Genomic DNA, 115,343 nt, shown 5'->3' on the forward strand with positions numbered 1-115,343 from the left:
TCGACCTGACGGCGGTCGACCGGCTTTGACCCGTCAGAGGACGGTCGCCCCCGGCGCGGGCGAGGTCGCGACGCGGACGGTGCGGCAGGTGCCGGAGGCGGCGAGGGCGTCGGCGATCCGGGCGGCCGAGGCGGCGTCGCGGGCCAGGTGGGCGGTGGTGGGGCCGGAGCCCGACACCAGGGCGGCGGCCGCTCCTGCCTCGCGCCCCGCCTCGAGGGTGCGGGCCAGCTCCGGGAAGAGGGACAGCGCGGCCGGCTCCAGGTCGTTGACGACCGCCCCCGCCAGCGCGTCCACGTCGCCCTTGGCCAGGGCCGCGAGCAGCGGCTCGCTCGCCACCGGCTCGGCGACGGCGACGCCCTCGGTGAGGCGGTCGAACTCGCGGAACACGGCGGGCGTCGACAGACCCCGGGTGGCCATCGCGAACACCCAGTGGAAGTCGCCGCCCACCTCCAGCGGCGTCAGCAGCTCGCCGCGGCCGACGCCCAGCGCGGCCCCGCCCACCAGGGAGAACGGCACGTCGCTGCCGAGCTCCGCGCAGATCTCCAGCAGCTCCTCGCGGGAGGCTCCGGCCTCCCACAGCGCGTCGCAGGCGAGCAGCGCGCCCGCGCCGTCCGCGCTGCCGCCGGCCATGCCGCCGGCCACCGGAATGTCCTTGTCGATGTGGACGTGCACGGCCGCGTCCCGGCCGGTGCGCCCGCGGCGCGCGGCCAGCGCCGCCGCCGCGCGGGCCGCCAGGTTCGTGGCGTCCAGCGGCACCTGGTCCGCGTCCGGCCCCGAGCAGGTGACGCGGAGCTCGTCGGCGGGCGTGACCGTCACCCGGTCGTACAGCCCGACGGCGAGGAAGACGTTGGCCAGCGGATGGAACCCGTCCGGCCGTGCCGCGCCCACCGCGAGCTGGACGTTGACCTTGGCGGGGACGCGGACGGTGACGCTCCTGCTCACGCCTGGGAGTCCTTCTGCTCGGCGGTGTCACGGGCGGCGGTGTCACGGACGGCGGTGTCACGGACCGTGGTGTCACCAGCCGCGGCGCCGCGGTTCTCGGCGATGCGCGCGAACTCGTGCACGGTGAGCGCCTCGCCGCGGGCCTGCGGCGACACCCCGGCGGCGACCAGCGCGGCCTCCGCCGCGGCGGCCGAGCCGGCCCATCCGGCCAGCGCCGCCCGCAGCGTCTTGCGGCGCTGCGCGAACGCGGCGTCGACCACCGCGAACACCTCCTGCCGGGTCGCGGAGGTGGCGATCGGCTCGGTGCGGCGGACCAGCGAGACCAGGCCGCTGTCCACGTTGGGGGCCGGCCAGAACACGTTCCGCCCGATCGAACCGGCGCGCTTCACCTCGGCGTACCAGTTGGCCTTCACCGACGGCACGCCGTAGACCTTGTTGCCCGGGCCCGCGGCCAGCCGGTCGGCGACCTCGGCCTGCACCATCACCAGCGTGCGCTCGATGCTCGGGAACGTCTCCAGCATGTGCAGCAGCACCGGCACCGCCACGTTGTACGGCAGGTTCGCCACCAGCGCCGTCGGGGCCGGGCCGGGCAGCTCGCGCACCTGCATCGCGTCGCGGTGCACCAGCGCGAACCGCTCGGCGCGCTCCGGCATCCGCGCGGCGATCGTCGCGGGCAGCGCGGAGGCCAGCACGTCGTCGATCTCCACGGCGGTGACCCGGTCGGCCACCTCCAGCAGGGCCAGCGTCAGCGAGCCCAGGCCGGGGCCGACCTCCACCACGGTGTCCTCGGGGCGGACCTCGGCGGTGCGGACGATACGGCGCACGGTGTTGGCGTCGATCACGAAGTTCTGGCCGCGCTGCTTGGTGGGGCGGACCCCGAGGGCGGCGGCGAGTTCGCGTACGTCGGCGGGACCGAGAAGGGCGTCGGCGGGAGTGGGGCTGGTCACGGCAACCAGCGTACGTTGCCCCGGCCGCCCCTCCCGCCGCAGCCGCCCTGGACGGGCGCCCCCGGACGGGGCGCCGTCACACCCAGGTGTCCAGCCACATCCGGGTCTGCCACTCCTCCAGCGGAATCGGCGCGCCGGTGAGGATCGGCAGGAAGTGCACGAAGTTCCACAGCACCAGCAGCACCAGCAGCCCCAGCGCGGAGATGCCCGCCACCCGCCGCATCTCCCCGGCGTCCGGCCGCCCCAGCAGCGCCCCCGCCGTCATCGCCAGCGCCAGGCACAGGAACGGCACGAAGACCACCGCGTAGAACAGGAAGATCGTGCGCTCCTGGTACATGAACCACGGCAGGTAGCCCGCCGCGACACCGCACAGGATGCCGCCGGCCCGCCAGTCGCGGCGCAGCGCCCAGCGCCACAGCACGTACAGCAGCGCCAGGCAGCCCGCCCACCACAGCATCGGCGTGCCGATGGCCAGCACCTCGCGGGAGCACTTGTCCACCACGTCGACCGGACAGCCGTCCTGGCCGGAGCCGGGCGACTCGTAGAAGTAGGAGACCGGGCGGCCCATCACCAGCCACGACCACGGGTTGGACTCGTAGGTGTGCGGCGAGGTCAGCTCCACGTGGAACTTCCACACCTGCGTCTCGTAGTGCCACAGGCTCGGCAGCCAGTCCAGGAACCCCCAGGTGTCGCCCTTGCCCTCGGTCAGCGCCCAGTTGCGGTAGTAGCCGCCGGTGCCGTCGTTGGGGGAGAGGATCCAGCCCGTCCACGACGCCAGGTAGGTGACGGCCGCGACCGGCACCGTCGTGAGGAACGCCGGGAGCACGTCCCGCTGGAGCACCGCCAGGTGCGGGTGCCGGGCCCCGGCCGTGCGGCGCGCGCCCACGTCCCAGAGCACGGTCAGCAGACCGAACGCCGCGAGGACCGGCAGACCGCTCCACTTGGTGCCGATCGCCAGGCCCATCATCAGACCGGCCGCCCACCGCCAGGGCCGCGCCCCGAGCCGCAGCGTCCGCGCGATCTCCGCGTCGGGACGCACCAGGCCGCTTCCGTCCACCGGCAGCGCCGCCGCGAGTCTGGCCCGCGCCCGGTCCCGGTCGACCACCAGGCAGCCGAACGCGGCCACCACGAAGAACATCAGCACGCCGTCCAGCAGCGCGGTGCGGCTCATCACGAAGTGCAGGCCGTCCACCGCCAGCAGCAGACCGGCCAGGCACCCCAGGAACGTCGAGCGGAACATCCGGCGGCCGATCCGGCACACCAGCAGCACCGACACGGTGCCGAGCACCGCCGTCATGAACCGCCAGCCGAACGGGTTCAGCCCCCACATCAGCTCGCCCAGCCCGATGACGTACTTGCCGACCGGCGGATGCACCACGTAGGCCGCGTCGGTGGGCAGCGGCACGTCCCCGAACCGCTCGATGATCTGCTTGTCGACGTCCTTGGGCCAGCTCAGCTCGAAGCCCCGGTGGACCAGCGCCCACGCGTCCTTCGCGTAGTACGTCTCGTCGAACATCACCGCCCGGGGGCTGCCGAGGTCCCGGAAGCGCAGCAGGCCGGCGACCAGGGTCACCAGCAGCGGCCCCACCCAACCGTTCCAGCGGGCCAGGACGTCGCCCAGGGCGGGCGGGATCCGCAGCGTCTCCCACAGGCGCGGGCCGGGCGACATGAACGGGGGCACCAGCCGGCTGCGGACGTCGTCCGGAGACGGCGCGGCCGCCTCCTTCAGGAGCAGCGGCGGGGCCGGCCGGGGATCCGTGTCGGTCGGGGTACTGGTCACCGCGCCATCGTAGGGAACAGGGCGGTGCGTGGGGCAGTGTTGGACGGCTGCGACGATGGAATGGTGACCGATACGTCTTCCGTGCCGCCTTCCTCCGCCGCCTCCGACGCCCCGCGCGCCGCGTCCCCCGCCCCCGGGAGCGGTGTGCTCGTGCTCGCCGGGACGCCCATCGGGGACGTGGCGGACGCCCCGCCGCGCCTCGCCCAGGAGCTCGCCACGGCGGACGTCGTCGCCGCCGAGGACACCCGCCGGCTGCGCCGCCTCACCCAGGCGCTCGGGGTGCGCACCGAGGGGCGGGTCGTCTCCTACTTCGAGGGCAACGAGACCGCCCGCACGCCCGAGCTGGTGGAGGCGCTGCGGGGCGGGGCGCGGGTGCTGCTGGTGACCGACGCGGGCATGCCGTCGGTCTCCGACCCCGGGTACCGGCTGGTCGCCGCGGCCGTCGAGCACGACATCAAGGTCACCGCCGTGCCGGGGCCGTCGGCGGTGCTGACCGCGCTGGCGCTGTCCGGGCTGCCGGTGGACCGGTTCTGCTTCGAGGGATTCCTGCCGCGCAAGGCGGGCGAGCGGCTGGGGCGGCTGCGGGAGGTCGCCGGGGAGCGGCGCACCCTCGTCTACTTCGAGGCGCCGCACCGGCTGGACGACACGCTCGAGGCGATGGCCGAGGTGTTCGGCGCGGACCGGCGGGCCGCGGTCTGCCGGGAGCTCACCAAGACGTACGAGGAGGTCCGGCGCGGCGGGCTCGGCGAGCTGGCCGCCTGGGCGAAGGAGGGCGTGCGGGGCGAGATCACCGTGGTCGTCGAGGGCGCGCCCGAGCCGGCGCCGGGGGACGTCGACGCGGAGGAGCTGGTCCGGCGGGTGCGGGTGCGGGAGGAGGCGGGGGAGCGGCGCAAGGAGGCGATCGCGGCGGTCGCGGCGGAGGCGGGTCTCCCGAAGCGGGACGTCTTCGACGCGGTCGTCGCCGCGAAGAACGCCTCCCGCTGACCACGTGAGGCCCCGCGCACGGGGGCCTCGCCCTTCGCCACCGCGCTTCGTACGTGAGCCCCACCCCGCCGGCCGCGGGCCGATGCGACGCGGGCGAACCGTCCCGTGCGTACGCACCGCCTGCGCCCACCCGTGCCGCCCAGCGGCACGATTGCCCGCAGGGTGAGCGCGACTCCTCGCTTCCGCCGACCGTCCTGCGGGCGGCTGGGCCGCCCAGGGGGCGGCACGGGCGGGCGCAGGGCGGCGCCTCCGCGGCGAGCGGCTCGCTCCACCCGGCCCGAGCGGGCGGTGCCGTACGGACGGGACGGTTCGCCTGCGCGACGTGAGCCCCCGCACCCGCGCGTACGCCTGCCCAGGGGCCCGGGGGAACCCCGGACGGGCGAAGCGGGGCGCCCGCGCGGGCTAACCTGGACCGCTGAGCTCGTTCCCCTCGGTTGGAGAGAAATGGCCGTCAACCTGGTCAATGTCGAGAACGTCCGCAAGGTGTACGGCACCCGTACCCTCCTGGACGGCATCTCCCTCGGCGTGTCCGAGGGCGACCGCATCGGCGTCGTCGGCCGCAACGGCGACGGCAAGACCACCCTGATCCGCATGCTCGCGCAGCTGGAGGAGACGGACTCCGGCCGCGTCACCCACGTCGGCGGCCTCCGCATGGGCGTCCTGACGCAGCACGACTCGCTCGACCCCACCGCGACCGTCCGCCACGAGGTGATCGGCGACCTCGCCGACCACGAGTGGGCGGGCAACGCGAAGATCCGCGACGTGCTCACCGGCCTCTTCGGCGGCCTGGACCTGCCCGGTTTCCCCCAGGGCCTGGACACCGTCATCGGCCCCCTCTCCGGCGGTGAGCGCCGCCGCATCGCGCTCGCCCAGCTGCTGATCGCCGAGCAGGACCTGATCGTCCTGGACGAGCCCACCAACCACCTCGACGTCGAGGGCATCGCCTGGCTCGCCGCCCACCTGGCCGCCCGCCGCTCCGCCCTCGTCTGCGTCACCCACGACCGCTGGTTCCTCGACCAGGTCTGCACCCGCATGTGGGACGTGCAGCGCGGCGACGTCCACGAGTACGAGGGCGGCTACTCCGACTACGTGTTCGCCCGCGCGGAGCGCGAGCGGATCGCGCAGACCGAGGAGGTCAAGCGGCAGAACCTGGTCCGCAAGGAGCTCGCCTGGCTGCGCCGCGGCGCCCCCGCCCGCACCTCCAAGCCCCGCTTCCGGGTCGAGGCCGCCAACGAGCTGATCGCCGACGTCCCGCCGCCCCGCGACACCAGCGAGCTGATGAAGTTCGCCTCCTCGCGCCTGGGTAAGACGGTCTTCGACCTCGAGGACGTCACCGTCCAGGCGGGCCCCAAGACCCTGCTCCAGCACGTGACCTGGCAGCTCGGCCCCGGCGACCGGATCGGCCTGGTCGGCGTCAACGGCGCCGGCAAGACCTCGCTGCTGCGCGCCATGGCCGAGGCCGCCCGTACCGACGGCGACGAGCAGCCCGCCGCCGGCCGGATCAAGGTCGGCAGGACGGTCAAGCTCGCCTACCTCTCGCAGGAGGTCGCCGAACTCGACCCGAACTGGCGGGTCCTGGAGGCCGTGCAGAAGGTGCGCGAGCGCGTGGACCTCGGCAAGGGCCGCGAGATGACCGCCGGCCAGCTCTGCGAGACCTTCGGCTTCACCAAGGAGAAGCAGTGGACGCCGGTCGGCGACCTCTCCGGCGGTGAGCGCCGCCGGCTCCAGCTGCTGCGGCTGCTGATGGACGAGCCCAACGTCCTCTTCCTCGACGAGCCCACCAACGACCTCGACATCGAGACCCTCACCCAGCTCGAGGACGTCCTCGACGGGTGGCCCGGCTCGATGATCGTGATCTCCCACGACCGGTTCTTCGTCGAGCGCACCACCGACCGGGTGTTCGCGCTGCTCGGCGACCAGACGCTGCGGATGCTGCCCCGCGGCATCGACGAGTACCTGGAGCGCCGCCGCCGGATGGAGGAGGCCGCGGCCGCCTCCGCCCCCGCACCGGCGGCCAGGCCGGCCGCCGAGAAGAGCGCGGCCGACCAGCGCGCCGCCAAGAAGGAACTGCAGCGGATCGAGCGGCGGATCGACAAGATCTCCGAGCAGGAGAGCAAGCTGCACGCCCAGATCGCCGACAACGCCACGGACTTCGCGAAGGTGGCCGAACTCGACGCGCAGCTGCGCGCCCTGGCGGGCGAGCGGGACGAGCTGGAGATGGCGTGGCTGGAACTCGCCGAGGACGCCTGAGGGTTGCCCCCGCGGCTGCCTGACATCCGCACGTCGCTGACGGCGCGTCACCGATAACGACGGCGTCACGGGCCGGTTCTCCCTTGGGAACAGGGGAGGAACCGGCCCGTCGCGTTCCGGCGTGGGTGATAGAAAAGCCACCGGTATGACAACTGGTCCTTGAGTACCGCTGAGGGGCCCGGAAGCGGACAGGCGCGGCGCGTCGGTCAGTGAAGAGGGGGAGCCGCTGTGACACAGCCGCCCGAGGAACAGCCGCCCACGCCGTCCGGCGACCCGCTGCGCAAGTCTCCGGAACCGCAGGACGCCCCGCCGCCCGGCCACCCGGCCCCGCAGCAGCCGCCCGCGCCCCCCGCCGCCCCTCCCGCGCCGCCGGCCGCGCCCGCCGCGCCGCCCGCCGGCGGGTTCGGCGCCCCGCAGCCGCCGCAGGGGCAGCCCGCGGCGGGCTTCGGCGCCGCGCCCTCCGGCTACGGCGCCCCCCAGCCGGGCCAGCAGCCGGGCCAGTCGGGTCAGCCCCAGCCGGGACCGTACGGGCAGCCCGGCCCCTACGCCGCCGGACCGTACGCCGGCCGGCCGGGCGCGCCGCAGGCCGGGCCCTACGCGCCGCAGCCGGGATACGGCTACCCCCAGGGCGCTCCGCAGGGTGCTTCCCAGGGCGGCGCCTGGCCCCCGGCCGGCCCGCCGCAGCCGCCGTCCGGTGGAGGCAACCCCTTCAAGAAGCGTCCCGCGCTGGTGGTCGCCGCCGCCGTGGTCGTGGCCGCGCTGATCGGCGGCGGCGTCTGGGCGGTCGCCGGCAACAACGCCGACGAGCCCGCGCAGAAGAAGGCGGCGCCCACGCCCACCCAGGAGGCCCCCGAGCCCACCGCCACCGTCGACCAGGGCGACGGCAACGGCGGAGGCGGCGAGGAACTCGACATCAACAAGGACCGCGCGCCCGGCGAGGCCCGCCTCGCCTGGTACAAGGGCGCCCCCGACGCCCCGGGCGACGGCGCCAAGGCCCCCGGCATGTGGGTGGTCGGCGACGTGGCCGTGAAGGCCGCGTACAAGCAGGTCTTCGGCTGGAAGGCCGCCGACGGCGGCGAGGCGTGGAAGCCGGTCGACTTCCCCCAGGAGATATGCGCCGTCACCCGGCGGGTGTCCGCGGACGGGCGGATAGCCGTCGCCTACAAGAGCGGCAGCAGCGACCGCGCCAAGTGCAACCAGGTCCAGGAGCTCGACCTGCGCACCGGCGAGAAGGGCTGGGAGGCCGAGATCGACGAGGGCGGCCTCTTCGACGGCACCAGCGACATCTCGCTCAGCCTGGCCGGGGACACCCTGGTCGTCGGCCGCGGCCAGTCCGCCGTGGCCCTCGCCATGAAGACCGGCAAGAAGCGCTACGACATCAAGAAGTACGGGGCGTCCTGCTTCCCCGGCGGCTTCGCCGGCGACGAACGGAAGCTGATCGTCGCGGCGTCCTGCGGGGCCGGCGGCGACAACCAGCACGACGAGCTGCGCGAACTCGAGCCGGCCACCGGCAAGGTCCGCTGGACCCGGGCGCTCGGCAAGGGCTGGGAGGTCGAGAAGGCCTACAGCGTCAGCCCGCTGGTGGTCTACAGCGCCAACCGCGACAAGAAGACGGGCAACATCTCCGTCTTCACGAGCGACGGCCGGATCGGCCCGCACGTCCAGCTCGACGGCAAGACCGAGCTCGACGTCCGCTGCTCCGGGTTCTCGATCTTCAACAAGGCGCTGGAGTCCTGCGACTTCGTCGCCGACGACACGAACATGTACCTGGCCACCAAGAGCATCGGCAAGGCCAACGAGATCCTCGCGATCGGCCTGGACACCGGCAAGGTGAAGTGGCGGGTGAAGTCCCCGGCCGAGTCGTCGATGCTCCCGGTGACGCTGGAGAACGGCCGGCTGGTCGCCTACGTCGAGCCCACCTACGACAAGGGCGGCCAGGTGGTCGCCGTGCCGACGGCCGGTTCGCACACGCCGCAGAAGCTGCTCCAGAACCCGGCGGCCGGGGCCCAGCTGGAGAGCTCCTTCCTCAACCCCGCCATCGCCTGGGCCGACGGCCGGCTCTTCCTCTCCGTCGACCGGCTGACCGGCAGCGACGAGCAGGAGGAGAAGCTGATGACGGTCTACGCCAAGTAGCGCCCGCCCCGGCCCCGCACGCGGGGCCCGCCCCGCCGGCCCCGCACTGCGGGGCCGGCTCCCGCACCCAGGACCCTCGTACGCCCCGGCCGGGCCGACGCCCGCCCGCACGACCCTCCCGAGGAATGTGATGACCCAGCCGCCCGAGCCCGGCCGGCCCCCGCAGGGGGACGGCGGCGCCCACGAGCCCGCCGACCGCAACCCCTACGGCGCCACCCCGCCGCCGCAGCAGCCGCCGGCCCCGCCCGCGGCGGGCTACGGGTACCCGCAGACGCCGCCCAACCCGTACCTCCAGCAGCCGGGACAGCACCCGGGGCAGCAGGCGTCCCCGCAGACGCCGCAGTACGGCTACCCCGCCCAGCAGCCGCCGACGGTTCCGGCGCCCGCCGTCGCTCCGCAGCGCAGCGAGGCCGAGCGCAAGGCGCTGCGCGCCCAGATCGCCATCGTGGTCTCCGCCGTGGTGGCGATCGCCCTGATCATCGGTGGCGGCGTCTGGTACTCCGGCAGCAAGGACGGCGGCACGAAGACCGTCGCCGGCGGCACCGAGGGCGGCAAGGGCAAGGGCAAGGACGGTGGGGAAGCGGGCGGCGAGAAGGTCCCCTCGGACCCCGACGCGGAGCTGCTCTTCGACGTGCCGATGCCGAAGGTCGAGAAGAACCTGCAGATCAACGTCAAGGGCTCCTGGGCCACCGGCGACGTCTACGCCAAGAGCGGCGCGGACGGCATCACCGCCTACGACCCGCAGACCGGTGAGCAGAAGTGGAAGCTCCCGCTGCCCGGCCCGGTCTGCCTCTCCTCCCGGCACACCACCGAGGACGGGAAGACCGTGATCGTCCACGAGCCGACCAGGCCCACCGCGAAGGCGCCCACCGCGGGCTGCAGCGAGGTCACCGCGATCGACCTGACCACCGGCAAGAAGCTCTGGACGAAGAACGCCAAGAGCGGCGACCGGCCCGTCCGGTTCGACAACGTCACCCTCAGCGGCACCACCGTCGCCGCCGGCTCCAGCTCCGGCGGCGCCGCCTGGAATCTCACGACCGGCGCCTCGCTGTGGCAGCCCAAGCCGGGCGACACCTGCTACGACGCCGGCTACGGCGGTGGCAAGGCCCTGGTCGCGCTGCGCAAGTGCGGCGAGTACAACAACTACCAGCTGCTCCTGCAGACCCTGGACGCCAAGAAGGGCACCGTGCTCTCGGAGTACAAGCTGCCCGAGGGCGTCGACTACGCGTCGATCGTCTCCACCGTCCCGCTGGTGGCCGCCGCCGACGTCGGCGACACCGCCGGTGACGGCAGCGGCATCTCCGACTTCTTCTCCGTCGACGCCGCCACCGGCAAGCTCCGCGCCAAGATCTCCGCGCCGGGCGAGACCTACGCCGCCGACTGCGACGGCGTCACCGCCGTCGAGAGCTGCGGGAACCTGGCCGTCAGCGAGGACACGCTCTACCTGCCGACCGAGGAGCACGACGCCGGAGGCGACACCGGCCGGACCAACGAGGTCGTCGCCATCGACCTCGCCACCGGGAAGACGGGCCGCAAGGCCGACGCGGGCGACGGCCACAACCTGCTCCCGCTGCGCATGGACGGCGACGGGGTGCTCGCCTACAAGAGCGGCCCCTACGACAAGGGCGGCCAGGTGGTCCGTCTGGACGGCGACACGCTGAAGGAGACGCTGCTCCTGCAGCTGCCGAACGACCAGGCCAGCCGCGAGCTGGAGATCTCGTTCTCGCCGGACTACCAGGAGTACCTCTTCTTCGGCGGCCGGCTCTTCATGAGCGAGGTCTACGCCCGCGGCGACGACAAGGAGGACGAGCCGCTCGCGGTCGCCTTCGGCCCCAAGGCCTGACGACCCGCACGCACACCGACGCCCCCATGGGCCGGCCGTGCCCCCTCGGCGTGTTCGCCGATACGGGGCACATGTCGGCCGATGGGGGCGCGCCGCGTCGAACAACCGTGTAGCTTCGCGGTCCATACAGGCCGCGAGCGCCGGGGGGCCTCGGGCCGGGGGGCAAGGTGGGGGGTTCGATGGGAGTGCGGCTCATGGTGGTCGACGACCACCGACTGCACGCGGAGGCGCTCGCCTCCGCTCTGAAACTGCGCGGGCACCGGGTGCTGGCCGCGGCCGCGCCGGCGGCCGGAGCGGCCGAGCTGGTGATCGGCCGGGCGCCGGAGGTGTGCCTGCTGGGCACCGCGGAGCCGGCCCGGCCCGGGGCGTTCGACCCGGTGGAGCGGATCCGGCGGGAGCGCCCGCAGGTGGCGGTGGTGGTGCTCGGCCCGGTGCCCAGCCCGCGCGGCATCGCGGCGGCCTTCGCGGCCGGGGCGTCGGGCTACGTCCGCCACGACGAGCGGATCGAGGGGGTCGAGCGGGCCATCGTGAAGGCACGGGCCGGTGAGGCGGCGATCTCCCCGGCCCTGCTGCAGGGCGCCTTCCACGAGCTGCTCCATCCGGTGGCGGAGCCCGACGACGAGGGGCGGCGCCTGCTGTCCGCCCTCACCCCGCGCGAGACGGAGGTGCTGGTGCGGGTCGCCGAGGGGGAGGACACCCGGCTGATCGCGGAGGGGATGGGCATAGCGCCCAGCACCGCGCGCACCCACGTCCAGCGGGTGCTGATGAAGCTGGGCGTGGGCTCGCGCCTGGAGGCCGCCGCGCTCGCCGCCCGCACCGGGCTGCTGGACCGCCCGCCCGCCTGACCGGCACGCGCACGGGCCGGCGCGCCCCGGCCTCGGACCCGCCCCGGCCTCGGACCCGCCCTGGCCTCGGACCCGCCCCGGCCTCGGACCCCGCCCCGCCCCGGACGCGCCGAGGGCCGGGCTCCGTGCGGGAGCCCGGCCCTCGGACGGCCGAGTCGGGTCAGTGGCCCAGAGGGTTCTCCTCCTCCATGCCCGTCGGGGGCGGCGGAGGCGCGGCCGGCCGCAGCTTGAGCCAGGCCAGGAAGAACAGGCCGAGAGCCAGCATGGCCAGCCCGGTCCACAGGTTGATGTTGACGTTCTCGGACTTGTCGAGGGAGTGGTCGGACGGCGCGATCCCGCACAAGGTCACGATGACGCCGTAGACGACGAACAGCAGGCCGATGATGCGGCGGACGTCGAAGAGGCGGGCGGCACTGGCGGACTTGGTCTCCAGATCACTGACCGACCGCTGGACGTCCTTCTCGGAAAACTCGGACATGGTCTCTCCATTCTCCCGCGTTCGTCGCTAGAACGAGAACGGGATGTAGCAGGCGGCGGCCAGGATGATCGCGCTCCAGCCCAGCAGGGCCGGCTTGCGGTACCAGGCGTCGTCGCCCTCGGCGGGCGGCTCGGACATGCCCGGCGACTTGGTGCCGTAGACGAGACCCTGCAGTTCCTCCATCGGCTTGGGCTTGGTGAAGAGCGAGACCGCGACCATGACCACCGCGCCGGCCACGAAGCCGACGATCGCCGAGACGAAGTTGGCGCCCTGGTCGGAGGGGATGTCGATGACGCCCTGCTTGTAGATCACGAAGTAGTTGATCATCGCGGAGACCGTGCCGGCGAGCAGACCCCAGAAGCCGGAGACCATCGACGCCCGCTTCCAGAACATGCCGATGATGAACACCACGAACATCGGCACGTTGAAGAAGGAGAACAGCGTCTGCAGGTAGGCCATGATGTTCGAGAAGGTCGACGCGAGGAACGCCGTGCCCATCGAGGCCAGCACGCCCAGGACGGTGATCATCCGGCCGAAGCGCAGGTAGTAGGAGTCCTCCTGGCCGCGCTTGATGTACTTGGCCCAGATGTCCGTGGTGAAGACGGTGTTGAAGGACGACACGTTGGCCGCCATACCGGCCATGAACGCCGCCACCAGACCGGTGATCGCGATGCCGAGCACACCGTTGGGCAGCAGCTGGCCCATCAGGTACGGGATCGCGTCGTTGTACTCCAGGCCCGAGGAGGCGCTGCCGATCTTCGGGACCAGCACCGCGGCGACCAGACCCGGGATCATCACCAGGAAGACGATGAAGATCTTCGGGAACGCGGCGATCAGCGGGGTGCGCTGGGCGGCGGAGAGGTTCTTGGCGGACAGCGCGCGCTGGACCTCGGCGAAGTTGGTCGTCCAGTAGCCGAAGGAGAGCACGAAGCCCAGGCCCAGGACGATGGTCAGCCAGTTCGCGCCCAGCGGGTTGTCGCTGCCGATGCCGGTTCCGCCCCAGGCGGTGACGAAGTCGCCGCCCTTCTGCGCGGTCAGCGAGTCGGTCAGGCCGTCCCAGCCGCCGACCCGCTTCAGACCGAGGACCGTGATCGGGATGAGCGCCGCCAGGATCACGAAGAACTGCAGCACCTCGTTGTAGATCGCCGAGGACAGACCACCGATGGTGATGTACGCGAGGACGAAGAAGCCCGCCACCACGATGGCCACCCACTCCGGCCAGCCCAGCAGCGCCTCGACCACGATCGCCAGCGAGTACAGGTTGACGCCCGCGATCAGGATGGCCGCGAAGGCGAACAGCACCGAGGACAGCAGGTGCGCCGACTTGTCGAAGCGCAGCAGCAGGAACTCGGGCACCGAGCGGACCTTGGAGCCGTAGTAGAACGGCATCATCACCAGGCCGAGGAAGACCATGGCCGGGATGGCGCCGATCCAGTACCAGTGCACCGTGTACACGCCGTACTGGGCGCTGTTGGCGGCCATGCCGAGGACCTCGGTGGCGCCCAGGTTGGCGGAGATGAAGGCGAGACCCGTGACCCACGCGGGCAGCGAGCGCCCGGACAGGAAGAAGTCGAGGCTCGTCTTGACCGACTTGCGCGCCAGGAAGCCGACGCCCAGCACGAAGAGGAAGTAGATGGCCAGCAGGCAGTAGTCCAGCCAGTTGGCGGGGAGTCGCAGCTCAGCTGCCAGAAGTGTGGGGGGCATAGGAACTCGCTTCGTCGCGCGTTACGGGGATCACGGCGGATGGATTACCGGTGCTGTCGGAGATTGAACACTCCTGTTGTTTCTCGTCGCCTGATTGTGACATCGGCGATTGGGTTGCGTTCTGTTGTGGTCTGTTATGTTGACTTCTGTTCGAGGCATCGCGCATCCGGACGGGACATCCGAGGGAGCCGGGCGGTGCGGCGGGAAGGCGATCGACGGTGAGGAAGACTTCGACCCGGCTTGCCGACGGGCGCGAGCTCATCTACTACGACCTGCGGGACGGTGCGCCGCGCGACGCCGTCGACCGGCGGCCCCTGGACGCCACCGTGACCACCTCCGAGGTGCGTCACGACGACCTGCTCGGCGACGACATCGCGGTCGCCTCGCACCGCCAGGGCCGCACGTACCACCCGCCGGCCGACCAGTGCCCGCTGTGCCCCACCCACGGCGAGCGGCTCAGCGAGATCCCGGACAGCAGCTACGACGTGGCCGTCTTCGAGAACCGCTTCCCCTCGCTGGCCGGCGACTCCGGGCGCTGCGAGGTCGTCTGCTTCACCGAGGACCATGACGCGTCGTTCTCGCAGCTCTCCGAGGAGCAGGCCCGGCTGGTGCTGGACGCCTGGACCGACCGGACCGCCGAACTCGCGCATCTTCCCTCCGTCGTCCAGGTCTTTCCCTTCGAGAACCGGGGCCATGAGATCGGGGTGACGCTCGGTCACCCCCATGGGCAGATCTACGCCTACCCCTTCGTCACCCCGCGTACCGCGCGGATGTTCCAGTCGCTGGCGGCCCGCCGGGCCGAGGCGGACACCGCCAATCTCTTCGACGAGATCGTCGCGCGCGAGTCGGCGGGGGAACGACTGGTCCTGGCGGGTGAGCACTGGGTCGCCTTCGTCCCGTACGCCGCCCACTGGCCCTACGAGGTGCACCTCTACCCGCGCCGCCGGGTCCCCGACCTGACCGCGCTCGACGAGGACCAGCGCGCCGAGTTCCCCCGCGTCTACCTCGAACTGCTGCGCCGCTTCGACCGGATCTTCGGCCCCGACGAGCCGCCCACCCCGTACATCGCCGCCTGGCACCAGGCGCCGTTCAGCGGTTTGGACGCGTACGAAGGGGTGACGCGGGACGACTTCGCCCTCCATCTGGAGCTGTTCACCATCCGCCGGACCTCCGGCAAGCTGAAGTTCCTCGCGGGCTCGGAGTCGGGCGTGGGAGTGTTCATCAACGACGTGCCGCCGGAGGCGGCCGCGGCGCGACTGCGGGAGGTGGAGAGCGCGTGAGCGAGGGCATGGGCGCGAGGCCGGGCGAGGAGACGGGCCAGGGCACGGGCCAGGGCGCGGGTACCTACCTGGTGACCGGCGGGGCCGGCTACATCGGCGGCGTGGTCGCCCAGCACCTGCTGGAGGCCGGGCATCGGGTGGTCGTCCTGGACGACCTGTCCACCGGCGTGCGCGAAGGGGTCCCCGAGGGCGCCGAGTTCGTCGAGGCCGGGCTGCACGAGGCCGGGCGGATCCTCGACCCCTCGTTCGACGCGGTCCTGCACTTCGCCGCCTCCTCGCAGGTCGGCGAGTCGGTGGTGAAGCCGGAGAAGTACTGGCGCAACAACGTCGGCGGCTCCATGGCCCTGCTGGGCGCCATGCGCGAGGCGGGCGTGCGCCGGCTGGTGTTCTCCTCCACCGCCGCCACCTACGGCGAGCCCGCCGAGGTCCCCATCCCGGAGAGCGCCCCCACCGCGCCCACCAACCCCTACGGCGCCAGCAAGCTGGCGGTCGACCACATGATCACCGGCGAGGCGAACGCCCATGGCCTCGCCGCGGTCAGCCTGCGCTACTTCAACGTGGCCGGGGCCTACGGCGACCACGGTGAGCGGCACGACCCCGAGTCGCACCTGATCCCGCTGATCCTCCAGGTCGCCCTCGGCCGCCGGGACCACATCTCCGTCTACGGCGACGACTACCCGACGCCGGACGGCACCTGCGTGCGCGACTACATCCACGTCGCCGACCTGGCCGAGGCCCATCTGCTGGCCCTGAAGGCCGCCACGCCCGGCGAGCACCTGATCTGCAACCTGGGCAACGGCAACGGCTTCTCCGTCCGCCAGGTCATCGACACCGTCCGCCGGGTGACCGGCCATCCGATCCCCGAGGAGGTGGCCGCGCGCCGCGGCGGCGACCCCGCCGTGCTGGTCGCCTCCGCCGCCACCGCCCGCGACCGGCTCGGCTGGCGCCCTCGCCGCGCCGACCTCACCACCATCGTCTCCGACGCCTGGGCGTTCGCACGCGCCCACGCGTGAGCCCCGCCGGCCTGTCAGCTCCTGCCGCGCCGCCCCCGCACGCGCGGTCAGCCCCTCCGCACGGAAGGCCCTTCCGCACATGAGCGAGTCGGTCCAGAACCCCGCCGACGTCACGGCCGCCGCCGAGGCCGTCGCCCGGCGGTTCACCGAGCTGTACGGCGCCGAGCCGGCCGGCGTCTGGGCGGCCCCCGGCCGGGTCAACCTGATCGGCGAGCACACCGACTACAACGGCGGCTTCGTCATGCCCTTCGCGCTGCCGCAGGTCGCCGTCGCCGCGGTGTCGCCCCGCGAGGACGGCCTGCTGCGGCTGTCCTCCGCGGACGTCCCCGGCGGTGTGGTGGAGCGCCGGGTGGACGAGCTGCTGCCCGGCTCCGACAAGCGCTGGACCGCCTATCCGGCGGGCGTCGTCTGGGCCATGCTGGAGGGCGGCCACGCGGTCACCGGCGCCGACGTCCACCTCGCCTCCACCGTGCCCAGCGGGGCCGGACTGTCCTCCTCCGCGGCGCTGGAGGTGGTCGTCGCCCTCGCCCTGGACGACCTCTTCGGCCTCGGCCTCGACCGGGCGCTGCTCGCCCGGATCTGCCAGCGCGCGGAGAACGAGTACGTGGGCGCGCCCACCGGGATCATGGACCAGACCGCCTCCGCCTGCTGCGAGGCCGGGCATGCGCTCTTCCTCGACACCCGCGACGGCACCCGGCGGCAGATCCCCTTCGACCTCGCCGCCGAGGGGATGCGGCTGCTGGTCGTCGACACCCAGGTCAAGCACGCGCACAGCGGCGGCGAGTACGGCAAGCGCCGGGCCGGCTGCGAGCGCGCCGCCGAACTCCTCGGCGTCCCCGTCCTGCGGGACATCCCGTACGCGGAGCTCGACGAGGCCCTGGCCCGGCTGGACGACGAGGAGCTCCGCCGCCTGGTCCGCCACGTCGTCACCGAGGACGAGCGGGTCGAGCGGGTGGTGCGGCTGCTGAACGACGGTGACACCCGGGGCATCGGCCCGGTCCTCACCGAGGGCCACGCCTCCCTGCGCGACGACTTCCGGGTCTCCGCGCCCGAGCTCGACACGGTGGTCGACGCCGCGCTGGACGCGGGGGCGCTCGGGGCCCGGATGACCGGCGGCGGGTTCGGCGGCTCCGCCATCGTCCTGGTCGACGACGACCGGGCCGAGGGGGTCGTCGCGGCGGTCGGATCCGCCTTCGCCCGGGCCGGTCACCAGCCGCCCCGCGTGTTCCCGGCCGTGCCCTCCCGCGGGGCCCGGCGCATCCACCCGGCGTAGCCGGCCGTCCTGCCGCCTGCCGCTGTCCGCCGCCTGCCGCCGTCCGCCGCGTGGCGGCGGTCAGGCGGTCAGGCGGTCCGGTGGCGTGCCGCGATGCCCTCGATGACGATCTCCAGGCCCTCCGAGAAGTGCCGGTCGTAGTCGGCGAAGATCTCCGCGCCCGCGGCGGCCGACAGCGGGAACGCGGCCATCTTCCGGGCGCGTTCCTCGATGTCGAGGCCCCCGGGCGGGTCGTTCGGCAGCGGCTCCATGCCTTGTTCCTCGGCGACGAAGCCGAGGGTGTACAGGTACGTCGTGGTGATCGCGCGGACCGCTCGGGGCAGGGTGAAGCCGGCGGCGGTGAACAGCCGCAGGTTGTCCTCCATCTGCTCGGCGTGCTCGATGCCGGTGAAGCGTGAGCCGGTGAACACCTTCGCGCCGTCGCGGTAGCGGCAGAGCGCCGCCCGCAGCCCGTGGTTGGACTTGCGCAGCCGCTCCTGCCAGCTGTCGGCGGGGTCGAGCTCCCCGTCGGCGACCATCCGGCGGTACATCTCGGTGGCCATCTCGTCGAGCAGCGCCTGCTTGTCCTTGAAGTGCCAGTACAACGCGGGTGCCTTGACGCCCAGTTCCCGCCCGATGGCGCTGAGGGTGAGGCCCTCCAGACCCACCTCGTTCAGCAGGTCCAAGGCGGCGTCCGCGACCCGTTTCCGGTCGAGGGGCGTGCGGCGGTTCGTGGTCACGCTTGACAGTTTAACGGCGTTAAGCGCATGGTGGGTGGCCGGCAGAACTTAACGACGTTAAGGAACGGGGGACGTATGACTGCGCACGTGGACGTACTGGTGGTGGGAGCGGGCCCGAGCGGGCTGACGCTCGGCGTGGACCTGGCCCGGCGCGGGGTGCGGGCGCTCGTCGTCGAGCGGGCCGACGGGCTCTTCCCGGGCTCGCGCGGCAAGGGGATCCAGCCGCGCACGATGGAGGTCTTCGACGACCTCGGGATCCTCGGCGCGATCCGCGCGGCCGGGGGCGGCTACCCGGTCGGGATGCTGTGGCGGGACGGGCGACGGCTCGGCGAGCACCGGATGTTCGACCCGGTGGAGCCCACCGAGGAGGCGCCCTACGACGAGCCGTGGATGGTGGCGCAGTGGCGCACCCAGGAGATCCTGCGGGAGCGGCTGGAGGAGCTGGGCGGACGGATCGCCTTCGGCCGGGAGGCGATCGGCCTCACCCAGGACGCGGACGGGGTCACCGTGCGGTTCGCCGACGGATCCGGCCTGCGGGCCCGTTACGTGGTCGCCGCCGACGGCGGCCGCTCGGCGGTCCGCCGGGCGCTCGGCATCGGCATGACCGGCGAGACGCTCGAGGCGAACCCCACCCTGGTGGCCGACGTCCGCCTCACCGGCCTGGACCGCGACAACTGGCACATGTTCCCGCCGTCCGGCGAGGGAGAGGACTTCCTGGCGCTCTGCCCGCTCGCCGGCACCGACGACTTCCAGATGGTGGCCCGCTTCCCCGAGGGCGCCACCGTCGACCCGTCCCCGGAAGGCGTCCGCGCACTCGTCGCGGCCCGCACCCACCTCACCGCCGAGGACGTCACCGAGGTGCGCTGGGCCTCGGACTTCCGCCCGCGCACCGCGCTCGCCGACCGCTTCCGCGACGGCCGCGTCCTCCTCGCCGGCGACGCGGCGCACCTGCACTCCCCGGCCGGCGGCCAGGGCCTCAACACCAGCGTGCAGGACGCGTACAACCTCGGCTGGAAGCTCGACGCGGTGCTGCGGGGCGCCGCGCCCGCCTCCCTCCTGGACACCTACGAGGAGGAACGCCGCCCGGTCGCCGCCGACATGCTCGGTCTGTCCACCAGCATCCACCGGGGCGAGACGCGCCGCGGCGACGCCACCCGCCAGCTCTCCCTCGGCTACCGGACCTCCTCCCTCGCCGAGGAGACCCGGCAGGCCCCCGGCCCGCTGCGGGCCGGGGACCGCGCCCCCGACGGGCGGCTGGGGGAGACCCGCCTCTTCGACGCCTTCCGCGGCCCGCACTGGACCCTGCTCACCGTGGACGCCGCCGCCCACCTCACGGCGTACGGCGAAGGCGTCTTCCTCGTCCGCCCCGACGGCTACGTCGGCTGGGCCGGCGACACCACCGAGGGGCTCGCGGCCTACGCCCGGCGGGTGGGCGCGGAGGGCGTGTACCGGGCGGTCGAGGCGGCCGGGGCGACGCGTTCCTGACGCGGCGCTCGCCGTCACGTGTGCCGCGTCCGCCGTCACCCGTTCGCCTCGCCCGCCGTAACTCGTTCGGGTCGTCGGGTCGTCGGGTCGTCGGGTCGTCGGGTCGTCGGGGCGTCGGGTCGTCGGGTCGTCGGGTCGTCGGGGCGCGTGACGCCGTCCCGTGCGGGGTGCCGTGCGGTGGGCCGTGTCCGTCGCCGCACACGACGGCGCCCCCTCCCCGCGACGGCGGGGAGGGGGCGCCGTGGCGTCCGCGGGGCGGGTCAGCCGGTGTTGCGCAGGCCCGCGGCCACACCGTTGACGGTCAGCAGCAGCGCCCGCGACAGCAGCGGGTCGACCTCCTGGCCGGCCGCCGCCTCGTCGCGCTGCCGCTTCAGCAGCATCACCTGGAGGTAGGAGATCGGGTCCAGGTAGGCGTCGCGGATCGCGAAGGTCTGCTTCAGCACCGGGTTCGCGTCCAGCAGCTCCGTCTCACCGGTGACCTTCAGGACCTCCGCCACCGTGAGCTCGTGCTCCGCCTTGATCGCGTCGAAGACGTGCTTCAGCTCCTCGGGCACCAGGTTGTCGACGTACAGCGACGCGATCCGCAGGTCCGTCTTCGCCAGCGTCATCTCGACGTTGGAGATGAAGTTCCGGAAGAAGTGCCACTCCTGGTGCATCTCCGCCAGGACCGGGTCCAGACCCGCCTCCCGCAGCGCCTTCAGGCCGGAACCCACGCCGAACCAGCCCGGCACGATCTGCCGGGACTGCGTCCAGCCGAACACCCACGGGATCGCCCGCAGCGAGTCCAGGCCACCGCCCGCGTCCGGCCGGCGCGAGGGCCGCGAGCCCAGGTGCAGGTCGGCCAGCTGGTCCACCGGGGTGGAGGCGAAGAAGTACGCCGGCAGGTCCGGGTCCTCCACCAGCTTGCGGTACGCCACATGGGCGGCGTCGGAGACGACCTCCATCGCCGCGTCCCAGCGGGCCAGCGCCTCCACCGACTGCCGCGGCGAGGTGTGCAGCGCCGAGGCCTGCAGCGTCGCCGCCACCGTCAGCTCGAGGTTCTCCCGGGCCAGCGACGGCACCAGGTACTTGTCGGAGATGACCTCGCCCTGCTCGGTCACCTTGATCTCGCCCTCCAGCGTGCCCCACGGCTGCGCCAGCACCGCGTCGTGCGACGGGCCGCCGCCACGGCCGACCGTGCCGCCCCGGCCGTGGAACAGCCGCAACCGCACCCCGTGCCGGTGCGCCACGTCACGCAGCCGCCGCTGGGCGCGGTGGATCTCCCACTGACTGGTGGTGATGCCGCCGAACTTCGAGGAGTCCGAGTAGCCGAGCATGACCTCCTGCACGTCGCCCCGCAGCGCCACCAGGCGCCGGTAGGACGGGTCGGAGAGCATGTCGTCGAGGATGGTGTCCGCGGCCTTGAGCTCGTCCGTGGTCTCCAGCAGCGGCACGATGCCGATCTTCGCCCAGCCGGCGTGCAGGTCGAGCAGTCCCGCCTCGCGGGCCAGCACCGCCGCCGCGAAGACGTCGTCCGCGCCCTGGCACATCGAGATGATGTACGACTCGATGACCTCGGGCCCGAAGACGTCGAGCGCGCGCTTGATCGTGTCGAAGGTGCCCAGCGTCTTCGTGCCCGCCTTGTCCAGCGGGGCCGGGCTCGGCGCCAGCGGGCGGCGCGAACGCAGCTCCTTGGCCAGCAGCCGCGTCCGGTAGTCCCGCGGCATGTCCGCGTACCGCCAGGACTCCTCGCCCAGACGGTCGAAGAGCTGGCCCAGCGCGTGGTGGTGGGCGTCGGCGTGCTCCCGCACGTCCATGGTGGCCAGCTGGAGACCGAACGCCGACAGCGTGCGGATCGTGCGGTCCATCCGGCCGTCCGCGAACAGCCCGGCCCGGTGCTCGCGCAGCGACGTCTGGATCAGCACCAGGTCGGCCAGCAGCTGCGCGGTGCCGAGGTAGTCGCGGCCCGGCCGGTGCGCCGTGCCCTTGGCCAGCCGCTCCTTGGTGTTGAGCAGCTTCTGCCGGATGCAGGTCGCCTTCAGCCGGTACGGTTCCTCGGCGTTCAGCCGCTTGTAGCGCGGGCTGATCTCGTGCAGGACCTCCAGGTCCTGCCCCAGCGACTCCAGCAGCTCCTCGGTGGCGCCGGTGTAGCGGATCGAGTTGGAGAGGAACCCGCGGAGCTCGTCGATCATCTCCAGCGCGTCGTTGATGCCGTGCTCGTGCTGAAGGATCAGCACGTCCCACGTCACCTGCGGGGTGACGTTCGGGTTGCCGTCCCGGTCACCGCCGATCCAGGTGCCGAAGGTCAGCGGCCGCGTCTCGTCCGGCAGCTCGACGCCGATCCGCTCCAGCTCGGCGGTCAGGTCCTCCAGGACGTCGCCGACCGCGCCGGCGTGCAGCTCGTCCAGGTAGTAGATCGCGTTGCGGGCCTCGTCGGCCGGCTCCGGACGCACCACCCGCAGCTCGTCCGTCTGCCACACCAGGTCGATGTTCTCGGCCAGCCGGGTGTCGTGACGGCGACGGTCCGCCTCGATCACCGGCGTCTCCAGCAGGTGCGCGATGCGCCGCAGCTTGTTCAGCACGGAGCGGCGCGCGGCCTCCGTCGGGTGCGCCGTGAACACCGGGCGGATGTTGAGGTTGCGCACGGTCTCCCGCAGGTGCGCGGGGTCCGCGTCCTTCAGCCGGTCCGCCGTACGGGCCAGCTGGCTGCCTTCCGCCGCGCGGCGCGCCCGCAGTTCACGCCCTCGGTGCACCTGCTCGGTGACGTTCGCGAGATGAAAGTAGGTGGAGAAGGCACGTACCAGCTTGGCGGCCGTCTCCAGCTCGGTGCCCCGGAGCAGCTCGGCCGCGGCCTCGCCGTCCTCCCGGGTCAGTCTGCGGACCTTCTCCACGAGCTCCAGCAGCTCAGGACCTTCCTGCCGGACCAGGGTCTGACCCAGAAGGTCACCCAGACGGCGGATGTCGCTCCGCAGTTCGCTGCTCGTGGTGGTGGTCCGGTCGTCGACACTGCTCACAGGTGCGGCTCCTTGCAACGGTGAAGCTCTGTCTGGCAGGGCACCCGGACGCACCACCCGTGCGGCCGTTCACGGCTTTCGGGCTCGGTTCGTCCGGGAAGAGACTGAATAGAGGAGCGGACCGCGCTGTCCGACCGGGTCTAAGGATAGGCAGCCACCGGCACACGCGGGCGAACGGCTCTTGCTGTGAGACACGGCGCTGCCATACTTACGATGCCGTAGGTTACGGAACCGTAGGAAGTGGGACACCCGCGGAACTCCGTCACCCCGCCCCTTGCCTGCCCTTCTCCACCACTCGAGGGATGCCGATGACGACCAGCTCCGAAGTGCTCGACGAAGACTCGCGGGACGTAGACGCCGCCGGAAAGCCTCTGCCCAGCGCCACCCTCGGTGGCGAGCAGAAGCGCTCGATCGAACAGATCGCCCTGCTCCTCTTCATCATCGTGCCGTTCGCGGCCCTGGTGGCGGCCGTGCCGCTGGCCTGGGGCTGGGGGGTGAGCTGGCTCGACCTGGGCCTGATGGTCTTCTTCTACTACTGGGGCTGCCACGGTGTGACCATCGGGTACCACCGCCACTTCACGCACGGTTCCTTCAAGGCCAAGCGCCCGCTGAAGATCTTCCTCGCCATCATGGGGTCCATGGCCGTCGAGGGCCCGCTGGTCCGCTGGGTGGCCGACCACCGCCGCCACCACAAGTTCTCCGACGCCGAGGGCGACCCGCACTCGCCGTGGCGCTACGGCGAGAGCGTCCCCGCCCTGATCAAGGGCCTCTGGTGGGCGCACATCGGCTGGATGTTCGACGAGGAGCGCACCCCGCAGGACAAGTACGCGCCCGACCTGATCAAGGACCCGGCGCTGCGCGCCATCTCCCGCCAGTTCATCGGCTGGACCATCCTGTCCCTGGCCATCCCGCCGATCGTCGGCGGCCTGGTCACCATGTCCTGGTGGGGCGCCTTCACCGCGTTCTTCTGGGGATCCCTCGTCCGGGTCGCCCTGCTGCACCACGTGACCTGGTCCATCAACTCCATCTGCCACGCCACCGGCAAGCGCCCCTTCAAGTCCCGCGACCGCTCCGGCAACGTGTGGTGGCTGGCCGTCCTGTCCTGCGGCGAGTCCTGGCACAACCTGCACCACGCCGACCCGACCTCCGCCCGCCACGGCGTGTTCAAGGGGCAGATCGACTCCTCGGCGCGGTTCATCCGCTGGTTCGAACAGCTCGGCTGGGCCTACGACGTCCGCTGGCCCTCCGAGGAGCGGCTCGCCGCGCGGCGTGATCCCGACGCCCGCCGGTCCCGCCGGGAGCGCGCCACGGCCGACGCGGCATGATTGTCATGTGGTGACCGACTCCAGCAGCTCCAGCGACGACGACCGGACCCGCGACGAGACGCGCGACGGCAAACCGCCGAGGCGCACGCGCCGCACCCGGATGACGGGAGCGGAGCGACGCCAGCAGCTGCTGGAGATCGGACGCACCCTCTTCGCCGCGAAGGGCTTCGAGGGGACCTCCGTGGAGGAGATCGCGGCCAGGGCCGGGGTCTCCAAGCCGGTGGTCTACGAGCACTTCGGCGGCAAGGAAGGGCTCTACGCGGTGGTCGTCGACCGTGAGATGCGGCGGCTGCTCGACATGGTGACCAGCTCGCTGACGGCCGGCCACCCGCGGGAGCTGTGCGAACAGGCTGCGTTCGCCCTCCTCGACTACATCGAGGAGTACACCGACGGCTTCCGCATCCTGGTGCGGGACTCCCCGATCCCGCAGTCCACCGGGACCTTCGCCTCGCTGATCTCCGACATCGCGACGCAGGTCGAGGACATCCTCGGGCGGGAGTTCAAGAGCCGGGGGTTCGACCCGAAGCTGGCGCCGCTGTACGCGCAGGCGCTGGTGGGCATGGTCGCCCTCACCGGGCAGTGGTGGCTCGACGTCCGCCGTCCCAAGAAGGCGGAGGTCGCCGCGCACCTCGTCAACCTCGCCTGGCACGGCCTCGACGGCCTCGAGCAGAAGCCCAAACTCATCGGCCACCGCAAGTCCTGACCCGGGCCCCGGCGAGCGGCCGTGATCAGTACGTCCGCGGACGTCCTACGCGACCCTGACCACGTACTTGCCCCGGACGCCGCCCGCCTCCAGCGCCCGGTGTGCCGCTGCCGTCTCCTCCAGGGGGAAGACCGTGTCCACCGCGGGCCTCAGCTTCCCCTCGACCACATGGCGGGCGAGGTCGTCGAAGTCCGCCCGCGTGGGGTTCCCGCTGAAGAAGCGCACCCGGCCGCGTCCGTGAACCGTGCCGGCCGCGAGGTAGCCGAGCGACGCGGCGGGCCGCTTCAGGTCGAAGGCGATGGCGACCATGCGCCCGCCGGGATTCAGCAGGCGCCGGAAGGCCCGCAGGTCGGTCCCCGCGGTGTCCAGGATCACGTCGAAGCGGCCCAGTTCCGTCGGCCGCACGGTCCGGTGGTCCACGGCCTCGTGCGCGCCGAGCCCGCGGACGAAGTCGAGGTTGGCCGCGCGGGCCAGGGCCGTCACCTCGGCGCCGTACGCCCGTCCGAGCTGGACGGCGGCGTTGCCGACACCGCCCGCCGCGCCCCGGACGAGGAGTCGTTCGCCGGGACGCAGCCCGGCCTTGTCCCGCAGCGCGGTGATGGCCGTGGTGGCCACCGGCAGCGCGGCGGCGTCCACCAGGTCAAGGCCGTCGGGGAGCCGGCCGACCCGCTCGGCGGGCACGGTCACGTACTCGGCGGCGCTGCCGAACCCGGAGGTGCGGCCCAACACCCCCCACACGCGGTAACCGGCCGCAAGCCCCGTGACTCCGGCCCCCAGCGCGGCGACCTCGCCGGTGAAGTCCAGGCCGACGCGCTTGGGGAAGGTCCGGCCGGTGAGGAGCCGGAGGCGGCCGGCACGGGCCGCCAGTTCGCCGCCGTTGACGCTGAACGCGCGCACCCGCACGAGGACCTCACCGGGGGCCGGCTCGGGGCGTGGCACGCGGCCCGTGTAGAGCACGTCGGGGCCGCCGTAGCGGTCGTAGAGCACTGCCTTCATCATGCGGTCGTTGCGGTCGTTCATCGTCTGCCTTTGCCGCCGGGGGGCCGTACAGGGGTCTGGCACCGACCGTAAGCTCTTAAGTGGACGCAATCGTCCGTTTGGGCCGGAAGTGAGAGACAGCGATGGCGGAATCATCTCGGATCACAGCCCGGGACGGGGTGCGGGCCGACGCCCGGCGCAACCGGGAACGCGTCCTGGTCGCGGCCCGTGCGGTCTTCGCGGAGCACGGGATCGACGCCCCGATGGCGACCGTCGCCCGACGGGCCGGGGTCGGCGTGGCGACGCTGTACCGGCATTTCCCCACCCGGGACGCCCTGGTGCGGGGCGCGTTCGCGCAGCAGACCGAGACCTGCGCGCGGGCGCTCACCGAGGCTCTGGCCGCCCCTGACCCGTGGCAGGGCTTCCAGCAGCTGGTCGAGACGGTCTGCGCCCTGCAACGGGAGGAACGCGGGTTCCCCGCCGCGTTCGTCGCGGCCTTCCCGGACAGCACGTCGGAACACGCGCGGTCCCGGCGACGAGCCGAGCGGGACTTCACGACCCTGGTCCGCAGGGCCCAGGCGTCGGGCGCGCTGCGGGCCGACTTCCACCCCTCCGACCTCGCCGTGGTCCTGCTGGCGCACGGCGCCCTGGTGACCGCCCTGCCGGACGACGGTGCGGCGTCCCGGCGCCTGGTGGCCTATCTGCTCCAGTCGTTCCGCACCGACAGGGCCAACACGCCGCTGCCCCCACCGACTGCCCTGGCACTGCGCAGCCTCCCGATGACGACCGACAGCCCCCAGAGGCAGCGGCCCCCCGGAACCTGACGGGAGACGGCGCCTGCCGCAGGGCGCGTCCGGTCCGGCGACAACGCCGCAGACGTGCGTGCCAGACCCCGCGACCCACGTGCGTGATCCGCCGGACAGACCCTAGGCCGGGGCCACCGCCACGCAGAACAGGCGGCGGAAGGGCAGGACCGTGCCGTACGGGTGGCGCGGGTAGGCCTCCCGCAGCCGCGCCGCGTACGCGGCGACGAACGCGTCCCGCGCCTCGGGATCGTCGGACAGCGCCGCCAGCACGGGCCGCAGCCCCGTGCCCGACACCCAGTCCAGCACCGCGTCCTCGCCGGGCAGCACGTGCAGGTACGTCGTCTCCCAGACGTCCACCGCGAACCCGAGCCGCGCGAAGAGGTCCAGGTAGACGGCCGGATCGGCGACCGAGTCCGTGCCCCGCAGCACCCCCGCCAGCCGCTCCGCCCACCGCGGGCCCCGCGCGGTCTCCCGCATCAGCGCGTGCGCCGGCGCGTCCAGGTTGTACGGCACCTGGAACGCCAGCACCCCGCCCGGCGGCAACGCGTCCGCCCACCCCGGCAGCGCCTCCACGTGCCCCGGCACCCAGTGCAGCGCCGCGTTGGAGACGATCAGGTCGTACGACCCGCCGGGCTTCCACTCCGTGAGGTCCGCGTGGGCGAACTCCAGCGAGCCCCCGCCCTCCGTCGGACCGGCCAGCGCGGCCGCCCGCTCCAGCATCGCCGGCGAGTTGTCGTACCCGGTGATCCGCGCCCCGGGCCACCTCCCCGCGAGCAGCGCCGCCGTCGTGTTGCCCGGCCCGCAGCCCAGGTCCGCGATCCGCGGCGTGGACCCGGGCAGCCCGGGCACCCGGGCCAGCAGATCGGCGAACGGCCGTGCGCGGTCGCCCGCATGACGCAAGTACTGCTCGGCATCCCAGTTCATGACCCCAGTGCACCAGGCAGGTATCTCGACGTCAAGAGAATCGACATCAAGACACTGGACGTCAAGAGACTTCACGTCGACACAACCACTACACTGATCGCATGGAGGACGAGGTCGATCGGCTGGTCGCAGCATGGCGCCGGGAGCGCCCGGACCTCGACGTGGAACCACTCGAAGTGCTCAGCCGGGTCAGCCGGCTCGCCCGCCACCTCGACCGCGCCCGCCGGCTCGCCTTCTCCGAGCACCACCTCGAACCCTGGGAGTTCGACGTGCTCACCGCGCTGCGCCGCGCCGGAGCCCCCTACCAGCTCTCCCCGGGCCAGCTCCTCACCCAGACCCTGGTCACCTCCGGCACGATGACCAACCGCATCGACCGGCTCACCAAGAAGAGCCTCGTCGAACGCCTCCCCGACCCCAGCGACCGCCGCGGCGTCCTCGTCCGCCTCACCGAGGAGGGCAAGAACCGGGCCGACCTGGCCCTCGCCGGCCTCCTCGACCAGGAACGCGCCCTGCTGTCCGAGCTGTCCCGCGGCGAACGCGGCGAACTCGCCACCCTGCTACGCCGGCTGACCGCCCCGTTCGACAACATCCCCGGCTAGGTCCACCGGCCCCACCCCGGCCCGGCGCGCCAGCGCCACCGCCGCCAGCGTCGAGTGCACGCCCAGCTTCCCCAGCACGTTCTGCATGTGCGTGCGCACCGTGTGCGGCGACAGGAACAGCCGCTCCGCGACCGCCTTGCGGCCCAGCCCCGCCACCATGCAGCGCAGCACCTCACGCTCACGCGGCGTCAGCGACTCCACCAGCCGCTCGCTCTCCGTCCGGTGCCGCCGCGCCGCGGTCATCTCCCGCAGCACCCCCGTCAGCAGGGCCGGCGGCAGATGCGTCTCGTCCCGCAGCACCCCCCGCACCACCGTCAGCAGCCGCGACAGCGAACAGTCCTTCGCCACCCAGCCCGACGCCCCCGCCTGCAACGCCTGCGCGGCCCGCCGCGGATCGTCCTTCTCCGCCAGCACCACCGTCCGCACGCCCGGATGCGCCGACCGCACCGTCGCCACCAGCGCGATCCCGTCACCCGCCACCAGGCCCGCACCCTCCGCACCCGCGGCCGCCGGCCCCCCGGAAGCCTGGGACGGCAACGACAACCTGGCCCCTGCCGAAGAACCCGCACCCACGGCACCGGAAACCCCCGGATGCCCGCCGCCCAGATCCGCGTCGACCAGCAGCACGTCGAAACGCCGCCCCTCCGACGCCGCCCGCTCCAGACATCTCAGCGCCGCCACCGTGCTGCCCGCCGCGGACACGTCCACGTCGGGCTCGGCCGCCAGGGCGGCGGCCAGCGACTCGGCGAAGATGCGGTGGTCGTCGACGACCAGCACCCGAACGCGGACCATACGACCCACCCCGTCCCGTCTGCCTAGTGTGCGGGGGCACGCGCCGCGGCGCCGGCGCCCCGGAACGCGTCCCGGCGCCGGCGCCCATCGGCGATGCCGGCACGACGCCCGGACCGAAACCCAGGCCGCCGGGCCCCGGCGACAGCGAACCGCACCGGACGACACAGGGCCGGCCGCCGCCGAGCCCTCGTCCGCACGCCTCTCCGCCCACCGGGTCCGGACGCCGTACCCGACCGACTCGCCCCCTGAACGGCACCGGCCCCCACCGGTACTGCACATCAGAGTACGGGCGGGGGCCGGGACGGGAAGCGGATTCGCCGAACCTGGGGGAGCGGGCACGGCACACCGGGGCGCACACGGATCAGCCGCACCCCCGCAGGAGCGGAAACAGCCGGCCGATCAGGAGTTGTACGCGCTCTGCGCCCGCTCGAGACCCTCCAGGACCAGCGCCTCGACCGCGTCGGCCGCCCGGTCCACGAAGAAGTCCAGCTCCTTGCGCTCCACCGACGAGAAGTCCTTCAGCACGAAGTCCGCCACCGGCATCCGCCCCGGCGGCCGCCCGATCCCGAACCGCACCCGGTGGTAGTCAGGACCCATCGCCTTCGTCATCGACTTCAGACCGTTGTGCCCGTTGTCACCGCCACCCAGCTTCAGGCGCAGCGTCCCGTGATCGATGTCCAGCTCGTCGTGCACCGCCACCACGTGCGCCAGCGGCACCTTGTAGAAGTCCCGCAGCGCGTTCACCGGACCACCGGACAGGTTCATGAAGGACATCGGCTTCACCAGCACCACCCGGCGCCCCAACGGCCCCGGAGGACCCACCCGGCCCTCCACCACCTGCGCCTGCGCCTTGCCGGCCCGCTTGAACCGGCCACCCATCCGCCCGGCCAGCAGATCCGCCACCATGAAGCCGACGTTGTGCCGGTTCATCGCGTACTCCGGCCCCGGATTGCCGAGCCCCACCACCAGCCACGGGGCATTCGCGTCAGTGGACACCACGTCACTCTCCCTGGAAACAGACCCTCGAAACGGGCCCCGGAAACAGGCCCTCGAAACGGGCCCCGGAAACAGGCCCCCGAAACAGGCCCTGGAATCAGGCCCTTGAAGCGGAAACGACACCGGCCGCCGCCCCCGAAGGAGCGGCGGCCGGTGACACGACTACGCGAGAACTCAGCCCTCGTCGACGACGTCGCCCTCGGGAGCGGCGGCCTCCTCGCCGGCCTCACCCTCGGTCGGCTCCTCCGCCTGCGGCGCGACCACGGACAGCACGACGGCCTCCGCGTCACTCGCGAGCGACGAACCCTTGGGCAGCGGAACGTCCTTCGCCAGGACGCTCGCACCCGCCTCGAGGCCCTCGATGGAGACCACGACGGACTCGGGGATGTGGGTGGCCTCGGCCTCGACCGTCAGCGACGCCTGGACCAGCTCGACCAGACCGGCACCCGGGGCGAGCTCGCCCTCGGTGACGACCGGGATCTCGACGGAGACCTTCTCGCCCCGCTTGACCAGCAGCAGGTCGACGTGCTCCAGGAAGCCACGCAGCGGGTCACGCTGCACGGACTTCGGGATCGCCAGCTCGGTGGCCTCACCGTCGATCGACAGGGAGATCAGGACGTTCGGCGTACGCAGCGCCAGCAGCAGGTCGTGACCCGGCAGGGACAGGTGCTTCGGCTCGGTGCCGTGGCCGTACAGAACGACCGGAACCTGGTTCGCGCGGCGGATGCGACGGGCCGCACCCTTGCCGAACTCGGTACGGGTCTCGGCGGAAAGCTTCACCTCGGACATGGCTCACACTCCTCGTAGTGGAACGGGCCGCCGTACACGAGTACGGCGATCGGGATCGGTCACCCGGCCAAACATCGGCCTGCTACGAAGAGCGCGTCGATAACGGACCGCCGTACACAGAAGTACGGCCTCCCTCGCCGAGCAACTCCCAGAGTCTACTCGGCCAAGGAGGCCGCACAAAAACGATCTAGCAGAGCCCGGCGGCGAAGCCGGACCGGAGGCTCACTGCTCGTCGAACAGGCTCGTCACCGAACCGTCCTGGAACACCTCACGCACCGCGGACGCGATCGTCGGAGCGATCGACAGCACCGTGATCTTGTCCAGCTCCAGCTCACCCGGCGTCGGCAGCGTGTTCGTCAGCACGAACTCGCTCACCCGCGAGTTCTTCAGACGGTCCGCCGCCGGACCCGACAGCACACCGTGCGTCGCCGTCACGATCACGTCCGCCGCACCGTGCGCGAACAGCGCGTCCGCCGCCGCACAGATCGTGCCCGCCGTGTCGATCATGTCGTCGACCAGCACACACACCCGGTCCTTGACCTCGCCCACGACCTCGTGGACCGTCACCTGGTTCGCCACGTCCTTGTCGCGCCGCTTGTGCACGATCGCCAGCGGAGCACCCAGACGGTCGCACCAGCGGTCCGCCACCCGCACCCGGCCGGCGTCCGGCGAGACCACCGTCAGCTTGTCCCGGTCCACCTTCGCGCCCACGTAGTCCGCCAGCAGCGGCAGCGCGAACAGGTGGTCCACCGGACCGTCGAAGAAGCCCTGGATCTGGTCCGTGTGCAGGTCGACCGTCAGGATCCGGTCCGCACCCGCCGTCTTCATCAGGTCCGCGATCAGACGCGCCGAGATCGGCTCACGCCCACGGTGCTTCTTGTCCTGACGGGCATAGCCGTAGAACGGGACGATCACCGTGATCGACCGCGCCGACGCACGCTTCAGCGCGTCGATCATGATCAGCTGCTCCATGACCCACTTGTTGATGGGGGCCGTGTGGCTCTGCATCAGGAAGCAGTCCGCGCCACGCGCCGACTCCTGGTAACGGACGTAGATCTCACCGTTCGCGAAGTCGAACGCCTTGGTCGGGACGACCTCGACGCCCAGCTGGTGCGCCACCTCCTCGGCAAGCTCGGGGTGGGCGCGGCCGGAGAAGAACATCATCTTCTTCTGGCCGGTCGTCTTGATCCCGGTCACAGCACTGTCTCCTCAGAGGTGTGGTCTCACAGCGGGCGGGGCAGGGGAGAGCGCCGGACGGCGCCTGCCCGCCCGGCTGGGGGGTGGTGCGGTTTCTGCACTTATCACGGTACGCCCGATCAGACGGGCCTGAACACGGTCAGCCCTCGTCGCCCGCCCGCCGGGACGCCTCCTCGGCCGCCTTCGCCGCCGCGCTCCCGGGACGCTTCCGGACCACCCAACCCTCGATATTCCGCTGCTGGGCACGGGCCACGCCCAGCGCACCGGGCGGCACCGGCGTGGTCACCACGGACCCCGCCGCGGTGTACGCGCCGTCCCCGACAGTGACAGGAGCCACAAACATGTTGTCCGCACCGGTACGGCAGTGCGACCCGATCGTTGTGTGGTGCTTCTCCTGGCCGTCGTAGTTCACGAACACACTGGCCGCGCCGATGTTCGTGTGCTCACCGATCGTGGCGTCACCGACATAGGTCAGGTGCGGGACCTTCGTCCCCTCACCGATCTCCGCCTTCTTCGTCTCCACGTACGTACCGATCTTCGACCGCAGACCCAGCCGCGTACCGGGCCGCAGGTACGCGAACGGACCCACCGACGCCTCCGGCCCCACGATCGCCCCGTCCGCCACCGTGTTGTCCAGCCGCGCGCCCGGACCCACCTCGGTGTCGTTCAGCCGGCTGTTCGGACCCACCTCGGCGCCCTCGCCGACATGCGTCGAACCCGTCAGCTGCGTGTTCGGGTGCACCAGCGCGTCCTGACCGAACGTCACCGTCACTTCCAGGTACGTCGACGCCGGATCCACCACCGTCACGCCGGACAGCATCGCCTGCTCCAGCAGCCGCTCGTTCAGGATCCGCCGCGCCTCCGACAGCTGCACCCGGTTGTTGATGCCCGCGATCTCCCGGTGGTCCACCGCCACGCTCGCCCCGACCCGGTGACCGTCCGCGCGCAGGATGCCGAGGACGTCCGTCAGGTACTCCTCGCCCTGGCTGTTGTCCGTGCGCAGCCGGCCCAGCGCGTCCGCGAGCAGCCGGCCGTCGAACGCGAACACGCCCGAGTTGATCTCCCGGATCGCCCGCTGGGCCTCGGAGGCGTCCTTGTGCTCCACGATGCCCGTCACCGCGCCCTGCTCGTCACGGACGATCCGGCCGTAACCGGTCGCGTCCGGGACCTCGGCGGTCAGCACCGTCACCGCGTTCCCGTCGGCGGCGTGCGTCTGCGCGAGCGAGCGCAGGGTCTCGCCGCGCAGCAGCGGGGTGTCGCCGCAGACCACCACCACGGTGCCGTTCTGCTCGCCCAGCTCCGCCAGCGCGATGCGGACGGCGTGACCGGTGCCGTTCTGCTCCTCCTGCACGGCGGTGCGCACGGCGGCGTCGATCTCACCGAGGTGCGCCGTCACCTGTTCGCGGGCGTGGCCCACGACCGCCACCAGGTTCTCCGGCTCCAGCTCCCGGGAGGCCGCGAGCACGTGGCCCACCAGCGACCGGCCGCAGAGGGTGTGCAGAACCTTGGGGGTGGCGGACCGCATGCGGGTGCCCTCACCCGCTGCGAGTACGACGACGGCGGCCGGGCGGATGGCGCTCACGGTGGTGCCCTTCGGCTGTATTACGAGTGGGACCCTCGCAGGATACCGGGGGGTCGGTGACCAGCACATGCGAACGGGCCCCGACCGCGAGCGCGGTCAGGACCCGAGTTTGACGCTCCCCTGTCAGGACTTGAACCCGAAATTAGCGGACCAAAACCGCCCGTGTTGCCAATTACACCACAGGGGACTGCATATCTACCTGAAACGGACATCCTGCCCGTCCATCGATGTCGCGGCCTCTACTATGCCGCACCAAGCCCCTTCGATGCGACGGTACAAGTCGGCTGCCTGGAGGACATATACGACGAGGCAGCCCCGGTAGTTCTCGCCAGTGTTCCTCCGGGCTGTCTTCGGGTTGTGTCTCTTCAGGGTGGTCTTGTAGAAGGCGGATGCGTCGGAGCCCGTCAGTTCCGCCCAATACGCCTCGGCGGCTTGTGCATCAGCTCCCTCGTGAATCATCACGGCGAAGCGCAGGCGTTCACGGGGGGTACCCACCAGGCGGAGCCAGGCGAGGTAGGTCCTGATCACCCCGGGGTCGCTGTTGACGAAGACGACGCGCTCGCGGCGGGCGTATGGCTTGTCCTTTGATCCCTCGGCCCAGTAGAGGGCGACTCCGGCGATGAAGAGTTCGCGCTCGGACAGGGCTCCAATCTCGCGCCTGGCCGCCTCCTTCGTCTGTTGTCGTTCTGCCTCGCGGATCTGTAGTCGGGCCTCCCAGGCGCGTTTCCCGATCTCGGAAGCTTCCTCCTGGGTGCGGCGTTTGCGTGGTGGGGTGGGCAGGTCCCTGACCCACAGGGACACGGAGCTCTTGGAGCAGCCGAGCTCGGCCTTGATCTGGTCGTAGGTCCAGCCCTGGGCGCGGAGCTCGCGGGCGCGTTCCCGGAGATCGTCCTTGGCGCGGGGGCGCTTGGTCCACTCGGGCGGCGGCTCGCCCGCGAGGAGAGGGCGGAGGTCCCAGTTGTTGATGCCCAGTTCCTCGCGGATCTGGCGGGTGCTGAGGCCTTGCCGGCGGAGGGCGACGGCTTGGTTCGGGAGGTCGTCGGGTGGGGGTTCGTGCTGTTCCATGGGTTCACTCTCCGCCTGTCCGGGCGGGTTCGGAACGGTTTCCTGATCGATTCACCAGTTCGAGCGCTTTTACCTTGAGTTCGATGGCCATGTATCGATATGTCCACCCGCAAACCCGCAGGAACGTCACTGGACTCCTTCCGTAGGCTGGGCGCATGACCACGACGGGGGAAGAGCGAAGGACGGCGGTGGAGCGGGCCGGGCCGGCGGCGGAGGCCGTGGGCGGGCCCGCGGTCGGGGCCGCGGGGGGCTGGTGGCACCGCTGGCGCGCGGTGGTGCTGGACGCCTCGCTGGCGCTGGCGTCGTCCGTGGAGTGCGCGGTCGAGGGTGTGGGCTTCGCCCGGGACGCCGGGCTGCCGGTGGCCGTGGGCGTGGTGTTCGGCCTGCTGGTGGGCGCGGTGCTCGGGTTCCGCCGCCGGTGGCCGGTGGCGGTGGTGCTGGTCGGCCTCGCGGTCACGCCCGCGCTGATGGGCTTCCTGCTGGCGGTGGTCGGCCTGTACACGGTGGCCTCCTCCGACCTGCCGCGCCGCCTGACGGGTGCGCTGGCCGGGATGTCGCTGACCGGGGTGCTGGTGGTGACGCTGGTGCGCACGAGCCCTGAGGTGGACGGGTGGTTCCAGCTGTTCGCCGCGGTCACCACCGCGCTGGGGCACACCGCGCCGCCCGTGCTGCTGGGCCTGTACGTGGGCGCGCGGCGGCGGCTGATGGAGTCGTTGCGGGAGCGTGCGGACAGTCTGGAGCGGGAGCTGCAGCTGCTGGCCGAGCGGGCCGAGGAGCGGGCGGAGTGGGCGCGGAACGAGGAGCGCCGGCGGATCGCCCGGGAGATGCACGACGTGGTGGCGCACCGCGTGTCGCTGATGGTGGTGCACGCGGCGGCGTTGCAGGCGGTGGCGTTGAAGGACCCGGAGAAGGCGGTGCGGAACGCGGCGCTGGTGGGGGACATGGGCCGGCAGGCGCTGACCGAGCTGCGGGAGATGCTGGGGGTGCTGCGGAGCACGCCGGCGGCGGGCGCGGCGCCGGTGTCGGCCTCGCGGGAGGCGGCGGTGGCGCCGCGGATACCGGAGCAGCGGGGCGGCGTCGGGGACGAGGCGGAGACCGGGGGTCCCGCGCGGTTGTCGGCGCTGGGTGAGCTGGTGGGGCAGTCGCGGGCGGCGGGCGTGGTCGTGGAGTTCCTGGAGGAGGGGGAGTCGCCGGGGTATCCGCCGGTGGTGGAGCGGACGGCGTTCCGGGTGGTCCAGGAGGCGTTGACGAATGTGCACAAGCACGCGGCGGGGGCGCGGACGCGGGTGCGGGTGGCCCACCGGGAGGGGGAGGTGGCGATGCAGGTGGAGAACGAGCCGGCGGGCGGCGGTCCGGCCGGGGCGGAGCCGGGGCTCCCGTCGGGCGGGAACGGTCTGCTGGGGATGCGGGAGCGGGTGACGTCGCTGGGTGGTGCGTTCGTGGCGGGGCCGACGGACCCGGGCGGGTTCCGGGTCTCCGCGGTGATCCCGGTGCCTCCGGTGGCGGACGCGGCGGCCCTGGCGGAGTGACGCCCCGGTGGGCGGTCCGTCACGCGGCCTGTGTGCCGGCACGTTGCTCCCGCCTCGGCACGCTCCCCGCGACCCGTCGGCGGCTGCGGGGCTCGGCCCGTGCCGCGGGCGGGTCCGTGTGGCTGACGGCTGACGCCCGACGCCCGACGCCCGACGCCTGACGCCCGACACCCGACGCCCGAACGCTGAAGGCCGAGGCCGGGTCCGGGTCCGGGGCGCCCCGGGACGAACCGAGGCCCCGCCCGGGGGGTGGGCGGGGCCTCGGGGTCGAGGGGCCGGGAGGCCCGGGAGGGTTACTCGGTGGCGATGGCGTCGAGGACGTTCATGCGGCCCGCCCGGAACGCGGGGATGAGGGCGGCGAGGAGGCCGACCAGCGCGGAGCCGGCGAAGACGCCGAGGATGGTGGGCCAGGGGATCTCGAGGACGGTGAGGCCCTCGAGGGCGAGGAGCTGCTGCGCGGAGGCGCCCCAGCCCATGCCGAGCCCGAGTCCGAGCAGCGCGCCGAAGAGGGCGATGACCACCGACTCCAGCCGGATCATCCGTCGCAGCTGGCGGCGGGAGAGGCCGATGGCCCGCATGAGCCCGATCTCGCGGGTGCGTTCGATGACCGACAGGGCCAGGGTGTTGACGACGCCGAGGACGGCGACGATGACCGCGAGGGCGAGCAGCGCGTACACGATGTTGAGCAGCTGCCCGACCTGGTCCTTGAGGATCTCCTTGTAGTCGGTCTGGTCCATGACCTGGTACTGCGGGTAGCCGTCGAGGGCGGTCTTGAGCGCGGTGTAGGCGGCGTCCTCCTTGCCGTCCTCTGCCGTGGCGAAGACCAGGGAGTCGAGCGGCATCTTGTCGGCCGGGATGTGGGCGGCCGCGGTGCCGATGGAGAGGTAGAGGGCGCCCTTGTCGACGGTGACCTCGTCGGTGGTGATGGCGCGGACGGTGAGGGTGGCGGTCTCGCCGCCGGGGAAGTCGACCTTGACCTCGGAGCCGATGGTGAGGTCGTACTTCTCGGCGAAGTCGCCGAAGACGGACATGGAGTCGGGCTTGTAGGCGTCGGCGAGGTCGCCGGCCTCGGTCTCGACGCGGAGGTCCTCGGCGTAGGTGGGGTCGGCGGCGTTGAGCCACTCCTTGGGCGCGACGCGGCCGTCGGGCATGGTGAGTGTGGCGTCGGGGAGCAGCTTGTACTCGGTGACGCGGTCGATGCCTTCGGTGTCGCGGACGGCGTCGACGGCCTGCGGAGTGATCAGCTGGCCGCTGGGCGACTGGATGATGAAGTCGGTGCCGACGGTCTTGTCGAGCTGGTCGGTGGCGGAGGCCACCATGGAGGAGCCGACGACCGAGAGGCAGGCGACGAGCGCGAGCCCGATCATCAGGGCGGCTCCGGTGGCGCCGGTGCGGCGCGGGTTGCGCAGGGCGTTGCGTTCGGCCATGCGGCCGACCGGGCCGAAGAAGCGCAGGATCACGGCGCCCAGCACGCGGACGACTCCGGAGGCGAGGACGGGTCCGACGACGATGAAGCCGACGAGGGTGGTGACGATGCCGAGGCCGAGCCACTGGGAGCCGGTGCCCGCTGAGTCGGCCTGGGTGGTGACGTAGAGGGCGGCTGCTCCGGCGAGGGTGAGGACGGTGCCGAGGACCAGGCGGATGCGGCCGGCGCGGGCGTCGGCGGGCATGCCGGGGTCGCGCAGGGCGGCCATCGGGGACACCTTGGAGGCGCGCCGGGCGGGCAGGTAGGCGGCGACGACGGTGACGACGACGCCGAGGACGACGCCGGCGACGGGGGTGGTCCAGGCGATGGTGAGGTCGTCGGTGGAGAGGTTCATGCCCATGGCGCCCATGGCTTCCATGAGGAGGACGGCGAGGCCGATGCCGGCTCCGACGCCGAGTGCTGATCCGACGACGCCGAGCATCAGGGCTTCGGCGAGCACGGTGCGGTTCACCTGCTTCCTGGAGGAGCCGATGGCGCGCATCAGACCGATCTCCCGGGTGCGCTGGGTGACGAGCATGGAGAAGGTGTTGAAGATCAGGAAGACGCCGACCATGGCCGCCAGCAGGGCGAAGCCGAGCATGGCGTACTTCATGACGTCGAGGACTCCGGCGAAGTCGGCGGAGGCGTCGTCGGCCGCCTCGGCGGCGGTGCGGATCTTGTAGTCGCCGCCGGCGGTGCCGGCGAGGGCGGTGCCGAGGGCCTTCTTGACCTGTGCGTCGGTGTGGCCGGCGGCGGTGGTGACGTAGATGTCGGTGAAGACGTCCTTCTCGCCGACGAGGGTCCGCTGGGCGGTGGGGGTGTCGAGGTAGAAGGTGGCGGCGCCGGGGTTGGTGACGAGGAAGGCGGCGATGCCGCTGATCTTCGCGGTGTGGGTGCCGGTGACGTTGATGACGGAGATGCTGTCGCCCAGGGCGAGGCCGTGCTTCTCGGCCGTGTCGGCGTCGACCATGATCTGGTCGGGACCGCGGGGCGGCGTGCCGTCGGTGATCTTCATGGTGCGGGCGTCGTTGGCGGTCCAGTTGCCGACGATGGTGGGCGCTCCGCCGGTGGGCGAGAGGCTGTCCTTCTCGGCGTCGACGACCGTGACGCCGGTGGACCACACGGCGCCTTCGGCGGTGGCGACGCCGTCGGCCTTCTTGACGTCCTGGAGGACGGCGGCGGGCAGGGCCGGTGGTTTGCCGTTGGTGGAGGCGTTCTCGGCGCTGGAGTCGCCGGGGCTGACGGTGACGTCGGCGGAGGTGGTGGCGAAGAGCTTGTCGAAGGTGGTGTTCATGGTGTCGGTGAACACCAGGGTTCCGCAGACGAAGGCCACGGAGAGCAGGACGGCGACGGCGGAGAGGGCCATGCGTCCCTTGTGGGCGAGGAAGCCGCGGAAGGCGTCGCGTGTGGTGCTCATGAGGTGCGCCCCCGGGTGTCGAACGCCTTCATGCGGTCGAGGACCGCTTCCGCGGTGGGGGTGCGCATCTCGTCGACGATGCGGCCGTCGGCGAGGTAGATGACGCGGTCGGCGTAGGAGGCGGCGACCGGGTCGTGGGTGACCATGACGATGGTCTGGCCGAAGTCGTCGACGGAGCGGCGCAGGAAGCCGAGGATCTCGGCGCCGGCGCGGGAGTCGAGGTTTCCGGTGGGTTCGTCGCCGAAGATGATCTGCGGCCGGGAGGCGAGGGCGCGGGCGACGGCGACGCGCTGCTGCTGGCCGCCGGAGAGCTGGGTGGGGCGGTGCTTGAGGCGGCCGGCGAGGCCGACGGTGGTGACGACGGTGTCGAGCCATTCCTTGTCGGGCCTGCGGCCGGCGATGTCGAGGGGGAGGGTGATGTTCTCCAGGGCGTTGAGGGTGGGCACGAGGTTGAACGCCTGGAAGACGAAGCCGACCTGGTCGCGGCGGAGCTGGGTGAGCTTCTTGTCCTTGAGCCCGGTGATCTCGGTGTCGTCGAGGAAGATCTGGCCGGAGGTGACGGTGTCGAGTCCGGCGAGGCAGTGCATCAGGGTCGACTTGCCGGAGCCGGAGGGGCCCATGATGGCGGTGAACTCGCCGCGCATCAGGTCGACGTCGATGGTGTCGAGGGCGACGACGCGGGTCTCTCCGGTGCCGTAGGCCTTGACGACCTGCCGCGCCCGTGCGGCGACGGCCGATGTCCTCCCGTTGCCCCCGGACTTGGGGATGGTCACAGCCGAAGTCACGGTGTGTCTCCTTGGGTTGTCTGTGTCGGTGTCAGGAAATGTCCGGCCCCTCGCGGTGTGCGGCGGGCGGTGGTGCGCGGTGCGGGGTGAGGCGTGGCGCGGTGGTGCGGTGTGCGCCGTCGTGCGTGGTGCGGGTGTCACGTGCGGCGTCACCTCGTGCGTCCGGGTGGGTCGTTCGGTCGCCGGGCGCGGTGTCCTGCCGTCGTGTCGAGTCTTCTCGCCGGGCGGGGCGGGCGCGATGGTGCCCGGTGCAGTTCGGTTCGGGGGTAAACCCCACCGCTGCTGGTGCCGTCCGCCTCCCCCTGTGGCGTGTGACCAGGCTAGGGAGCGGGGGTCTCGGGGGGCGTCGTCCGGCGGGTGGAGGTGTCCCCGACCGCGCGTACACCTTTACCCCTAGGGGGTGTTGGCCTCAGGGCTGAGCCGTCTCGGGGTTCGGTGCACCTTGGCGTGGAGGGCGGGGCCGGTGCGAAGCTGTCCCCGGGCATTTAGATGCATAGGGAAAGGAATCCCGGTGGCCAGGACGGAGACTTCCGCGAAGGAGGCCGGGCAGGCGGCCGTCGCGACGCGGCGCGGCCCGGTGATGGTGGCGTTGATGCTGTCGATGGCGCTGGTGGCGCTGGACTCGACGGTGGTGGCCACGGCGGTGCCGCAGATCGTGGGGGACCTGGGCGGGTTCGCGTACTTCTCGTGGCTGTTCTCGGGCTACCTGCTGGCGGTGACGGTGACCCTGCCGGTGTACGGGAAGCTGTCGGACACCTTCGGCCGCAAGCCGGTGCTGGTGTTCGGGGCGGCGCTGTTCCTGCTGGGCTCGCTGCTGAGCGGGGTGGCCTGGAACATGGGCGCGCTGATCGTCTTCCGGGTGGTGCAGGGGCTGGGCGGCGGCGCGTTGCAGGGCACCGTGCAGACGCTGGCGGCGGACCTCTTCCCGCTGGCGGAGCGGCCGAAGATACAGGCGCGGCTGTCGACGGTGTGGGCGGTGTCGGCGGTGGCGGGGCCGGGGGTGGGCGGCCTGCTGGCGGCGTACGCGGGGTGGCGGTGGATCTTCCTGGTCAACCTGCCGGTGGGCGCGGTGGCGCTGTGGATGGTGGTGCGGCACCTGCGGGAGTCGCCGCGGGAGCCGGGCGGGGCGGCGGCGCGGGCGCGGATCGACTGGGCGGGCGCCCTGGCGGTCTTCGCGTGCGCGGGCGCCCTGCTGACGGCGCTGGTGCAGGGCGGGGTGGCCTGGCCGTGGCTGTCGGCGCCGTCGCTGGGGCTGTTCGGCGCGGGGCTGGTGCTGGCGGTGGTGGTGGTGCTGGTCGAGCGGCGGGCAGAGGACCCGGTGATCCCGGGCTGGGTGTGGCGGCGGCGGACGATCGCGGCGGTCAACGTGGCGTTCGGCGCGGTGGGGCTGCTGATGGTGGCGCCGACGGTGTTCCTGCCGACGTACGCGCAGGGCGTGCTGGGGCTGGAGCCGGTCGCGGCGGGGTTCGTGCTGTCGGTGTGGACGCTGACCTGGCCGGCGTCGGCGGCGCTGAGCCAGCACGTGTACCGCAGGATCGGTTTCCGTGACACGGCGCTGCTGGGGGTCGGGGTGACCTCGCTGGCGCTGGCGGCGTTCCAGTGGCTGCCGTATCCGGGGGCGGTGTGGCAGCCGGTGCTGCTGATGGCGGTGGTGGGGGCCGGGCTCGGTCTGTTCTCGGCGCCCTTGATGGTGGGGGTCCAGTCGACGGTGGGCTGGTCGGAGCGGGGGACGGTGACGGCCTCGGTGCTGTTCTGCCGGCAGACCGGCCAGACGCTGGGGGCCTCGCTGTTCGGCGCGCTGGCGAACGCGGTGCTGGTGGCCCGGCTCGGCGGCGTGGGCGACCTGGACGCGGTGACGCGGGCGGTGGACTCCGGGGCGCGGGTGCCGGAGGCGACGGGACGGGCCGTGGCGGCGGCGACGCAGGCGGTGTACCTGGGGGCGGCGGTGGCCGCGGGGGTGGCGTTCGTGGCGCTGCTGGCGCTCGCGCCGCGGCGTTTCCCTGTGCGGGCGACCAGCGCGGAGGCCGCCGGGGAGTGAGCCCGCACCGATCCGCGTCCTCACCGGACCTTCACGGCGCGGAACCGCAGCGGGTGCGGCGGGTGGGTCGGTAGCTTGCGTGGGCTTGTCCAACTCCCCTCCCTGCGGCCCTTTTTGGGCCCGAGCCTCGCAAGGAGCACGGGATGTCCCAAGACCCGTTCGCGTCGTTCCAGGCACCACCCTCACCACCTCCACCGCCTGCCGGTCCCTTCCCTCCGTACGGGGACGAGACCCCCGTCTACGGCGTCCGGCGGCACCCCGGCCGAGAGGAGCGGTACCCCGCGTCGGGGGAGACGTTCCCGGCCTTCGGCGAGCCCTTCCCCGCCGCCGGGCGGCAGGAGCAGCCGTCGGCGGCCTCCGTCCGGCGGTCCCGTGAACTGGCGGACCTCCGGGCGGCCTACCGGAGGCAGCGGCGGGTCGCCGGCGTCACCGTGCTGGGCTTCTTCGCGCTGTACATCCTGCTGACCGTGTACGTTCCCGCAGCGGTCAACTGGCGGGTGGCGGGCGGCGTGAACCTCGGCATGCTGCTGGGGCTGCTCCAGCTGCCCCTCACCGTTGTGGCCCTGCTCGTGTACCAGCGCACCGCGCGGGCAGCGGTGGACCCGCTGGTGGAACGGGTGCGCGGGCAGGCCGAGGAGGAGCGATGAACGACTTCTCGGCGCACTCCATGTCGTTGGTCGCCTTCTGCGCCGTCGCCTCCATCACGCTGCTGCTGTGTGTGATGACGGGTCCGGACAGCGACGACCTCAAGGAGTTCTACACGGGTTACGGAGCCCTGACGCCGTTCCGCAACGGCATGGCCATCGCGGGCGACTACGTCTCCGCGGCGACCATGCTGGGCACCTGCGGACTGGTCGCCTTCTACGGCTACGACGGGATGCTGCTGGCCCTGTCCACCGCGCTGTCCCTGCTGTTGCTGATGCTGCTGATGGCCGAACCGCTGCGCAACACGGGCAAGTTCACCCTGGGGGACGTGCTGGCCCGGCGGACGGAGTCGCGGGCCGTGCGGATCACGATCTGCGTGGTGACCCTGCTGGCGCTGGTGCCGATGATGCTGGTGCAGCTCGCGGGCGCCGGCCAGCTGATGTCGTTCATCCTGGGCTTCGACAGCGAGGCCCTGGAAACCGGCATGGTGGTGGGCCTCGGTGCGCTGATGATCAGCTATGCGGCGATCGGCGGGATGAAGGGCACCGCGTTCATCCAGATCGTCAAGATCTTCATCGTGCTGGCCTCCGGCGTCATGGTCTGCGCGGTGCTGCTGGCGCGGTTCGACTGGAACCCGGGGGCGCTCTTCGACGCCGCGGCCAAGGGCAGCGGGATCGGTCACGGGTTCCTGGAGTCGGGCCTGGAGTTCACCGGCCATCCGCATCCGACGCTCGACATGCTCGCCATCCACGTCCAGACCGTGCTGGGCGCGGCCTGCCTGCCGCACATCACGATGCGCATGTTCACCGCCACGAGCGCCCGCCAGGTGCGCCGTTCGTTGTCCTGGGCGGTCGCGTCGGTGACCCTGTTCTCACTGATCATCGTCATCGTGGGCTTCGGCGCGGTGGCGCTGGTAGGCCGCGGCGTCATCGCGGCGGCGGACCCGCAGGGCAACACCACCTATCTGATCGGGTCGAGCGCGGCGCTCGATGCCGGGAGCTCCTATCTGGCGGCACTGCTGTTCACCGTCGTCACCACGGGGGTGTTCCTGACACTGCTGGCGTCGGTGGCGGGCATGATCCTGGCCTGCGCCAACTCGATCGCGCACGACGTGGTGGCGGCGCGCCGGCCCGGTCTGGCGCCACGCCGCGAGGTGATGACCGCGCGGGCGGCGGCGCTGGGCGTGGGCCTGCTGGCCGTCGCGCTGGCGACGCTGGTGCAGCACCGAAACCTGCAGCCGCTGGTGACGCTGGCGCTCAGCGTCTCGTCGTCGGCGATCGCGCCGGCGCTGGTCTACAGCCTGTTCTGGCACCGGTTCACCCGTCGAGGGCTGCTCTGGTCGATGATCGGCGGCACGGTCGTGGTGCTGCTGCTGTCGCCGTTCACCAACCTGGTGTCCGGCTACCCGGCCTCGGCGTTGCCGGACCTCGACCTGAACTGGTTCCCGTTCACCACGACGGCGCTGGTGACCATCCCGGTGGGCTTCGCGCTCGGGTGGATCGGTACGGTCACCTCTCCCTCCCGCGAGGTGCGCGAACAGGAGCGGCGGTACGAGGAACTGGAGCCGCGCATCCTGGCGGGCGTCGACGTCCGCTGACCTCCGACCGGCCCCGGGGGCGGGGTGCCGTCTTCCCCTCTCCCCGGGGCCGCTCACCGCCCTGGGCCGAGCCGTTGCACGGGCACGGGAGCGCGCAGGCGTTCAGCTCCCGCGGCCCGGCGGGAGGCGGCACGCGTTCACCGCGGTCCCCGCGGTCCCCGCGGTCCCTGCGGTCCCCGCGGAGGAGCGCCGCCGTCCCCGGGGCGCGGAGGTCAGAGCAGCCCGTCCCAGAACTGCTCCAGCAGCACGGACCACCAGGTCTCCGGCGACCCCAACGCCGCCGGATCCAACGCCGCCAGCTGCGCCTGGAAGTCCACCGTCCAGCGAGCCGCCTGCTCCTGGTTGAGCCCGAACCGCAGGGGCCACATCCGCCCCAGCAGCGCCAGGCAGCGCGCGAACTCCGGCAGCCCCGTGTTGACGAACTGCGGCGGTACCGGCGCACCCCCGGGCCCCGCCTCCACCGGCACGGCGACGATGTGCGCCGTGCCGTACTGCACGCACAGCGCCTTGCCGAAGTCCGTGCCCATCACCAGGTACGACCCGGCGTCGGAGGCAGCCGGCACACCACGTTCCTGCGCCAGTTCGGCCAGCGTCGGCACCGGCCGCCCCGGCTGGGCCTGCGCCCAGAAGAACGGGCCGAGGTCGAACGGCAGCCCCGCCACCACCAGGGTGTGGGCGACCACAGGCGGCACGCCCTGCCGGGACACCGCCGCCTGGTCGAAGCGGAAAACGCCCGGCCCGAAGACCGCCGCCAGCTCGTGCGCGACGCCCTCCGGCGGCACCGGCGGAGCGGGCTGCACCGGCGGCAGCGGCGCGCGCACCGGGCCGGGCCGCGCGGGCCCGTCCGCGACCTGGTGCAGCTCGCCCTGGTGGGCCAGGAGCTGGGTGATGCCCTGCTGCCGGCCCGCGTGGTCCTCGCCGTAGGGGGCGATGGAGGTGATCCGGGCCTGCGGCCACTGCTCGCGGATCATCCGCGCGCAGTACGCGCCGGGCAGGGAGCAGGACTCCAGCTCGGTGTGCAGCTCCAGCACCTGGTTCGGCGGCACGTTCATGGCGCGCAGCTCGTGGAAGATCTGCCACTCCGGGTGCGGGAGCCCCGGCGCGCTGCGGCGGATCAGCTGGTGCTCGGAGCCGTCCGGGGCGCGGTAGCGCAGCACGGCCTGGTAGCCGGGCCCCACCATCGGCTGCTGGGGCTGCTGCGGGTACCCGTACGCGGCCGGCGCCCCGGGAACGCCGGGAGCGGCGGGCGGCGGAGGCACGGGACCGGGCGGCGGCACGGGACCGGGCGCGGAGGGAGCCACCGGCGGTCCCGACGGCGGCGCGAACATCGTCTCCGCGTGGTGCACGCTCCCCGGGGCGCCCGGCGGGGGCGGCGGCGGAGGCGGCGTGGCGCCGGACGGACCGGACGGACCGGGCGGACCGGACGGACCGGACGGTGCGAAGACGGTCTCCGCGTGGTGGGCCGCCTGGCCCGGAGCGGCGGGCGGCGCGGGCGGAGGCGTGTGCCCGCCGGGAGCGCCAGGGGTCCCGGGAGGACCGGGCGGCGGCGGAGGCGTGCCACCGCCGGACGACGGGTCGGCCAGCATGGTGACCGCGTGGTGCATCCCACCGTCCTGCGGACCGCCGGAGCCGCCCTGCGAACCACCGGGAGCCCCGGGAGCCCCGGGAGCGCCCGGCGCCCCCGGTGCCTGGGGGCCGAGCGAGGAGACCATCTGGGTGGGCACGTAGCCGAGGGAGTCGCCCCCCGAGGACTGCGGCGCGGCACCGGGCACGCCCGGAACCGGCGGGGGCGGCGGCGGAGGCGGCGGGGTGGAACCGGTCGCCGGACGGCGCGGCGGCGCGGCCTTGGCGGTCGCGGCGTCCGCGATGTCCCCGGCGTTGGCCGGCAGCGGCCGCGCGGGGGCGGCCGGCCCGGACTGCGGCACGGGCGGCTGGGGCGGCTGGGGCGAGGACTGCGGCACCGGCGGCCCGGCGTCCGGCATGACCGGCGTGACCCGGGTGGGCGGCAGTTGGCTGCCGCCCTGGAGGAGCGCGGTCTGCGCGTCGGACGCGCCCGGGCCGCCCGCACCGACCGGCCCGCCCGGCGGACCGTCGGCCACCGGCGGCGCGAACACCGTCTCCGGCAGGGGCACCGACCGGTCGTCGGCGGCCTGCGCGGTCGTGTCGGTCCCGTCCCACGGCGTGCCCCCCGCGGTGGCGGGCGACGGCGCGGCGGGCGTCGCCGGCGCGGACGGCGCCGACGGCGGAGGCGTGGCGTCGCGGCCGCGCCCAGTGTCCCGCTGGTCGGGGATGCCCATCCGGTCGGCCGCGTCCTGCAGCCACTGCGGAGGGCTGAGCAGGAACGACGTCTGGTTCAGGTCGACCCGCGCGGGCGCCGGCGGCGGCGCGGGAGCGGCCTCCTCGCGGCCGTACAGCTCCTCGTAACGGCGGATCACCTCGCCCACCGGCAGCCCGGGCCACAGCGTGGCCTCGCCGCTGTCCCGGGCGATCACCAGCCGCTGCGCGCCGCCCTCGGAGCGCGGGCCGTCGGCCCGGTCCTCGGCCCACACCACGAAGCCCAGCTCGAACTCGCGTACCCGCACCTCACGGTGCTGGTACGCGGGCGCCTCGCCGTTGATCCATTCCTCGCCGCGCTCCTGCGCCTGCGCGTAGGTCACCATCGGCCGTTCACTCCCCTGTCGGGCCCGACACCGGCACCGCGCGCGCGAAACCGCCGTCCACCATCAGATTCGCCACCGTGTCCAGCTCGGGCGGGCTGCCCGCGAGCCGGCCGAGGAACGCGTCGAAGTCCTCGCCGCAGGGCAGCAGCAGGCGCTCCACCCGTTCGGCGGGGGTCCACGACGGGTCCACGTCGCGCACGTCGTCGTAGGCGCAGAACCACACCGATCCGCGCCGGTCGCCCTTGACCTTCACCGCGAGGATGCCGCCCTGCAGGAAGGCCACCCCCAGGTAGTCCTTGGTGAGGTGGTCGCGCAGGCACTTGTTGACGTACACCAGGTCGTTGACCGCCGCCTCGTCCCGCACGGTGAGGAAGGGCTGGTCGACCAGCAGACCCAGCTCCGCGTCGAGCGCGGTGCCCACCGGGGCGCAGCCGCCGGCGGCCTTCAGGAACGCGCGGTAGGGGCCGGGCAGCTGGTACCCGAGCTCCTCCTCGACGGCCTGCACCTGCTGCTCGTTCACGGCCACGGAGTTCTTCGGCAGCCGGAAGTGGGCGGGACGGGTGTCCTGCAACGGGCGCGTGCCGCGCTTGTCGTGCTCCACCGCGGTGGTGGAGATGCCGCCGTGGTGCCGCAGCAGCGCCTTCACCTCGACGGGGACCAGCTCCAGGCGCCGCGTGCGCGGGACGTGGTGCCAGGTCCAGCCGTGCGGGGTGGCCACCGGCTCGACGGTGTCCCACAGGGGGTGACCGGTCGCGGCGAGGGCGGCGTTGGCCGACACGTAGTCGGTCAGCCGCAGTTCGTCGACGCCGAATCCTTCCGGCGGCTCGGCGATCTCGGCGGCCGCGCGGGCGTAAGGAGAGAAGTCCGGGTAGCCGTGGTCGTCGACCCGTACGCCTGCCGGGTGCCGGGCGGCGCGGACCGGGTCGGGGAAGTGCACGACCTGTCCTGCGTACGCGGCGTTCGGCGGCGCGGGCCGTCCTCCGGTCCCGTGGCCGGGAGAGACCCCCAGCCCGAGCCCACCTGTCGTCATGGCGGTTGCCCCCTGCGGCGTTCCGGCGGCCGGTGAGGCCGCGCTCTCCCATAGTGTCGACCACCGCTTGGGTGGCGGTTCCCGACAGACTATGCGGTGCCGCTCGCGGCGGTCATCGTGCGTCCGGATGCGTCCACATGTGTGACGTCACGTCAACACTCCGTGGTCACAGCGCCCCGCCCCGGGCGTGTCACGGGCCCTGGCTTCCTCCTCGGCCGCCGGGTTTGGCACTCTAAGGCGACCGAGGGGATGCTCGGGAGGTGAGAACGATCATGCAGGCCGCACAGACCACCGGGACGGAACCGCCGTCCGGTCCGTCGCAGGACCCGCGAGTGGGCTGGAGCAGCGCGGACGGCGCCGCGGCTCCGGCGCTGCTGCACCGCCGTGACGGGATACTCCCGACGGTGGCCGCCGCGCTGTCCGTTCGCGGCACCACGCTCACCGGAACGGCCGCCCGGGGCGACCAGATCCCGGTCCTGCACCCGCTGGTGCAGGACTTCCTCGACACGCTCACCAGCGACCAGCGTGACCGCTTCACCGGCCGGTGCGCCGAGGCGCTGCTGATCTCCCGGCACATCGCCGCGGCCGACGCGGCGCGCAACAAGCGGGCCGCGCGCCGGCCCATGACCAGCAGCGAGGCGCGCAAGGCCCTGAAGCACGCCAAGCTGACCGCGCGGCGCATCCGGGAGGACGGGGACCCGCTGCACGGCAGCTTCGCCGAGCCCTGCCGGGCGTGCGCGGCCCTCATCGCCCACTTCGGGGTGCGGGTCGTCGACCCGGGCGCCGAGGGCTGAGCCCCGCCGCCCGACTCCTGCCGCCCGCCGCCTCCGCCGTTGCCTCCGCCCGTCCCGTCCTGAAGGACTCCAGGTTCCTGATGCAAGCCGAGCGCACTTCCTCGACCCGTTTCGCCGTCCACGTCGACGTCGCGCTGCGCGCGTCCGGCTGGGAGCCGGGGCGCTGGGACATCCGCCAGGCCGAGGTGTGGGCCGACACGCTGCGCGAGCACGCCTCGCCGGCCGGGCACACGCACGCCGTGTTCCCGGCGGCGGTGGAGGCGTGGGCGGAGTTCGGCGGCCTGCGCATCGCCCCGTCCGGTCCGGGCCGTCAGGTCGCGCCCGCGGTGCTGGACATGGACCCCATGCACGGGCTGCACATGGCGCGCACCCTGGGGGACCTCGGGCGGGCGCTGGGGACGGAGCTGTGTCCGGTCGGAGCGGAGGCGGACACCGGGGCGCTGGTGGCCGTCGACGCGGTGGGGCGGGTGTACGCCCTCGACCACGCCGGCGACTGGTACCTCGGCCCCACCCTCGACCAGGCCCTCACCACCCTCCTCACCGGCACGGCCCCCACCCGCCTCACCACGGCCGACATCCCGGGCCCCCGCACCGAGACGTGAGCGGGACTGTCGGCACGGGGGAAGGTGACGCCCCGGGCCGGCGGGGGAGAGGGGCGTCGTCGTGGAGGCGGCGCGTGGTGCTCGGGCGCGACGTAGGCTGGAACCCCCGGTCCGCCCCGCGTACCGGGCGCTTCGCGTGACACGAGAACCCCGCGGAACCCCCGCTGGACGGAAAGGCCTCCATGAGCCTGCACGGTCTGCTCGACGCCGTCGTCAAGGACGCCGCCCTCACCGACGCGGTACGCGCCGCCGCCGAGGGCCACCGCCCCCACGTCGACCTGGTCGGCCCTCCCGCCGCCCGCCCCTTCACGGTGGCCGCCCTGGCCAGGGACGCCGGCCGTACCGTCCTCGCGGTGACCGCGACCGGCCGCGAGGCCGAGGACCTGGCCGCCGCGCTGCGCTCGCTGCTCGACCCGGACGCCGTCGTGGAGTACCCGTCCTGGGAGACCCTGCCCCACGAGCGGCTGAGCCCCCGCAGCGACACCGTCGGCCGCCGCCTCGCCGTGCTGCGCCGCCTCGCGCACCCCCGCGCCGACGACCCGGGCGCGGGCCCCGTGCAGGTGGTCGTCGCGCCCGTCCGCTCCGTCCTGCAGCCGCAGGTCAAGGGCCTCGGCGACCTCGAGCCCGTCTTCCTGCGCACCGGACAGCAGGCCGACCTGGGCGAGATCGTCGAGGCACTCGCCGCCGCCGCGTACAGCCGCGTCGAACTGGTCGAGAACCGCGGCGAGTTCGCCGTCCGCGGCGGCATCCTCGACGTCTTCCCGCCGACCGAGGAGCACCCGCTCCGTATCGAGTTCTGGGGCGACGACGTCGAGGAGATCCGCTACTTCAAGGTGGCCGACCAGCGGTCGCTGGAGGTCGCCGAGCACGGCCTGTGGGCCCCGCCCTGCCGTGAGCTGCTGCTGACCGACGAGGTCCGCCGCCGCGCCGCCGAGCTGGCCGAGGAGCACCCCGAGCTGGGCGAACTGCTCGGCAAGATCGCCGAGGGCATCGCGGTCGAGGGCATGGAGTCCCTCGCGCCCGTCCTCGTCGACGACATGGAGCTGCTCCTCGACGTGCTCCCCAAGGGCTCGATGGCGGTCGTCTGCGACCCCGAGCGGGTCCGCACCCGCGCCACCGACCTGGTGGCGACCTCGCAGGAGTTCCTTCAGGCCTCCTGGGCGGCGACGGCCGGCGGCGGCGAGGCCCCGATCGACGTCGGCGCGGCCTCCCTGTGGTCGATGGCGGACGTCCGCGACCGGGCCCGTCAGCTGGACATGCTGTGGTGGTCCGTCTCGCCGTTCGCCGCCGACGAGATCACCGGCGAGTTCGCCGACGACGCGACCGCCGACACCCTCAAGCTCGGCATGCACGCCCCCGACACCTACCGCGGCGACACCGCCCGCGCGCTGGCGGACACCAAGGGCTGGGTGGCCGACGGCTGGCGCATCGCGTTCCTCACCGAGGGCCACGGCCCGGCGGCCCGGATCACCGAGGTGCTCGGCGGCGAAGGCGTCCCCGCCCGCCTCGACAAGGACCTCACCGAGCTCACGCCGTCCCTGGTGCACGTCTCCTGCGGCAGCGTCGAGTACGGCTTCGTGGACCCCGCGCTGAAGCTGGCCGTGCTCACCGAGACCGACCTGTCCGGGCAGCGCACCGCCACCCGGGACGGCACGAAGATGCCGGCCCGCCGCCGCAAGGTGATCGACCCGCTCACCCTGGAGCCGGGCGACCACATCGTGCACGAGCAGCACGGCGTGGGCCGCTACCTGGAGATGGTGCAGCGCACCGTGCAGGGCGCGACCCGCGAGTACCTGGTGGTCGAGTACGCCCCCGCCAAGCGGGGCCAGCCCGGCGACCGGCTGTACATCCCGACCGACCAGCTGGAGCAGATCACCAAGTACGTCGGCGGCGAGGCGCCCACCCTGCACCGCCTGGGCGGCGCGGACTGGACGAAGACCAAGGCGCGGGCGAAGAAGGCGGTCAAGGAGATCGCCGCCGACCTGATCAGGCTGTACAGCGCCCGCATGGCGGCGCCCGGCCACGTCTTCGGCCCGGACACCCCCTGGCAGCGGGAGCTGGAGGACGCCTTCCCCTACGCGGAGACGCCGGACCAGCTCACCACCATCGCCGAGGTGAAGGCCGACATGGAGAAGTCGGTCCCGATGGACCGTCTGATCTGCGGCGACGTCGGCTACGGCAAGACCGAGATCGCGGTGCGCGCCGCCTTCAAGGCGGTCCAGGACGGCAAGCAGGTCGCCGTGCTGGTGCCCACCACGCTGCTGGTGCAGCAGCACTTCGGCACCTTCAGCGAGCGGTACGCGCAGTTCCCGGTGAAGGTGAGGGCGCTCTCGCGCTTCCAGTCGGAGTCGGAGTCCAAGGCGACCCTGGAGGGGCTGCGCGACGGCTCGGTGGACATCGTCATCGGTACCCACCGCCTCTTCTCGTCGGAGACCAGGTTCAAGGACCTGGGCCTGGTCGTCGTCGACGAGGAGCAGCGGTTCGGCGTCGAGCACAAGGAGCAGCTGAAGAAGCTGCGGGCCAACGTGGACGTGCTCACCATGTCCGCCACGCCCATCCCGCGCACCCTGGAGATGGCGGTCACCGGCATCCGGGAGATGTCGACGATCACCACCCCGCCGGAGGAGCGCCACCCGGTGCTCACCTTCGTCGGCCCGTACGAGGAGCGGCAGATCGGCGCGGCGATCCGGCGTGAACTGCTGCGCGAGGGCCAGGTGTTCTACATCCACAACCGGGTGGAGTCGATCGACCGGGCGGCGGCGCGGCTGCGGGAGATCGTCCCGGAGGCGCGGATCGCGACGGCGCACGGCCAGATGTCGGAGCAGGCGCTGGAGCAGGTGGTCGTCGACTTCTGGGAGAAGCGGTTCGACGTGCTGGTCTCCACGACGATCGTGGAGTCGGGCATCGACATCGCCAACGCCAACACGCTGATCGTGGAGCGCGGCGACAACTTCGGTCTCTCCCAGCTGCACCAGCTGCGCGGCCGGGTCGGCCGTGGCCGGGAGCGGGGCTACGCGTACTTCCTGTACCCGCCGGAGAAGCCGCTGACCGAGACCGCGCACGAGCGGCTGGCGACCATCGCCCAGCACACCGACCTGGGCGCCGGCATGTACGTGGCGATGAAGGACCTGGAGATCCGCGGCGCGGGCAACCTGCTCGGCGGCGAGCAGTCCGGCCACATCGCGGGCGTCGGCTTCGACCTGTACGTGCGGATGGTCGGCGAGGCGGTCGCCGAGTACCGGGCCTCCCTCGAGGGCGGCGTGGAGGAGGCGCCGCCGCTGGAGGTGAAGATCGAGCTGCCGGTGGACGCGCACGTCCCGCACGACTACGCGCCGGGCGAGCGGCTGCGGCTCCAGGCGTACCGCTCGATCGCCTCCGCCAACTCGGAGGAGGACGTCGCGGCGGTCCGCGAGGAGCTGGTGGACCGGTACGGCAAGCTGCCGGAGCCGGTGGAGAACCTGCTGCTGGTGGCGGGGCTGCGGATGCTGGCCCGGTCCTGCGGGGTGGGCGAGATCGTGTTGCAGGGCAACAACATCCGGTTCGCGCCGGTGGACCTGCGGGAGTCGCAGGAGCTGCGGCTGAAGCGGGTGTACCCGGGGACGGTCATCAAGGCGACGGCGCAGCAGGTGCTGGTGCCGCGGCCCAAGACGGCGAAGATCGGCGGCAAGCCGCTGACGGGACGCGAACTTCTGTCCTGGACCGGTGAGTTCCTGACGACGGTGCTGTCCTAGGCGGACGTGTCCCGGGGCGGTCCCGTCCCGGGGACATGGTCGGGCGGACGTGTCCTGGGGCGGTCCCGTCGCGGGGACGTGATCCGGGCGGACGTGTCCTGGGGCGGTGCCGTCGCGTGGACGTGATCCGGGCGGACGGTCCCGGGCGGATGTTTCCTGGGCGGGTGGTTCCTGGGCGGGTGGTTCCTGGGCGGAGGGGCGGGTGGCGCGCGGCGCGGCCCGCCCCTCGGGCGTGTCCGCGCCCTCCGCGCCCTCCGCGCCCTCCGCGCTGTCCGCGCCCTCCGCGCTGTCCGCGCCCTCCGCGCTGTCCGCGCCCTGCGCGGCTTCCGCGGGGGCCTACGGCGCGGCGCGGGGCCGCGCGTACCCGTGGCGCGTCCGTAGGGCTACGCCGTGTCCGCAGACCTACGCCGCATCCGCGTCGCCGCCGGGCCGGAACAGCGTCGTGGCGAGCTCGCGGAACGTCTCCTCGGGGTCGCCTCCGCCGAGCGCGTCGTCGAGGTTGTGCGCCAGCAGCAGCGTGGCGAAGCCGTGGGCCAGTGACCAGGCGGCGACGCCCGCCAGCCGGGCCTCCACCCCCCGGTCGCGGTCCGGGAGCCCGGCCACGGCGTCCCGCAGCGCGGTGCCGGAGAGGGCCTGGGCGGTGACCAGTTCGACGTCCTCGGGCCGTAGCAGCTGCGGGCTGAACATCACCTGGAAGTGCGCCGGGTGTTCGCGGGCGAAGCGGACGTACCGCACCCCGGCCTCCCGCAGGTCGCCCGCCCGGCGCAGGGCGTCCGCGAGGAGTTCGTGCCCCTCGGCGGCGATGGCGGTGAGCAGACCCGTGCGGTCCTTGAAGTGGTGGGCGGGCGCGGCGTGCGAGACGCCGGCCCGGCGGGCCAGGTCGCGCAGGCTCAGCGCCGCGGGACCCTCGGCGGCGATGGCCTCCAGGGCGGCGGACATGATCGCGCGCCGCAGGTCGCCGTGGTGGTACGGGCGGTCCGGGGGCGTCGGGCGGGTGGTGGCCATGGGGCCAGGTTACTCCGATCTGGTCATTGACAAGTTCTCCCCGGCGGCCCAATCTGGACAGTGACAAGTTCAGGTTCTTCCCTCGCCGACGGTGGAGGCATCCCATGACGGAGCAGACCGGAACCACCGCCCCAGCGGCGGCCTCGACAGCGGCCCCGGCGGAGGTCGGCACCACCGAGGTCCGCCGGATCTGGCACCTCCTCGAGCCGCTGCACGCGGTGCTCTACTACGCCCCGGAGGCCTTCGAGGAGGCAGCCGCCCTGGGCTACGACGTGCGGGAGCGGTGGCCCGCCTACTTCGCCTTCCGGGCCGCCCCGCTCGGAGCCGTCGGCGCGGTGCGCGCGGCCTCGGCCTTCTACAGCATGAGTCCGCGGATGGTGGAGCGGCAGCTGCCGGCGGCGTGGCAGGTCGCGAGCCCGGAGGAGGTCCTCGCGGCGCGGCTGCGCGGGGTGGACCGCGCCTACCGCTCACTGTTCGGCGAGCGGGTGGCCGGCCCGGAGATACGCGCTGCCGCAGTGCTCGCCCGGCGTGCGGCCGAGGCCGCCGACCTCGCCGGCAGGCCGCTGGCCGCGGCCAACGCCGAGCTGCCCTGGCCCGACGAGCCCCATCTTCAGCTGTGGCAGGCGGCGACGATCCTGCGCGAGCACCGGGGCGACGGTCATGTGGCCGCGTTGATGACGGCCGGGCTCGACCCGGTGGAGGCGCTGGTCTCCTTCGAGGCGATCGGCGCCGCCAGTCGGCAGACCCTCGCCAGTCGGGAGTGGAGCGCGCCGGAGTGGGAGGCGGCGCGCAGCCGGCTGGCCGGGCGCGGCCTGGTGACGGAAGGCGGGGCGGCCACGGAGGAGGGCAGGGCGCTGCGTGAGCGGGTCGAGCGGGAGACCGACCGGCTGGCCTCGGCTCCCTGGCGTGCGACGGGCGGGCGGGACACCGCCCGACTTGCCGATCTGCTCGGCGACTTCTGGGTGGCGGTGATCGCCTCGGGCCTGCTGCCGGCCGACAACTCCCTGGGGATAGGCAAGGTGTGAGCCCGCCGTCGCCGACTCGTACGAGTGAGGGCCGGAATGTCCGCTACCACCGGGGGCATGATCGCATCAGTTCGTGCAGTTCCGACACGACCGGAGGTAGCGAACTATGCGCAACAGAAGGCCGGGCGGCGACCGCCGCCGAGCCCTCGGTGTCCTTTCCGCGATCGGAGCGGCGGCGGTACTGGTCTCCGGGTGCGAGGTGCCGGAAGGCACCCTCGACAACTCGCCCTCGGATCAGGCCGGTTCGCCGACCGGTCCGCAGGCGGCCGCGGGGCGTGCCGTCAGCCCGCTCGACAATCCGGACGGCACCAAGCCGGGCCTCGCGGTGGTGTCCTCGGACGCCGACCGCGCCAAGGCCCGTGACCTGATCGAGAAGGTGGACGTGAAGGGCCGCGGCCCCAAGACGGGCTACGACCGCGACGAGTTCGGCGAGGCGTGGCTGGACACCGCCGACGTCCCCCTCTCCCGCAACGGCTGCGACACCCGCAACGACCTGCTGAAGCGGGACGGTGACGAGCTGAAGTTCCGCTCCGGCTCGAACTGCGTGGTCGTGGAGATGACGCTCGCGGACCCCTACACAGGGAAGGAGATCGACTGGGCCAAGGCGGACGCCGCCGAGGTGCAGATCGACCACGTGATGGCGCTGTCCTACGACTGGCAGATGGGAGCCTCCCGCTGGTCGAAGGACAAGCGGAAGGCCATCGCCAACGACCCGCTCAACCTGCTGCCGGTGGACGGCCCCACCAACTCGTCCAAGGGTGACTCCGGCCCGGCGGCCTGGGTCCCGCCGAGCAAGCAGATCCGCTGCGCCTACGCGGTGCGCTTCGCCCAGGTCTCCCTGAAGTACGAACTCCCGGTGACCAAGGCGGACAAGGTGGCCATGCTCAAGCAGTGCGGCGGCTGACGCGCCCCCGGGCCTCGGTGCCGATCCCGGCGCCGGCACCGGGATCGGCGCGTACCCGGACCCCGGCGCGTTCGCGGTGACGGCCACCGAACAGGCCACGGGGCCGCCCCCCGTGTGGACGGAGGACGGCCCCGCGGCCGGTGCGACGACTCCGGTGCGACGACCGGGAGGGTGACTCAGAGGTTGTCGAGGTCCAGGATCTCGCCCTTGGGGGCGGCGGAGGGGACCGGCTTGCCGTAGTCGCTGAACTTCAGGGAGACCGGGGCGCCGCTCTCGGTGGTGTCGACCTGGAGCAGGTAGGGCTTGCCCTCGGTGGCGACGTACAGCGTGGTGGAGCCCTTGCCCTCCTTCGCCGTGACGGTGAAGGCCGGGGTGCCGGCGAGCTCGGTCTCCTTGCCGCGCTTGGAGCCGGCGGTGCTCGCGGTCTTGAGCTCTCCGAGGATGGTGTCGAGGTTGCACATCTCGGCGACGTCGCCGGCGCCGTCGGCCGAGGTCTTGGCCCACTTGCCGCCGATCATGTCGACCATCGCGTCGAGGGTCGCCTTGTCCTGGTCCTTGTTCTGGGCGCGCAGGGCCTTCTCGTCCAGCTTCATGTAGAGCGTCTTCTCGGTGCTGATGATCTCCATGGTGCCCTCACCCTCAGGGCTGATGGTCCCCGCGCACGCGCCCTTCTTGTCCATGGCGATGTCCATCGCCATCGTCTTGCCGGTCTCCTCGTCGGGCATCGTGCCCTTGAAGCGCAGGGACTCGGCGTCCGTGGTGGCCTTCACGGCCTTGTCGGCGATCTGCTTGCCGGACAGGCCCGCGAAGGCCTCCTGGCCGGCGCTGCCCTTCGAGTCCTTCGAGCCCTTGGAGTCCTTGGCGTCCGAGCCGGACTGGCAGCCGGTGACGAGCAGAACGGCGGTGGCGGCGGCCGCGGTCAGCCGGGCGGCGGTACGGGTGGAAGAGCGCATGGCAGGTGGTTCCTTCTCAGGTCCTGGAGACAGCGGCAGGTGTCCCGGCGGCCGCGAAGACGCACTGCACGGGCCGGTCGAACACGACCATGACAGCATGATTGTGTGAACGGGGTCAACCAAGTTCACAAATTGGTGGCCGTACACGCTGTGAACCAGGAGCCCAGATGGCTATGCTCTGCTCGAAGCCGTCCGAGGGGAGTGCCTGGTGCAGGACAACGCGACCGAGGTGACGGCCGCCGACATCGCCCGGCTCGCCGGTGTGGGACGGGCGGCGGTCAGCAACTGGCGTCGTCGGCACGCGGATTTCCCGAAGCCGGTCGGTGGCACGGAGAGCAGCCCGGCGTTCCTCCTCGCCGACGTGGAGGAGTGGCTGCGGCGGCAGGGGAAGCTGGTCGAGGTCCCGCTGCGGGAGCGTGTCTGGCAGCAGGTGTCCGGGCACCCCGAAAGCCCGGCCGCCGCCCTGGTGCAGGCCGGCTGCGTCCTGCTCCTGGTGCACGAGCGGCCCACCCGCTGGCTGGAGATCGCCGCCGGTTCCGACGAGCGGCTCGCCGCCCTCCTGCCGGCGGACCTCGAACAGACCATCACCCGCCGCCTCGGCGGCGGCCAGGCCTCCGCCGAGGCGGGTCCGCCGAGCGGCCCGCGGGCCGTCCGGGTGCCCACCGGACCCGAACTCCTGCCGTCCGCGGCTCTGTTGCGCGGCGTGGCCGAGCTGGCGGCGGAGAGCGGCCCGCGTCAGACCTACGAGTTCCTCCTCGACCGGTTCGTCGACCTCCGCCACCACGCCCTCACCCCGCCCGACCTGGCCGGGCTGATGGCCGACCTCGCCGAGGCCGTTCCCGGGCCGGGCGGCGACGGGGGCGACGGCGACCGCACGTCCCCCCGCGTCGTCCTCGACCCGGCCTGCGGCACCGGCGCCCTGCTGCGCGCCGCCGCCTCCCGGCCCTGCCCCGAACCGGAACTCCTCGGCCAGGACAGCGCTCCCGCGCTCGCCGCGCTGGCCGCCCTGCGGCTCGCCCTGCACACCCCGGGACCGGTGCGGACCGCTCCCGGCGACACGCTGCGGGCCGACGCGTTCTCCACGGCGCGGGCCGACGCGGTGCTGTGCCATCCGCCGTTCAACGAGCGCAACTGGGGCCACGAGGACCTCGCCTACGACCCCCGCTGGGAGTACGGCTTCCCCGCCCGCACCGAATCCGAGCTCGCCTGGGTCCAGCACGCCCTCGCCCGGCTCAAGGACACCGGGACCGCCGTGCTGCTGATGCCGCCTGCCGCCGCCTCGCGCCGCTCCGGTCGTCGGATCCGCGCCGACCTGCTGCGCCGGGGCGCGCTGCGCGCGGTCATCGCCCTGCCCGCCGGGAGCGCGCCCCCGCACAGCCTTCCGCTCCACCTGTGGGTGCTGCGCCGCCCCGGCGTCGCACCGGCCCAGCCCCGGCTGCTCCTCGTCGACACGGCCGCCGGCGCGGGGAGCCGTCCCGAGACCGACCGGGGTGACGTCCGCGAGATCGCCCTGAACGCCTGGCGGTCCTTCGACCGCGCCGGTGACGTCACCGAGGAACCCGGCCGGGTCCGCGCGGTCCCGGTCATCGACCTGCTGGACGACGACGTCGACCTGACTCCGGCCCGGCACCTGCCCCCGCCGGTCACCGCGCAGGACACCGAACAGCTCACCGCCGTCCGCGAACGCCTCGGCGACACCCTCAGACGGACCGCCGAACTCGCCCCCCTCCCGGCACCCGGGGAAGAGCCGGCCCCCGGCGTCGGCGGCCCGGTCACCACCGTCGGGGAACTCGTCCGCGGCGGGGTCCTCACGCTCCTGCTGGGCGGTACCGGCGGCCGTCGCGGTCTGCCGGTCCTGACCGACCACGACGTCCTCGCCGGCACAGCCCCCTCCGGCGCGCTGCCCGACGACGGCACCGGCGACGAGCACACGGTCGTCACGCGGGCCGGGGACGTCGTCCTTCCCGTACTCGGGGGCGAGCCCGTCGCCCGCGTGGTCGACGACGAGGCGGCCGGCGCGGTCCTCGGCCGCAACCTGGTCCTGCTGCGGCCGGACCCCGACACCCTGGACCCCTGGTTCCTCGCCGGATTCCTGCGCGGCACCGCCAACCAGCGCCGGGCCAGCAGCTTCGCCTCCACCGCCACCCGCCTCGACGTGCGCCGCCTGAGAGTGCCCAGACTTCCGTTGGAGGACCAGCGCCGCTACGGCGACCGCTTCCGCGCCCTCGACGAGTTCGAGGCCGCCCTGCGCCAGGCCGCCGCCCTCGGCGCCCGTCTCGTCCGCGGCACCTACGACGCCCTCACCGACGGCGTCATGCCCCCGGTCTGACACCCCTCGCAGGAGAACGGTGAAAGGGCCGCCCCGGTGGGGGCGGCCCTTTCACGTGTCGGGGTGGCGACCGGTCGGCGGTCGCGCGGGGTGCGGCTCAGGGGGTCTTGAGCTCCCAGACGACCGGGTCGGCCATGAAGTCCGGGGTGACCGACAGGTCGATGGTCTTGGCGCCCGCCTCGACGCTGAAGCCGTAGACGAGGGTGGCCTTCTTGCCCGGCGCGACGGTGCCCGCGTTGAGCTCCAGGTCGGAGTCGAAGTCGAACACCTGCGAACCGGGGGTGCCGTTCTTGCCGGCGGTCGCGTCAACCATGAGGTTCGCCAGCTTGTAGTTCTTGCCGGTGGTGTTCTCCACGACGACCGTCACCTTGTACGCGTCGTTGCCCTTCTCGTGGCCCGCGGAGACGTCGCTCGGCGTGAACTTGGCGATCTTGTCGATGCTGACGGTGACGCCGTCCTCCCACTCCGCCATCTGGTCGATGGTGAAGGGCTTTCCGTCCGCAGCCTCGCCCTCGGCCCCCGCCTCTTCGGCGGTCTCCTCGGTCCCCGGGTCCAGCGGGGCGCTCGTGCCGGCCTCCTTCTCGAGCCGGTCGAGGTCCTTGGCGATGTCGTCGCCCAGCTTGTTGACCACGAAGACCGAGACGATCGTGATGGCGGCCGCGGCCACGACGGCGATGGCGCCGAGCACCACACCGGTGACGGCCGCCCCCTTGTTGGTCGCCTCGCCGGCCTTCGCCTTGCTGATGCCGATGATGCCGAAGATCACCGCGAGGACGCCGAGGATTCCGCCGAACACGGAGAGGATCACCGTGACGGCGAGGATGAGGGCGATGATGCCGCACACCAGACCGGCGGTGCCCATGCCGTTCTTCGGCGGCTGCTGGTACGGCGGCATGGGCGGCGGCGGTACGGGCGCGTAAGGCATCTGCTGGGACATCAGGGTTCCCCCTCCAAGGGTCGCGATCGCCGCCCGTTGTCGTGTCCACGTGCAGCACCCCAAGGAGATCATGTGTTGTGAACTCGATCAACCAAAATCCTCGCGCCGAGACGGTCTTGTGATGAACCGGGGACGCAAGTGTGAACAGTCGGGCGGGGGTCCCCGAGGTGAAGGCGAAGGCGGCGGATCCTCATCGGAGGAGTCCTGGCGACCGGCCTGACGTCCCGCCAGGTGGTGGGGGTAAGTGTGTGAATTGGATCAACATGCATGCACAGGCTTGCTGGGCAACTCGCTGTGTACGTCGTGATCGTGTGGTTATGCTCGGGCCGACCGAACGAGGGAAGGGGGCCCGTGCAGGAGGACGCGACCGAGGTGACGGCCGCCGGCATCGCCCGGCTCGCCGGTGTCGGGCGGGCGGCGGTCAGCAACTGGCGGCGCAGGCACGGGGATTTCCCGAAACCGGTGGGCGGCACGGAGAGCAGTCCGGCGTTCCTCCTCGCGGACGTGGAGGAGTGGCTGCGTCGGCAGGGGAAGCTGGTCGAGGTCCCGCTGCGTGAACGGGTCTGGCAGCAGGTGACCGCACACCCGCAGGGTCCCGCCGCGGCTCTGGTGCATGCGGGCTGCGTCCTGCTCCTGGTGCACGAGCGGCCCACGCGTTGGCTGGAGATAGCCGCCGGTTCCGACGAGCGGCTCGCCGCCCTCCTGCCGGCGGACCTCGCGGACGTCCTCGCCCCGCGCCTCGGTCCTGCCGCCCCCGTGGCGGCCGACGCCCCCGAACTGGTCTCCTGCGCGCCGCTGTTGCGCGGTGTCGCCGAACTGGCCGAGGGGAGCGGCCCGCGCCGGACCTACGAGTTCCTTCTCGACCGGTACACGGACCCCCGCCGGCACGCGCTCACCCCGCCGGGCCTGGCCGGGCTGATGGCCGACCTGGCGGGAACGCACGGACCGGACCGCCCCGGCTCACCCCGGATCGTCCTCGATCCCGCCTGCGGCACCGGCGCCCTGCTGCGCGCCGCCGCCCGGACCCATCCGGGTCATGTGCTGCACGGTCAGGACAGCGTCCCCGTCCTCGCCACGCTCGCCGCCCTGCGTCTCGCCCTGCACACTCCGGGCCCGGTGCGCGTCACCACCGCGGACACCCTGCGCGCCGATGCCGCCCCCTTGCTGCGGGCCGACGTCGTGCTGTGCCATCCGCCGTTCAACGAGCGCAACTGGGGCCACGAGGACCTCGCACACGACCCCCGCTGGCGGTACGGCTTCCCGGCACGCACCGAGTCGGAGCTGGCCTGGGTACAGCACGCGCTGGCCCGTCTGCGCGAGGGCGGGACCGCCGTGCTGCTGATGCCGCCGGCCGCCGCCTCGCGCCGCTCCGGCCGTCGGATCCGCGCCGACCTGCTGCGCCGGGGCGCGCTGCGCGCGGTCATCGCGCTGCCCGCCGGGAGCGCGCCTCCGCACGGGCTCCCCCTCCACCTGTGGATACTGCGCCGCCCGGGCCGCGGCCCCGTCCCGGCGCAGGTGCTGATGGCCGACACCGCCCTCGCCCTCGCCCCCGCCCTCGCCTCCGAGGCGCGCGCGGCGGACGCCACGAGATCCGCTGCCACAAGGTCCACCGCCACACCCGGTGCCACGCGGCCCGATGCCTCGACGTCCGGCACCTCGACGTCCGACGCCACGCGGCCCGGTGCCTCGACGTCCGCTGCCACGAGGCCCGGCACCCCGACGTCCGGCACCTCGACGTCCGACGCCACGAGGCCCGGCATCCCGGCGACGGGCCCCCCGGTGTCCGGTGCCGTCTCCCGGCCGGGACGGGACTGCGGGCACGTGCGGGAAGCGGCGCTGGCCCTCTGGCGGGCCTTCGACCGCACCGGAACGCTGGACGAGCGGCCCGGTGTCGCCCGGGCGGTCCCGGTGGGCGACCTGCTGGACGACGAGGTCGACCTGACCCCGGCCCGGCACCTTCCCCCGCCCGTCACCCGCGACGGCCCCGAGCGGCTGGCGGCGGTCCGGGAACGTCTGGACGTGACGCTGCGGGCCGTCGCCGCGCTCGCACCCCTCCCGCCGCCCGTGGAGGAAGCGGCCGCCGGCGCCCGTGGCTCCGGTCCGGTCACCACCGTCGGGGACCTCCTCCGCGGCGGGGCCCTCACCCTCGTGCTGGGCGGGGCGGGCGGAAGGAGAGGCGCGCGGGTCCTGACCGACCACGACGTCGTCACGGGTGCGGCTCCCTCCGGCACGCTGCCCGAGGACGGGGCGGGGGAGGACGAGCCCGTGGTCACCCGGTCCGGGGACGTCGTGCTTCCGGTGACCGGGGGAGAGGCGGTGGCCCGTGTGGTGGGCGACGAGGCGGCGGGCGCGGTCCTCGGCCGCAACCTGGTCCTGTTGCGGCCCGACCCGGACACCCTGGACCCCTGGTTCCTGGCGGGGTTCCTGCGGGGCACCGCGAACCAGCGCCGGGCCAGCAGCTTCGCCTCCACCGCGACCCGCCTCGACGTGCGCCGCCTGCGGGTGCCGAGGCTGCCGCTGGAGGACCAGCGCCGCCACGGCGACCGTTTCCGCGCCCTCGACGATTTCGAGGCGGCGCTGCGCCGGGCCGCCGCCCTCGGCACGCGCCTCGTCCGCGGCTCCCGCGACGCCCTGACCGACGGCGTGCTCCCTCCCCTCTGACGCCCCTTCACCCCCGGGACGCACCCTCGGCCGCGCCCGCGCACCGCCCCCGGCTGCGATCCGGAAACGGATCCCGTACTCCGGGGCCGGGCGCGCGAACCGGCCAGTACCCTGCTCGAAGCCGTCGATACAACACAGGAGATGCCATGCAGGGCCAGGGCCATCACCACCCGGTCACGCCGCCGCCGCCCACCGGACTGCTGGTGTTCCTGCGGATCCTCTTCGTGGCGATCGCGATCGGCAGCATCGGCTTCCTGATGTGGGTGCCGATGATGCGACTGGCGATCGTCACCCGCAAGACCCTCGACTGGGTGCTCTGCGGCCTCTCCTTCGTCCTGCTGGTGGTCTCCATGGCGCTGCTGCTGTCGGAGCCGGACGACGAGGTCGACACCCCCGCCGAGACGGTCGGCGTACTGCTGCTGCTGGTCACGCTGCTCGCCGTCGTCTCCTACTACCTGGCCGTCGACATCCGGCACTTCGACGAGCGGCGCCGGCTCGCGGACGCCGCGCGCGCCGGGCACGGGCACGGTCCCGCCGGGGCGTACGGCTACCCGCAGAACACCGGCCCCTACGGCTACCCCGTGGTCCCGCAGCAGCAGGGGCAGCCCGGCACCTGGTCCGGCGGCGGCCACGCGCCCACCCCGAACCACACCTCCACCCCGCACCACACGTCGACGCCGAACCACACCCCGGCCGCGACCCACACGCCCGCGCCCGCGCACACGCCTCCGCCGCCCACCACCCCCGCGCCCGGCGGCCGCATCGACCAGGTGCGCGCCGAGCTCGACGAGCTCAGTGAACTGCTGCGCAAGCAGGACGGCGGCCCGGAGGACGCCAGGTGACCACCACCACCGGCCGTGTGGTCGCCGGACGTTACGAACTGTCCACGCTCATAGGCCAGGGCGGCATGGGCCAGGTGTGGACCGCCTACGACCGCCGCCTCGACCGGCGCGTCGCCGTCAAGCTGCTGCGTCCCGACCGCGTCGCCGGGGCGGAGGCGGAGGAACTGCGCCGCCGCTTCCTGCGAGAGTGCCGGGTCACCGCCCAGGTCGACCACCCCGGCCTGGTCACCGTCCACGACGCGGGCAGCGAGCAGGACGACCTGTTCCTGGTCATGCAGTACGTCGACGGCGCGGACCTCGCCGACCACCTCGCCGAGCACGACCCGTACCCCTGGCCCTGGGCGACCGCCGTCGCCGCCCAGCTGTGCGCGGTCCTCAGCGCGGTGCACGCGGTGCCGATCGTCCACCGCGACCTCAAGCCGCGGAACGTCATGGTCAAGCAGGACGGCACGGTGACCGTGCTGGACCTCGGCGTGGCCTCCGTGATGGACTCCGACACCACCCGGCTCACCCACACCGGCTCGCCCATCGGCTCACCCGCCTACATGGCGCCCGAGCAGGCCATGGGCGGCGCCGTCGGCCCCTACACCGACCTGTACGCGCTCGGCGTGGTGCTGCACGAACTCCTCTCCGGCGAGGTCCCGTTCGCCGGGACCACCGCGCTCGGCGTCCTGCACCGGCACCTCTACGACCCGCCGCTGCCGCTGCGCCGGCTGCGCGCCGAGGTCCCCGAGCCGCTGGAGCGCCTGGTGCTGCGGCTGCTGGAGAAGGATCCGCAGAACCGGCCGTCCTCCGCCCAGGAGGTCTACGAGGCGCTGCTGCCGCTGCTCCCCGAGCGGGGACTGCCCAGCGGCGCGCCCCTGGACCCCACCCGGCCCTTCCTGCGCCCGCACGCGCCCTGGCCCGACCGAGCCCGCACGCCCGCCCCGCGGCCCGTCACCCCGCCGCCCGCCGCCGACCCGGCGGCCTCCAGGGCGGGCAAGCCGGCCGTGGCCGACGCCGTGGACGAGGTCAAGCGGCTGCTCGGCGACGGGCGGATCACCCAGGCCGTGGACCTCCTCGGCGCGATCCTCCCGGACGCCGCCCACCAGCACGGCGAGCGCTCCCCGGTGGTGCGCACCCTGCGCAAGCTGTACGCCGCCACCCTGATGGACGACGGCCAGTACCGCCGCGCCCTGCCCGAACTGCGCCGTCTCGCCGAGGAACGCGCCGCCGAGGCCGGGCACGACGACCGGCAGGCGCTCGGGTTCCGGTTCGACGCCGCGCTGTGCCTGGAGCAGCTCGGCGAGGCCACCGCCGCGCTCGCCGAGTACCGCGCGCTGCTGCCCGCCTACGAGAACCCGTACGCCGGCGGCGACCCGGCCCGCGCCCACGACCTGCGCCGCCGCATCGGCCACCTGCTGCTCGCCCTCGGCGACCGCCAGGCAGCCCACGACACCCTGGCCCGCCTGGCCCTGGACGTGGAACGCCTGCACGGCCCCGCCCACCCCCTGGTCGGCGACCTCCGCCGCACCCTCCAGTGGCTCGGCCAGATGGGCGGCTGACCCCAGGCCGACGCCGTGGACACGCCGTGGACACGCCACGGCCGATCCACGGCCGACCCACGGCCGACCCCGCGGGGTCGGGCGACGCCGCGGGGCGATGTCACGGGCAACGTTGCGGCGGGACTTCCCGATCGTTGGCACGACGTTGGCGCCAGGGGCTGGTTCACAGCCCCGGCGCTGCCTACCATCGATCACCGCAAGACTTTGTGCACCAAAGCACAAACTCCAACGGGAGGTTTCCTTGCAACGCCGCCGTCGCCGTACCGCGCTCCTCCTCACCGCCGCCTTCGCGGCGCCACTGCTCACCGCCTGCGGAACCGAGGCGCACCCGGGCGCCGCGGCCGTGGTGGGCGGGGAGCGGATCACCCAGGCCCAGGTCGAGGAGCGGGTCCGCGAGGTGCGCGACGCACAGCGCGCCGTGGTCCCCGACGACGAGCAGTACCGGCAGGTCGTCTCCCAGTCCGGCTCCCTGGCCCGGTTCACCGTGCAGTCCATGGTGATCGACCGGGTGCTGCACCACGCCGCCGAGGAGGCGGGCGTCACCGTCACGCCCAGGAAGGTCCAGGACCTGCGGACCAACCTGGAGCGGCAGCTCGGCGGGGAGAAGGGACTGCGGAACACCTGGCTCCAGCAGTACGGCGTCGCCCCCGAGCGGCTGGAGGAGAACCTGCGCCTGCAGGTCGCGGCGGGCGAGCTGGCGCAGCGGCTCGGCACCGAGACCGACAGCCCCGTCTTCACCAAGGCGCTCGCCGACGCCTCCAAGGACCTCGGCGTCGAGCTCAACCCGCGCTACGGCACCTGGGACGCGGAGAAGAGCGCGCGGGCGGACCTCAAGACCCCCTGGGTGCGGGACGTCGAGGCCTGAGCCGCGGGGCCGGGGGCGGGAGGCGGCGCACCGCTGCGTTACGTTCGAAGGGTGAACGCCAACGCCTCCCCCGACGCCCCCGGCCGCGTCGTCCTGCTCACCACCAGCCACCGGGTCGCCCCCGGTCTGCTGTCCTGGCCCGCCTGGAGCGTCCTGCGCGAGGCGGACCGGGTGCTCTGCGCGGACGGCGCGCACCCGCAGCTGCCCTACCTGCGGGAGGCAGGGGTGACGGTGGAGGAGGCATCGCCCTCCGCCCGCGACCTGGTCGACGCGGCGGCCGGCGGGCGCACCGTGGTGGTGGTCGCCGGCGGCGAGGGCGAGCCCGCGCTGACCGACGGCCTGGCCCGGCTGGCCGGCTCCGGCCGCGTCCACATGCCCGACCTGGAGCTGCTCCCCGCCTCCTACGACCTGCCCGGCGCGCGGCTCCTTGACCTGGTCGCGGTGATGGACCGGGTTCGCACCGACTGCCCGTGGACCTCCCGGCAGACCCACGAGAGCCTCGCCAAGTACGCGCTGGAGGAGGCGTACGAGCTGGTCGAGGCGATCGAGACGGGCAACCGTGAGGAGCTGCGCGAGGAGCTGGGGGACGTGCTGCTTCAGGTCGTCTTCCACGCCCGGATGGCCGAGGAGGACGACGAGGAACCGTTCTCCGTGGACGACGTGGCGGGCGGGCTGGTCGCCAAGCTGATCCACCGGCATCCGCACGTCTTCGGCGAGGAGTCCGCGGCGACGCCGGAGGAGGTCGAGGAGCACTGGCTGCGGACCAAGGCGGTCGAGAAGCAGCGGTCCTCGGTCACCGAGGGCGTGCCGATCGGGCAGCCGGCGCTGGCGCTCACCGCGAAGCTGGCGTCGCGGGCCCGCAAGGCGGGGCTCGACGCGGCCCTCCCGGCGGGTGAGGGCGTCGGCTACGAACTCCTGACCCTCGCCGTGCGCGCCGAGGAGGCGGGCGTCGACCCCGAGTCGGCCCTCCGCGCGGCCGCCCGCGCCTACCGCGACGCCATCCGCACCGCCGAGGCGGCGGCTGCCGCGGGCCTCTGACCCACCGGGCCCCGCCCTGGGCCGTCATGCCGCCGCGGCGGGAGCACCGCGGAGGCGGCACGACCGCCCGCGGGGTCGCCGGCCCCGGTCGGCCGGACCCGGCGTGAGCCGGTGGGACGGGGAGCGCAGGTCCCGTGCGGGGGAGGGGGCCCCGCCGCGTACCGTCGTGGGGTGAACGAGCCGCACCAGACGCCCTCCACCCCGCAGACCCCGCACGCCCCGCAGACGCCGCACGCCCCGCGGACCCCGCCCGCCCCGGAACTCTTCACCTGGGAGTTCGCGACCGACCCCTACCCCGCCTACGCCTGGCTCCGTGAGCACGCCCCCGTGCACCGCACGCGGCTCCCCAGCGGGGTGGAGGCCTGGCTGGTGACCCGGTACGCCGACGCCCGGCAGACCCTCGCCGACCCGCGGCTGTCGAAGAACCCCGCGCACCACGACGAGCCCGCGCACGCCCGGAACCGGACCGGCATCCCGGGCGAGCGCAAGGCGGACCTGATGACGCATCTGCTGAACATCGACCCGCCGGACCACACCCGGCTGCGCCGCCTGGTCGCCAAGGCGTTCACCCCGCGCCGGGTCGCGGAGTTCGCGCCCCGCGTGCAGGAGCTCACCGACACCCTGATCGACGGCTTCGCCGCGCGCGGCAGCGCGGACCTGATCCACGACTTCGCGTTCCCGCTCCCCATCTACGCCATCTGCGACCTGCTCGGCGTCCCGCGCGAGGACCAGGACGACTTCCGGGACTGGGCGGGCATGATGATCCGCCACGGGGGCGGCCCGCGCGGCGGCGTGGCGCGCTCGGTGAAGAAGATGCGCGGCTACCTCGCCGAGCTGATCCACCGCAAGCGCGCCGCCCTGCCCGCGCAGCCGGCGCCCGGCGAGGACCTGATCTCCGGTCTGATCCGCGCCTCGGACGAGGGGGAGCACCTCACCGAGAACGAGGCCGCCGCGATGGCGTTCATCCTGCTGTTCGCCGGCTTCGAGACGACGGTCAACCTGATCGGCAACGGCGCCTACGCGCTGCTCACCCACCCCGCCGAACGCGAGCGGCTCCAGCGCTCGCTGGCCGCGGGGGACGAGTCCCTCCTGGAGACCGGCGTCGAGGAACTGCTGCGCTTCGACGGCCCCGTGGAGCTGGCGACCTGGCGGTTCGCGACCGAGGAGCTGACTCTCGGCGGGCAGCGGATCGCGGCCGGCGATCCGGTCCTGGTGGTGCTGGCCGCGGCGGACCGGGACCCCGAGCGGTTCGCCGAGCCGGACACCCTGGACCTGTCCCGCCGCGACAACCAGCACCTGGGGTACGGGCACGGCATCCACTACTGCCTGGGCGCCCCGCTCGCCCGGCTCGAGGGCCGCGCCGCGCTCGCGACCTTGCTCACCCGTCTGCCTGACCTCCAACTCGGCGCTGCGCCCGAGGAGTTGCGCTGGCGCGGCGGTCTCATCATGCGTGGCCTGCGGACTCTTCCGGTCGAGTTCACTCCCGAGCCGGGACCAAGTGGAAGCAATAGTTCGACAGTTCTGTGATGTTCGTGTGTTCTGTGCGACATCGAGTTGTGACGAACGATGATCACCGGCTACGTTCCCGCACAGACGTGACGACCCCGCCGGCGCGGTGCCGGACGTGGTCGCGCGCCCACAGCAGTCGACGAAAGGCATCCGCATGCTCTCCGGAAACGGTCGTCACCGCCGCCCCCGTCAGGCGCCGGCGGTCGTCGTCGCAGCCGGCGTGACCGGGTCCGCCCTCGCCCTGCCGCTCTTCGCGGCCACCGGCGCGAGCGCGGCCGACGGGGCGACCTGGGACCGGGTCGCCGAGTGTGAGAGCGGAGGTGCCTGGAGCGCCGACACCGACAACGGGTTCTTCGGCGGTCTCCAGCTCACCCAGGACCAGTGGGAGGGCAACGGCGGCCTGTCGTACGCCTCCAACCCGGCCGAGGCGAGCCGTTCGCAGCAGATCGCCGTGGCCGAGCGCATCCTCGCCGAGCAGGGCGCGACCCCGTGGCTCGCCTGTGGCGCGATGAACGGTCTGCGCGAGAACGCCCCCGCCGCCCAGGTGGACACCGGCGTGGACGCGCTGCGCACCGGCGACGTGACGGACTCCGGCTCCTTCGACGGCTCGGCCTCCGGCTGGGGGTCCGCCGGCGGCGACCGCACCGGCGGTTCCGGCGCCGGGCGCGCGGACGAGGCGCGCGGCTCCGGCTCGGCCGAGGCGGCCGGCGACGCCGACCAGGGGATGCTCCGGGGCGCGGGTCACGGCCTCTTCCCGGGCGCCGACTACGCGCCGGCGGACGGCGGGTCCCTGGACCTCGGCCAGGAGGCCGGGCAGGACGAGGGACTGGACCTCGGCGAGGACCTGGGCCTGGTCGACACCGGCACCGGCGCCCCCGTCGTCCCGGACCTGCCCGAGGTCGGCGGCGGCGACGCGGGCGAGCACGGCGGCGGCCAGTCCGGCGACCACGGCGACACCGGCAACGGCACCGGCGAGGGCAAGGGCGACGCGGACCAGGAGGAGACCGGCGACACCGGCTCGTCCGACGAGGACGCCCCGCTGTTCGACGGCGAGGGCGACCCGCTGTTCGGGGACGACACCCCGCTCTTCGGCGACGACGCCGCCACCCAGGAGGACTCCGAGGCCTCCTCCGGCTCCGGCCGCCACCGCGGCACCAGCGCCGAGGAGAGCACGCAGAGCACGAGCGGCTCCTCGGGCCGCCACGCGGCCCCCGCGGGCACCTACACCGTGAGGGCCGGCGAGAGCCTCGTCTCCATCGCCAAGTCGCAGGACGTACAGGGCGGCTGGCGCGCCCTGTACGAGGCCAACAAGGACCTGATCGGGGACGACCCGGACCGTCTGGTGGCGGGCACGAAGCTGTCCCTCCCCGCCTGAGCCGGGCCGGGGACGGCAGGGGACGAGACGATCAGGCAGGGTGAAAGCCGGGCAAAATCGGGGGAGTTACCCACCCTTTCGTCCTGGAATGTCTGATTCCGGAGAAGTGAGAGATGGGTCTCAGAAGCCCTGATCGTCTTTGAAATCCCGGCCTGGGCGTGGCTAACGTCGAACCGCTCGCTCCAGCGGGCCCCGGCGGCCGTCACGCCTAATCCTGCCAACGGCCGTACGGGACATGTCGTCGCGTCATGCGCCGTAGGCAGGAGCGGGGGAACCAGGTAAGCGCCGTGTCCGGCAGCGAGATCGCCGGACCGGCTAGGGGTGAAGCCGTGCACCGGGAGGTGCGCGGCCGGGCGACCCTCATAGCCCGAACCCGACAGCTCACCTCGCAGGCGTCGGTGAGGGGATACCTCCATGTCGTTTTCCTGCCAGGGCAAGCACCGTCGCCCCTCCAAGGCCAAGCGCGCCATCGCCGTCGCCGGTCTCACCGGCGCCGTCGTGGCCGCCCCGCTGATCACCGCGGGCACCGCCTCGGCCGCCACCGAGTCCGAGTGGGACGCCGTCGCCCAGTGCGAGTCGGGCGGCGACTGGTCCATCAACACCGGCAACGGGTTCTACGGCGGTCTGCAGTTCACCAACCAGACCTGGGCCGGCTTCGGCGGCACCCAGTACGCCGCCCAGGCCAACCAGGCCACCAAGGCCCAGCAGATCGAGATAGCCGAGAAGGTCCTCGCCGAGCAGGGTCCGGGCGCCTGGCCGCACTGCGGCGTCGGCCTGTCCAGCTCCCCGTACCAGGGCGGCGCCGCCGAGGCCCCCGCCCAGGAGCAGGCCCCGCAGCAGGAGGCCGCCCCGGCCCCCGCGCCGAAGGCCGAGAAGCCTGCCCAGCCCGCCAAGGCCGAGAAGCCGAAGAAGGCCGAGAAGGTCACGACGCCCACCGGCAAGAAGGTGCTGAAGGGTGACGGCGAGTACAAGGTCCGCAAGGGCGACTCGCTCAGCCGGATCGCCGAGAAGCACCACACCAAGGGCGGCTGGAAGAAGCTGTACAAGCTGAACAAGGACGTCGTCCAGAACCCGCAGCTGATCTACCCGGGCCAGATGCTCCACCTGAGCTGACCCGCCGGGCGGCGGGCTCCACCCGAGCCGGCCGCCCGCCCCCGTGACAGCCCCGCCCCCGTGTTGCGTGATCCGCGCACGGGGGCGGGGCATTTGCACGCAATACGTCCGCCCACTTTTTGTTTCGGGTCGGAACAATTAATCTCCTGTTACCCCTCCGTAGAGGGGGCGACCGGCTGGCCGATCCCGTCCGGCCGGTTAGGCTCGGTCTCGCAGAGCCACGGAGGCTGTGCACCCCGTGCCGGACCAGGTGGTCCGGCGCCACTCGCGTCACATCCCAGAAGGAGATGCTCGTGCCGTCCATCGACGTCGTCGTAGCCCGGGAAATCCTGGACTCCCGAGGCAACCCCACGGTCGAGGTCGAGGTCGGCCTCGACGACGGCAGCACCGGCCGTGCCGCTGTTCCGTCCGGCGCCTCCACCGGCGCCTTCGAGGCCATTGAGCTTCGCGACGGTGACAAGAACCGCTACCTCGGCAAGGGCGTGGAGAAGGCCGTCCTCGCCGTCATCGAGCAGATCGGCCCGGAGCTCGTCGGCTACGACGCCACCGAGCAGCGCCTGATCGACCAGGCGATGTTCGACCTGGACGCCACCGACAACAAGGGCTCCCTCGGCGCCAACGCCATCCTCGGCGTCTCCCTCGCCGTGGCCCACGCCGCCTCCGAGGCCAGCGACCTGCCGCTCTTCCGCTACCTGGGCGGCCCCAACGCGCACCTGCTGCCGGTGCCGATGATGAACATCCTGAACGGCGGCTCGCACGCCGACTCCAACGTGGACATCCAGGAGTTCATGATCGCGCCGATCGGCGCCGAGTCCTTCTCCGAGGCCCTGCGCTGGGGCACCGAGGTCTACCACACCCTCAAGAAGGTGCTGAAGACCAAGGGCCTGGCCACCGGCCTCGGCGACGAGGGCGGCTTCGCCCCCAACCTCGGCTCCAACCGCGAGGCGCTGGACCTGATCCTCGAGGCGATCAAGGAGGCCGGCTACACCCCCGGCCAGCAGATCGCCCTCGCCCTCGACGTCGCCGCCTCCGAGTTCTACAAGGACGGCAAGTACCTCTTCGAGGGCAAGGAGCGCTCCGCCGCCGAGATGACGGAGTACTACGAGGAGCTCGTCGCGGCCTACCCGCTCGTCTCCATCGAGGACCCGCTGTTCGAGGACGACTGGGACGGCTGGAAGACCATCACCGACAAGCTGGGCGACAAGGTCCAGCTCGTCGGCGACGACCTCTTCGTCACCAACCCGGAGCGCCTGGGCCGCGGCATCGAGGAGGGCGCCGCCAACGCCCTGCTGGTGAAGGTCAACCAGATCGGCTCGCTGACCGAGACCCTGGACGCCGTCGAGCTGGCCCAGCGCAACGGCTTCAAGTGCATGATGTCCCACCGCTCCGGCGAGACCGAGGACGTCACCATCGCCGACCTCGCCGTCGCCACCAACTGCGGCCAGATCAAGACCGGCGCCCCGGCCCGCTCCGAGCGCGTCGCCAAGTACAACCAGCTGCTGCGCATCGAGGAGATCCTCGACGACGCCGCGGTGTACGCCGGCCGCAGCGCCTTCCCGCGCTTCAAGGGCTGACACCCCGGCCCCCGGGCCGCGACGCCCGACCGTGCCCCCGGAGCTCCGGCTCCGGGGGCACACCCTTGTCCGTGTCCCGCGGGCCCGCTGCCTGCCCCGCTGCGCGCGGCCGCGCCCCGGCGTCACGTACCGTGTGCGGGGAAGAAGACGCGGGACGGCCGCCAGGACGCTCACGCGGCACAGCAGGCGCAGGCGCAGAGGCACGTACGCACAGCAGGCACGCAGGCAGGCACACGGCACGCCGACGGGGAGGCGCGGAGAAGATGGCGCAGAACCGGGACCGGTTCTCCACGACCACCCGGCTGCGGCTGCTCGGTGAGCAGACCGCCGCCCGCGTCTACCGCTCCCAGACCCGCCGCCAGGCCCGCCGCTCCCGGCTGACCGGCCGGGCCGCGCTGCTCGCCCTGGTGCTGTGCACCCTGATCGTCGCCCTGGCCTACCCGACCCGGCAGTACGTCTCCCAGCGCGCCGAGATCGCGAAGCTGGAGGAGGAGCGCGACGCCGCCCGCGAGCGGGTGGAGGACCTGCGCGACCTCAAGGCGCGCTGGAAGGACGACGCCTACGCCGAGCAGCGGATCCGCGAGCGGCTGCACCAGCTGCGGCCGGGCGAGACCGGGTTCACCGTGCGCGGCGCCGCCTCGGCGCCGCGGCAGGACGCCGGGCGGCCCACCGCGGACCGCCCCTGGTACGACATCCTGTGGGAAGACGTCGACGAGGCGGACACGGCGGACGGGACGGCCCGGGCCGCCGGCCGCGCGGACGCCGCCCGCTGACGACCGACCGCGCGGACGCCCGCTGACGACCGACCGCCCCACCATCAGAGCGAGAGAGCAGAACCCCAGGCATGGAAACGCCCCCGCCGCCCACCGAGCGCACCGAGCCCACCGACGCGGACGTCGAGGCGTTCCAGCTCCAGCTGGGCCGTCCCCCGCGCGGGCTGCGCGCCATCGCGCACCGCTGCCCCTGCGGGCAGCCGGACGTCGTGGAGACCGCGCCGCGACTGCCGGACGGCACGCCCTTCCCGACCACGTACTACCTGACCTGCCCGCGCGCCGCCTCCGCGATCGGCACGCTGGAGGCGGACGGCGTGATGAAGGAGATGACCGAGCGCCTCGCGTCCGACCCGGAGCTCGCCGCCGCCTACCGCGCCGCCCACGAGGACTACATCCGGCGCCGCGACGAGATCGAGGTGCTCCAGGGCTTCCCCAGCGCGGGCGGCATGCCCGACCGGGTCAAGTGCCTGCACGTCCTGGTCGCGCACTCCCTGGTGGCCGGTCCGGGCGTCAACCCGCTGGGCGACGAGGCCATCGCCCTGCTGCCCGAGTGGTGGCGCAAGGGCCCCTGCGTGACGCCGCAGGGCTGCGCCGCGCCGGAGGAGGGGGAGGCGCAGTGACCCGGGTCGCCGCCGTCGACTGCGGAACCAACTCCATCCGTCTGCTGGTCGCCGACGCCGACCCGGTGACCGGCGAGCTGACCGAGCTCGACCGCCGGATGACGATCGTGCGGCTCGGCCAGGGCGTGGACCGCACCGGCCGGCTCGCCCCCGAGGCGCTGGAGCGCACCTTCGCCGCCTGCCGCGAGTACGCCGCCGTCATCGAGGAGCACGGCGCCGAGCGGATCCGCTTCGTCGCCACCTCCGCCTCCCGGGACGCCGAGAACCGCGACGAGTTCGTGGCCGGCGTCCTCGCCGTCCTGGGCGTCGAGCCCGAGGTGATCACCGGTGAGCAGGAGGCCGAGTTCTCGTTCACCGGCGCCACCCGCGAACTCGCGGGCCGCACCGACCTGGCCAAGCCCTTCCTGGTCGTGGACATCGGCGGCGGCTCCACCGAGTTCGTCGTCGGCGACGACCGGGTGCGCGCCGCGCGCTCGGTGGACATCGGCTGCGTGCGGATGACCGAGCGCCACCTGGTCGAGGACGGCACGGTGGTGGACCCCGCGACGGACGAGCGGATCGCGGCCGTACGCGCCGACGTGGAGGCCGCCCTGGACCTCGCGGAGCAGACCGTCCCGCTGCGCGAGGCCCGGACCCTGGTGGGTCTGGCCGGCTCGGTCACCAGCGTCTCGGCGATCGCCCAGGACCTGCCGGAGTACGACTCCGCCGCCATCCACCACTCCCGCGTCCCCTACGAGCGGGTCCGCGAGATCACCGGGGAGCTGCTGGGCTCCACGCACGCCGAGCGCTCCCGGATTCCCTCGCTGCACCCCGGCCGGGTCGACGTGATCGGCTCCGGCGCCCTGGTGCTGCAGGCGATCATGGAGCGGATCGGCGCCGAGGAGGTCGTGGTCAGCGAGCACGACATCCTCGACGGCATCGCCTGGAGCATCGCCTGAGCGACCGCTCGGGCCACGGCCCCGCGCTGCGCATGACATGAGTCACACAACCGGTGCGGACCGGGAGGGCAACCCTCCCGGTCCGCACCTCTTTGTCCCCGGCGCCGGTCGGGCGGCCTGCGGCGGGCCAGGCGAAAGACCAGGGCGGATTCCGTCAACCCCTCGTAAAATCCAGCGGGTTGATCACCGTCCGCGTGTCGCGCACGGCGGCCCGGGGAGGGCCCGGCGGTGGTCCCACCGTTCTTCGCCACACCCGCGCATCTCGCCCCAGGAGGCATGTCCGTGCAGAAACGCCGTTACCTGGCAGTGGCCGCCGCTCTCGCCGTGACCGCGCCCGTCGCCCTGTTCGCCGCCTCGCCGGCCTTCGCGGAGACGTCGGCGCCGGTGGCCGCCCAGGCCGGGACCACCGTCCAGGAGCTGGAGAAGGCCCTCGAGGAGGCGCGCACCGCCTACGGCGAGGCCATCCGCGCCCGGATCGAGGCGTACGACAAGGTCGAGGCCCTCCTCGACTACGACAAGGACAACCCGCCGGCCGTGGTCGTCGCCGCCGAGGAGGCCAGGAAGGCCGCCGACGAGGCCAAGGCCGCCCTCGACGCCGCCGTGACGCGCGTCGAGAACGCCAGGACCGCGCTCGCCGAGGCGGACGAGGCGGGCAAGGCCGCCGCCGAGCAGGAGGTGACCGACGCCGAGCTCGCCCTCGAGGACGCCCGCCAGGCCCACGTCGAGGCGGACGAGAAGGCGAAGGCGGCCGGCACGGCGCTCGACGACGCCCGCGTCGAGGTCCTGCGCACCTACGAGCTCGCGAAGCAGGCCGAGAAGACCGCCAAGGAGAAGGCGGAGGCCGCCGAGAAGGCGCTCGCCGACGCCAAGAAGTGCACCGATGCCAAGGCGCTGAGGTCGAGGGCGGTCGGCCTGCCCGAGCAGATGGTCGCGGGCGACCGGGTGCCCTTCACCTTCCGGATCACCAACCGCACCGAGCACACCGTCGACGTCCAGCCGCTGACGCTCATCGTCCTCGACACCCCCGGCGCCGACCAGGACGACCTCGAGGTCGAGTGGAAGAGCGGCGACGGCTGGGTGGAGCTGGAGCCCGCCGACAGCCCCGCGGTGGTCTTCGAGGACCTGAAGCCCGGCGAGCGCGCCAAGATCAAGATGCGCCTGACCGTCGACAAGGACACCCCGAAGAGCCACGTCCACGCGTCCTTCGCCGCGGACCCGGTCAAGGGCTCCGTGCCGTGTCTGTTCGGCCCGATGAAGAACTACGGGATCGACGTCCTGCCCGCCGGCAGCACCCCGAGCCCGACCCCGAGCGACGGCGCCTCGCCGAGCCCGACCCCGACCACGACGGCGACCCCGGCCCCGAGCGCGAGCGCCACCTCGGGCGCCGCCCCGCAGGGCGGCACCGGCAACCTGGCCGCGACCGGCTCCACGGTGACCCCGGTGGCCCTGGCCGCCGCCTCCGCACTGGTGCTGGGCGCCGGCGCGGTGGTCGTCTCCCGCCGCCGCAAGGCGGACGCCCGGTCCTGACCCGGTCCCTCACCACGGCCCGGCGGAGCGCCTCGGCGCACCGCCGGGCCGCGGTGTGTCCAGGGCCGTCCGGACCTGCGCGGGTCCTGTCCGGGTCCTCCTCGGTCCCTCCGCGAAGAACCTTCGTGAACTTCTTCACAAGGAATTGTCCCCTGGAGGGCGACAAGCGGCGCGACGAACGGCCGACAGGGGGCGGAACGTGTGGTTCCGTGCATCCGTGCGAGGGGATCGCCGTGCGGGGCGCCCGGACGCACGCCCTTCTGTTTCGCGTTCCTCACGCCGTCCTTACATGGACAAGGAGCAGCTCACGGGCCATGGACAACGAGAGGCGGGCGCGCACCGTTCCCCTCCGGCGCAATGATCTGGGTCACGTAAGCCGCGCAGTGTAACAGAGCACCGGTAGAAGCTTGTGAAGGGGCGCACGAAGGTCACCCCCCGAAGAGGTGGATACTCGATGCCATGAGCACCACGGAGCGTCCCAGGATCCTCGTTGTAGGCGGTGGGTACGTAGGCCTGTACGCGGCACGACGCATTCTGAAGAAGATGCGCTTCGGCGAGGCGACCGTCACGGTCGTCGACCCGCGCTCGTACATGACCTACCAGCCCTTCCTCCCCGAAGCCGCCGGCGGCAACATCTCGCCGCGCCACGTCGTCGTCCCGCTGCGACGCGTGCTGCGCAAGGCCGAGGTGCTGACCGGTCGCGTCACCACCATCGACCAGGACCGCAAGGTCGCCACGGTCGCCCCGCTCGTCGGCGAGGCCTACGAGCTCCCCTTCGACTACCTCGTGGTCGCGCTGGGCGCGGTCTCGCGGACCTTCCCGATCCCGGGTCTGGCCGAGCAGGGCATCGGCATGAAGGGCGTGGAGGAGGCCATCGGCCTGCGCAACCACGTCCTGGCCCAGCTGGACAAGGCCGACTCGACGAACGACGAGGAGATCCGCCGAAAGGCGCTCACCTTCGTCTTCATCGGCGGCGGTTTCGCCGGCGCCGAGACGATCGGCGAGGTCGAGGACATGGCCCGCGACGCGGCCAAGTACTACAAGAACGTGTCCCGTGAGGACATGCGCTTCGTGCTGGTCGACGCCGCGGACAAGATCCTCCCCGAGGTCGGCCCCAAGCTCGGCCAGTACGGCAAGCAGCACCTGGAGTCGCGCGGCGTCGAGGTGCACCTGTCCACCTCCATGGACTCCTGCGTCGACGGCCACGTGGTCCTGAAGAACGGCCTCGAGGTCGAGGCGGGCACCATCGTGTGGACCGCCGGCGTCAAGCCCAACCCGGTGCTGTCCCGCTACGGCATCGCGCTCGGCCCGCGCGGCCACGCCGACTGCGCCCCGACCCTTCAGGTCCAGGGCACCGACTACGTCTGGGCCGCGGGCGACAACGCCCAGGTCCCGGACCTGGTCGGCCGCGCGGCCGGCAACCCGAACGCCTGGTGCCCGCCGAACGCGCAGCACGCGCTGCGTCAGGCCAAGGTCCTCGGCGACAACGTCCTCTCGGCGCTGCGCGGCTTCCCGCAGAAGGACTACAAGCACGCCAACAAGGGCGCCGTGGCGGGCCTCGGCCTCCACAAGGGCGTGGCGATGATCGTCATGGGCAAGATGAAGATCAAGCTCAAGGGCCGTCTCGCCTGGTACATGCACCGTGGCTACCACGGCATGGCCATGCCGACCTTCAACCGCAAGATCCGCGTCCTCGCGGACTGGACCCTCGGTGCGCTGACCAAGCGCGAGGTCGTCTCGCTGGGCGCCATGGAGCACCCGCGCGAGGAGTTCTACGAGGCCGCCAAGCCCGCTCCGGCCGCCGCCGCGGCCGCCCCGGCGCCCGCCGGCGTCGCCGCCGCCAAGGCCGAGGAGAAGGCCAAGGCCTGACCTTCCGGTCACCTGCGTGAGCCCGAAGGGGCTGCCCACCTTCCGTGGTGCGGGCAGCCCCTTCGGGCTTTTCGGCGTTGCTTTTCAGCCGATTGTTTGCTTTTCGGACGCCTGCGCCCGGCGGTGCCGATGTTTCGGGATGTTTCGTTGACCCGGGCTGTTTACAGCAGGTTCACAGTCGCCCTATGGTCCGGAGTGGGAGCGCTCCCACCCCCACGTTTCTATGTCATGCCCATGCACTGCAGTCGGGTGGACGACCCGGCGGCGCACACCGGCATGACCGGCGAAAGGCACCTGCCGTGATCAGACTGACCAGCCGCTTACGCGGCATCAGGCGCAAGACCTCCCTGCTCACCGCTTTCGCGACTCTGCTCTCCGGTTTCGGCCTGGTGCTGCTGGCCCAGGGCCCGGCCGAGGCCCACGGCGTCGCCATGTCTCCGGGTTCCCGGACCTACCTTTGCTACAAGGACGCGATCACCGGCTCCGGCGCGGCCTCCCCGACCAACGCGGCCTGCGCGGCGGCCCTCGCCCAGAGCGGTTCCTCCTCCCTCTACAACTGGTTCGCGGTCCTCGACTCCAACGCCGGCGGCCGTGGCGAGGGCTACGTGCCCGACGGCACCATCTGCAGCGCCGGCGACCGCTCCCCGTACGACTTCAAGGGCTACAACCTGGCCCGCAACGACTGGCCCAAGACGCACCTGACCTCGGGTTCCAGCTTCCAGTTCAAGTACAGCAACTGGGCCGCGCACCCGGGTGAGTTCCGGGTCTACATCACCCGCCAGGGATGGTCGCCCACCTCGCAGCTGAAGTGGTCCGACCTGTCGCTGATCCACACCGTCTCCAACCCGCCCCAGACGGGCTCGGCCGGTGCCGACGGCGGTTACTACTCCTGGAACACCCCGCTGCCCTCGGGTCGCTCCGGTGACGCGATGATCTTCGTCCAGTGGGTGCGCTCGGACAGCAACGAGAACTTCTTCTCCTGCTCCGACGTCGTCTTCGACGGCGGCAACGGCAACGTCACCGGCATCGGCGGCAGCACCACGCCGAGCCAGCCGCCCACCAGCCAGCCGCCGACGAGCCAGCCGCCCACCAGCCAGCCGCCGACCTCGCCGAGCCCCAGCTCCTGCATGGCGTCGTACAAGGTCATCAGCTCCTGGGGCGGTGGCTTCCAGGGTGAGGTTCAGGTGATGAACCACGGCACCTCGGCCCTCAAGGGATGGCGCGTCAACTGGACGAACGCCAGCGGGACGTCCATCGCCAGCCTCTGGAACGGCAACCTGACCACCTCGGGCTCCGCGGTGACGGTCACCAACGCGGCGCACAACGGATCGGTACCGGCGGACGGCACGACGACCTTCGGGTTCACCGCCAACTCCTCCGGAAACAACCTGCCGACCGGCTCCGTCTCCTGCACGGCCCTGTAGCCGACCAGGACCGCACCCTGTGAGGGTGACGGGCCTGTGGACAGCCGCGAGGCCGTCCACAGGCCCGGCGGGGGCCGGCACGCGGACCCCCATGCCTGAAGGGCGCCCTGGCGGGCAGAGATGAATTCCCGTCAATCTCCGGTTGACCTCGGTCTCCGGCCGGAGGGTTCAGGGCGGGGCCGCATGGATCCGAGCGGTTCTGACGGTCCGTCAGGGCCCCGTAAAATAAGACAACTTCGCGGGTGTGCTGCTGTTCGAACGGGGTCCCGCCGCTAGGCTCAGGCCTCGCGTGCGCCCCGCGACCGGCCCGGGTGGTGGAATGCAGACACGGCGAGCTTAAACCTCGCTGCCCCTCGGGGGCGTACCGGTTCGAGTCCGGTTCCGGGCACACTGAGTGACACCATGATGACCAGGCGAAACGGCCCTGCGGGGTCGTTTCGTCGTTTCGTCGTTCTGCCGTCGGCGCGCGGGCGGCGTCCGTGGAGGTGGGCGGCAGAGGCGCCCGGGTGCCTGCTTGTGCGCCCCGGAGGCCGAGGCGTCCAGCCGCACCGTAGGGATCCGAGGCGTCTCGCTGCAGGTGCCGTTGCCGTTGCCGTTGTACCCCCTGCGACAAGGAACGGCGCCGGCGGCGTGGAAGCGCGGCACGCAGGAGTCGGGGGACTCCGCGGCGTGGGACCGCCGCCGGTCAGGCCCTACGGCGTGGGCGCCCCCTCGTCCGCGCGCCGCCAGGTCAGCCGGACCGTGAAGTTTCCTTCCGCCGCCGTCTTGGCGATGACCGCTCCCGCCTCGGCGTTGATCTTCACTCCGAGTTCGACCTCGACCGTGCTGGGCGCGGTGGGGAGCGTGACCAGCCGGTCGAGGAGCGCCGCGGCGGCGTCGCGTACCTGGTCGAAGCTGTCGGCGAGGGTGCGCGCGGCGGTGCCGGCGATCTCCCCCGGCCGGGCGGCGCGCACGATGCCGGAGGTGGCCGGCTCGACCTCCACCACCACCCGCGTGCCGCGCTCCGGCTCCGCGCCGCCGCCCAGCGGCACCCAGATGAGCTGGGTCTCGGCCATGTCTCCTCATCCCTTCTTCGGGCACAGCGCCCCCCGGTAGGCACCGGGGGGAAGTTTCTCCGCGGCGGCCGTAGGCAGCTTCTCGTCGCCGAGGGCCCGGCACAGGTCCGCCATCCACCGCTTCGCCTCGCCGGACGAGGGCGCCGCTGTCGCCTGCTCGCTCCCGTCGGCCGCGGGGGCGGAGGTGGGCAGTCTGCCGATCGGGCCGCCCTTGCCGGGTCCGACGAGGGCGAGCACCCCCCGCTGGCCGTACAGGACCGCCGACAGGTTCTCGCCCGAGCCCAGGAGGTCGACCGACCACGCCTCGGACAGCGCGAAGGGGTCGTAGCCGGGCGGAGAGGCGCCGGACGCGGAGGTGGCCGGCGCCGGCGACCGGGGAGACGCCGGGGCGACGGGAGCGGCCGCGGAGTAGACCAGGACCCGGGAGGCCCCGTCGGTCACGGTCACGCCCGCGCCGACCTGCTGATGTCTGGACCGTTCCCGCCGCAGGACTTCTCCGCCCGGCATCTCGTACACCGTCAGAGTCTGCTCGACGTCCGTGCCCTTGACGAGGGACTCGACCACGGCCACCCGCTCGAGGTCCGGGCTCAGGTCGAGCGCGATCGACTTCCTCATCGTCTGTTCCAGGGTGAGCACCTTCCGCCCCCGGGGCTCCGCCCCGGTAAGGTCCCACACCTCCAGCAGGTTCGTGGTTCCCGTGACGCCGTCCGACAGGCGATTGCTGAGCGTGATCAGGCGTTCGCCGCCGTCGTCCAGCCACAGCGCGTCGACCGCGTTCGGCAGACCGGGCAGGATCTTCCTGATGTGCCCGTCGGCCGTGTCCCAGAGGACGAGCCGGCCGCCCTCGCCGAACATCCCGGTCTGCCCGATCAGCACCGAGCCGTCGGGGGAGAAGGCGAGCCGTCCGTACTCCGTCGGCAGGGTGAGGCCGCCACCGCCGGGCAGGTCCGCCAGGTCGCCGAGGTCGGGCAGCTCCAGCCCGGGCAGGTCCACCGCCGGGATGCCCACCTCCTCAGGGAAGGGGTCCCCTTCCGCGGGACGTTCCAGCTCGCGCACGTGCCCGGTCCGCACGTCGTACAACCGCACCGGCAGGCCGCCGGGGTCCAAGGGCGTGGTGGGGACGGCGGTGGATCCGACAGGCAGGGACGCACGCGCCATCGCCACCGCGGAGCCGTCGGGGCTGACCGCCGTCACGTCCGCGTGGTGGCCGTCGGACAGCCGTCGTGGCCCGGAGCCACCCGCGCCGTCCAGCACCACCACCTCGCCGTCGGCGGCCGACGCGGCGATCACCCGGCCCTCGGCGTCGACGGTGGGGAATGCCCCCGACAGCCCCACCGGGTCGGTCAGCAGGGTCCGCAGAGAGGCGTACACCGGGACGATGACGTCGGCGAAGCCGTACCGCGCGTACATCTCGCCCAGGCGCGCCCGGGTCTGCCGGGTGTCCTGGGTGCGGTACGCCCGCAGGGCCAGCAGCAGGGCCGTGTACCCGGAGCCCGTGTCGGAGGGGTCGGCCATGAGGTCGGAGTCGCGTGACTGCTGCACCAGCACCCGGGACGCCTGGGTCGCCGTGTCCTTCACGGCCCCACGCTCACGCGCGCGGACCTCCAGTGCCAAGACCCCCGCGAGGAGGCCGAGGACCAGGCCCAGCGCGACGATCCGTACGTGACGGCGGCGGGCGCCCCCGACGCTCGCCTCCACGTACTCCTGCTCCACCGGGGGGAGTTCGGCGGCGTGGAGCTCCCGCCAGCGCCGGGCGTCGCGCAGGTCCGCGCCCCGGAGCAGCCGGCTGCCACGGCGCCCTTCGGCGTCCCACCGGGCGATCCGCCGCCGCAGGTCCTCCTGCCACAGCCTGAAGCCGCGGTCGGCCTCGAAGAACTCGCGCAGCCGGGTCCAGTGCGTCAGCAGGGTCTCGTGGGCCAGTTCCACGGTCTCCTCGGACGATCCGTCGCCCCCGCGGCGCTCCTCGCCGGGCACGACGAGGCGGGTGGTCATCAGCCGCTGGGCGATCCGCCACTGGTGCGGGGGCAGTTCGGTGCGGGCGAGGGTGCGCCGAGTGGGGGCCGCCCGCTCGTCACCGGGGTGGACGAGCTGGACGAGCAGGGCTCGGGCGGCCCCACGCTCCTCCTCGGTCAGGGCGTCGCTCCAGATCTGCTCCGCGTGGGTGACCAGCGCGTCGTCGACGCGGCCCAGGGACTCGTAGGCGGCGTGTCCGATCACCCCGCGCCGCTGGCGCTCCCACAGCCTGGTGAGGGTGAACTCCAGCAGCGGCAGCCGCCCCGGGTCGCTTCCGAGGTCCCTCAGTATCCGGTCCACCAGCCCCGGTTCGTAGCGGACGCCGGTGTGGTCCAGCGGCCGTTCGACGGCCGCCCGCAGCTCCTCGTCGGACATCGCCCCCACGGTGAACAGCCGGTCACCGCCGAACAGCGGGGCGAGCCCCGGATGGCTGAGGACGGACACGAGGAAGTCGGCGCGCAGGGTCACGGCGAGCTGGAGCCCCGAGCCGGGGGCCAGGGCGTGCCCGAGCGCTGCCGCCAGGGCGTCCAGCTCGCTCGGCTCGGCGCCGGTGAGCGCCTCCTCGAACTGGTCGACCACCAGCAGCAGCCGGTCCCTGCCCCGGCGGGCCAGCAGCCGCTCGACGATCTCGGGCATCCGGCCCGCGCGCAGCAGTTCCGTCAGCCCGGGCAGTTCGTGCAGACGCGCGGTCTCGGTCAGGTCGGGTTCGAGTGCCGGCAGCAGCGCCAGGGCCAGGGACTCCAGCGGGTTCCGGCCGACCCCGCCCGGCCGGAGGGCGATGATCTCGCGGTCCCGCCGGTCCCGGAGGGCCGGCAGCACTCCGGCGTGCAGCAAGGAGGACTTCCCGCAGCCGGACGGGCCGACCATGCTGAGGGCGGACGCGTGGTCGAGCAGGCCCGTGATGCGCCGAGCGTGCTCCTCACGGCCGTGGAACAGCCGGGCGTCCCGCTCCTGGAAGGGCTCCAAACCGCGGAACGGGCAGGGGGGCAGCGCCGTGTCGTCGAGGGCCGCCGAACTCTCGCGCAGCGTCCGGGTGGGGATGAGGTAGGCCGTGCGAACGTCGGGCCTGCTGTCCGCGGCGACCACCATGCCCACCACACCGCCCCCGGCCACGTCCCATACCGGGGCGCCGGAGAAGCCGGTCCGCACGCGATGCTCGCTGGCCGGATCCGTGTCGTACTGCAGCCAGCCGGTCGCGGTCCGCCCGCGCAGCCGTCCGACGCTCCAGGCGCCGTCGTCGTAGGCGGGAGGAAAGCCGAAGGTGCGCACCCGCAGGTCCGGTCCGGCCACGTCCTCCACCAGCCGGGCGACCGTCGCCCTGGCCGGGGGGTCGGCGAGCAACCGCAGGACGGCGATGTCACCGGACCCGTCGGGCTGGACCGGGACCCACGACACGACACGCACCTCTGCCAGGAGGCCCGGCCGGGCCAGGGGGAAGTCGACCCATAATCGTCCGGCCGGCGGCTCCGCCGGCGAGGGCGAGGAGGAGCCCAGCGCCCTGCCGACCACGTGGGCGCAGGTGATCACCTCCCGGTGGCCGCCGAGGAAGCCGGCCCCTTCCGGTCTGCCGTCCGCGTTCAGCACCCTCACCACCGCCGCGTCGCTCGGCGCGGCGCCGTCCCGCTCCATGGAGTAGTCCCCCGATCGCCCGGTCCACCGGTCGGCGCCCCGGCGTCGCTGCGGTCCGCCGAGGAGCTCGACGCGACCAGAGTGTCGCCCGCCACCGTGCGGGACAAGCGGGTTCCCGGACGACCTGCGGGGCGAGCCGGTCCGGGTCCGGGGCCTCGTCGCGCGGTCGGCCTCCAGGCAGCGTGACGTCGAACGTGCGCGCCGGCTGGGCGAGTTCACCACTGCCGGTGATCCGGGCGCGGTGTCCGGGCTCCCGGGGATTCGCGTCCGGCATCGCCTCCTCGAGGCGCGGGCGGCGTGCGGGCGGGGCCCAAAAAAGCAAGCGCTTAGAAAAATGCGTCCGGTGTCACACCTCCATCGCGGTGACCGCGCGGGTACGGACCGGTAACTTCCCAGGAAGTCCGACCAATCCGCCGCGTACGCCTCAGGAGCCCTGATGCCCGAAGCCGTGATCGTCTCAGCTGCCCGTTCCCCCATCGGCCGCGCCTTCAAGGGCTCCCTCAAGGACCTGCGCCCGGACGACATCGCGTCCACCATCATCCAGGCCGCCCTCGCCAAGGTTCCCGAGCTGGACCCGCGCGACATCGACGACCTGATGCTCGGCGTCGGCCTCCCCGGCGGCGAGCAGGGCAACAACCTCGGCCGCGTCGTGGCCGTCGAGATGGGCATGGACTTCCTGCCGGGCTGCACCATCACCCGGTACTGCTCCTCCTCCCTCCAGACCAGCCGCATGGCCCTGCACGCCATCAAGGCCGGCGAGGGCGACGTCTTCATCTCCGCGGGCGTCGAGATGGTCTCCCGCTTCGTCAAGGGCAACTCCGACAGCCTCCCGGACACGCGCAACCCGCTGTTCGCGGACGCCGAGGCGCGGACCGCCGAGGTCGCCCAGCAGGAGGGCACCACCTGGCACGACCCGCGCGAGGACGGTCTGCTCCCCGACCCCTACATCGCGATGGGTCAGACCGCCGAGAACCTGGCCCGCCTCAAGGGCGTCAGCCGCCAGGAGATGGACGAGTTCGGCGTCCGCTCGCAGAACCTCGCCGAGAAGGCCATCAAGGACGGCTTCTGGGCGCGGGAGATCACCCCGGTGACGCTGCCCGACGGCACCGTCGTCTCCCAGGACGACGGCCCGCGCGCCGGCGTGACCCTGGAGGGCGTGCAGGGCCTCAAGCCGGTCTTCCGCCCCGACGGCCTGGTCACCGCGGCCAACTGCTGCCCGCTCAACGACGGCGCCGCCGCCCTGGTGATCATGTCGGACACCAAGGCCCGCGAGCTCGGCCTGACCCCGCTGGCCCGCATCGTCTCCACCGGCGTCTCCGGCCTCTCCCCGGAGATCATGGGCCTCGGCCCGGTCGAGGCCTCCCGCCAGGCGCTGAAGCGGGCCGGCATGTCCGTCTCGGACGTCGACCTGTGGGAGATCAACGAGGCGTTCGCCGCCCAGGTGATCCCCTCCTACCAGGACCTGGGCATCGACCTCGACCGCCTGAACGTCAACGGCGGCGCGATCGCGGTCGGTCACCCCTTCGGCATGACCGGCGCGCGCATCACCGGCACGCTGATCAACTCCCTGCAGTGGCACGACAAGCAGTTCGGCGTGGAGACCATGTGCGTCGGCGGCGGCCAGGGCATGGCGATGGTCATCGAGCGACTCAGCTGACCTCGGCCGGTCTCAGCCGGCCTCGGCCGGCCTCGGCCGGTCCGCGGTGTGGCCCCGCTTCCCGGACGTTCGTTCCGGGGGCGGGGCACCGCGCGTTTCCGGGGCCGCGCGGGGTGGCGGAGCGCGCCCTTCCGGCGGCCTCTCCAGGGTCTCTCCGGGACCTTTCCAGCCCTTCGCGGCAGTCTCTGCGGCGGCCCCTTCACAGGACCGGTGCCGTCCCGTGACCCAACCTCCTCCAGGATGTGACCTATCTCCCTCGGGCCGCGGTCGGCGCCGAGAACGCGCAGGTCAGCCGCACCGTGGACACCGATGCGCCCCCGCTGTGCGCCCGATTCGCGGTGGTTCGCACTGACATCCGGGCCGTTCAGGCGTCAAGCTCGGTAGGGGAACTCGATGTAGGAAAGTCGGGGTCGACTCGTACGGGGGTGCGCCGGTCGTCGTCCGGCGCGTTTGTCCGTGGGAACCGGGAGTACGTCAGTGAGCGCCATGCAGACCGCCCTGCTGGTCATCTCCGCCGCCGCCTGTGTCGTGGGGGCCGCGGTCCTCGTCGCCCTGCGGCGGCTGCGCGGGGAGTTCGCCGCGCTGCGCGCCGAGCTGGAGAGCGCGGTGCCGGACGGGTCCGCCGCCGGCCATGAGGGCACCACGCCGCGGGTCCCGGCCGCGCGGTCCGCCGCCGACACCGAGGACATACGCGCGGCCGTCGCGGAGGCGCTGGCCGAGGAGCGGGAGCGGGAGCTGGCCGAGGCGCGCGCCTTCTGGGCCGCGCAGGAGGCGCGGGACGCGTCCGAGGCGCGGTCCCTGCTCGGGCTGCCGCCGGACGGCGAGTTCTTCCTGCCGCACCCGGCCGACTTCGCCGGGCTCGAGCTCGACGCCGAGGGCGGCGAGGGCGAGTCCGCCGAACTGGCCGCCGCCCGGCGCCGTCACCCCTCCCACCCCGACTTCACCCCGCTCGGCGCTCAGTCGCCGACCGTCGCCGACGACGAGCAGACGCTGGCGCGGCTGGAGGAGCTGGCCCAGGCGGAGACGCCGCTGGCCGACGTGCGGCCCGGACCGATGGGGACGCTCGACGTCTACGAGTTCGCCGACGGGACGACGCTGTGCGTCACGCCCGGGCACCGGGAGACCGCCGAGCGGCTCGCCTCCGCGATAGACCAGGGCGACGCGCCCTCGCTCCTCGGCGGCTCCGGGATCTCCGGGGGCTACGTCCTCACGTTCACCTGCGGCGCCACCGACAACGTCTGCGTCCTCGCCGACCGGGTCATAGCCTCCCTCTGACGGGAGCGCCGACGGGCTGACGGGAGTGCCGACGGGCTGACGGAGCGCTGTCGCGGCACGGAAGAGGCCGTCGCGGAAAGACCGTCGCGGGAAAGACTGTCGCGGGAACCGTCGCACCCCTCGCGAACGAGGGGTCGGGACGACGACGGTTCCCGCGTCGGACGCGGACCGGGTCAGGACCGGGCATCGCGCACACCGGCCCGGGGCGGGGAGCCGCTCCCGCCCCCACCGGCACCCACCACCCTGCCGGACCCGTGTTAAGTCCATGCTGCGCGCACGTGACACGTGGGTACCACGTTCCGCGACGTCCCGCGTGCGCCCCCGTCGCCGGGGGCGCACGCCTGGTTCACCGCCTCGTCAGCGCTCCCCGCCCCGGGCGAGGAAGGACAGCAGGTCCTGCCGGCTGACGACGCCCGTCGGCTTGCCGTCCACCAGCACGATCGCCGCGTCCGCGGAACCCAGCACCGCCATCAGGTCCTCCACCGGCTCGCCCGACCCCACCTGCGGCAGCGGCGCCGACATGTGCCGCTCCAGCGGGTCGCCGAGGTCCGCCCGCTTGGTGAACAGCGCGTCGAGCAGCTCCTTCTCGACGACCGAGCCGATGACCTCCGCCGCCATCACGTCCGGGTGGCCCGCCCCCGGCTTGACGATCGGCATCTGCGAGACGCCGTACTCGCGCAGCACCTCGATGGCCTGGCCGACCGTCTCGTCGGGGTGCATGTGGACCAGCGACGGCATGCCGTGGTCCTTGTCGTTCAGCACGTCGGAGACCCGCGCGCTCGGGCCCGCGTCCTCCAGGAAGCCGTAGTCGGCCATCCACTCGTCGTTGAAGATCTTGCTCATGTACCCGCGGCCGCTGTCCGGCAGCAGCACCACGACGACGTCGTCCGGGCCGAGCCCCTTCGCGACCTCCAGCGCCGCCACCACGGCCATGCCGCAGGACCCGCCCACCAGCAGGCCCTCCTCCTTGGCGAGGCGGCGGGTCATCTGGAAGGAGTCACGGTCGGAGACGGCGACGATCCCGTCGGCCACCTCGCGGTCGTAGGCGCTCGGCCAGAAGTCCTCGCCCACGCCCTCGACCAGATACGGACGGCCGGAGCCGCCGGAGTACACCGAGCCCTCCGGGTCCGCGCCGATCACCTTGACGCGGCCCTCGCTCGCGTCCTTCAGGTAGCGGCCGGTGCCGGAGATGGTGCCGCCGGTGCCCACGCCCGCGACGAAATGGGTGATCTTCCCCTCCGTCTGCTCCCACAGCTCGGGGCCGGTGGAGTGGTAGTGGGAGAGCGGGTTGTTCGGGTTCGAGTACTGGTCCGGCTTCCAGGCGCCCGGAATCTCCCGGACCAGGCGGTCGGACACGTTGTAGTACGAGTCCGGGTGCTCAGGGTCGACGGCGGTCGGGCAGACCACCACCTCCGCGCCGTACGCGCGCAGCACGTTGATCTTGTCCGTGCTGACCTTGTCGGGGCAGACGAAGACGCACTTGTAGCCCTTCTGCTGCGCCACGATGGCCAGGCCGACGCCGGTGTTGCCGCTGGTCGGCTCGACGATGGTGCCGCCCGGCTTCAGCTCGCCGCTCTGCTCCGCGGCTTCGATCATCCGCAGGGCGATGCGGTCCTTCACGGACCCGCCGGGGTTGAAGTACTCGACCTTGGCGAGGACCGTGGCCTCAATGCCCTCGGTCACCCTGTTGAGCCTCACCAGCGGCGTGTTGCCGACGAGGCTGATCATCGAGTCGTGGAATCGCACCGTTGTCTCCGGTCGCTCAGGTCTTGATTCGGTGGCCACCAGCCTACGGGCCTGACACAGCGTCGCCGACTCGTCACGATTGCGATTGGCCGACCACCTCCACGGGGCAAGCAAGGAGTACAGGACCGCGCGGGTGCGCAGGTGACGAGGAGGTGGCGGCGAAGGATGTCGAGTACGTCGAAGGCACGCGTGGCCCGGCGGATCGCGGCCGGCGCCGCGTACGGCGGGGGCGGTATCGGCCTGGCGGGCGCCGCCGCCGCGGGGCTGCTGCTGGCCGAGATGCATCTGGCCCGGCGGACGGTGACGACCAACGGGTACGACCCGCACGTCCCGAACGCCGACGGTCTCTACGGAGGCGGCTTCGCCACCCGGGACCGCGCTCCGCTGCGCCTGGTGATGCTGGGCGACTCCACGGCCGCCGGGCAGGGCGTCCACCGCTCCGGGCAGACCCCCGGCGCGCTGCTCGCCTCGGGGCTGGCCGCGGTCGCGGAGCTGCCGGTGCGGCTGCGCGTGGTGGCCGTGCCGGGGGCGACCTCGGAGGACCTGGACCGGCAGGTGTCCGAGGCGGTCGCCGCCGACGACGGCCCGCCGGACGTGTGCGTGATCATGGTGGGCGCCAACGACGTCACCAGCCGCACGCCCGCCACCCGCTCGGTGCGCTGCCTGGCGGGCGCGGTGCGCCGGCTGCGCACCGCCGGGGCGGAGGTGGTCGTCGGCACCTGCCCGGACCTGGGCACCATCGAGCCCATCCAGCAGCCCCTGCGCTGGCTGGCGAGGCGGACCTCACGGCAGCTGGCCGCCGCCCAGACCATCGGCACGGTGGAGCAGGGCGGGCGGACCGTCTCGCTGGGGGACCTCCTGGGCCCCGAGTTCGCCGCCCATCCGCGGGAGCTGTTCGGCCCCGACGCCTACCACCCCTCGGCCGAGGGCTACCAGACGGCGGCGATGGCGGTGCTGCCCACGGTGTGCGCGGCCCTGGCGCTGTGGCCGGCCGAGGAGGAGCGTCCGGACACCACCCGTGACGAGGGCTTCCTGCCGGTGGCCCGCGCCGCGGCGGAAGCGGCCGAGGAGGCCGGCACCGAGGTCACGGCGGCCTCCCCGGGCGGGGTGCGCGGCGCGTGGGCCATGCTCAAGCGGCGGCGCCGCCGGCGGGTGAACCCTCCGCCGGTCCACGAACCCGCCCGGCACAGCTCCACGGGGGCATAAACGAGGAGGCCCGGGGCGTTGCGTGCCTGCAAGGGGGAAGGAAAGATCCTACCCAAGCAGTAGAGTCACTTTTTTGCCTGTCCATTACTCTTGAGCCCAAGGCCGCGCAGGGTGGCCATGGAGGAGTGAAATGAGGAGCAGCAACCCGGTCTTCTCGCGACGGGGGTTCAGCCGCGACAACGGCCACGCGGGCTTCAACACCGCGCCGCAGGCCGGGGGAGCCGCCGTCGGCACGCAGGGGGCCAACCCCTACGCGCAGAACCCGTACGCGCAGAACCCTTACGCCCAGGACGCCGCCCAGTACGGCGCCCCGCAGGCCCCGGTCTCCGCCGGCCGCATGACGATGGACGACGTCATCATGCGCACGGCGAGCACCCTCGGCGTGCTGATCGTCACCGCCGCCCTCTCCTGGGCGTTGCTGCCGGTCGACATGGGCAACATCAACCGGTCGTACGGCGTCGCCATCGGCGCGGCCCTCATCGGCTTCGTGCTGGCCATGGTCCAGTCCTTCAAGCGCAAGGCCTCGCCCGCGCTGATCCTGACCTACGCCGCCTTCGAGGGCGTGTTCCTCGGCGTCCTGTCGAACATCGTCGACACGCACATCGCGAGCGGCGCGGCCATGCAGGCCGTGCTCGGCACGATGGCGGTCTTCGCCGCCGTCCTGTTCGCGTACAAGATGCGCTGGATCCGGGTGAACCGCCGCTTCGCCGGCTTCGTCATGGCGGCCGCGCTCGGCTTCGTCCTGCTGATGATGGTGAACATGCTGTTCGCCGTCTTCGGCGGCGGTGACGGCCTCGGCTTCCGCAGCGGCGGCATGGGCATCATGTTCGGCGTCATCGGCATCCTGCTGGGCGCCTGCTTCCTCGCCCTGGACTTCAAGCAGGTCGAGGACGGCATCGCCTACGGCGCGCCCCGCGAGGAGTCGTGGATGGCCGCCTTCGGTCTGACGCTGACCCTGGTCTGGATCTACACGGAGTTCCTCCGTCTGATCGCGATCCTGAACAGCAGCGACTGATCACCCGCGTGAACGGAAGGGCCCCGGGTCTCCCGGGGCCCTTCCGGCGTTACGGCGTAGTCTCGGGGTGTGGTTGACACGACACCCCTGACCCGAGCCGTGGAACAGTTCGCCGACCGTCTGCGCGCCGCGCCGCAGAGCCGGCTTCAGCGCGGGGCGGCGGGCGAGGCCCTCGGCCTGGCCCGCGAGCTGGCGGCGCGGGCCCAGCGGCTGGAGACACCCGGCGCGGAGCCGCGGGAGATGCCCGACGCCGGCATGTTCGCCGTCGCCGACCAGGTGACCGTCGCCGCCCACGACCTCGCGTCGGTGGCCCCGGACGCGTCCACGGTCGCCGACGCCGCCCACCTGGTCGTCGAGGCGCAGCGCCGCGCGGGGGTCTGACCGGGGTCCTGCCCAGGGCCGTGTGCCGCGCGCCGCGCGCCTAGGGTGCTGCGGTGGGCGTCCCGTCGGCGGGCTCGCCCTCGGTGATCTCCGCGGTGCCCATGTCGACGGCGCAGTGCTCCGGTATCCCGGCCGCGGTGGTGGCGCATTCGGTGGGGGTGACCACCGCCTCCTTGTCCGCCGCCTCGTCGGACGAACACGCCGTCGCGGCCGCGGTGAAGCAGAGAACGAGCGCGGCCGAGGCCGCCGCGGTACGCAGGCGCATGGAAGAGGTCCCCCTCTTGATCGTCGTCAGGACGCCCGGATCGTAGCCGAAGAAAAGCATCCTGACGGTCCCGTGCCGTGGACACCCCCTCCCGCCGTCTCGCCGGGCTGAATAAAGTCATGCGAAGTGACCCGCCGGGAGAGGGAGTATGCATTGAGCACCACCACCGGGAGCCCGGCCGACGCCCGGCTGAGGGCGCTCTTCGAGGGCCGGCAGCTCACCCCCACCCAGCGCCGCATCGCCCACTGCATGGTGCGCCGCGCCGCCGAGATGCCCTACCTGTCCAGCGTGGAGGTCGCGGAGCTGGCCGGCGTGAGCCAGCCGTCCGTCACGCGCTTCGCGGTGGCCCTCGGCTTCGACGGCTACCCGGCGCTCCGTCGCCGCCTGCGTGAGGTGGTGCCGGCGACGGCGGACGCGTCGCAGGGCGGGGAGCGGGCGGAGACGAACTCCTACCAGCGCGCCGTCGAGGCGGAGATCGACAACCTGCGCCGACTCGCCGACGCGCTCGCCGACCCCGGACCCGTCCGCGAGGCGGGCCGGCTGCTGGCCGCCTCCCGCCCGCTGCCGGTGCTGGGCCTGCGGGCCGCGGCCGCACAGGCCCACGGGTTCGCGTACTTCGCCGCCAAGGTGCACCCGGACGTCCGCCTGCTCACCGAGGGCGGCTCGATGCTCCACGACCGGATCGACGGCGCCCGCCGGGCCGGCGCGGGCGCCCTGCTCTGCTTCGCGCTGCCGCGCCATCCGAAGGAGACGGTCGAGGCGCTGGCCCACGCGCGGGAGGAGGGGCTGACGGTGGTGACCGTGGCCGACTCCGCGTTCGCGCCGGTGGCCAGGGTCTCCGACCTGCTCATCCCGGCGGCCGTGGGCACCGGCCTGGCCTTCGACACGGCGTGCGCCCCGATGCTGCTGGGCCGCGTGCTGCTCGAGGCGATGTGCGACGGCCTGCCCGAGGCGCAGGCACGGCTGGAGGAGTTCGACGCCCGCGCCGCCTCCCGGGGGCTCTTCGCCGAATAGCACGCGCCCACGCGGACCGTTCGGCGCATGTTGATCTCGTCCGTACTGACGCCGTTCCGACAGGCCTTGACTACGCTTTTCGTTCGAACGTTCCGACACCGGAGACGCGCGACAGGCGCTGGAGGACGAGGAGGGGATCGTGGCTCGCGGAGGTCAGGGACTGGCCCGGGTGGCCGTGGTCGTGAGAGCGGGAGCAGCCCCGATGTGGTGGCTCGGGGTGCTGGCGGCGGGAGCGGGATCGCTCCTGCCGGGACTGACCGGCCGGCGGATCGGCTGGTACGCGGGGGCGGTGCTGTTCCTGGCGGCCGCCGCCGTGGTGGCCGCCGTCCGGCGCAAGCGGTACCGGGCGCTGGTGAAGGCCGCGGCCAAGGCGGGCCGCAACGACGTGCTGCAGGACCGTGCGGTGTCGGCCCGGGTGTGGCGGCGCGGCCACGGGTGGTGGCTGCTGCTCGCCTTCCTCGCCGCGGCGGGGTCCTCGTTCGCGATGCCTGCCGCCGGTGGCATGGCGCTGGCCGGCGCGGGCGTCGGCCTGTGGCTGAAGGCGGCCTGGCTGGGCTCCCAGGAGCGGGCCGCCGAGGCGCTGCTGTGGGTGCGGGTGGACTGGCTGCGGCGCGGCGGCGCCCCGGCCGGGAGGACCGTCCGGGGCTACCGCGTCACGGGTGTCGCGGCGGGTGACGCGACGCCCGGTGGGGCGCGCCGCCGCCGTACCCCGGTTCCGGCCTGACCGGAGCCGGTTCCTGCGAGGACCCCGGCCGGGACCGTACGCCGGAGCGCACCGGGTGCGGTCCCGGCCGGGGATCAGACCTCCAGCTCCGCCTCGATGCGCTTCAGCTGGTGGCGGGCCATCGCCAGGTTGGAGCGGGCGGCGTCCAGCGCCAGGTAGAGGAACAGCCCGTTCCCGCTGCGGCCCTTGATCAGCCGGATCAGGTGGTACTGGTCGGTGAGGGTGATCAGGATGTCCTCGATCTCGGACTGGATGCCGAGGTGTTCCATGGTGCGCATCTTGGCGCGCACCACGTCGGTGTTGCCGGCGGCGGCGACGTTCAGGTCGAAGTCCTTGCTGCCGCCGAGCGTGCCGAGCGCCATGCCGCTGGTGTAGTCCACCAGCGCGACGCCGGTGGCGCCCTCGATGGTCGTCAGGGCTTCCTTCAGGGCGGTCTCGGTGCTGGCCATGCGGTGTTTCCTCTCAACTGTGGGTGGTGGGCGCGTTCGCCCCGCTGGTGCGGTGCGGAAGCGTCCGGTTCGGTGCGGACGCGGGAGCCGCGGTGGCGCCGACGGCGCCGGGGGCCGCGACGGCCGCGGTGGCGGGTGCGGCGGGGGGTGTGGTGGGAGGCGCGGGAGGGGAGAGGGGCGCGGGGTCCAGGGCCGGCGGTCCGGCCGTTCCCCCGTCGACGAGCTCGCCGATCCGGGCGGCGCAGCGGCGGCCCTCCAGGTGCAGCCGGCCGAGGTTCACCCCGTCCTCGGCGAGCAGGGTGAGCACGGTGGACCGGCCGGCCGCGTAGGTGGCCAGGTAGCCGGACCCGCCGCGGACGACCAGTTCACGGGGCGTGCCGCGGGAGGTGACGTCGGCCAGCCGGAGCACCGCGGCGAGCACCTCCGCGGTCTGCGCCGCGGCCTCCTCCGCCGCCACGCCGGGGGAGTCCTCGGCCAGCACCGTGCCGTCGGCCGAGGTGGCGAGGGCGCCGGTCAGCTGGAACATCCGCGAGCGGATGCGGCGCAGCTCGCTGCGCACCTCCGCCTCCACGGCCGGCAGCTGCTTCCTCCCGGCACGCTGCCGGAGGGCGCGGATCACAGGGCCTCCAAGGCTGCCCGCAGTCGCTGGAGCAGGGTGACGTCGGGGTCGGCGAAGTGGGTGGGCGGCATCGACGACGGGGCGGCCGCCGGGGTCCGCGGCGGCGGGACCACCGGGGCGGCGGGGGCGGCCTGCGCCGCGGGGGCCGCGGGCGCCGCCTGGGGAGCCGGTGCGGTCGGTGCGGTCGGTGCCGGGGTGCCGCGGCCCGCACGGTGGCGTCCGCCGGAGGGGCGGCGGGGCAGCGGGGTGTCCACGTCGGGGTGGTTGCGGGCCGGCTGCTCCACCCTGTCGTCCGGCGGACGGACCGGGTGCGCGGTCTGCGGCGCCAGCGGAGGCAGCGGCTGCACGAGCGGCACCAGCGGGACCGGGCGCACGGAGGGGACGTCGGCCGGACGGGTCCGGGCGGTGGGCTGCGCCGGGAACGGCGCGGGCAGCACCTGCCCCGCGAGCCCCTGCTGCGCGTACGGCGACTGCTCGGGGTACGTCTGCGCCGGGGACGGCGCCGGGGGCGAGGGCTGCGGTGGCGGTGCGTACAGCTGCTCCCCGTAGGGCCGGTCTGCGTAGGACTGCTGCCTGTCGGACTGCTCCCTGTAGGGCTGCTCCGGGTAGGACCGGTCCCCGTGGGCCTGCTCCGCCTGGCGCTGCTCCGCGGAGGGCTGGGCGGGGAGCGACCCGTAGCGTGCGTCCGCCGTGTTCCCGGGCAAGGGCAAGGGCAAGAGCAAGAGCGATGCGGGAGCCGGGGGCGAAGCCGGCGGAGCGGGGTCCGGCGGGACGGGGAGCGGCGCCTCGGCGGTCTCCGTCGTCGTCGTGGTGGTGGCGGTGCCGGTGGCCGGGGGCGCGGGAGACGCGGGGCGGTGGGTGGCGGCGACCAGCCCCGCCGCCGCCAGCCGGCGCAGGTCCACCAGCGTGTGGAACGCGGGCCGGCCCAGCTCACGGGCGATGTCGGTGGCCGTCCGCCGGCCGTCGACCAGATCCAGGATCGCCTGCCGCCGCACACAGACCTGGGCGGCGCGCGCCGGCCGTATCAGGGTCAGCGGGGCGGTGTCGGTGGACGGGTCGGGCCAGATCCGGTTCAGCAACGAGCGCCGCCGCATCGTCTCCCGCTCCAGCGCCGAGACGGGCACCGGCCGCACGGCCCCCATCCAGTGCCAGGCGCCGTACCGGAAGTGCCCCGGGGCGCTGCTGGGGGCGAGCGCGAAGTAGGCGGCGTCGAAGAGGCTGCCGAGGTGGCACAGCTCCAGCTGGCCCTGGGAGAGCACGCCCTGCGAGATCAGCGTGCGGCTCACCGGCTGCTCCGGGTCGGCCTCCGCGCCCTCGACGGCCCGCTGCCAGCCCTCCGGGTCCACCGCTCCGGCGGCGGTGAGCAGCACGTCTATGCCGGGGGTGGCCGGGCTCTCGGCGTGCACCACGCGGCCCTCGGACAGGTAGAGCGTGCCGCGCTCGCGGACCAGGACGCCGGTGGCGTGCTCGGCGGCGAGACGGTTCAGCATCGGGGAGACGCTGCCCCAGGGGCGCTGCCGCGCGGTCGAGGGGTCCCGGACCGGGAGTCTCGGCGGGGGCGTGTTCACGGACGTCATCCGAGCACCAGCCGTCCGGCCAGGTCGCCCAGGCGGATCCGGGCCAGTGCGAGGTTGCCCTCGTCGCGGTCCAGCCACAGGTGGAGGAAGACGTTGCTCTCGTAGGTGGCCCGCAGGAAGCGCAGGACGTGATAGCTGTCCCGGTTGCTGATGATGACGTCCTCCACCGGCGGCTCGGAGCTGTCCCAGCCGGCCCCCTCGTCAGGGGTGAAGGCGCCGTGCTCGGCAGCCAGGCGGGCGAGCTCGGCGGCCTCCGCCGCGGCGGTGTCGTGGTCCTCGCCGCCGGGAGGGTCGCCGACCGTGCCGAGGGGCAGTCCGCTGGTCCAGTCGACCAGCGCGGCGCCCCTGGCTCCGGGCAACCGCATGACTTCCAGCAGACACTCGTCGATCCCGGGCACGCGCGGCCCCCTCCACCTGGCGTTCGGCTGAACGACGGAGACGCTACGCAGGGATCGTGGGGGTGAGTGAGCGTTCTGGCATTTTCCAGCGGAACATGCGACGCCCCCACTATCGTGGGTCAACTGCCCCGCCCTCGCCCCACCTTGCCCCCAATCCTCCCACCGGGAGTCACCCCCGCGCGGGCGTACGCGGAGTACGCGCCGCCGCCCCCACGCCCTGCGGGCCGTCCCCTGCGTCCCATCGCGCCGCGGCGGCTGCGACCGGTGCGAACCCCTCCTCCCTCCCGTCCTGCGGGCCGTCGTGCCGCTGGGCGGTCCAGCCGCCCGCAGACGCGGCGGAAGCCGAGGGCAGGGAGGGGTGGCGCTGTTGACTGGAGCTATTCACGCCGACAGGATGTGAATAGAGGTCAAGCAAACGCCCCCAGGAGGCAGCCGGCATGCCAGGTCCCCGCCCCGTCCGCTCCCCCCGCGGCACCGAACTCACCACCGCCGGCTGGCAGCAGGAAGCCGCCCTGCGGATGCTCCAGAACAACCTCGACCCCGAGGTGGCCGAGCACCCCGACAAGCTCGTCGTCTACGGCGGCACCGGGAAGGCGGCGCGCGACTGGCGTTCCTTCGACGCCATGGTCCGCACCCTCCGCACGCTCAAGCAGGACGAGACGATGCTCGTCCAGTCCGGCCGCCCCGTCGGTGTGATGCAGACCCACGAGTGGGCCCCCCGCGTCCTGATCGCCAACTCCAACCTCGTCGGCGACTGGGCCAACTGGGAGGAGTTCCGCCGTCTGGAGGCCCTCGGCCTGACCATGTACGGGCAGATGACCGCCGGCTCGTGGATCTACATCGGCACCCAGGGCATCCTCCAGGGCACCTACGAGACCTTCGCCGCCGTCGCCGCCAAGCGCTTCGGCGGCACCCTGGCCGGGACCATCACCCTCACCGCCGGCCTCGGCGGCATGGGCGGCGCCCAGCCCCTCGCGGTCACCATGAACGACGGCGTGGCGATCTGCGTGGACTGCGACCCCCGCGCCATCGAGCGCCGCATCGAGCACCGTTACCTCGACGTCCGCGCCGACTCCCTCGACCACGCGCTCCAGCTGGCGGTGGAGGCCCGCGACGCCCGTCGCCCGCTGTCCGTCGGCGTGCTGGGCAACGCCGCCGAGGTGCTGCCGAAGCTGCTCGCCATGGGCGCGCCCATCGACGTCGTCACCGACCAGACCTCCGCCCACGACCCGCTGAGCTACCTGCCCGTCGGCGTCGCCTTCGACGAGATGGCGGACCAGGCCGCCAAGGACCCGGCCGGCTTCACCACCCGGGCCCGCGAGTCGATGGCCCGCCACGTGGAGGCGATGGTCGGCTTCCTGGACGCCGGCGCGGAGGTCTTCGACTACGGCAACTCCATCCGCGGCGAGGCCCGACTCGCGGGCTACGACCGGGCGTTCGCCTTCCCCGGCTTCGTGCCCGCGTACATCCGGCCGCTGTTCTGCGAGGGCAAGGGCCCCTTCCGCTGGGCGGCGCTCTCCGGCGACCCGGCGGACATCGCGGCCACCGACCGCGCCGTCCTCGACCTGTTCCCGGAGAACGAGTCGCTGGCCCGCTGGATCAAGCTGGCCGGTGAACGGGTGAAGTTCCAGGGCCTGCCCGCCCGCATCTGCTGGCTCGGCTACGGCGAGCGCGACAAGGCCGGCGAGCGGTTCAACGACATGGTGGCGAGCGGCGAGCTGAAGGCCCCGGTGGTCATCGGCCGCGACCACCTGGACTGCGGCTCGGTCGCCTCCCCCTACCGGGAGACCGAGGCGATGCTCGACGGCTCCGACGCCATCGCCGACTGGCCGCTGCTGAACGCCATGGTCAACGTGGCCTCCGGCGCGTCCTGGGTGTCGCTGCACCACGGCGGCGGCGTCGGCATGGGCCGCTCGATCCACGCCGGCCAGGTCACCGTGGCCGACGGCACGCCGCTGGCCGGGGAGAAGATCCGCCGGGTCCTCACCAACGACCCCGGCATGGGGGTCATCCGCCACGTCGACGCCGGCTACGACATCGCCGAGACGGTGGCCGGCGAGCGCGGAGTCCGCGTCCCCATGCGCGAGGGCGACAGCCAGGGAGACAACGAGGGCGACGACCAGGGCGCCGGCGGGGGCGAGGGCGCGTGAGCGTGCCGAAGGAGTCCGCCGCCGTCCCCAAGGGCGCGTCGTTTAACGAGATGTGGCGGGACCTGGCCGGCATCGGCCGGGACCGCTCCTCCGGCGGGTACCGCAGGTTCGCCTGGACGGCGGCCGACGGCGACTGCCGCGCCTGGTTCCGCGAGCAGGCCGAGGCCCGCGGCCTGGCCGTGGAGACCGACCGCAACGGCAACCAATGGGCGTGGCTGGGCCATCCGTCCGCAGGGGACGCCGTGGTGACCGGATCCCACCTGGACTCCGTCCCCGACGGCGGCGCCTTCGACGGACCGCTCGGCGTGGTGTCGGCCTTCGCCGCGCTCGACGAACTCCGCACCAGGGGCGCCCGCTTCGACCGCCCTCTCGCGGTGGTCAACTTCGGCGACGAGGAGGGCGCCCGGTTCGGCCTGGCCTGCGTCGGCTCCCGCCTCACCGCCGGACTGCTCACCCGCGAACAGGCGCACCGGCTCACCGACGCCGACGGCGTCACCCTGCCCCACGCCATGGAGGCAGCGGGGCACGACCCGGACGCCATCGGCGCGGACCCCGAACGCCTCGGCCGCGTGCGCGCGTTCGTGGAACTGCACATCGAGCAGGGCCGCGCCCTGGACCTGACCGGCGACCCGGTGGGCGTGGCGAGCGCGGTCTGGCCGCACGGGCGCTGGCGGTTCGACTTCCACGGCGAGGCCAACCACGCGGGCACCACCCGCCTCGCCGACCGCCGCGACCCGATGCTGCCGTACGCCGAGACCGTCCTCGCCGCCCGCCGCGAGGCGACGCGCGCGGGCGCCGTCGCCACCTTCGGCAAGGTCGCCGTCGACCCCAACGGGGTGAACGCCGTGCCCTCCCTGGTGCGCGGCTGGCTGGACTCCCGCGCCGCCGCCCAGGAGGCCCTGGACGACGTGGTCGGCGCCGTGGAACGGGCCGCCCACGCCGCCGCCGAGGCGCACGGCGTCCACCTGGAGGTGGCCCGCGAGTCGTTCACCGGGGAGACCCGCTTCGACCACGCGCTGCGGGACCGCCTCGCCGACCTGCTCGGCGGCGAGCGCGACGACGGCCCTCGCCGGGCCCCCGTCCTGGGCACCGGCGCGGGACACGACGCCGGAATCCTCGCCGGGAGCATCCCCACCGCCATGCTGTTCGTGCGCAACCCCACCGGCGTCTCCCACTCCCCGGCCGAACAGGCCGCCGAGGACGACTGCGTCGCGGGAGTGCGCGCCCTCGCCGACGCCCTGGAAGGACTGGTCCGCGCGTGACCCACCCCGACAGCGGCCGCCCGGGCCGGTCCCGGGCCTACTGGCTGGAGCACGCCCTCCTCACCGCCGACGGCCCGGTCCGCTCCGGCGTCCTGGTGGAGAGCGGGGCGGACGGACGGATCACCGCCGTCACCGAGGACACTCCCGCCCCGCCGCCCGGCGCGGAGCCGCTGCGCGGCCTCACCCTCCCCGGCCTGGCCAACGCCCACTCGCACGCCTTCCACCGGGCGCTGCGCGGCGTCGTCCAGGCCGACCGCGGCACCTTCTGGACCTGGCGCGAGGTGATGTACCAGGTCGCCGGGCGGCTCGACCCGGACTCCTACCTGGCCCTCGCCCGCGCCGTCTACGCCGAGATGGCGCTGGCCGGCATCACCGCCGTCGGCGAGTTCCACTACCTGCACCACGCCCCCGGCGGGACCCGCTACGACGACCCCAACGCCATGGGCGAGGCGCTGATCGAGGCCGCCGCCCAGGCCGGCGTCCGGATCACCCTGCTGGACACCGCCTACCTGTCCTCCGGCTTCGGCGAACCCCCCACCGGGGCCCAGCTGCGCTTCAGCGACGGCGACGCCGAGGCCTGGGCCGCCCGCGCCTCGCTGCTGAAGGGACGCGACCACGTCACCCTCGGCGCGGCCGTCCACTCCGTGCGCGCCGTCCCGGCCGGCCAGCTGGCCCAGGTCGCCCGCTGGGCCGAGGAGCGCGGCGCGCCGCTGCACGTCCACCTCTCCGAGCAGCCCGCGGAGAACGAGGCATGCCTGGCCGCCCACGGCCGCACCCCGGCCCGGCTGCTCGCCGACCACGGCGTCCTGGGCCCGCGCACCACCGGCGTGCACAACACCCACCTCACCGACGAGGACATCGCCCTGATCGGCGGTTCGGGTACCGGTACCTGCATGTGCCCCACCACCGAACGCGACCTCGCCGACGGCGTCGGACCCGCGCCCGCCCTCCAGCGGGCCGGGTCGCCGCTCAGCCTCGGCTCCGACAGCCACGCCGTCATCGACCTGTTCGAGGAGGCGCGCGCCCTGGAACTCGACGAGCGGCTGCGCACCCGGGTCCGCGGCCACTGGAGCGCCGGTGCGCTGCTGCGCGCCGCCGGGGCGGACGGCCACGCCGCCCTCGGCCGCCCGGAGGCGGGCACGCTCGCGCCGGGCGCGCCGGCCGACTGGACGACCGTCGCCCTGGACACCGTCAGGACCGCGGGGCCGCCACCGGAGCGCGGCGCCGAGACCGCGGTATTCGCCGCGACGGCCGCGGACGTGCGCCACACCGTGTGCGCGGGCCGCCACGTGGTCCGCGACGGGGCGCACACCCTGGTCCCCGAACCCGCCCGAGAACTGGCGACGGCCGTCGCCCACCTGCGCACAGGACGAGCATGAGCACCCCTCCCAGCACCCCTGCCGACACCGCGACGACCAGTACCCTGATCGACAACGTCGCCCACCTGGTCACCAACGACCCCTCCCTCGGCTCCTCCCCGGACGGCTCACCGCTTGGCGTGCTCCGCGACGCGGCCGTCGTGATCGAGGGCGACCGTGTCGTGTGGACCGGTATGTCCAGGAAAGCACCCGCCACCGACAACCGGGTCGACGCCCGCGGACGCGCGCTGCTGCCAGGGTTCGTGGACTCCCACACGCATCTGGTCTTCGCCGGCGACCGCACCGAGGAGTTCAACGCGCGCATGTCCGGCCGGCCCTACACCGCGGGCGGCATCCGGACCACCGTCGCGGCCACCCGCGCGGCCGGCGAGGCCGAACTGGAGGCCAACCTGGTGCGGCACCTGACGGAGGCGCTGCGCCAGGGCACCACCACCGTGGAGACCAAGTCCGGCTACGGCCTCACCGTCGAGGACGAGGCCCGCTCGCTGGAGATCGCCGCCCGGCACACGCCCGAGGTCACCTATCTCGGCGCGCACATCGTCGCCCCCGAGCACGCCGACGACCCGGCGGCCTACGTCGAGCTGGTCACCGGCGAGATGCTGGACGCCTGCGCCCCGCACGCCCGCTGGGTCGACGTGTTCTGCGAGCGCGGCGCCTTCGACGGCGACCAGGCCCGCGCGATCCTCACCGCGGGGCGGGAGCGCGGCCTGGTGCCGCGCGTGCACGCCAACCAGCTGGGGCACGGCCCCGGCGTCCGGCTGGCGGTGGAGATGGACGCGGCCAGCGCCGACCACTGCACCCACCTGACCGACGCCGACGTGGACGCGCTGGCGAGCTCCGGCGGGCGGACCGTGGCCACCCTGCTGCCCGGGGCGGAGTTCTCCACCCGGGCCCCGTGGCCCGACGCGCGGCGGCTGCTCGACGCCGGGGTCACCGTCGCCCTGTCGACGGACTGCAACCCGGGATCGTCGTACACCTCGTCCATGGCGTTCTGCGTCGCGCTCGCCGTGCGGGACATGGGCATGACCCCGGACGAGGCGGTGTGGGCGGCCACCGCGGGCGGCGCGGCGGCGCTGCGCCGCGCGGACGTCGGACGGATCACGCCCGGCGCCCGCGCGGACCTGCTGCTGCTCGACGCGCCCAGCCACGTGCACCTGGCCTACCGGCCGGGCGTCCCCCTGGTGGCGGGGGTGTGGCGGGGCGGCGTCCGCGAGGTATGAGGCCCCCGAGGATCCCCACACCCGGCGGCACTACTCCTCGCCGGTGAGGCCCTCGCGCAGCTTGACCAGCGTCCGGGACAGCAGCCGGGAGACGTGCATCTGGGAGATGCCGAGCTCCTCGCCGATCTCGGACTGGGTCATGCCGGCCGTGAACCGCAGCGAGAGGATCTTCCGCTCGCGGGCCGGGAGCCCGGCGATCAGGGGCTTGAGCGACTCGATGTACTCGACGCCCTCCAGATCGTCGTCCTCGTAGCCGATGCGGTCCGCCAGGGCGCCCTCGGAGTCGTCCTCCTCGGGCTGCGCGTCCAGCGAGGAGGCCGTGTAGGCGTTGGAGGCGACCATGCCCTCCAGCACCTCCTCGCGGGAGAGCTCCAGGTGCTCGGCCAGCTCGCCGACGGTCGGCGCGCGGTCGAGCCGCTGCTGGAGCTCGTCGGTGGCCCTGGCGAGGTCGAGCCGCAGTTCCTGAAGCCGGCGCGGGACGCGCACGGACCAGGAGGTGTCGCGGAAGAAGCGCTTGATCTCGCCGATGATGGTCGGCATGGCGAATGTGGGGAACTCCACACCACGGCTCAGTTCGAACCGGTCGATCGCCTTGATGAGGCCGATGGTGGCGACCTGGATGATGTCGTCCATCGGCTCGCTGCGGGAGCCGAACCGGGAGGCCGCGAACTTCACCAGGGCCAGGTTCAGCTCGACCAGCGTGTTGCGTACGTAGCTGTGCTCCGCGGTCCCTTCCTCGAGCGACTCCAGCCGCTCGAACAGGGCCTTGGAGAGGGCGCGGGCGTCGGCCGCGCGCACGCCCGCGTAGTGCGGGATCTCGGGGAGGCCGTCCAGCAGGCCGGCCGGATCCGCGGGGGGAGCGGTGCCGGCGGGGCCGTGCGGCGGGGCGTCGGGACCGGCTTCGAGCACGGTCGCGGTCCGCTGGTGGGGGAGGTGGGGAACGGTCTGGACGGGGAGCGTCGCGTCCGGTGTGAGAGACGTGACCTCCTCGTGCGAATGAGGCGGGATTGCCGACGTCGCTCTGGGGGTATGCGATGCGTCGAGCCGGGGTGACATGAAGTCCTCCATCGTTCTCGGCATATGGCTGCCGATGCCAGTACGTACGCTTCTGCGGTGTGCGGCGCCTCCAAAGCCGGCCGGATCGGATGTGTCCTCATCAGCCCTACCCGCTCGGGCAACAAGACCGCAAGTACGCTCCGTACGCTTATGTCCCAATTCTTATGATTGTTCGACTGCCGAATTCTGCGCAGAGGGCGTAGGGTTCGGAGGCGGTATCAGCAGATCGGACGTCGAGAGAGAGACGGCAATGGACCACGGGACGGTCGGCAGCGCGCAGTCGGGCCGGCTTCTGGTGGAGGTACGGGAAGAGGGAGCCAGCGCCGTCGTGATCCCGGCGGGCGAACTCGACCACCACACCGCCGAACTCCTTCGCGAGCCGTTGGAGCGCAACCTGGCGAAGGGGCGCACACGGATCGTGGTGGACTGCTCCCAGCTGGAGTTCTGTGACTCCACTGGGCTGAACGTGCTGCTCGGCGCCCGCCTGAAGGCGGAAGAGGCCGGCGGCGGTATCCACCTGGTGGCGATGCGGCCCGCGGTGGCGCGCGTCTTCGAGATCACCGGCGCGGACACGGTCTTCTCCGTGCACGACACGGTGGAGAGCGCGCTCGCGGAAGGCACGGGAACCAGCTGATCGGCCGCGGACGTCACGAAGAGCGACGCCATGCGCAGTCGTTCGTGACATCTTGTGCTGAATCGGTGAAAGATGGCGGATAGGGCGAAACGGGGCGAATCGGTGAGTGTTCCGACGTCCGGGGCGGGCAGGAGAATTGCTGAGGACAGGGGGCGCCATGGACGGGGCCGGGCCGAGGGCCCGAACCGTTTCCGACGCCCCGAAGACCCCGAGGTCCACTCGTGTATCGGTGAATCGGTGAGGTGAAGCGCTGATGAGCACCACCCGGCCCTATCCGCCGGGCGACCGCGGCCCGCAGCCCGGCGGCGCTTCCCCCGCCCCGCCCGTCACGGCGGTGAACGGGACGTCTCCCGACCTGGAACAGGTGACGGGGGCTGCGAACGGAGGCGCGCCGGTGGCGCCGGAGGTACGGCAACTGAATCTGGCGGGGGAGAGCGGCGTCGTTCCCCTCTCCCGCGACTTCACGCGACAGGCCCTGTACGCGTGGGGCTGGTTGCCGTCGTCCACGGACGACGGGCGCGCGGCGGCGGAGGACGTGCTGCTGATCGTGTCCGAGCTGGTCACCAACGCGTGCCTGCACGCGGAGCAGCCGGAGTCGCTCACGCTCACCTTCGACCGGAAGACGATCCGGGTCGCGGTCACCGACCGGGGTGAGGGGCAGCCGACGCCGCGTACGCCGCATCAGGCGGGGCGGCCGGGCGGCCACGGCATGTTCATAGTCCAGCGCTTGTCGATGGACTGGGGGGTCGTCGCGGCCCCCGAGCTCCCCGGCAAGACCGTCTGGGCCGACCTCGCCCGCCCCACCTCCTGACCCGCCGCCGCGGCGCGCCCCGCGCGCCGCGGCCCCGGGTGACTTCTCGTAGCCTTCCCCGCACTTCCCGGCATTCCTCGCGCCGCAGCGACTCGGCCCCGGCCCCGCGCTGCGGCGCCGTCGCATCCCCAGCCGGCCATGGCCTCCCGCCCGGTCCGGGCCTCCACAGGCACCCCGTGCCTGCCCCACCCCCTCCGCCGTCCTGCGGGCGGCTGGGCCGCCCAGGGGGCGGCACGGGCGGGCGCAGGCCCCAGCCTCCGTGGCGAGTGGCTCCCCCACCCCGCGCAAGCCGGCCGCACCGTCCGCAACGGGACCCGCACCGCAGCGCGGCCGAAAGCCGAGCCCCGGCGGGCAGCACCGTTCTGTTCCCCCCCGACCCGCCCCCTTCCCGGAGGGACCTGAGGTTCCGGGGTGCGAGCCGTCCCCCGAGGACGTGGGGCCCTGCGCCCACCCGTGCCGCCCAGCGGCACGGTTGCCCGCAGGGAGGCGCGACACGTGGCACCGCACCGCTCGCAGAGGCAAAGCGCCGGGGGGGAACACGAAGGGGCCCTCCCGTGGGTACGGGAGGGCCCCTTCGGGGTGGGTGGGGACGTCAGCGGACGTCGCCCATGAGCTGCTTGACCTTGCCCCGGTACATGTAGACCGCGAAGCCGGCCAGCACCGCCAGCGCCGCCTCGAGGGCCACGAACCCGGTCCGGTCCAGGTTCACCCCCGCCTCGGCGACCAGCCCCGTCACCGCGTCACCCGCGGTGACGGCCAGGAACCAGACACCCATCATCTGCGAGGCGTACTTCGCCGGCGCCATCTTCGTGGTGACCGACAGGCCGACCGGCGAGAGCATCAGCTCACCCACGGTCTGGCAGAAGTAGATGAGCACCAGCCACCACGGCGAGACCTTGCCGTCGCCCGAGGCCACCAGCGGCAGCATGAAGACGAAGAAGGAGATGCCGACCAGAGCCAGACCACCCGCGAACTTCGCGATGGTGCTCGGCTCCTTGTCCTTGCGGGCCAGGGAGAGCCAGATCGTGGCGAAGACCGGGGCCAGCGCCATGATCAGGACCGGGTTGACGGACTGGAACCAGGAGACCGGGAACTCCCAGCCGAAGACCTGGTTGTCGACGTGCTCGTCCGCGAACAGCGACAGCGTCGAGCCGCCCTGGTCGTAGATCATCCAGAAGATGGCGGCGGCGACGAAGAACCAGACGTAGCCGGAGACCTTCGACTGCTCGGTGGCGGTCAGCTCCTTGTCCCGCTTGATGCGGACCAGGACCGAGACCGGGACGACCAGACCGAGGATCAGCAGCGGAACCGTGGCCCACTTCAGCGTGAAGGAGCCGGTCAGCGTGACGATGCCGTAGAAGACGACGGCGACGAGCAGCCAGATCATGGCCTTGCGCAGCGTGGCGGCCCGCTCGACCTGCGACAGCGGCTTGGGGACGACGCTGGACTCGGGGGCCAGGTGACGGGTGCCGAGCAGGAACTGCAGCAGGCCCAGACCCATGCCGACCGCGGCGAGGCCGAAGCCCAGGTGCCAGCTGACCGTCTGGCCGATGGTGCCGATGATCAGCGGAGCGGCGAAGGCACCCATGTTGATGCCCATGTAGAAGAGGGTGAAGCCACCGTCGCGGCGCGGGTCGTCCGGGCCGTCGTAGAGGTGGCCGACCATCGTGGAGATGTTGGCCTTCAGCAGACCGGAGCCGACGGCGACGAAGAGCAGGCCGACGTAGAAGATGGCGTTCAACGGGAGCGCCAGCAGCAGGTGGCCGACCATGATGATGCCGGCTGCGACCGCGGTGGTCTTGCGGGCGCCCCAGACGCGGTCGCCGAACCAGCCGCCCGGCATCGCGAGCAGGTAGACCGTGGCGACGTACACGGAGTAGATCGCCACCGCCGTGGTGGCCCCGAGGGCCAGGCCCTCCTCCGCCACCAGGTACAGCGGGAGCAGAGCGCGCATGCCGTAGTAGGAGAAGCGCTCCCACATCTCGGTCATGAAGAGGGTGGCCAGTCCGCGCGGGTGGCCGAAGAAAGTCTTGTCGGGCCCGTGCACCGGGGCCGAGGACTCCGTCAGGCTGGACGCCATGATCGTTCCTTGCTGTCGGGACGCGCGAGGGGATGGGTGCGCGCCCGGTGGGGGGAGGCCGGCACCGGTGTCGTCCGCCCAGATCCCGCCGCGGGGAGGAACGCTCCATGGGTGGGGAGCGGGAGGACGACCACGGGATCCACGCCCCGGGCGTCGTCGTCGACGCGAGGGACCCGGCCGCAGGTCTGTCACTGTCAGGGCCGGCTTGGGAACCGGCCCGCACCCACGTGCGGCGTCCGACGCGCATACGCGGAGGCTGCCCATGAGGCCAGAGCCATTAGACAGCAGGAACGCGTGTCAATGGGCATATAGGGGGCATTTGAGGTGATGATCACACCTCTGTCGTCTCGTCCGCTCCCATGATATCCGTGGCCGGTACAGCTTCTTGCCCGGGCGCCGGTCGCCAGCGGAGGACGACGCAGGACGGCGGAGGGCGAGGGCGGCGTGACGAGCGACCGGCGGCCCCCGCCGCCGGGAAATGCGGCGCGAAGGCGGCCTCCGGTGATCGCGGGGGCGGGACTACCATCACCCCATGACCCGTGTACTGCTCGCCGAGGACGACTCGTCCATCTCTGAGCCGCTGGCCCGCGCCCTGCGCCGGGAGGGCTACGAGGTCGAGGTGCGCGAGGACGGCCCGGCCGCCCTCGACGCCGGAGTACGGGGCGGGGTGGACCTGGTCGTGCTCGACCTGGGCCTGCCCGGCATGGACGGCCTGGAGGTCGCCCGCCGGCTCCGCGCCGAAGGGCTCAGCGTGCCCATCCTCATCCTGACCGCGCGCGCGGACGAGGTGGACACCGTCGTCGGCCTCGACGCGGGCGCCGACGACTACGTCACCAAGCCGTTCCGGCTCGCCGAGCTGCTGGCCCGGGTCCGGGCCCTCCTGCGGCGCGGCGCCGCCGAGCCGCAGCAGCCGCCCGCCATCCACGGCGTGCGGATCGACGTCGAGTCGCACCGCGCCTGGATGGGCGAGGAGGAGCTCCAGCTCACCGCCAAGGAGTTCGACCTGCTGCGGGTGCTGGTCCGCGACGCCGGCCGGGTCGTCACCCGGGACCAGCTGATGCGTGAGGTCTGGGACACCACCTGGTGGTCGTCGACCAAGACCCTCGACATGCACATCTCCTGGCTCCGCAAGAAGCTCGGCGACGACGCGGCCAACCCCCGCTACATCGCCACCGTGCGCGGCGTGGGCTTCCGCTTCGAGAAGAGCTGACACCCTTCACCCATGCGCCGCCGCCTCATCCAGTCCACGCTCCTCGTGGTCCTCGTGGTGATCGCCGTCTTCGGCGTCTCCCTGGTCCTGGTGGAGACCCGCACCATCAGCGCCAGCGCCCAGGAGCGGGTCGAGTCCGAGGCGGTGCGGCTGGCGAGCATCGTCGACGCCCGGGTCCTGGGGGACGAGGACGTCAGCGCCGCCATCCTGGAGAACCAGGTCGAGGCCGGACGGCACGCGGTGATCACCCTCCCCGGCGGCCGGGTGGTCGAGGTCGGCGACAAGCCGTCCGGCGACGTCATCCACGCCACCACCCGCGGCGAGGGCGGCGAGACGGTCCGGGTCGAGGAGCCCCGCTCCACGGTGACCCGGGAGGTCGGGCGCACCCTGCTGATCATCGGGGGTGTGGCACTGCTCGCGGTGATCGCCGCGATCCTGCTGGCGGTGCGCCAGGCCAACCGGCTCGCCTCCCCGCTCACCGACCTCGCCGAGACCGCCGAACGCCTCGGCTCCGGCGACCCCAGGCCGCGCAACAAGCGGTACGGCGTGCCCGAGCTGGACCGGGTCGGCGACGTGCTGGACCGTTCCGCGGAACGCATCGGCCGGATGCTGACCGCCGAGCGCCGGCTGGCCGCCGACGCCTCCCACCAGCTGCGCACGCCGCTCACCGCGCTCTCCATGCGGCTGGAGGAGATCACCCTCACCGACGACCTGAAGACCGCGCGGGAGGAGGCCGCCATCGCGCTCACCCAGGTCGAGCGGCTCACCGACGTGGTGCAGCGGCTGCTCACCAACTCGCGCGACCCGCGCACCGGCTCCGCGGTCTCCTTCGACATCGACGAGGTCATCCACCAGCAGATCGCCGAGTGGCGGCCCGCCTACCGCAGCGGCGGCCGGGCCATCGTCAGCTCCGGCAAGCGGCACCTGGAGGCGATGGGCACGCCGGGCGCCGTGGCGCAGGTGCTGGCCGCCCTGATCGAGAACTCGCTCATGCACGGCGGCGGCACGGTGGCCCTGCGCACCCGTGTGGTGGGCAACCAGGCGGTCGTCGAGGTGACCGACGAGGGGCCGGGCATCCCGGCCGACCTGGGCGCCCGGATCTTCGAGCGGACGATCAGCGGGCACAACTCCACCGGCATCGGCCTGGCCGTCGCCCGGGACCTCGCCGAGGCGGACGGGGGCCGGCTGGAGATGCTCCAGGCGCAGCCGCCGGTGTTCGGTCTCTTCCTGAGCCGGCCGCAGCCGGAACGCCCCCGCTCCAAGCCCTCGGGGCCGACGGTCCGCTGACCGCCGGGTGCCGGACGGGCCGGGGCGGCGGGCCGCTACGGCCGCCCGACCCGCTGCGTGGCGCGCCCCTGCGGGTGCACCCGTGAGGGGCGCTCCGGCGGCTCGGGCAGGGTCCGGAAGACCCAGGTGCGGTAGGACCAGAAGCGGAACAGCGTGGCCACCCCGACGCCCACGAACTTGAAGACGTTGTTCTCCAGCGGGGTGTCCCAGCCCATCCCGTACGTGGCCAGGAAGAGCACGCCGTTCTCGATGACCAGGCCGACGGCGCTGAACGCCAGGAACAGGGTCATCTCCCGGGTGCGGTGCCCGCGGTCCCGGTCACGGTAGGTGAAGTAGCGGAACCCGACGTAGTTGAAGGCGATGGCCAGCGCCGTCGCGGCCACGCCGGCCCGGCCGGGGCGCACCCCCGTGTGCAGCAGCACGTTGAACGCGGCGAAGTTGACCAGCAGACCGGCCCCGCCGACCGCGCCGAACTTGACGATTTCACGCCACAGGGCGCGCAGGCGGCGGCGGAACCCGCCCGGCGCGGCGGTGCGAGGAAGCTCTCTGCCCATCGCGGCCCAGCCCCGTTCATGTGATCGACGTCAACTCAGTCATGCTAACCACGGCCTCTCCGGCCTCGCGCGCGCAACGACGGGGGCGTGTGGAAGTCGGGCAGAAGTGGTACTCGCGTGACCGGTTTCCGCCTGCCGGGCCGGAAAGCGGAGCCGGAACGCACGCCCGATACCCTTGACGCGTGACGTTCCCGGTAGTCGGCATGATCGGCGGCGGCCAGCTCGCGCGTATGACGCACGAGGCAGGCATCCCGCTCGGCATCCGTTTCAAGCTGCTCAGTGACACCCCGCAGGACTCCGCGGCCCAGGTCGTCAACGAGGTCGTCATCGGCGACTATCGCGACCTGGACTCCCTCCGCGAGTTCGCCCGCGGCTGCGATGTCATCACCTTCGACCACGAGCACGTGCCCACCGAGCACCTGCGGGCCCTGGAGGCGGACGGCATCGCCGTGCGCCCCGGCCCGGACACCCTGGTGCACGCCCAGGACAAGGGCGTGATGCGGGCGAAGCTCACCGCGATCGGCGTGGCCTGCCCGCGGCACCGCATCGTCGCCGACCCGGCCGACGTCGCGGCGTTCGCCGCCGAGGGTGTGGCCGACGGCGCCGCCGAGGGCGACGGTTTCCCGGTCGTGCTCAAGACCGTGCGCGGCGGGTACGACGGCAAGGGCGTCTGGGTGATCAAGGGCACCGACGACGCGGCGATCGCCGAGCCCTTCAAGGCCGGCGTCGAGGTGCTGGCCGAGGAGAAGGTCGACTTCGTCCGCGAGCTCGCCGCCAACGTGGTGCGCTCCCCGCACGGCCAGGCGGTCGCCTACCCGGTGGTCGAGTCCCGCCAGGTCGCGGGCGTCTGCGACACCGTGATCGCCCCCGCCCCCGGCCTCGACGCCGGCCTCGCCGCCGAGGCCGCGGAGATGGCGCTCACCATCGCCAAGGAGCTCGGCGTCGTCGGCCACCTCGCGGTCGAGCTGTTCCAGACCCGCGACGGCCGCATCCTGGTCAACGAGCTGGCGATGCGCCCGCACAACTCCGGCCACTGGTCGATGGACGGCGCGGTCACCTCGCAGTTCGCCAACCACGTGCGGGCCGTCCTCGACCTGCCGCTCGGCGACCCGCGCCCCCGCCAGCCGTGGACCGTCATGGTCAACGTCCTCGGCGGCGACTACCCCGACATGTACTCGGCGTACCTGCACTGCATGGCGCGGGACCCCCAGCTGAAGATCCACATGTACGGCAAGGACGTGAAGCCCGGCCGCAAGGTGGGTCACGTCAACACCTACGGCGCCGACCTGGACGACGTCCTGGAGCGCGCCACGCACGCGGCCCACTACCTGAGGGGAATCGTCACCGAATGAGCAGCGAAGCGCCGCTGGTCGGCATCGTCATGGGGTCGGACTCCGACTGGCCCGTGATGGAGGCCGCAGCCCAGGCCCTCGACGAGTTCGAGATCCCCTACGAGGTGGACGTCGTCTCCGCCCACCGGATGCCCCGCGAGATGGTCGCCTACGGCGAGCAGGCCGCGGAGCGCGGGCTGAAGGCGATCGTCGCGGGCGCCGGCGGCGCCGCCCACCTGCCGGGCATGCTCGCCTCGGTGACGCCGCTGCCGGTGATCGGCGTGCCGGTGCCGCTGAAGTACCTGGACGGCATGGACTCGCTGCTCTCCATCGTCCAGATGCCGGCCGGGGTGCCGGTCGCCACGGTCTCCGTCGGCGGCGCCCGCAACGCCGGTCTGCTGGCCGCCCGCATCCTCGCCGCGCACGACACCGCCCTGCTGGAGCGGATGCGCGAGTTCCAGCAGGAGCTCAACGACCAGGCCACCGAGAAGGGCCGCCGGCTGCGCGCCAGGGCCATGGGCGCGGACTCCGGGAACGGCCGGTGAGCGCCTGGGAGGCGTCCCTGGAGCGGGCGCGCGAGCTGCTGCGAGAGTTCCCCGTCGTCGACGGCCACAACGACCTGCCCTGGGCGCTGCGCAAACAGGTCGGCTACGACCTCGACGCCCGCGACATCGCCGCCGACCAGAGCGCCGCGCTGCACACCGACCTGGCGCGGCTGCGCGAGGGCTGCGTGGGCGCCCAGTACTGGTCGGTGTACGTGCCCTACGAGCAGCCGTACCCGCTGGCCGCGACGCTGGAGCAGATCGACTGCGTGCGGCAGCTCATTGACCGCTACCCGGCCGACCTGCGGGCCGCGTACACCGCGGACGACCTCGAGGCCGCTCGCGCCGAGGGCCGCATCGCCTCGCTGATGGGCGCCGAGGGCGGCCACTCCATCGAGAACTCGCTGGGCGCGCTGCGCATGCTGTACGCGCTGGGCGTGCGGTACATGACCCTCACCCACAACAGCAACGTCGACTGGGCGGACTCCGCCACCGACGAGCCGCGGCACGGCGGGCTCACCGCCTTCGGGCGGCTGGTGGTGCGGGAGATGAACCGCGAGGGCATGCTGGTCGACCTCTCGCACGTCGCCCCGTCGACCATGCGGGACGCGCTGGACGCCTCCACGGCGCCGGTGGTCTTCTCCCACTCCTCCGCCCGCGCCGTCTGCGACCACCCGCGCAACATCCCGGACGACGTGCTGGAGCGGCTGCCGGCCAACGGCGGCGTCGCCATGGCGACCTTCGTGCCGAAGTTCGTCCTTCAGGCCGCGGTGGACTGGACGCTCGAGGCGGACGAGAACCTGCGGGCGCACGGCTTCCACCACCTGGACCACACGCCGGACGCGATGAAGGTCCACCATGCCTTCGAGGAGGCCCACCCGCGCCCGCGCGCCACGGCCTCAACGGTCGCCGACCACCTCGACCACATGCGCGAGGTCGCCGGCGTGGACCACATCGGCATCGGCGGCGACTACGACGGCACGGCGTTCACCCCGGACGGCCTGCGCGACGTCGCCGGCTACCCGAACCTGATCGCCGAGCTCCTCGACCGCAACTGGTCCCGCGACGACCTCGCGAAGCTGACCTGGGGCAACGCCGTCCGCCTCCTGCGCGACGCGGAGGCGGTCTCCCGCGACCTGCGCGCCACCACCGCCCCCTCCCACGCGACGATCACCACGGTCGACGCGTAGGGGTCACGCCGACTGTCCCCCAAAGGTGAGCCCCGGATTCGCCGCTCCAGCAGCGAATCCGGGGCTCACCTTTGGGGCATGCATCCCGGCGGGGGTCAGGCGGCGGGGCGGCCCATGCCCCGGTAGGTCCAGCCGGCGGCGCGCCACGGCTCCGGGTCGAGCGCGTTGCGGCCGTCCAGCAGCACCCGCCGCGCCGCGACCGCGCCCAGCTTCTCGGGGTCCAGCTCACGGAACTCGCGCCACTCGGTCAGGTGGAGCACTATCTCCGCCCCGCGCACGGCGTCCTCGGCCGTCTCCGCGTAGCCCAGCGTCGGGAAGACCCGCCGCGCGTTCGCCATGCCCTTGGGGTCGTACACGGTGACCTGGCCGCCCTGGAGGTGGATCTGCCCCGCGACGTTCAGCGCGGGGGAGTCACGGACGTCGTCCGAGTCCGGCTTGAACGTGGCGCCGAGCACCGCGACCCGCTTGCCGAGGAACGGTCCGCCGCCCAGCGCCTCCCGGGCCAGCTCGACCATCCGGCCGCGCTGGCGCATGTTGATGGAGTCGATCTCCCGCAGGAAGGTCAGCGCCTGGTCCGCGCCCAGCTCGCCGGCCCGCGCCATGAACGCGCGGATGTCCTTGGGCAGGCAGCCGCCGCCGAAGCCGATGCCGGCCCGCAGGAACTTCTTGCCGATCCGGTCGTCGTAGCCGATCGCCTCGGCCAGCTTGGCGACGTCGCCGCCCGCCGCCTCGCACACCTCGGCCATCGCGTTGATGAACGAGATCTTGGTGGCCAGGAAGGAGTTCGCCGAGGTCTTCACCAGTTCGGCGGTGGGGAAGTCCGTCACCACGAACGGCGTGCCCTCGGACAGCGGCGTCGCGTACACCTCGCGGAGCAGCTTCTCGGCCTGCCCGCCGCGCACGCCGACCACGATCCGGTCCGGGTGCAGGGTGTCGTCGACCGCGAAGCCCTCGCGCAGGAACTCCGGGTTCCAGGCCAGCTCCACGTCCGCGCCGCCCGGCGCGTGCTCCGCGAGGTAGGCGGCGAGCCGGTCCGCCGTGCCCACCGGCACCGTGGACTTGCCGACGACCAGCGCGGGCCCGGTCAGGTGCGGGGCCAGCGAGGCGATCGCGGAGTTCACGTAGCTCATGTCGGCGGCGTACTCGCCGTGCCGCTGCGGGGTGTTCACGCAGACGAAGTGCACGTCGCCGAAGGCGCCGGCCTCCGCGAAGTCCATCGTGAAGCGCAGCCGGCCGGAGGAACCCTCGATCCCGGCGACGTGCTTGCGCAGCAGGTCCTCGAGACCGGGCTCGTACATCGGGACCTCGCCCCGCTGCAGCATCTCGATCTTCTCGGGGACGACGTCCAGGCCGAGGACCTCGAAGCCGAGCTCGGCCATGGCCGCGGCGTGGGTGGCGCCGAGATAGCCGGTGCCGATCACGGTGATCTTGAGGGCCATGGATGCTCCTGGTGGTGACGTCCGTGCGGGTCCGCGTGCCTGCTGCGCGCCGACCGAGCATAACCGGGGGTGCGCGAGCTCCCGCAGGGGAAGACCCTGGAACGCGTCACCTCTGTCGTCAACCTCACGGTGCCGCGGCGCGGGAGACGGCCTAGGATTTGGCTACTAAACGGTAGTTAACTGAATGTCCCCTCTTCTTTGTTCTCTTGGAGCGTGAGAGACCTTGGCCGGATCGGCTGACTTCGACCTGTACCGCCCGTCCGAGGAGCACGACATGCTCCGTGAGTCGGTGCGTGCCCTCGCCGAGGCGAAGATCGCCCCGTACGCCGCGGCGGTGGACGAGGAGGCCCGCTTCCCCCAGGAGGCGCAGGACGCCCTGGTCGCCAACGACCTGCACGCCGTGCACGTCCCGGAGGAGTACGGCGGCGCGGGCGCCGACGCCCTCGCCACGGTGATCGTGATCGAGGAGGTGGCGCGTGTGTGCGCCTCGTCCTCGCTGATCCCCGCCGTGAACAAGCTGGGCTCGCTGCCGGTGATCCTCTCCGGCTCCGAGGAGCTGAAGAAGAAGTACATGACCCCGCTCGCCAAGGGCCGGGGCGGCTTCTCCTACTGCCTCTCCGAGCCGGACGCCG

At 73.1% G+C, this 115,343-nt stretch carries 91 protein-coding genes, 2 tRNA genes and 1 riboswitch (1 of these 94 cut by a window edge); of the genes, 58 read left to right on the plus strand and 35 right to left on the minus strand.

Features of this window, described 5'->3' with window-relative positions; all coding sequences use genetic code 11:
• Nucleotides 1–33: 33 nt before the first annotated feature.
• The 3 genes from ABT026_RS08770 to ABT026_RS08780 form a co-directional block, all read right to left on the minus strand.
• Nucleotides 34–942, minus strand: coding sequence for a 4-(cytidine 5'-diphospho)-2-C-methyl-D-erythritol kinase (locus tag ABT026_RS08770; protein ID WP_351113402.1), 909 nt, complete (start codon nt 940–942; stop codon nt 34–36).
• On the minus strand, nt 939–1,889 hold the full coding sequence (gene rsmA, locus ABT026_RS08775) for a 16S rRNA (adenine(1518)-N(6)/adenine(1519)-N(6))-dimethyltransferase RsmA (RefSeq protein WP_351113403.1): 951 nt from the start codon (nt 1,887–1,889) through the stop codon (nt 939–941). Before rsmA ends, ABT026_RS08770 begins: the two co-directional genes overlap by 4 nt.
• A gap of 76 nt (nt 1,890–1,965) precedes the next feature.
• Nucleotides 1,966–3,669, minus strand: a complete 1,704-nt coding sequence (locus ABT026_RS08780; RefSeq protein WP_502967925.1) for a dolichyl-phosphate-mannose--protein mannosyltransferase — start codon at nt 3,667–3,669, stop codon at nt 1,966–1,968.
• An 81-nt stretch (nt 3,670–3,750) separates the two neighbouring features.
• Here ABT026_RS08780 and rsmI point away from each other — a divergent pair, with 81 nt between their 5' ends.
• The 5 genes from rsmI to ABT026_RS08805 all read left to right on the plus strand — a co-directional run bounded on the left by rsmI (nt 3,751) and on the right by ABT026_RS08805 (nt 11,724).
• Nucleotides 3,751–4,653: a 16S rRNA (cytidine(1402)-2'-O)-methyltransferase gene (rsmI, locus tag ABT026_RS08785; RefSeq protein WP_351113526.1), complete on the plus strand. Its 903-nt coding sequence runs from the start codon at nt 3,751–3,753 to the stop codon at nt 4,651–4,653.
• A gap of 444 nt (nt 4,654–5,097) precedes the next feature.
• Nucleotides 5,098–6,903: an ABC-F family ATP-binding cassette domain-containing protein gene (locus tag ABT026_RS08790; protein WP_351113405.1), complete on the plus strand. Its 1,806-nt coding sequence runs from the start codon at nt 5,098–5,100 to the stop codon at nt 6,901–6,903.
• 228 nt (nt 6,904–7,131) lie between these two features.
• A complete protein-coding gene (locus tag ABT026_RS08795) occupies nt 7,132–9,036 on the plus strand; it encodes an outer membrane protein assembly factor BamB family protein (protein WP_351113406.1) in 1,905 nt (634 codons plus the stop codon).
• Between the two features lie 130 nt (nt 9,037–9,166).
• Entirely contained in the window at nt 9,167–10,879 is a 1,713-nt protein-coding gene (locus ABT026_RS08800) for an outer membrane protein assembly factor BamB family protein (RefSeq protein WP_351113407.1), read from the plus strand.
• A 179-nt stretch (nt 10,880–11,058) separates the two neighbouring features.
• Nucleotides 11,059–11,724 (plus strand): response regulator transcription factor, encoded by a 666-nt coding sequence (locus ABT026_RS08805; protein WP_351113409.1) that lies wholly within the window; start codon nt 11,059–11,061, stop codon nt 11,722–11,724.
• Between the two features lie 160 nt (nt 11,725–11,884).
• Here the strand turns inward: ABT026_RS08805 and ABT026_RS08810 are convergent, their stop codons facing one another.
• Both ABT026_RS08810 and ABT026_RS08815 read right to left on the minus strand, forming a co-directional pair.
• The gene (locus tag ABT026_RS08810) at nt 11,885–12,202 is read right to left on the minus strand and encodes a hypothetical protein (RefSeq protein ID WP_351113410.1); all 318 of its coding nucleotides are present in this window, start codon (nt 12,200–12,202) and stop codon (nt 11,885–11,887) included.
• Nucleotides 12,203–12,229: 27 nt separating this feature from the next.
• Complete coding sequence (locus ABT026_RS08815) at nt 12,230–13,906, minus strand: sodium:solute symporter family protein (protein WP_351113411.1); 1,677 nt, start codon at nt 13,904–13,906, stop codon at nt 12,230–12,232.
• Between the two features lie 218 nt (nt 13,907–14,124).
• Here ABT026_RS08815 and galT point away from each other — a divergent pair, with 218 nt between their 5' ends.
• The 3 genes from galT to galK all read left to right on the plus strand — a co-directional run bounded on the left by galT (nt 14,125) and on the right by galK (nt 17,472).
• Nucleotides 14,125–15,186, plus strand: coding sequence for a galactose-1-phosphate uridylyltransferase (gene galT, locus ABT026_RS08820; protein WP_351113412.1), 1,062 nt, complete (start codon nt 14,125–14,127; stop codon nt 15,184–15,186).
• 8 nt (nt 15,187–15,194) lie between these two features.
• The gene (gene galE / locus ABT026_RS08825; protein ID WP_351113527.1) at nt 15,195–16,199 is read left to right on the plus strand and encodes a UDP-glucose 4-epimerase GalE; all 1,005 of its coding nucleotides are present in this window, start codon (nt 15,195–15,197) and stop codon (nt 16,197–16,199) included.
• A gap of 79 nt (nt 16,200–16,278) precedes the next feature.
• Nucleotides 16,279–17,472, plus strand: a complete 1,194-nt coding sequence (galK, locus tag ABT026_RS08830; RefSeq protein WP_351113413.1) for a galactokinase — start codon at nt 16,279–16,281, stop codon at nt 17,470–17,472.
• Nucleotides 17,473–17,540: 68 nt separating this feature from the next.
• Here galK and ABT026_RS08835 read toward each other — a convergent pair whose 3' ends face one another.
• Nucleotides 17,541–18,191 carry a TetR/AcrR family transcriptional regulator C-terminal domain-containing protein gene (locus tag ABT026_RS08835; protein ID WP_351113414.1) on the minus strand — a complete coding sequence of 217 codons (651 nt, stop codon included), beginning with the start codon at nt 18,189–18,191 and terminating at the stop codon, nt 17,541–17,543.
• Nucleotides 18,192–18,266: 75 nt separating this feature from the next.
• Between ABT026_RS08835 and ABT026_RS08840 the strand changes: the two genes are divergently transcribed.
• Nucleotides 18,267–19,676, plus strand: coding sequence for an FAD-dependent oxidoreductase (locus ABT026_RS08840; RefSeq protein WP_351113415.1), 1,410 nt, complete (start codon nt 18,267–18,269; stop codon nt 19,674–19,676).
• Between the two features lie 260 nt (nt 19,677–19,936).
• Here ABT026_RS08840 and ppc read toward each other — a convergent pair whose 3' ends face one another.
• On the minus strand, nt 19,937–22,669 hold the full coding sequence (gene ppc, locus ABT026_RS08845) for a phosphoenolpyruvate carboxylase (RefSeq protein ID WP_351113416.1): 2,733 nt from the start codon (nt 22,667–22,669) through the stop codon (nt 19,937–19,939).
• Between the two features lie 308 nt (nt 22,670–22,977).
• Between ppc and ABT026_RS08850 the strand changes: the two genes are divergently transcribed.
• Nucleotides 22,978–23,994, plus strand: a complete 1,017-nt coding sequence (locus tag ABT026_RS08850) for an acyl-CoA desaturase (RefSeq protein ID WP_351113417.1) — start codon at nt 22,978–22,980, stop codon at nt 23,992–23,994.
• 7 nt (nt 23,995–24,001) lie between these two features.
• Nucleotides 24,002–24,697 (plus strand): TetR family transcriptional regulator, encoded by a 696-nt coding sequence (locus ABT026_RS08855; RefSeq protein ID WP_502967926.1) that lies wholly within the window; start codon nt 24,002–24,004, stop codon nt 24,695–24,697.
• Nucleotides 24,698–24,742: 45 nt separating this feature from the next.
• Here ABT026_RS08855 and ABT026_RS08860 read toward each other — a convergent pair whose 3' ends face one another.
• Nucleotides 24,743–25,717, minus strand: a complete 975-nt coding sequence (locus tag ABT026_RS08860) for an NAD(P)-dependent alcohol dehydrogenase (RefSeq protein ID WP_351113419.1) — start codon at nt 25,715–25,717, stop codon at nt 24,743–24,745.
• A gap of 101 nt (nt 25,718–25,818) precedes the next feature.
• Here ABT026_RS08860 and ABT026_RS08865 point away from each other — a divergent pair, with 101 nt between their 5' ends.
• Nucleotides 25,819–26,499 carry a TetR/AcrR family transcriptional regulator gene (locus tag ABT026_RS08865; protein WP_351113420.1) on the plus strand — a complete coding sequence of 227 codons (681 nt, stop codon included), beginning with the start codon at nt 25,819–25,821 and terminating at the stop codon, nt 26,497–26,499.
• 102 nt (nt 26,500–26,601) lie between these two features.
• Here the strand turns inward: ABT026_RS08865 and ABT026_RS08870 are convergent, their stop codons facing one another.
• Nucleotides 26,602–27,405 carry a trans-aconitate 2-methyltransferase gene (locus tag ABT026_RS08870; RefSeq protein WP_351113422.1) on the minus strand — a complete coding sequence of 268 codons (804 nt, stop codon included), beginning with the start codon at nt 27,403–27,405 and terminating at the stop codon, nt 26,602–26,604.
• A gap of 101 nt (nt 27,406–27,506) precedes the next feature.
• Here ABT026_RS08870 and ABT026_RS08875 point away from each other — a divergent pair, with 101 nt between their 5' ends.
• Complete coding sequence (locus tag ABT026_RS08875) at nt 27,507–28,004, plus strand: MarR family winged helix-turn-helix transcriptional regulator (RefSeq protein ID WP_351113423.1); 498 nt, start codon at nt 27,507–27,509, stop codon at nt 28,002–28,004.
• On the opposite strand, the gene ABT026_RS08880 is transcribed toward ABT026_RS08875, so the two are convergent.
• The 7 genes from ABT026_RS08880 to ABT026_RS08910 all read right to left on the minus strand — a co-directional run bounded on the left by ABT026_RS08880 (nt 27,963) and on the right by ABT026_RS08910 (nt 34,425).
• Nucleotides 27,963–28,796 (minus strand): LuxR C-terminal-related transcriptional regulator, encoded by an 834-nt coding sequence (locus tag ABT026_RS08880; protein ID WP_351113424.1) that lies wholly within the window; start codon nt 28,794–28,796, stop codon nt 27,963–27,965. The genes ABT026_RS08875 and ABT026_RS08880 overlap by 42 nt on opposite strands.
• 399 nt (nt 28,797–29,195) lie before the next feature.
• A complete protein-coding gene (gene pth, locus ABT026_RS08885) occupies nt 29,196–29,792 on the minus strand; it encodes an aminoacyl-tRNA hydrolase (protein ID WP_351113425.1) in 597 nt (198 codons plus the stop codon).
• A 174-nt stretch (nt 29,793–29,966) separates the two neighbouring features.
• Nucleotides 29,967–30,581, minus strand: coding sequence for a 50S ribosomal protein L25/general stress protein Ctc (locus ABT026_RS08890; protein WP_351113426.1), 615 nt, complete (start codon nt 30,579–30,581; stop codon nt 29,967–29,969).
• Nucleotides 30,582–30,803: 222 nt separating this feature from the next.
• Nucleotides 30,804–31,778 (minus strand): ribose-phosphate diphosphokinase, encoded by a 975-nt coding sequence (locus tag ABT026_RS08895; protein WP_108951652.1) that lies wholly within the window; start codon nt 31,776–31,778, stop codon nt 30,804–30,806.
• Between the two features lie 139 nt (nt 31,779–31,917).
• Nucleotides 31,918–33,360: a bifunctional UDP-N-acetylglucosamine diphosphorylase/glucosamine-1-phosphate N-acetyltransferase GlmU gene (gene glmU / locus ABT026_RS08900; protein ID WP_351113427.1), complete on the minus strand. Its 1,443-nt coding sequence runs from the start codon at nt 33,358–33,360 to the stop codon at nt 31,918–31,920.
• Nucleotides 33,361–33,475: 115 nt separating this feature from the next.
• A tRNA-Gln gene (locus ABT026_RS08905) sits at nt 33,476–33,547 on the minus strand.
• A gap of 8 nt (nt 33,548–33,555) precedes the next feature.
• Entirely contained in the window at nt 33,556–34,425 is an 870-nt protein-coding gene (locus tag ABT026_RS08910; RefSeq protein ID WP_351113428.1) for a hypothetical protein, read from the minus strand.
• Between the two features lie 155 nt (nt 34,426–34,580).
• Here ABT026_RS08910 and ABT026_RS08915 point away from each other — a divergent pair, with 155 nt between their 5' ends.
• Complete coding sequence (locus ABT026_RS08915; protein ID WP_351113429.1) at nt 34,581–35,954, plus strand: sensor histidine kinase; 1,374 nt, start codon at nt 34,581–34,583, stop codon at nt 35,952–35,954.
• Nucleotides 35,955–36,247: 293 nt separating this feature from the next.
• Here ABT026_RS08915 and ABT026_RS08920 read toward each other — a convergent pair whose 3' ends face one another.
• On the minus strand, nt 36,248–38,836 hold the full coding sequence (locus ABT026_RS08920) for an ABC transporter permease (RefSeq protein WP_351113430.1): 2,589 nt from the start codon (nt 38,834–38,836) through the stop codon (nt 36,248–36,250).
• Nucleotides 38,833–39,621, minus strand: coding sequence for an ABC transporter ATP-binding protein (locus ABT026_RS08925; protein WP_351113431.1), 789 nt, complete (start codon nt 39,619–39,621; stop codon nt 38,833–38,835). The genes ABT026_RS08920 and ABT026_RS08925 overlap by 4 nt, the downstream gene beginning before the upstream one ends.
• A 511-nt stretch (nt 39,622–40,132) precedes the next feature.
• Here ABT026_RS08925 and ABT026_RS08930 point away from each other — a divergent pair.
• From ABT026_RS08930 to ABT026_RS08940, 3 genes are all read left to right on the plus strand, one after another.
• The gene (locus ABT026_RS08930; protein ID WP_351113432.1) at nt 40,133–41,659 is read left to right on the plus strand and encodes an MFS transporter; all 1,527 of its coding nucleotides are present in this window, start codon (nt 40,133–40,135) and stop codon (nt 41,657–41,659) included.
• Nucleotides 41,660–41,802: 143 nt separating this feature from the next.
• Nucleotides 41,803–42,306 (plus strand): DUF485 domain-containing protein, encoded by a 504-nt coding sequence (locus ABT026_RS08935; protein WP_351113433.1) that lies wholly within the window; start codon nt 41,803–41,805, stop codon nt 42,304–42,306.
• Nucleotides 42,303–43,901, plus strand: coding sequence for a sodium/solute symporter (locus ABT026_RS08940; protein ID WP_351113434.1), 1,599 nt, complete (start codon nt 42,303–42,305; stop codon nt 43,899–43,901). The genes ABT026_RS08935 and ABT026_RS08940 overlap by 4 nt, the downstream gene beginning before the upstream one ends.
• Nucleotides 43,902–44,113: 212 nt before the next feature.
• Here the strand turns inward: ABT026_RS08940 and ABT026_RS08945 are convergent, their stop codons facing one another.
• Nucleotides 44,114–46,561, minus strand: coding sequence for an SUKH-4 family immunity protein (locus tag ABT026_RS08945; RefSeq protein ID WP_351113435.1), 2,448 nt, complete (start codon nt 46,559–46,561; stop codon nt 44,114–44,116).
• Between the two features lie 7 nt (nt 46,562–46,568).
• Nucleotides 46,569–47,591 (minus strand): SMI1/KNR4 family protein, encoded by a 1,023-nt coding sequence (locus tag ABT026_RS08950; protein WP_351113436.1) that lies wholly within the window; start codon nt 47,589–47,591, stop codon nt 46,569–46,571.
• Between the two features lie 272 nt (nt 47,592–47,863).
• On the opposite strand from ABT026_RS08950, the gene ABT026_RS08955 reads away from it, so the two are divergent.
• The 3 genes from ABT026_RS08955 (at nt 47,864) to mfd (ending at nt 52,718) form a co-directional block, all read left to right on the plus strand.
• Nucleotides 47,864–48,385 carry a YwqJ-related putative deaminase gene (locus ABT026_RS08955; RefSeq protein ID WP_351113437.1) on the plus strand — a complete coding sequence of 174 codons (522 nt, stop codon included), beginning with the start codon at nt 47,864–47,866 and terminating at the stop codon, nt 48,383–48,385.
• 80 nt (nt 48,386–48,465) lie between these two features.
• Nucleotides 48,466–48,987, plus strand: a complete 522-nt coding sequence (locus ABT026_RS08960) for an SUKH-3 domain-containing protein (protein ID WP_351113438.1) — start codon at nt 48,466–48,468, stop codon at nt 48,985–48,987.
• Between the two features lie 182 nt (nt 48,988–49,169).
• Entirely contained in the window at nt 49,170–52,718 is a 3,549-nt protein-coding gene (gene mfd / locus ABT026_RS08965) for a transcription-repair coupling factor (RefSeq protein ID WP_351113440.1), read from the plus strand.
• A gap of 402 nt (nt 52,719–53,120) precedes the next feature.
• On the opposite strand, the gene ABT026_RS08970 is transcribed toward mfd, so the two are convergent.
• Nucleotides 53,121–53,723: a TetR/AcrR family transcriptional regulator gene (locus ABT026_RS08970; protein ID WP_351113441.1), complete on the minus strand. Its 603-nt coding sequence runs from the start codon at nt 53,721–53,723 to the stop codon at nt 53,121–53,123.
• A 104-nt stretch (nt 53,724–53,827) separates the two neighbouring features.
• Between ABT026_RS08970 and ABT026_RS08975 the strand changes: the two genes are divergently transcribed.
• Nucleotides 53,828–54,748: an SCO6745 family protein gene (locus ABT026_RS08975; RefSeq protein ID WP_351113442.1), complete on the plus strand. Its 921-nt coding sequence runs from the start codon at nt 53,828–53,830 to the stop codon at nt 54,746–54,748.
• Nucleotides 54,749–54,854: 106 nt separating this feature from the next.
• A complete protein-coding gene (locus tag ABT026_RS08980; protein WP_351113443.1) occupies nt 54,855–55,652 on the plus strand; it encodes an HNH endonuclease family protein in 798 nt (265 codons plus the stop codon).
• Between the two features lie 176 nt (nt 55,653–55,828).
• On the opposite strand, the gene ABT026_RS08985 is transcribed toward ABT026_RS08980, so the two are convergent.
• Complete coding sequence (locus ABT026_RS08985) at nt 55,829–56,605, minus strand: hypothetical protein (protein ID WP_351113444.1); 777 nt, start codon at nt 56,603–56,605, stop codon at nt 55,829–55,831.
• A gap of 208 nt (nt 56,606–56,813) precedes the next feature.
• On the opposite strand from ABT026_RS08985, the gene ABT026_RS08990 reads away from it, so the two are divergent.
• On the plus strand, nt 56,814–58,934 hold the full coding sequence (locus ABT026_RS08990; RefSeq protein ID WP_351113445.1) for an N-6 DNA methylase: 2,121 nt from the start codon (nt 56,814–56,816) through the stop codon (nt 58,932–58,934).
• A 97-nt stretch (nt 58,935–59,031) separates the two neighbouring features.
• Here the strand turns inward: ABT026_RS08990 and ABT026_RS08995 are convergent, their stop codons facing one another.
• Nucleotides 59,032–59,871 carry a DUF4190 domain-containing protein gene (locus ABT026_RS08995; protein WP_351113446.1) on the minus strand — a complete coding sequence of 280 codons (840 nt, stop codon included), beginning with the start codon at nt 59,869–59,871 and terminating at the stop codon, nt 59,032–59,034.
• Between the two features lie 351 nt (nt 59,872–60,222).
• Between ABT026_RS08995 and ABT026_RS09000 the strand changes: the two genes are divergently transcribed.
• The 16 genes from ABT026_RS09000 to ABT026_RS09075 all read left to right on the plus strand — a co-directional run bounded on the left by ABT026_RS09000 (nt 60,223) and on the right by ABT026_RS09075 (nt 79,931).
• Entirely contained in the window at nt 60,223–62,532 is a 2,310-nt protein-coding gene (locus tag ABT026_RS09000; RefSeq protein WP_351113447.1) for an N-6 DNA methylase, read from the plus strand.
• 146 nt (nt 62,533–62,678) lie between these two features.
• On the plus strand, nt 62,679–63,374 hold the full coding sequence (locus tag ABT026_RS09005) for a hypothetical protein (protein WP_351113448.1): 696 nt from the start codon (nt 62,679–62,681) through the stop codon (nt 63,372–63,374).
• Nucleotides 63,371–64,918, plus strand: coding sequence for a serine/threonine-protein kinase (locus tag ABT026_RS09010; protein WP_351113449.1), 1,548 nt, complete (start codon nt 63,371–63,373; stop codon nt 64,916–64,918). Before ABT026_RS09005 ends, ABT026_RS09010 begins: the two co-directional genes overlap by 4 nt.
• A gap of 241 nt (nt 64,919–65,159) precedes the next feature.
• Nucleotides 65,160–65,783, plus strand: a complete 624-nt coding sequence (locus ABT026_RS09015) for a SurA N-terminal domain-containing protein (protein ID WP_351113450.1) — start codon at nt 65,160–65,162, stop codon at nt 65,781–65,783.
• A 51-nt stretch (nt 65,784–65,834) separates the two neighbouring features.
• The gene (locus ABT026_RS09020) at nt 65,835–66,821 is read left to right on the plus strand and encodes a nucleoside triphosphate pyrophosphohydrolase (protein ID WP_351113451.1); all 987 of its coding nucleotides are present in this window, start codon (nt 65,835–65,837) and stop codon (nt 66,819–66,821) included.
• Nucleotides 66,822–66,992: 171 nt separating this feature from the next.
• Nucleotides 66,993–68,348: a cytochrome P450 family protein gene (locus ABT026_RS09025; protein ID WP_351113452.1), complete on the plus strand. Its 1,356-nt coding sequence runs from the start codon at nt 66,993–66,995 to the stop codon at nt 68,346–68,348.
• A 136-nt stretch (nt 68,349–68,484) separates the two neighbouring features.
• Complete coding sequence (locus ABT026_RS09030; protein WP_351113453.1) at nt 68,485–69,705, plus strand: transglycosylase family protein; 1,221 nt, start codon at nt 68,485–68,487, stop codon at nt 69,703–69,705.
• A 241-nt stretch (nt 69,706–69,946) separates the two neighbouring features.
• Nucleotides 69,947–70,115: riboswitch (cyclic di-AMP (ydaO/yuaA leader) on the plus strand.
• Nucleotides 70,116–70,119: 4 nt separating this feature from the next.
• Nucleotides 70,120–70,818, plus strand: a complete 699-nt coding sequence (locus tag ABT026_RS09035; protein WP_351113454.1) for a transglycosylase family protein — start codon at nt 70,120–70,122, stop codon at nt 70,816–70,818.
• 293 nt (nt 70,819–71,111) lie between these two features.
• Nucleotides 71,112–72,392: a phosphopyruvate hydratase gene (gene eno / locus ABT026_RS09040; RefSeq protein WP_351113456.1), complete on the plus strand. Its 1,281-nt coding sequence runs from the start codon at nt 71,112–71,114 to the stop codon at nt 72,390–72,392.
• A gap of 263 nt (nt 72,393–72,655) precedes the next feature.
• Complete coding sequence (locus ABT026_RS09045; RefSeq protein WP_351113457.1) at nt 72,656–73,165, plus strand: FtsB family cell division protein; 510 nt, start codon at nt 72,656–72,658, stop codon at nt 73,163–73,165.
• A 71-nt stretch (nt 73,166–73,236) separates the two neighbouring features.
• A complete protein-coding gene (locus tag ABT026_RS09050) occupies nt 73,237–73,785 on the plus strand; it encodes a DUF501 domain-containing protein (RefSeq protein WP_351113458.1) in 549 nt (182 codons plus the stop codon).
• Nucleotides 73,782–74,723 (plus strand): Ppx/GppA phosphatase family protein, encoded by a 942-nt coding sequence (locus tag ABT026_RS09055; RefSeq protein WP_351113460.1) that lies wholly within the window; start codon nt 73,782–73,784, stop codon nt 74,721–74,723. The genes ABT026_RS09050 and ABT026_RS09055 overlap by 4 nt, the downstream gene beginning before the upstream one ends.
• Nucleotides 74,724–74,999: 276 nt before the next feature.
• On the plus strand, nt 75,000–76,250 hold the full coding sequence (locus ABT026_RS09060; RefSeq protein ID WP_351113461.1) for an LAVTG motif-containing sortase-dependent surface protein: 1,251 nt from the start codon (nt 75,000–75,002) through the stop codon (nt 76,248–76,250).
• 459 nt (nt 76,251–76,709) lie between these two features.
• Nucleotides 76,710–78,119: an NAD(P)/FAD-dependent oxidoreductase gene (locus ABT026_RS09065; RefSeq protein ID WP_351113462.1), complete on the plus strand. Its 1,410-nt coding sequence runs from the start codon at nt 76,710–76,712 to the stop codon at nt 78,117–78,119.
• Nucleotides 78,120–78,418: 299 nt separating this feature from the next.
• Nucleotides 78,419–79,543 (plus strand): lytic polysaccharide monooxygenase, encoded by a 1,125-nt coding sequence (locus tag ABT026_RS09070; protein WP_502967927.1) that lies wholly within the window; start codon nt 78,419–78,421, stop codon nt 79,541–79,543.
• A gap of 305 nt (nt 79,544–79,848) precedes the next feature.
• Nucleotides 79,849–79,931 (plus strand) — tRNA-Leu (locus ABT026_RS09075).
• Nucleotides 79,932–80,235: 304 nt separating this feature from the next.
• Here the strand turns inward: ABT026_RS09075 and ABT026_RS09080 are convergent.
• Together ABT026_RS09080 and ABT026_RS09085 are read right to left on the minus strand one after the other, a co-directional pair.
• Complete coding sequence (locus ABT026_RS09080) at nt 80,236–80,598, minus strand: CU044_2847 family protein (protein ID WP_351113463.1); 363 nt, start codon at nt 80,596–80,598, stop codon at nt 80,236–80,238.
• Between the two features lie 6 nt (nt 80,599–80,604).
• Nucleotides 80,605–84,240, minus strand: coding sequence for an nSTAND1 domain-containing NTPase (locus tag ABT026_RS09085; RefSeq protein WP_351113464.1), 3,636 nt, complete (start codon nt 84,238–84,240; stop codon nt 80,605–80,607).
• A gap of 436 nt (nt 84,241–84,676) precedes the next feature.
• On the opposite strand from ABT026_RS09085, the gene ABT026_RS09090 reads away from it, so the two are divergent.
• Both ABT026_RS09090 and ABT026_RS09095 read left to right on the plus strand, forming a co-directional pair.
• Nucleotides 84,677–85,897: an acetyl-CoA C-acetyltransferase gene (locus tag ABT026_RS09090; protein WP_351113465.1), complete on the plus strand. Its 1,221-nt coding sequence runs from the start codon at nt 84,677–84,679 to the stop codon at nt 85,895–85,897.
• Between the two features lie 486 nt (nt 85,898–86,383).
• Nucleotides 86,384–87,172 (plus strand): hypothetical protein, encoded by a 789-nt coding sequence (locus ABT026_RS09095; RefSeq protein WP_351113529.1) that lies wholly within the window; start codon nt 86,384–86,386, stop codon nt 87,170–87,172.
• Nucleotides 87,173–87,529: 357 nt separating this feature from the next.
• On the opposite strand, the gene ABT026_RS09100 is transcribed toward ABT026_RS09095, so the two are convergent.
• Entirely contained in the window at nt 87,530–88,918 is a 1,389-nt protein-coding gene (locus ABT026_RS09100) for a cystathionine beta-synthase (protein ID WP_351113466.1), read from the minus strand.
• A gap of 165 nt (nt 88,919–89,083) precedes the next feature.
• On the opposite strand from ABT026_RS09100, the gene ABT026_RS09105 reads away from it, so the two are divergent.
• The 3 genes from ABT026_RS09105 to ABT026_RS09115 all read left to right on the plus strand — a co-directional run bounded on the left by ABT026_RS09105 (nt 89,084) and on the right by ABT026_RS09115 (nt 91,520).
• Entirely contained in the window at nt 89,084–90,124 is a 1,041-nt protein-coding gene (locus tag ABT026_RS09105) for an SGNH/GDSL hydrolase family protein (RefSeq protein ID WP_351113467.1), read from the plus strand.
• Nucleotides 90,125–90,254: 130 nt separating this feature from the next.
• A complete protein-coding gene (locus tag ABT026_RS09110) occupies nt 90,255–91,139 on the plus strand; it encodes a Bax inhibitor-1/YccA family protein (RefSeq protein WP_351113469.1) in 885 nt (294 codons plus the stop codon).
• 69 nt (nt 91,140–91,208) lie between these two features.
• Nucleotides 91,209–91,520: a hypothetical protein gene (locus ABT026_RS09115; RefSeq protein WP_351113470.1), complete on the plus strand. Its 312-nt coding sequence runs from the start codon at nt 91,209–91,211 to the stop codon at nt 91,518–91,520.
• A gap of 40 nt (nt 91,521–91,560) precedes the next feature.
• Here ABT026_RS09115 and ABT026_RS09120 read toward each other — a convergent pair whose 3' ends face one another.
• The gene (locus tag ABT026_RS09120; RefSeq protein WP_351113471.1) at nt 91,561–91,785 is read right to left on the minus strand and encodes a hypothetical protein; all 225 of its coding nucleotides are present in this window, start codon (nt 91,783–91,785) and stop codon (nt 91,561–91,563) included.
• 153 nt (nt 91,786–91,938) lie between these two features.
• Between ABT026_RS09120 and ABT026_RS09125 the strand changes: the two genes are divergently transcribed.
• Together ABT026_RS09125 and ABT026_RS09130 are read left to right on the plus strand one after the other, a co-directional pair.
• Entirely contained in the window at nt 91,939–92,799 is an 861-nt protein-coding gene (locus ABT026_RS09125) for a MurR/RpiR family transcriptional regulator (protein ID WP_351113472.1), read from the plus strand.
• 139 nt (nt 92,800–92,938) lie between these two features.
• On the plus strand, nt 92,939–93,523 hold the full coding sequence (locus ABT026_RS09130) for a hypothetical protein (protein ID WP_351113473.1): 585 nt from the start codon (nt 92,939–92,941) through the stop codon (nt 93,521–93,523).
• A 74-nt stretch (nt 93,524–93,597) separates the two neighbouring features.
• Here ABT026_RS09130 and ABT026_RS09135 read toward each other — a convergent pair whose 3' ends face one another.
• The 4 genes from ABT026_RS09135 to ABT026_RS09150 all read right to left on the minus strand — a co-directional run bounded on the left by ABT026_RS09135 (nt 93,598) and on the right by ABT026_RS09150 (nt 96,566).
• Entirely contained in the window at nt 93,598–93,972 is a 375-nt protein-coding gene (locus ABT026_RS09135) for a hypothetical protein (protein ID WP_351113475.1), read from the minus strand.
• A gap of 13 nt (nt 93,973–93,985) precedes the next feature.
• Nucleotides 93,986–94,591: a roadblock/LC7 domain-containing protein gene (locus ABT026_RS09140; RefSeq protein WP_351113476.1), complete on the minus strand. Its 606-nt coding sequence runs from the start codon at nt 94,589–94,591 to the stop codon at nt 93,986–93,988.
• A complete protein-coding gene (locus ABT026_RS32140) occupies nt 94,588–96,081 on the minus strand; it encodes a hypothetical protein (protein ID WP_502967928.1) in 1,494 nt (497 codons plus the stop codon). Before ABT026_RS32140 ends, ABT026_RS09140 begins: the two co-directional genes overlap by 4 nt.
• 83 nt (nt 96,082–96,164) lie before the next feature.
• Nucleotides 96,165–96,566, minus strand: a complete 402-nt coding sequence (locus ABT026_RS09150; protein WP_351113477.1) for a hypothetical protein — start codon at nt 96,564–96,566, stop codon at nt 96,165–96,167.
• Nucleotides 96,567–97,003: 437 nt separating this feature from the next.
• On the opposite strand from ABT026_RS09150, the gene hutU reads away from it, so the two are divergent.
• The 4 genes from hutU to hutI are packed head-to-tail and all read left to right on the plus strand — an operon-like array spanning nt 97,004 to nt 102,577.
• Complete coding sequence (hutU, locus tag ABT026_RS09155) at nt 97,004–98,716, plus strand: urocanate hydratase (RefSeq protein WP_351113478.1); 1,713 nt, start codon at nt 97,004–97,006, stop codon at nt 98,714–98,716.
• Nucleotides 98,713–99,978, plus strand: coding sequence for an allantoate amidohydrolase (locus ABT026_RS09160; protein WP_351113479.1), 1,266 nt, complete (start codon nt 98,713–98,715; stop codon nt 99,976–99,978). Before hutU ends, ABT026_RS09160 begins: the two co-directional genes overlap by 4 nt.
• Nucleotides 99,975–101,357, plus strand: coding sequence for a formimidoylglutamate deiminase (locus ABT026_RS09165; protein WP_502967929.1), 1,383 nt, complete (start codon nt 99,975–99,977; stop codon nt 101,355–101,357). The genes ABT026_RS09160 and ABT026_RS09165 overlap by 4 nt, the downstream gene beginning before the upstream one ends.
• Nucleotides 101,354–102,577: an imidazolonepropionase gene (gene hutI / locus ABT026_RS09170; protein ID WP_351113480.1), complete on the plus strand. Its 1,224-nt coding sequence runs from the start codon at nt 101,354–101,356 to the stop codon at nt 102,575–102,577. The genes ABT026_RS09165 and hutI overlap by 4 nt, the downstream gene beginning before the upstream one ends.
• 30 nt (nt 102,578–102,607) lie before the next feature.
• On the opposite strand, the gene ABT026_RS09175 is transcribed toward hutI, so the two are convergent.
• A complete protein-coding gene (locus ABT026_RS09175) occupies nt 102,608–103,645 on the minus strand; it encodes an RNA polymerase sigma factor SigF (RefSeq protein WP_502967930.1) in 1,038 nt (345 codons plus the stop codon).
• A 238-nt stretch (nt 103,646–103,883) separates the two neighbouring features.
• Between ABT026_RS09175 and ABT026_RS09180 the strand changes: the two genes are divergently transcribed.
• Nucleotides 103,884–104,267, plus strand: coding sequence for an STAS domain-containing protein (locus ABT026_RS09180; RefSeq protein ID WP_351113482.1), 384 nt, complete (start codon nt 103,884–103,886; stop codon nt 104,265–104,267).
• 253 nt (nt 104,268–104,520) lie between these two features.
• On the plus strand, nt 104,521–105,078 hold the full coding sequence (locus tag ABT026_RS09185) for an ATP-binding protein (protein WP_351113483.1): 558 nt from the start codon (nt 104,521–104,523) through the stop codon (nt 105,076–105,078).
• Between the two features lie 592 nt (nt 105,079–105,670).
• Here the strand turns inward: ABT026_RS09185 and ABT026_RS09190 are convergent.
• Nucleotides 105,671–107,158, minus strand: coding sequence for a peptide MFS transporter (locus ABT026_RS09190; protein WP_351113484.1), 1,488 nt, complete (start codon nt 107,156–107,158; stop codon nt 105,671–105,673).
• Nucleotides 107,159–107,690: 532 nt separating this feature from the next.
• On the opposite strand from ABT026_RS09190, the gene ABT026_RS09195 reads away from it, so the two are divergent.
• Nucleotides 107,691–108,368, plus strand: coding sequence for a response regulator transcription factor (locus ABT026_RS09195; protein ID WP_166022251.1), 678 nt, complete (start codon nt 107,691–107,693; stop codon nt 108,366–108,368).
• A gap of 12 nt (nt 108,369–108,380) precedes the next feature.
• Nucleotides 108,381–109,655 carry a sensor histidine kinase gene (locus ABT026_RS09200; RefSeq protein WP_351113485.1) on the plus strand — a complete coding sequence of 425 codons (1,275 nt, stop codon included), beginning with the start codon at nt 108,381–108,383 and terminating at the stop codon, nt 109,653–109,655.
• A gap of 35 nt (nt 109,656–109,690) precedes the next feature.
• On the opposite strand, the gene ABT026_RS09205 is transcribed toward ABT026_RS09200, so the two are convergent.
• Entirely contained in the window at nt 109,691–110,209 is a 519-nt protein-coding gene (locus ABT026_RS09205) for a GtrA family protein (RefSeq protein WP_351113487.1), read from the minus strand.
• A gap of 182 nt (nt 110,210–110,391) precedes the next feature.
• Between ABT026_RS09205 and ABT026_RS09210 the strand changes: the two genes are divergently transcribed.
• From ABT026_RS09210 to ABT026_RS09220, 3 genes are read left to right on the plus strand one after another with little or no spacing between them, the layout of a single operon-like run.
• Complete coding sequence (locus tag ABT026_RS09210) at nt 110,392–111,561, plus strand: 5-(carboxyamino)imidazole ribonucleotide synthase (RefSeq protein ID WP_351113488.1); 1,170 nt, start codon at nt 110,392–110,394, stop codon at nt 111,559–111,561.
• Nucleotides 111,558–112,085, plus strand: coding sequence for a 5-(carboxyamino)imidazole ribonucleotide mutase (gene purE / locus ABT026_RS09215; protein ID WP_351113489.1), 528 nt, complete (start codon nt 111,558–111,560; stop codon nt 112,083–112,085). The genes ABT026_RS09210 and purE overlap by 4 nt, the downstream gene beginning before the upstream one ends.
• A complete protein-coding gene (locus ABT026_RS09220) occupies nt 112,082–113,272 on the plus strand; it encodes a dipeptidase (RefSeq protein ID WP_351113490.1) in 1,191 nt (396 codons plus the stop codon). Before purE ends, ABT026_RS09220 begins: the two co-directional genes overlap by 4 nt.
• 95 nt (nt 113,273–113,367) lie before the next feature.
• Here the strand turns inward: ABT026_RS09220 and ABT026_RS09225 are convergent, their stop codons facing one another.
• The gene (locus ABT026_RS09225) at nt 113,368–114,711 is read right to left on the minus strand and encodes a UDP-glucose dehydrogenase family protein (protein ID WP_351113492.1); all 1,344 of its coding nucleotides are present in this window, start codon (nt 114,709–114,711) and stop codon (nt 113,368–113,370) included.
• Nucleotides 114,712–114,934: 223 nt separating this feature from the next.
• Here ABT026_RS09225 and ABT026_RS09230 point away from each other — a divergent pair, with 223 nt between their 5' ends.
• Nucleotides 114,935–115,343, plus strand: the 5' end (the start) of a protein-coding gene (locus ABT026_RS09230) for an acyl-CoA dehydrogenase (RefSeq protein ID WP_351113493.1). 749 nt of this gene lie beyond the right edge of the window; 409 of the gene's 1,158 nt are visible here — the first part of the coding sequence; its start codon is at nt 114,935–114,937; its stop codon lies beyond the right edge, outside the window.

The organism is Streptomyces sp. NPDC002734, from assembly GCF_040295685.1.
Classification (GTDB): Bacteria; Actinomycetota; Actinomycetes; order Streptomycetales; family Streptomycetaceae; genus Streptomyces.

Bases quoted from the DNA above. Each gene is read 5' to 3' on its own strand.
- ABT026_RS08790 (WP_351113405.1), top strand. From the start codon at position 5,098: ATGGCCGTCAACCTGGTCAATGTCGAGAACGTCCGCAAGGTGTACGGC.
- ABT026_RS08800 (WP_351113407.1), top strand. From the start codon at position 9,167: ATGACCCAGCCGCCCGAGCCCGGCCGGCCCCCGCAGGGGGACGGCGGC.
- ABT026_RS08805 (WP_351113409.1), top strand. From the start codon at position 11,059: ATGGGAGTGCGGCTCATGGTGGTCGACGACCACCGACTGCACGCGGAG.
- ABT026_RS08810 (WP_351113410.1), bottom strand. From the start codon at position 12,202: ATGTCCGAGTTTTCCGAGAAGGACGTCCAGCGGTCGGTCAGTGATCTG.
- ABT026_RS08815 (WP_351113411.1), bottom strand. From the start codon at position 13,906: ATGCCCCCCACACTTCTGGCAGCTGAGCTGCGACTCCCCGCCAACTGG.
- galE (WP_351113527.1), top strand. From the start codon at position 15,195: ATGGGCGCGAGGCCGGGCGAGGAGACGGGCCAGGGCACGGGCCAGGGC.
- galK (WP_351113413.1), top strand. From the start codon at position 16,279: ATGAGCGAGTCGGTCCAGAACCCCGCCGACGTCACGGCCGCCGCCGAG.
- ABT026_RS08840 (WP_351113415.1), top strand. From the start codon at position 18,267: ATGACTGCGCACGTGGACGTACTGGTGGTGGGAGCGGGCCCGAGCGGG.
- ABT026_RS08850 (WP_351113417.1), top strand. From the start codon at position 22,978: ATGACGACCAGCTCCGAAGTGCTCGACGAAGACTCGCGGGACGTAGAC.
- ABT026_RS08860 (WP_351113419.1), bottom strand. From the start codon at position 25,717: ATGAACGACCGCAACGACCGCATGATGAAGGCAGTGCTCTACGACCGC.
- ABT026_RS08865 (WP_351113420.1), top strand. From the start codon at position 25,819: ATGGCGGAATCATCTCGGATCACAGCCCGGGACGGGGTGCGGGCCGAC.
- ABT026_RS08870 (WP_351113422.1), bottom strand. From the start codon at position 27,405: ATGAACTGGGATGCCGAGCAGTACTTGCGTCATGCGGGCGACCGCGCA.
- ABT026_RS08875 (WP_351113423.1), top strand. From the start codon at position 27,507: ATGGAGGACGAGGTCGATCGGCTGGTCGCAGCATGGCGCCGGGAGCGC.
- ABT026_RS08880 (WP_351113424.1), bottom strand. From the start codon at position 28,796: ATGGTCCGCGTTCGGGTGCTGGTCGTCGACGACCACCGCATCTTCGCC.
- ABT026_RS08890 (WP_351113426.1), bottom strand. From the start codon at position 30,581: ATGTCCGAGGTGAAGCTTTCCGCCGAGACCCGTACCGAGTTCGGCAAG.
- ABT026_RS08910 (WP_351113428.1), bottom strand. From the start codon at position 34,425: ATGGAACAGCACGAACCCCCACCCGACGACCTCCCGAACCAAGCCGTC.
- ABT026_RS08915 (WP_351113429.1), top strand. From the start codon at position 34,581: ATGACCACGACGGGGGAAGAGCGAAGGACGGCGGTGGAGCGGGCCGGG.
- ABT026_RS08920 (WP_351113430.1), bottom strand. From the start codon at position 38,836: ATGAGCACCACACGCGACGCCTTCCGCGGCTTCCTCGCCCACAAGGGA.
- ABT026_RS08935 (WP_351113433.1), top strand. From the start codon at position 41,803: ATGTCCCAAGACCCGTTCGCGTCGTTCCAGGCACCACCCTCACCACCT.
- ABT026_RS08940 (WP_351113434.1), top strand. From the start codon at position 42,303: ATGAACGACTTCTCGGCGCACTCCATGTCGTTGGTCGCCTTCTGCGCC.
- ABT026_RS08945 (WP_351113435.1), bottom strand. From the start codon at position 46,561: ATGGTGACCTACGCGCAGGCGCAGGAGCGCGGCGAGGAATGGATCAAC.
- ABT026_RS08950 (WP_351113436.1), bottom strand. From the start codon at position 47,591: ATGACGACAGGTGGGCTCGGGCTGGGGGTCTCTCCCGGCCACGGGACC.
- ABT026_RS08955 (WP_351113437.1), top strand. From the start codon at position 47,864: ATGCAGGCCGCACAGACCACCGGGACGGAACCGCCGTCCGGTCCGTCG.
- ABT026_RS08960 (WP_351113438.1), top strand. From the start codon at position 48,466: ATGCAAGCCGAGCGCACTTCCTCGACCCGTTTCGCCGTCCACGTCGAC.
- mfd (WP_351113440.1), top strand. From the start codon at position 49,170: ATGAGCCTGCACGGTCTGCTCGACGCCGTCGTCAAGGACGCCGCCCTC.
- ABT026_RS08970 (WP_351113441.1), bottom strand. From the start codon at position 53,723: ATGGCCACCACCCGCCCGACGCCCCCGGACCGCCCGTACCACCACGGC.
- ABT026_RS08975 (WP_351113442.1), top strand. From the start codon at position 53,828: ATGACGGAGCAGACCGGAACCACCGCCCCAGCGGCGGCCTCGACAGCG.
- ABT026_RS08980 (WP_351113443.1), top strand. From the start codon at position 54,855: ATGCGCAACAGAAGGCCGGGCGGCGACCGCCGCCGAGCCCTCGGTGTC.
- ABT026_RS08985 (WP_351113444.1), bottom strand. From the start codon at position 56,605: ATGCGCTCTTCCACCCGTACCGCCGCCCGGCTGACCGCGGCCGCCGCC.
- ABT026_RS08995 (WP_351113446.1), bottom strand. From the start codon at position 59,871: ATGTCCCAGCAGATGCCTTACGCGCCCGTACCGCCGCCGCCCATGCCG.
- ABT026_RS09005 (WP_351113448.1), top strand. From the start codon at position 62,679: ATGCAGGGCCAGGGCCATCACCACCCGGTCACGCCGCCGCCGCCCACC.
- ABT026_RS09030 (WP_351113453.1), top strand. From the start codon at position 68,485: ATGCTCTCCGGAAACGGTCGTCACCGCCGCCCCCGTCAGGCGCCGGCG.
- ABT026_RS09035 (WP_351113454.1), top strand. From the start codon at position 70,120: ATGTCGTTTTCCTGCCAGGGCAAGCACCGTCGCCCCTCCAAGGCCAAG.
- ABT026_RS09045 (WP_351113457.1), top strand. From the start codon at position 72,656: ATGGCGCAGAACCGGGACCGGTTCTCCACGACCACCCGGCTGCGGCTG.
- ABT026_RS09050 (WP_351113458.1), top strand. From the start codon at position 73,237: ATGGAAACGCCCCCGCCGCCCACCGAGCGCACCGAGCCCACCGACGCG.
- ABT026_RS09060 (WP_351113461.1), top strand. From the start codon at position 75,000: ATGTCCGTGCAGAAACGCCGTTACCTGGCAGTGGCCGCCGCTCTCGCC.
- ABT026_RS09065 (WP_351113462.1), top strand. From the start codon at position 76,710: ATGAGCACCACGGAGCGTCCCAGGATCCTCGTTGTAGGCGGTGGGTAC.
- ABT026_RS09080 (WP_351113463.1), bottom strand. From the start codon at position 80,598: ATGGCCGAGACCCAGCTCATCTGGGTGCCGCTGGGCGGCGGCGCGGAG.
- ABT026_RS09085 (WP_351113464.1), bottom strand. From the start codon at position 84,240: ATGGAGCGGGACGGCGCCGCGCCGAGCGACGCGGCGGTGGTGAGGGTG.
- ABT026_RS09090 (WP_351113465.1), top strand. From the start codon at position 84,677: ATGCCCGAAGCCGTGATCGTCTCAGCTGCCCGTTCCCCCATCGGCCGC.
- ABT026_RS09095 (WP_351113529.1), top strand. From the start codon at position 86,384: ATGCAGACCGCCCTGCTGGTCATCTCCGCCGCCGCCTGTGTCGTGGGG.
- ABT026_RS09105 (WP_351113467.1), top strand. From the start codon at position 89,084: ATGTCGAGTACGTCGAAGGCACGCGTGGCCCGGCGGATCGCGGCCGGC.
- ABT026_RS09110 (WP_351113469.1), top strand. From the start codon at position 90,255: ATGAGGAGCAGCAACCCGGTCTTCTCGCGACGGGGGTTCAGCCGCGAC.
- ABT026_RS09120 (WP_351113471.1), bottom strand. From the start codon at position 91,785: ATGCGCCTGCGTACCGCGGCGGCCTCGGCCGCGCTCGTTCTCTGCTTC.
- ABT026_RS09135 (WP_351113475.1), bottom strand. From the start codon at position 93,972: ATGGCCAGCACCGAGACCGCCCTGAAGGAAGCCCTGACGACCATCGAG.
- ABT026_RS32140 (WP_502967928.1), bottom strand. From the start codon at position 96,081: ATGCTGAACCGTCTCGCCGCCGAGCACGCCACCGGCGTCCTGGTCCGC.
- hutU (WP_351113478.1), top strand. From the start codon at position 97,004: ATGCCAGGTCCCCGCCCCGTCCGCTCCCCCCGCGGCACCGAACTCACC.
- hutI (WP_351113480.1), top strand. From the start codon at position 101,354: ATGAGCACCCCTCCCAGCACCCCTGCCGACACCGCGACGACCAGTACC.
- ABT026_RS09175 (WP_502967930.1), bottom strand. From the start codon at position 103,645: ATGGAGGACTTCATGTCACCCCGGCTCGACGCATCGCATACCCCCAGA.
- ABT026_RS09180 (WP_351113482.1), top strand. From the start codon at position 103,884: ATGGACCACGGGACGGTCGGCAGCGCGCAGTCGGGCCGGCTTCTGGTG.
- ABT026_RS09185 (WP_351113483.1), top strand. From the start codon at position 104,521: ATGAGCACCACCCGGCCCTATCCGCCGGGCGACCGCGGCCCGCAGCCC.
- ABT026_RS09190 (WP_351113484.1), bottom strand. From the start codon at position 107,158: ATGGCGTCCAGCCTGACGGAGTCCTCGGCCCCGGTGCACGGGCCCGAC.
- ABT026_RS09195 (WP_166022251.1), top strand. From the start codon at position 107,691: ATGACCCGTGTACTGCTCGCCGAGGACGACTCGTCCATCTCTGAGCCG.
- ABT026_RS09200 (WP_351113485.1), top strand. From the start codon at position 108,381: ATGCGCCGCCGCCTCATCCAGTCCACGCTCCTCGTGGTCCTCGTGGTG.
- ABT026_RS09205 (WP_351113487.1), bottom strand. From the start codon at position 110,209: ATGGGCAGAGAGCTTCCTCGCACCGCCGCGCCGGGCGGGTTCCGCCGC.
- purE (WP_351113489.1), top strand. From the start codon at position 111,558: ATGAGCAGCGAAGCGCCGCTGGTCGGCATCGTCATGGGGTCGGACTCC.
- ABT026_RS09225 (WP_351113492.1), bottom strand. From the start codon at position 114,711: ATGGCCCTCAAGATCACCGTGATCGGCACCGGCTATCTCGGCGCCACC.